General features: G+C 50.8%; 107 protein-coding genes (2 of these 107 only partly in view). 70 read left to right on the top strand and 37 right to left on the bottom strand.

The window, feature by feature from the left end:
- On the bottom strand, positions 1-511 hold the start of the coding sequence (locus F7231_RS07170) for a T9SS type B sorting domain-containing protein (RefSeq protein WP_166691403.1). 1232 nt of this gene lie to the left of the window's left edge; 511 of the gene's 1743 nt are visible here — the first part of the coding sequence; it begins with the start codon at positions 509-511; the stop codon falls past the left edge of the window.
- Positions 512-732: 221 nt separating this feature from the next.
- Between F7231_RS07170 and F7231_RS07165 the strand changes: the two genes are divergently transcribed.
- Positions 733-3291, top strand: a complete 2559-nt coding sequence (locus F7231_RS07165) for a TonB-dependent receptor plug domain-containing protein (RefSeq protein ID WP_166691402.1) — start codon at positions 733-735, stop codon at positions 3289-3291.
- A 78-nt stretch (positions 3292-3369) separates the two neighbouring features.
- On the opposite strand, the gene F7231_RS07160 is transcribed toward F7231_RS07165, so the two are convergent.
- Both F7231_RS07160 and F7231_RS07155 read right to left on the bottom strand, forming a co-directional pair.
- A complete protein-coding gene (locus tag F7231_RS07160; protein ID WP_198172203.1) occupies positions 3370-3831 on the bottom strand; it encodes an Lrp/AsnC family transcriptional regulator in 462 nt (153 codons plus the stop codon).
- A gap of 175 nt (positions 3832-4006) precedes the next feature.
- Entirely contained in the window at positions 4007-4306 is a 300-nt protein-coding gene (locus tag F7231_RS07155) for a TIGR03643 family protein (protein WP_166691401.1), read from the bottom strand.
- A gap of 80 nt (positions 4307-4386) precedes the next feature.
- Between F7231_RS07155 and F7231_RS07150 the strand changes: the two genes are divergently transcribed.
- From F7231_RS07150 to F7231_RS07135, 4 genes are all read left to right on the top strand, one after another.
- The gene (locus F7231_RS07150) at positions 4387-5205 is read left to right on the top strand and encodes an enoyl-CoA hydratase-related protein (protein ID WP_166691400.1); all 819 of its coding nucleotides are present in this window, start codon (positions 4387-4389) and stop codon (positions 5203-5205) included.
- 42 nt (positions 5206-5247) lie between these two features.
- A complete protein-coding gene (mutL, locus tag F7231_RS07145) occupies positions 5248-7380 on the top strand; it encodes a DNA mismatch repair endonuclease MutL (RefSeq protein ID WP_166691399.1) in 2133 nt (710 codons plus the stop codon).
- Between the two features lie 84 nt (positions 7381-7464).
- The gene (locus F7231_RS07140) at positions 7465-8253 is read left to right on the top strand and encodes a rhomboid family intramembrane serine protease (RefSeq protein WP_085412185.1); all 789 of its coding nucleotides are present in this window, start codon (positions 7465-7467) and stop codon (positions 8251-8253) included.
- 92 nt (positions 8254-8345) lie between these two features.
- The gene (locus F7231_RS07135; protein ID WP_085412186.1) at positions 8346-9266 is read left to right on the top strand and encodes a rhomboid family protein; all 921 of its coding nucleotides are present in this window, start codon (positions 8346-8348) and stop codon (positions 9264-9266) included.
- A gap of 86 nt (positions 9267-9352) precedes the next feature.
- Here the strand turns inward: F7231_RS07135 and arfB are convergent, their stop codons facing one another.
- On the bottom strand, positions 9353-9754 hold the full coding sequence (arfB, locus tag F7231_RS07130; protein ID WP_166691398.1) for an alternative ribosome rescue aminoacyl-tRNA hydrolase ArfB: 402 nt from the start codon (positions 9752-9754) through the stop codon (positions 9353-9355).
- A 290-nt stretch (positions 9755-10044) separates the two neighbouring features.
- Here arfB and F7231_RS07125 point away from each other — a divergent pair, with 290 nt between their 5' ends.
- Both F7231_RS07125 and F7231_RS07120 read left to right on the top strand, forming a co-directional pair.
- Positions 10045-10260 carry a DUF1682 domain-containing protein gene (locus F7231_RS07125; RefSeq protein WP_166691397.1) on the top strand — a complete coding sequence of 72 codons (216 nt, stop codon included), beginning with the start codon at positions 10045-10047 and terminating at the stop codon, positions 10258-10260.
- 78 nt (positions 10261-10338) lie between these two features.
- A complete protein-coding gene (locus tag F7231_RS07120) occupies positions 10339-11277 on the top strand; it encodes a hypothetical protein (protein ID WP_166691396.1) in 939 nt (312 codons plus the stop codon).
- A gap of 17 nt (positions 11278-11294) precedes the next feature.
- Here F7231_RS07120 and F7231_RS07115 read toward each other — a convergent pair whose 3' ends face one another.
- Together F7231_RS07115 and F7231_RS07110 are read right to left on the bottom strand one after the other, a co-directional pair.
- On the bottom strand, positions 11295-12359 hold the full coding sequence (locus tag F7231_RS07115; protein ID WP_085412190.1) for an App1 family protein phosphatidate phosphatase: 1065 nt from the start codon (positions 12357-12359) through the stop codon (positions 11295-11297).
- 404 nt (positions 12360-12763) lie between these two features.
- Positions 12764-14245 carry a M20/M25/M40 family metallo-hydrolase gene (locus F7231_RS07110; RefSeq protein WP_085412191.1) on the bottom strand — a complete coding sequence of 494 codons (1482 nt, stop codon included), beginning with the start codon at positions 14243-14245 and terminating at the stop codon, positions 12764-12766.
- A gap of 218 nt (positions 14246-14463) precedes the next feature.
- Between F7231_RS07110 and F7231_RS07105 the strand changes: the two genes are divergently transcribed.
- Positions 14464-15696, top strand: coding sequence for a 4-hydroxy-3-methylbut-2-enyl diphosphate reductase (locus tag F7231_RS07105; RefSeq protein ID WP_166691395.1), 1233 nt, complete (start codon positions 14464-14466; stop codon positions 15694-15696).
- Here the strand turns inward: F7231_RS07105 and F7231_RS07100 are convergent.
- Complete coding sequence (locus tag F7231_RS07100) at positions 15689-17389, bottom strand: glycoside hydrolase family 10-like protein (RefSeq protein ID WP_166691394.1); 1701 nt, start codon at positions 17387-17389, stop codon at positions 15689-15691. The genes F7231_RS07105 and F7231_RS07100 overlap by 8 nt on opposite strands.
- 219 nt (positions 17390-17608) lie before the next feature.
- Here F7231_RS07100 and F7231_RS07095 point away from each other — a divergent pair, with 219 nt between their 5' ends.
- Positions 17609-20479, top strand: a complete 2871-nt coding sequence (locus F7231_RS07095; protein ID WP_166691393.1) for a TonB-dependent receptor — start codon at positions 17609-17611, stop codon at positions 20477-20479.
- Between the two features lie 35 nt (positions 20480-20514).
- Positions 20515-22212 carry an IPT/TIG domain-containing protein gene (locus F7231_RS07090; protein ID WP_166691392.1) on the top strand — a complete coding sequence of 566 codons (1698 nt, stop codon included), beginning with the start codon at positions 20515-20517 and terminating at the stop codon, positions 22210-22212.
- A 96-nt stretch (positions 22213-22308) separates the two neighbouring features.
- Here the strand turns inward: F7231_RS07090 and F7231_RS07085 are convergent, their stop codons facing one another.
- Positions 22309-22446, bottom strand: a complete 138-nt coding sequence (locus tag F7231_RS07085; protein ID WP_374757371.1) for a DUF2256 domain-containing protein — start codon at positions 22444-22446, stop codon at positions 22309-22311.
- A 106-nt stretch (positions 22447-22552) separates the two neighbouring features.
- Here F7231_RS07085 and mog point away from each other — a divergent pair, with 106 nt between their 5' ends.
- Positions 22553-23077 carry a molybdopterin adenylyltransferase gene (gene mog / locus F7231_RS07080; protein WP_085415083.1) on the top strand — a complete coding sequence of 175 codons (525 nt, stop codon included), beginning with the start codon at positions 22553-22555 and terminating at the stop codon, positions 23075-23077.
- Between the two features lie 8 nt (positions 23078-23085).
- On the opposite strand, the gene F7231_RS07075 is transcribed toward mog, so the two are convergent.
- The 5 genes from F7231_RS07075 to F7231_RS07055 all read right to left on the bottom strand — a co-directional run bounded on the left by F7231_RS07075 (position 23086) and on the right by F7231_RS07055 (position 28445).
- Positions 23086-23301, bottom strand: a complete 216-nt coding sequence (locus tag F7231_RS07075; protein WP_085412197.1) for a hypothetical protein — start codon at positions 23299-23301, stop codon at positions 23086-23088.
- An 83-nt stretch (positions 23302-23384) separates the two neighbouring features.
- Positions 23385-23933, bottom strand: a complete 549-nt coding sequence (locus tag F7231_RS07070; RefSeq protein ID WP_166691391.1) for a hypothetical protein — start codon at positions 23931-23933, stop codon at positions 23385-23387.
- Positions 23934-24164: 231 nt separating this feature from the next.
- Positions 24165-27305, bottom strand: coding sequence for an FAD-binding and (Fe-S)-binding domain-containing protein (locus F7231_RS07065; RefSeq protein ID WP_166691390.1), 3141 nt, complete (start codon positions 27303-27305; stop codon positions 24165-24167).
- Positions 27306-27393: 88 nt separating this feature from the next.
- The gene (locus F7231_RS07060; protein ID WP_166691389.1) at positions 27394-27855 is read right to left on the bottom strand and encodes a hypothetical protein; all 462 of its coding nucleotides are present in this window, start codon (positions 27853-27855) and stop codon (positions 27394-27396) included.
- Between the two features lie 146 nt (positions 27856-28001).
- Positions 28002-28445, bottom strand: coding sequence for a YybH family protein (locus tag F7231_RS07055; protein ID WP_166691388.1), 444 nt, complete (start codon positions 28443-28445; stop codon positions 28002-28004).
- 139 nt (positions 28446-28584) lie between these two features.
- Here F7231_RS07055 and F7231_RS07050 point away from each other — a divergent pair, with 139 nt between their 5' ends.
- Positions 28585-29463, top strand: a complete 879-nt coding sequence (locus F7231_RS07050; RefSeq protein ID WP_310589288.1) for a diacylglycerol/lipid kinase family protein — start codon at positions 28585-28587, stop codon at positions 29461-29463.
- A 62-nt stretch (positions 29464-29525) separates the two neighbouring features.
- Complete coding sequence (locus F7231_RS07045; protein ID WP_166691386.1) at positions 29526-29861, top strand: translation initiation factor; 336 nt, start codon at positions 29526-29528, stop codon at positions 29859-29861.
- Positions 29862-29933: 72 nt separating this feature from the next.
- Here F7231_RS07045 and F7231_RS07040 read toward each other — a convergent pair whose 3' ends face one another.
- The 3 genes from F7231_RS07040 to F7231_RS07030 form a co-directional block, all read right to left on the bottom strand.
- Positions 29934-30773: a transglutaminase family protein gene (locus F7231_RS07040; protein WP_166691385.1), complete on the bottom strand. Its 840-nt coding sequence runs from the start codon at positions 30771-30773 to the stop codon at positions 29934-29936.
- A 72-nt stretch (positions 30774-30845) separates the two neighbouring features.
- Entirely contained in the window at positions 30846-31592 is a 747-nt protein-coding gene (locus F7231_RS07035) for a proteasome-type protease (protein WP_085412205.1), read from the bottom strand.
- A 146-nt stretch (positions 31593-31738) separates the two neighbouring features.
- Positions 31739-32200: a DUF2721 domain-containing protein gene (locus F7231_RS07030; protein ID WP_085412206.1), complete on the bottom strand. Its 462-nt coding sequence runs from the start codon at positions 32198-32200 to the stop codon at positions 31739-31741.
- 84 nt (positions 32201-32284) lie between these two features.
- Between F7231_RS07030 and F7231_RS07025 the strand changes: the two genes are divergently transcribed.
- A complete protein-coding gene (locus F7231_RS07025; protein WP_166691384.1) occupies positions 32285-33550 on the top strand; it encodes a TCR/Tet family MFS transporter in 1266 nt (421 codons plus the stop codon).
- A 3-nt stretch (positions 33551-33553) separates the two neighbouring features.
- On the opposite strand, the gene F7231_RS07020 is transcribed toward F7231_RS07025, so the two are convergent.
- From F7231_RS07020 to fmt, 3 genes are all read right to left on the bottom strand, one after another.
- A complete protein-coding gene (locus tag F7231_RS07020) occupies positions 33554-34459 on the bottom strand; it encodes an SDR family oxidoreductase (RefSeq protein ID WP_166691383.1) in 906 nt (301 codons plus the stop codon).
- Positions 34443-35435 carry an NAD-dependent epimerase/dehydratase family protein gene (locus F7231_RS07015; RefSeq protein WP_166691382.1) on the bottom strand — a complete coding sequence of 331 codons (993 nt, stop codon included), beginning with the start codon at positions 35433-35435 and terminating at the stop codon, positions 34443-34445. Before F7231_RS07015 ends, F7231_RS07020 begins: the two co-directional genes overlap by 17 nt.
- 75 nt (positions 35436-35510) lie before the next feature.
- Positions 35511-36449, bottom strand: coding sequence for a methionyl-tRNA formyltransferase (gene fmt / locus F7231_RS07010; RefSeq protein ID WP_229365076.1), 939 nt, complete (start codon positions 36447-36449; stop codon positions 35511-35513).
- A 374-nt stretch (positions 36450-36823) separates the two neighbouring features.
- Here fmt and greA point away from each other — a divergent pair, with 374 nt between their 5' ends.
- Positions 36824-37297, top strand: a complete 474-nt coding sequence (gene greA / locus F7231_RS07005) for a transcription elongation factor GreA (RefSeq protein WP_085412210.1) — start codon at positions 36824-36826, stop codon at positions 37295-37297.
- 93 nt (positions 37298-37390) lie between these two features.
- Here the strand turns inward: greA and F7231_RS07000 are convergent, their stop codons facing one another.
- The gene (locus tag F7231_RS07000) at positions 37391-37924 is read right to left on the bottom strand and encodes a dihydrofolate reductase (protein ID WP_166691381.1); all 534 of its coding nucleotides are present in this window, start codon (positions 37922-37924) and stop codon (positions 37391-37393) included.
- 241 nt (positions 37925-38165) lie between these two features.
- On the opposite strand from F7231_RS07000, the gene F7231_RS06995 reads away from it, so the two are divergent.
- From F7231_RS06995 to F7231_RS06985, 3 genes are all read left to right on the top strand, one after another.
- Entirely contained in the window at positions 38166-38801 is a 636-nt protein-coding gene (locus F7231_RS06995) for a gluconate 2-dehydrogenase subunit 3 family protein (protein WP_198172204.1), read from the top strand.
- A 118-nt stretch (positions 38802-38919) separates the two neighbouring features.
- Positions 38920-40638: a GMC family oxidoreductase gene (locus F7231_RS06990; protein ID WP_085412212.1), complete on the top strand. Its 1719-nt coding sequence runs from the start codon at positions 38920-38922 to the stop codon at positions 40636-40638.
- Positions 40639-40950: 312 nt separating this feature from the next.
- Positions 40951-41133: a hypothetical protein gene (locus F7231_RS06985; RefSeq protein WP_085412213.1), complete on the top strand. Its 183-nt coding sequence runs from the start codon at positions 40951-40953 to the stop codon at positions 41131-41133.
- A gap of 157 nt (positions 41134-41290) precedes the next feature.
- On the opposite strand, the gene F7231_RS06980 is transcribed toward F7231_RS06985, so the two are convergent.
- The 5 genes from F7231_RS06980 to F7231_RS06960 all read right to left on the bottom strand — a co-directional run bounded on the left by F7231_RS06980 (position 41291) and on the right by F7231_RS06960 (position 47267).
- Positions 41291-42022 carry an RluA family pseudouridine synthase gene (locus tag F7231_RS06980; protein ID WP_085412214.1) on the bottom strand — a complete coding sequence of 244 codons (732 nt, stop codon included), beginning with the start codon at positions 42020-42022 and terminating at the stop codon, positions 41291-41293.
- 95 nt (positions 42023-42117) lie between these two features.
- Positions 42118-42936, bottom strand: coding sequence for a 3-methyl-2-oxobutanoate hydroxymethyltransferase (panB, locus tag F7231_RS06975; protein WP_085412215.1), 819 nt, complete (start codon positions 42934-42936; stop codon positions 42118-42120).
- 107 nt (positions 42937-43043) lie between these two features.
- Positions 43044-44423, bottom strand: a complete 1380-nt coding sequence (locus F7231_RS06970) for a murein hydrolase activator EnvC family protein (RefSeq protein ID WP_166691380.1) — start codon at positions 44421-44423, stop codon at positions 43044-43046.
- Positions 44424-44548: 125 nt separating this feature from the next.
- A complete protein-coding gene (lolB1, locus tag F7231_RS06965; protein ID WP_166691379.1) occupies positions 44549-45448 on the bottom strand; it encodes a lipoprotein insertase outer membrane protein LolB1 in 900 nt (299 codons plus the stop codon).
- Positions 45441-47267 (bottom strand): tetratricopeptide repeat protein, encoded by a 1827-nt coding sequence (locus F7231_RS06960; protein ID WP_229369695.1) that lies wholly within the window; start codon positions 47265-47267, stop codon positions 45441-45443. Before F7231_RS06960 ends, lolB1 begins: the two co-directional genes overlap by 8 nt.
- A gap of 209 nt (positions 47268-47476) precedes the next feature.
- Here F7231_RS06960 and F7231_RS06955 point away from each other — a divergent pair, with 209 nt between their 5' ends.
- Entirely contained in the window at positions 47477-49102 is a 1626-nt protein-coding gene (locus F7231_RS06955; protein ID WP_166691378.1) for a CotH kinase family protein, read from the top strand.
- A 46-nt stretch (positions 49103-49148) separates the two neighbouring features.
- Here F7231_RS06955 and F7231_RS27710 read toward each other — a convergent pair whose 3' ends face one another.
- Entirely contained in the window at positions 49149-51626 is a 2478-nt protein-coding gene (locus F7231_RS27710) for an HRDC domain-containing protein (protein WP_208295547.1), read from the bottom strand.
- A 267-nt stretch (positions 51627-51893) separates the two neighbouring features.
- On the opposite strand from F7231_RS27710, the gene F7231_RS06945 reads away from it, so the two are divergent.
- The 10 genes from F7231_RS06945 to F7231_RS06900 all read left to right on the top strand — a co-directional run bounded on the left by F7231_RS06945 (position 51894) and on the right by F7231_RS06900 (position 64821).
- Positions 51894-52337 carry a response regulator gene (locus F7231_RS06945; RefSeq protein ID WP_085412220.1) on the top strand — a complete coding sequence of 148 codons (444 nt, stop codon included), beginning with the start codon at positions 51894-51896 and terminating at the stop codon, positions 52335-52337.
- On the top strand, positions 52334-53086 hold the full coding sequence (locus tag F7231_RS06940; protein ID WP_166691377.1) for a polysaccharide biosynthesis/export family protein: 753 nt from the start codon (positions 52334-52336) through the stop codon (positions 53084-53086). The genes F7231_RS06945 and F7231_RS06940 overlap by 4 nt, the downstream gene beginning before the upstream one ends.
- An 8-nt stretch (positions 53087-53094) precedes the next feature.
- Positions 53095-55290: a GNVR domain-containing protein gene (locus F7231_RS06935; protein WP_166691376.1), complete on the top strand. Its 2196-nt coding sequence runs from the start codon at positions 53095-53097 to the stop codon at positions 55288-55290.
- A complete protein-coding gene (locus F7231_RS06930; protein ID WP_166691375.1) occupies positions 55287-56579 on the top strand; it encodes a polysaccharide biosynthesis protein in 1293 nt (430 codons plus the stop codon). The genes F7231_RS06935 and F7231_RS06930 overlap by 4 nt, the downstream gene beginning before the upstream one ends.
- Positions 56531-57649, top strand: coding sequence for a glycosyltransferase family 4 protein (locus F7231_RS06925; RefSeq protein ID WP_166691374.1), 1119 nt, complete (start codon positions 56531-56533; stop codon positions 57647-57649). Before F7231_RS06930 ends, F7231_RS06925 begins: the two co-directional genes overlap by 49 nt.
- Entirely contained in the window at positions 57634-58941 is a 1308-nt protein-coding gene (locus F7231_RS06920) for an O-antigen ligase family protein (protein ID WP_085412225.1), read from the top strand. The genes F7231_RS06925 and F7231_RS06920 overlap by 16 nt, the downstream gene beginning before the upstream one ends.
- Positions 58942-59067: 126 nt before the next feature.
- A complete protein-coding gene (locus F7231_RS06915; RefSeq protein WP_166691373.1) occupies positions 59068-61503 on the top strand; it encodes a phosphotransferase in 2436 nt (811 codons plus the stop codon).
- 96 nt (positions 61504-61599) lie between these two features.
- Complete coding sequence (locus F7231_RS06910; protein ID WP_166691372.1) at positions 61600-62343, top strand: acyltransferase; 744 nt, start codon at positions 61600-61602, stop codon at positions 62341-62343.
- 71 nt (positions 62344-62414) lie between these two features.
- Positions 62415-63716: a glycosyltransferase family 4 protein gene (locus tag F7231_RS06905; RefSeq protein WP_166691371.1), complete on the top strand. Its 1302-nt coding sequence runs from the start codon at positions 62415-62417 to the stop codon at positions 63714-63716.
- Positions 63676-64821, top strand: coding sequence for a glycosyltransferase family 4 protein (locus F7231_RS06900; RefSeq protein WP_166691370.1), 1146 nt, complete (start codon positions 63676-63678; stop codon positions 64819-64821). Before F7231_RS06905 ends, F7231_RS06900 begins: the two co-directional genes overlap by 41 nt.
- Here F7231_RS06900 and F7231_RS06895 read toward each other — a convergent pair.
- Both F7231_RS06895 and F7231_RS06890 read right to left on the bottom strand, forming a co-directional pair.
- Positions 64775-68167 carry a PAS domain S-box protein gene (locus F7231_RS06895; RefSeq protein ID WP_166691369.1) on the bottom strand — a complete coding sequence of 1131 codons (3393 nt, stop codon included), beginning with the start codon at positions 68165-68167 and terminating at the stop codon, positions 64775-64777. The two genes, F7231_RS06900 and F7231_RS06895, sit on opposite strands and share 47 nt — an antisense overlap.
- A complete protein-coding gene (locus F7231_RS06890) occupies positions 68154-69293 on the bottom strand; it encodes an FIST signal transduction protein (RefSeq protein WP_085412231.1) in 1140 nt (379 codons plus the stop codon). Before F7231_RS06890 ends, F7231_RS06895 begins: the two co-directional genes overlap by 14 nt.
- A 511-nt stretch (positions 69294-69804) precedes the next feature.
- Between F7231_RS06890 and F7231_RS06885 the strand changes: the two genes are divergently transcribed.
- From F7231_RS06885 to F7231_RS06860, 6 genes are all read left to right on the top strand, one after another.
- Complete coding sequence (locus tag F7231_RS06885) at positions 69805-71025, top strand: DUF1972 domain-containing protein (protein ID WP_085412232.1); 1221 nt, start codon at positions 69805-69807, stop codon at positions 71023-71025.
- Positions 71026-71028: 3 nt separating this feature from the next.
- Positions 71029-72120 (top strand): glycosyltransferase family 4 protein, encoded by a 1092-nt coding sequence (locus F7231_RS06880; protein ID WP_085412233.1) that lies wholly within the window; start codon positions 71029-71031, stop codon positions 72118-72120.
- A gap of 263 nt (positions 72121-72383) precedes the next feature.
- The gene (locus tag F7231_RS06875; RefSeq protein WP_166691368.1) at positions 72384-73748 is read left to right on the top strand and encodes a sigma-54-dependent transcriptional regulator; all 1365 of its coding nucleotides are present in this window, start codon (positions 72384-72386) and stop codon (positions 73746-73748) included.
- 17 nt (positions 73749-73765) lie between these two features.
- Positions 73766-76285, top strand: a complete 2520-nt coding sequence (locus tag F7231_RS06870) for a response regulator (RefSeq protein WP_166691367.1) — start codon at positions 73766-73768, stop codon at positions 76283-76285.
- A gap of 68 nt (positions 76286-76353) precedes the next feature.
- On the top strand, positions 76354-77211 hold the full coding sequence (locus F7231_RS06865) for an SRPBCC family protein (RefSeq protein WP_166691366.1): 858 nt from the start codon (positions 76354-76356) through the stop codon (positions 77209-77211).
- A gap of 60 nt (positions 77212-77271) precedes the next feature.
- Positions 77272-78456, top strand: coding sequence for a zinc-dependent alcohol dehydrogenase (locus F7231_RS06860; protein ID WP_085412237.1), 1185 nt, complete (start codon positions 77272-77274; stop codon positions 78454-78456).
- 62 nt (positions 78457-78518) lie between these two features.
- Here the strand turns inward: F7231_RS06860 and F7231_RS06855 are convergent, their stop codons facing one another.
- From F7231_RS06855 to F7231_RS06845, 3 genes are all read right to left on the bottom strand, one after another.
- Entirely contained in the window at positions 78519-80804 is a 2286-nt protein-coding gene (locus F7231_RS06855; protein ID WP_085412238.1) for a PAS domain-containing sensor histidine kinase, read from the bottom strand.
- 123 nt (positions 80805-80927) lie between these two features.
- Complete coding sequence (gene treY / locus F7231_RS06850; RefSeq protein ID WP_166691365.1) at positions 80928-83741, bottom strand: malto-oligosyltrehalose synthase; 2814 nt, start codon at positions 83739-83741, stop codon at positions 80928-80930.
- Between the two features lie 161 nt (positions 83742-83902).
- Positions 83903-86833 (bottom strand): putative LPS assembly protein LptD, encoded by a 2931-nt coding sequence (locus F7231_RS06845; RefSeq protein WP_229369692.1) that lies wholly within the window; start codon positions 86831-86833, stop codon positions 83903-83905.
- A 266-nt stretch (positions 86834-87099) separates the two neighbouring features.
- On the opposite strand from F7231_RS06845, the gene F7231_RS06840 reads away from it, so the two are divergent.
- The 34 genes from F7231_RS06840 (at position 87100) to dnaN (ending at position 108742) form a co-directional block, all read left to right on the top strand.
- Positions 87100-87870 carry an N-acetylmuramoyl-L-alanine amidase family protein gene (locus F7231_RS06840; protein WP_374757374.1) on the top strand — a complete coding sequence of 257 codons (771 nt, stop codon included), beginning with the start codon at positions 87100-87102 and terminating at the stop codon, positions 87868-87870.
- A gap of 84 nt (positions 87871-87954) precedes the next feature.
- On the top strand, positions 87955-88956 hold the full coding sequence (locus tag F7231_RS06835) for an MlaD family protein (protein WP_166691362.1): 1002 nt from the start codon (positions 87955-87957) through the stop codon (positions 88954-88956).
- A gap of 321 nt (positions 88957-89277) precedes the next feature.
- Positions 89278-89898 (top strand): 50S ribosomal protein L3, encoded by a 621-nt coding sequence (gene rplC, locus F7231_RS06830; protein WP_085412243.1) that lies wholly within the window; start codon positions 89278-89280, stop codon positions 89896-89898.
- Positions 89899-89904: 6 nt separating this feature from the next.
- Positions 89905-90534 carry a 50S ribosomal protein L4 gene (gene rplD / locus F7231_RS06825; RefSeq protein WP_085412244.1) on the top strand — a complete coding sequence of 210 codons (630 nt, stop codon included), beginning with the start codon at positions 89905-89907 and terminating at the stop codon, positions 90532-90534.
- A gap of 3 nt (positions 90535-90537) precedes the next feature.
- Entirely contained in the window at positions 90538-90825 is a 288-nt protein-coding gene (rplW, locus tag F7231_RS06820) for a 50S ribosomal protein L23 (protein WP_085412245.1), read from the top strand.
- A gap of 35 nt (positions 90826-90860) precedes the next feature.
- Positions 90861-91685, top strand: coding sequence for a 50S ribosomal protein L2 (rplB, locus tag F7231_RS06815; RefSeq protein ID WP_085412246.1), 825 nt, complete (start codon positions 90861-90863; stop codon positions 91683-91685).
- Positions 91686-91692: 7 nt separating this feature from the next.
- Positions 91693-91971 carry a 30S ribosomal protein S19 gene (gene rpsS / locus F7231_RS06810; RefSeq protein WP_085412247.1) on the top strand — a complete coding sequence of 93 codons (279 nt, stop codon included), beginning with the start codon at positions 91693-91695 and terminating at the stop codon, positions 91969-91971.
- 89 nt (positions 91972-92060) lie between these two features.
- Positions 92061-92453, top strand: a complete 393-nt coding sequence (gene rplV, locus F7231_RS06805) for a 50S ribosomal protein L22 (RefSeq protein ID WP_085412248.1) — start codon at positions 92061-92063, stop codon at positions 92451-92453.
- A gap of 5 nt (positions 92454-92458) precedes the next feature.
- Positions 92459-93346, top strand: coding sequence for a 30S ribosomal protein S3 (rpsC, locus tag F7231_RS06800; RefSeq protein WP_085412249.1), 888 nt, complete (start codon positions 92459-92461; stop codon positions 93344-93346).
- A 76-nt stretch (positions 93347-93422) separates the two neighbouring features.
- Positions 93423-93851 (top strand): 50S ribosomal protein L16, encoded by a 429-nt coding sequence (gene rplP / locus F7231_RS06795; RefSeq protein WP_085412250.1) that lies wholly within the window; start codon positions 93423-93425, stop codon positions 93849-93851.
- Between the two features lie 21 nt (positions 93852-93872).
- Entirely contained in the window at positions 93873-94067 is a 195-nt protein-coding gene (rpmC, locus tag F7231_RS06790; RefSeq protein WP_085412251.1) for a 50S ribosomal protein L29, read from the top strand.
- Between the two features lie 20 nt (positions 94068-94087).
- On the top strand, positions 94088-94405 hold the full coding sequence (gene rpsQ, locus F7231_RS06785; protein ID WP_085412252.1) for a 30S ribosomal protein S17: 318 nt from the start codon (positions 94088-94090) through the stop codon (positions 94403-94405).
- A 6-nt stretch (positions 94406-94411) separates the two neighbouring features.
- Positions 94412-94780: a 50S ribosomal protein L14 gene (gene rplN, locus F7231_RS06780; protein ID WP_015334425.1), complete on the top strand. Its 369-nt coding sequence runs from the start codon at positions 94412-94414 to the stop codon at positions 94778-94780.
- 14 nt (positions 94781-94794) lie between these two features.
- Entirely contained in the window at positions 94795-95136 is a 342-nt protein-coding gene (gene rplX / locus F7231_RS06775; protein ID WP_085412253.1) for a 50S ribosomal protein L24, read from the top strand.
- A 40-nt stretch (positions 95137-95176) separates the two neighbouring features.
- On the top strand, positions 95177-95734 hold the full coding sequence (rplE, locus tag F7231_RS06770; RefSeq protein WP_085412254.1) for a 50S ribosomal protein L5: 558 nt from the start codon (positions 95177-95179) through the stop codon (positions 95732-95734).
- Positions 95735-95746: 12 nt separating this feature from the next.
- Positions 95747-96016: a 30S ribosomal protein S14 gene (gene rpsN, locus F7231_RS06765; protein WP_085412255.1), complete on the top strand. Its 270-nt coding sequence runs from the start codon at positions 95747-95749 to the stop codon at positions 96014-96016.
- 77 nt (positions 96017-96093) lie between these two features.
- On the top strand, positions 96094-96492 hold the full coding sequence (gene rpsH, locus F7231_RS06760; RefSeq protein WP_085412256.1) for a 30S ribosomal protein S8: 399 nt from the start codon (positions 96094-96096) through the stop codon (positions 96490-96492).
- Between the two features lie 15 nt (positions 96493-96507).
- Positions 96508-97065 (top strand): 50S ribosomal protein L6, encoded by a 558-nt coding sequence (rplF, locus tag F7231_RS06755; RefSeq protein WP_085412257.1) that lies wholly within the window; start codon positions 96508-96510, stop codon positions 97063-97065.
- Between the two features lie 30 nt (positions 97066-97095).
- Positions 97096-97449: a 50S ribosomal protein L18 gene (rplR, locus tag F7231_RS06750; protein ID WP_085412258.1), complete on the top strand. Its 354-nt coding sequence runs from the start codon at positions 97096-97098 to the stop codon at positions 97447-97449.
- 4 nt (positions 97450-97453) lie between these two features.
- Positions 97454-97969, top strand: a complete 516-nt coding sequence (gene rpsE / locus F7231_RS06745) for a 30S ribosomal protein S5 (protein ID WP_085412259.1) — start codon at positions 97454-97456, stop codon at positions 97967-97969.
- A 12-nt stretch (positions 97970-97981) separates the two neighbouring features.
- On the top strand, positions 97982-98164 hold the full coding sequence (rpmD, locus tag F7231_RS06740) for a 50S ribosomal protein L30 (protein ID WP_085412260.1): 183 nt from the start codon (positions 97982-97984) through the stop codon (positions 98162-98164).
- Positions 98165-98192: 28 nt separating this feature from the next.
- Positions 98193-98669, top strand: a complete 477-nt coding sequence (gene rplO, locus F7231_RS06735) for a 50S ribosomal protein L15 (RefSeq protein ID WP_166691361.1) — start codon at positions 98193-98195, stop codon at positions 98667-98669.
- Positions 98670-98694: 25 nt separating this feature from the next.
- Positions 98695-100008 carry a preprotein translocase subunit SecY gene (gene secY, locus F7231_RS06730; protein WP_085412262.1) on the top strand — a complete coding sequence of 438 codons (1314 nt, stop codon included), beginning with the start codon at positions 98695-98697 and terminating at the stop codon, positions 100006-100008.
- An 8-nt stretch (positions 100009-100016) separates the two neighbouring features.
- Positions 100017-100844: a type I methionyl aminopeptidase gene (gene map, locus F7231_RS06725; RefSeq protein ID WP_166691360.1), complete on the top strand. Its 828-nt coding sequence runs from the start codon at positions 100017-100019 to the stop codon at positions 100842-100844.
- Positions 100845-100851: 7 nt separating this feature from the next.
- The gene (gene infA, locus F7231_RS06720; RefSeq protein WP_009284801.1) at positions 100852-101070 is read left to right on the top strand and encodes a translation initiation factor IF-1; all 219 of its coding nucleotides are present in this window, start codon (positions 100852-100854) and stop codon (positions 101068-101070) included.
- A 14-nt stretch (positions 101071-101084) separates the two neighbouring features.
- A complete protein-coding gene (ykgO, locus tag F7231_RS06715) occupies positions 101085-101201 on the top strand; it encodes a type B 50S ribosomal protein L36 (RefSeq protein ID WP_085412264.1) in 117 nt (38 codons plus the stop codon).
- Between the two features lie 4 nt (positions 101202-101205).
- Positions 101206-101583, top strand: a complete 378-nt coding sequence (rpsM, locus tag F7231_RS06710) for a 30S ribosomal protein S13 (protein ID WP_085412265.1) — start codon at positions 101206-101208, stop codon at positions 101581-101583.
- Positions 101584-101674: 91 nt separating this feature from the next.
- On the top strand, positions 101675-102070 hold the full coding sequence (rpsK, locus tag F7231_RS06705; RefSeq protein ID WP_085412266.1) for a 30S ribosomal protein S11: 396 nt from the start codon (positions 101675-101677) through the stop codon (positions 102068-102070).
- Between the two features lie 133 nt (positions 102071-102203).
- Positions 102204-102809 (top strand): 30S ribosomal protein S4, encoded by a 606-nt coding sequence (rpsD, locus tag F7231_RS06700; protein WP_085412267.1) that lies wholly within the window; start codon positions 102204-102206, stop codon positions 102807-102809.
- A gap of 99 nt (positions 102810-102908) precedes the next feature.
- Positions 102909-103898: a DNA-directed RNA polymerase subunit alpha gene (locus tag F7231_RS06695; protein WP_085412268.1), complete on the top strand. Its 990-nt coding sequence runs from the start codon at positions 102909-102911 to the stop codon at positions 103896-103898.
- Between the two features lie 77 nt (positions 103899-103975).
- Positions 103976-104599 (top strand): 50S ribosomal protein L17, encoded by a 624-nt coding sequence (rplQ, locus tag F7231_RS06690; RefSeq protein WP_085412269.1) that lies wholly within the window; start codon positions 103976-103978, stop codon positions 104597-104599.
- An 85-nt stretch (positions 104600-104684) separates the two neighbouring features.
- Entirely contained in the window at positions 104685-105785 is a 1101-nt protein-coding gene (gene carA, locus F7231_RS06685; RefSeq protein WP_085412270.1) for a glutamine-hydrolyzing carbamoyl-phosphate synthase small subunit, read from the top strand.
- A gap of 75 nt (positions 105786-105860) precedes the next feature.
- A complete protein-coding gene (gldG, locus tag F7231_RS06680; protein ID WP_166691359.1) occupies positions 105861-107516 on the top strand; it encodes a gliding motility-associated ABC transporter substrate-binding protein GldG in 1656 nt (551 codons plus the stop codon).
- 104 nt (positions 107517-107620) lie between these two features.
- Positions 107621-108742: a DNA polymerase III subunit beta gene (gene dnaN / locus F7231_RS06675; protein WP_085412272.1), complete on the top strand. Its 1122-nt coding sequence runs from the start codon at positions 107621-107623 to the stop codon at positions 108740-108742.
- A gap of 528 nt (positions 108743-109270) precedes the next feature.
- Here the strand turns inward: dnaN and F7231_RS06670 are convergent.
- The 5 genes from F7231_RS06670 to F7231_RS06650 form a co-directional block, all read right to left on the bottom strand.
- On the bottom strand, positions 109271-110362 hold the full coding sequence (locus tag F7231_RS06670) for an alkene reductase (RefSeq protein WP_166691358.1): 1092 nt from the start codon (positions 110360-110362) through the stop codon (positions 109271-109273).
- A gap of 213 nt (positions 110363-110575) precedes the next feature.
- The gene (meaB, locus tag F7231_RS06665) at positions 110576-111547 is read right to left on the bottom strand and encodes a methylmalonyl Co-A mutase-associated GTPase MeaB (RefSeq protein WP_166691357.1); all 972 of its coding nucleotides are present in this window, start codon (positions 111545-111547) and stop codon (positions 110576-110578) included.
- 103 nt (positions 111548-111650) lie between these two features.
- Complete coding sequence (locus tag F7231_RS06660; protein ID WP_198172205.1) at positions 111651-112325, bottom strand: 2-C-methyl-D-erythritol 4-phosphate cytidylyltransferase; 675 nt, start codon at positions 112323-112325, stop codon at positions 111651-111653.
- 154 nt (positions 112326-112479) lie between these two features.
- On the bottom strand, positions 112480-113523 hold the full coding sequence (gene queA, locus F7231_RS06655) for a tRNA preQ1(34) S-adenosylmethionine ribosyltransferase-isomerase QueA (RefSeq protein ID WP_085412276.1): 1044 nt from the start codon (positions 113521-113523) through the stop codon (positions 112480-112482).
- A 156-nt stretch (positions 113524-113679) separates the two neighbouring features.
- Positions 113680-114045 (bottom strand): hypothetical protein, encoded by a 366-nt coding sequence (locus F7231_RS06650; protein WP_085412277.1) that lies wholly within the window; start codon positions 114043-114045, stop codon positions 113680-113682.
- 156 nt (positions 114046-114201) lie between these two features.
- Between F7231_RS06650 and F7231_RS06645 the strand changes: the two genes are divergently transcribed.
- On the top strand, positions 114202-115179 hold the full coding sequence (locus F7231_RS06645; protein ID WP_085412278.1) for a gluconolaconase: 978 nt from the start codon (positions 114202-114204) through the stop codon (positions 115177-115179).
- A gap of 153 nt (positions 115180-115332) precedes the next feature.
- Here the strand turns inward: F7231_RS06645 and F7231_RS06640 are convergent, their stop codons facing one another.
- Positions 115333-115343: the final stretch of a TonB-dependent receptor gene (locus F7231_RS06640; RefSeq protein ID WP_166691356.1), read on the bottom strand. The gene runs 2416 nt beyond the window's last position; the window shows 11 of its 2427 coding nt (coding positions 2417-2427); the start codon falls outside the window, past its right edge; the stop codon is at positions 115333-115335.

Here is a 115343-nt window from a genome sequence, read left to right as displayed (position 1 = left end):
ATCCGTTAATGGTTGACGCAGCAAACACATCATATTCACTGCAGGCCAGCACAGCCCCCGCCTGATTGGTGATCCGAATGCTGAAACCGGGTTGTTGATACGGCTGATGGGTCGGGTTTTGCAGCACCACCGCAAACCGGTACTGAAATAGAGTGTTGTCGGGCGTAACAACGAAGGAGCCCCGTATCCGGTCAAACCTGGATCCGCGGGTCACATTGCCGATCCGCAGGGAGCGGGTGCTACCGGGAGCGACCATCGGAATCGCCTCAACCGTAACGTTGGGGTCGTTTCCATCAGTGAGCTTCGTAAGCAGGTGCCCGTTCTCAAACGTACCCGGCATCTCGCTCTGGTAAACGGTCTGCTGATTTATATCTGTAACTGATCCGTTGCTCAGCAACCAGCCGCGCGTTGTGCCTTCTTCAAAACCGATGTTCGTACAGTCCAGCGACTGGCCTATAGCCAGTACACTATAGAGGACTAATAAGCCCGAAAACAGTACACACTTGCCCATAACCTGCCGCTTTAGTCCACGAATACGTTGAAGTGCAGAGTGCCGTTGCTGGCTATGATCGGTTTAGCGGTGAATTGGGGAAAAATAGCGGTGAATTGGTAGTATAGTACTAAAGAAAGTAGAGTAATTGAGCCAATCCCTAGAATTCACAGACTTTTATGGGCGTTATGTTTAATAGACTAGAACGGTGCGTTATATTTCGTCGGAAATAACGATAGTCTATGAAGCATTTTTTCGCTTTACTACTAAGTACATGCCAGGTCGCGGTTGCCAATATGTTGCCCGACAGTACCATTATACCCCATGATACACTACGTAACAGACAGCTCAACGAGGTCGTTATTAGTGCTTCCAGAGTGCCGGAACGGTTGTTGCAATCTCCGGTCAGTATCGATGTGTTAGATGCCCGACAGATCAGGATGTCGGCGCAGCCATCGTATTTCGACGCTATCGAAAACCTGAAGGGCGTTCAACTGCTGACCTCGAGTCTGGGCTTCAAAGTATTCAACACGCGCGGCTTTGCTAATCCAACCAACGTTCGGTTTGTGCAATTGGTCGACGGCATGGACAATCAGGCCCCGCATATCGGGGCACCCATTGCCAATGCCCTTGCCCCGTCGGATCTCGACATTCAGCGGGTCGAAGTTGTGCCGGGAGCTTCATCAGCACTATATGGGCTGAATGCCCTCAATGGCCTGGTGCAATTGATTACTAAAGACCCGTTCACGTCGCAGGGGGTGAGCATCAGTCAGAAAACGGGCGTCAATCATGTCAGTGATCCTTTGTTATCCGCAAAAGCATATAGCGAAACCAGCCTGCGTTATGCTCAGGCGTTTGGCAGCCGGTTTGCCCTAAAAGTAAATGTCACCTACCAGCGCGGCTACGACTGGATTGCCCGTGATAATGCTGATCTGAATCCTAATGCCAATGTCTCGCTGGGCTTAACCGGAGCCGTCAATCCAGGGCGGGACTTAGTGAATACTTACGGCGACGAATCGGCCAATCGACGTACAGTAACACTGGATGGCAAAAAGTATGTGGTATCGCGTACGGGTTATCAAGAGGCCGAGACCGCTGATTTTACCCTGAATAACCTCAGGGGCGATGCGGCACTTTTCTGGCGACCACGTCCGAACGTAACGGTCTCGTATAGTTACAAAGCCGCCACACTTGATAATGTCTATCAGCGAACCAACCGGTTCCGGCTCGACAAGTACCGCCTTGACCAACACGGCCTGAGCCTTGAATCGCCGTCAATTCAACTGCGTGCCTATCGAACAAGCGAAAACACCGGTAACTCGTACAACATCCGGTCGATGGCTGAGAATATTGACCGGACGGCTAAATCAGATAATCAGTGGTTTGCCGATTTTTCAACTCAATTCCTGGCGAGTACCCGAGCGGGCCAACCTGTTGCCAGCGCCCTGCAAATTGCCCGGGCCACCGCCGATCAGGGTCGCCCACAACCCGGCACCGCGGCTTTCGATGCACAGATCGCCAACCTGCGCACTATCAATAACTGGGACATTGGTGCGGCGCTCCGGGTGAAATCGTGGCTCTACCATGCTGAGGGTCAGTTTGAACCAACAAAGGTGATGTGGGCGAATTTCCGTCAACAAACAGGAATCAGTCTACTGGCGGGTCTGGATTACCGGCAGTACGTTGTTTTTCCGGATGGGAACTACTTCATCAACCCCGACGGCTCAGACCGGAATCTGGTGTATGACAAAACTGGCGGTTTTGTGCAGGTGTCGCGCCTCTTTTTTGGTGACCGGCTTAAGCTAACCGGCTCGTTACGGGTCGATAAGAATAGGTACTTCAACGCCCGGCTGAATCCGCGCGTATCGGCGGTCTACTCGCCCGTTGATGCGCATAATTTTCGGCTGTCCTACCAAACCGGCTATCGGTTTCCGTCCTTGTTCGAAGCTTTTTCCAACGTGAACTCGGGTGGGGTGAAACGGGTAGGTGGTCTGAAAATTATGTCGCAGGGTATTTTTGAAAATTCGTACCTGCGCACGTCCATCGATGCGTTTCAGGCTGCTATCAACACCGACGTGAATACAAACGGACTGACAACCGGGCAGGCGATTCAGAAGAACAAAGCGCTCCTGAAGCCAAACACGTATACGTACCTGCAACCCGAACAGGTAAACAGCCTTGAATTGGGCTACAAAGGCTTGTTTTTCGGGAATCGGTTGTATCTCGACATCGACGTTTACTATAACCTGTATTACAATTTCATTGCCCAGGTTGAGGCCAACGTACCCAAAAGCAGCGTCACCGATTCTGTTCCGTATTATCTGGCTGACCGCGCCCGGCAAGACCGCTACCGACTCTGGACCAACTCGAAAACGCGGGTGTTCAACTACGGGTCGAGCCTGGGGGCTCGGTATTCGGCGGGGCGCAACTGGGTGATTTCCGGAAATGCTTCCTTTGCCAGCCTGGACCGTACCGATCAGGGCGACGGGCTGGAAGAAGCATTCAACACCCCCCGATGGATTACCAATGTAGGGCTTGCCAACCCAACCGTTTGGGGGCGGCTGGGCTTTTCAGTCAACTACAAATACCAGCGGGCCTTTTTGTGGCAATCGTCGCTGGCAACGGGCCTTGTTCCCGCCATTAATACGTTCGATGCGCAGTTAAGCTACGTACTGCTCAAGCCGGCACTGTCTATTAAACTAGGCGGTACCAACCTGCTGAACCGGCCGTACACCACGTTCACCGCTGGCCCGTCTGTCGGAGGATTCTACTACGTAACGATGGCTGTCGATATCAACTAAGAATGGCTCTGCTACAGCCTGATATATGCTGCGGCAGAGCCATTCGTACGTCTCGGTGCTCAAGGTGTGTCATCCGGTTCACGGAATTGGCATCACTTTGCTTTCCTTGAAGGTCGACAGGATAACCATCGTCTGGGTGCTGGCTACTTCTTCGATTTCATTGATGATTTCGAGCATCAGTTTCTGATAGGCCGCAATATCATGGGCAATTACTTTCAGCAGAAAGTCGCCCGAACCAGTGATGTGATGGCACTCGATGATTTCAGGAATCTCATTCACGCGCGTTACAAACGAGTCAGTGACCATCTTCTTGTGTCCCACTAAGTTGACCATCACAAAGGTGGTGACACCGAGACCTACCTTCTCTCGGTCGAGCTGCGCGTGGTAGCTCTGAATGATGCCTGAGGTCTCTAATTTTTTAACACGCTCGAGCGTTGGAGCAGGAGAGAGACCAATCTCTTTGGAGAGTTGTGCATTGGTGATCTTAGCGTTCGATTGAAGAATATCTAGAACCTTGCGGTCGATCTGGTCAAGTTTCATCAGCGACAGGGTTTGTCTTTAGAAAGTTTCGTTTTTGGATGCGCAAAGCTACGGACCCGAACGAATTTATTCTAAAATCATGCCGCTTTTATGTAATATTAGAAAATAAAAATTTGGTTAATGGCAAATTAACCGCAGAATATTGGGAAAAGAATTGTCTAATTTTTTCGTCGAATTATCGCTTCGACACCTTGTTGTGCGTAATGACGCGCTGGCTTTTCGAACGGAAACGCGGGTCGCTACCCTCCTCAAAGATAGGTGACTTAGCCACGTGTTTAGTTTTGCGGCCCTGTACCCGCTCGCGCCACATCCGGAACGAAGAGGCTTTCATTTCCAGTCGCATTACCTCGATTACCTGCTGCTCAGTCAGGCCAAATTGAGCCTCAATGGCGTCGAAGGGAGTACGGTCTTCCCAAGCCATTTCAACCACCCGGTCGAGGTCAATTTGTGAGAGCGTCGGCTTATTCGTGTTCATATAGTGATAACCAAGATTAGGGCCGTTGGGTTGTGGATAAACACACTATCCAGACATCTAACTTCGTACTCACGATTTGTATGCACTATACCCCCACCCAAACCGCCGATTTGCTCACTCGCCCGTTGCGCTATCTGCTCGTTGATCAGACAGACCATGTGCTGACGATCACGCTCAACCGGCCGGAGAAAAAAAATGCGCTTCATCCACCGCTACTTGCCGAGTTGGCCTTTTCGTTGGCTTATGCGCACCAAGCGCCCGACGTTTGGGTGGTGGTGCTAGCAGCGGCAGGCAATGTGTTTTGTGCCGGTATGGATCTGAAAGCCCTCAGTACCGGCAACGCTGAACCGCTGACCGTGCCTGAGCCTGCCGGGCCGGTTCGGGTGGGCGAATTGCTGGCGGGACTTCACAAACCGTGCATCGCCCAGATTCAGGGGCCGGTGTATGCGGGTGGTTTTTTACTGGTAGGGGGCGCTACCTACGCCGTTGCGGCCGACCACGCTACGTTTTCGTTACCGGAGGTGAAACGGGGACTGTTCCCGTTTCAGGTACTGGCCATATTGCTCGACCTGATGCCCGCCCGTAAAGCACTGGATCTATGTCTGCGCGGGCAAACGCTGTCGGCAAGTGCAGCCAGCGAGGTCGGCCTGGTAACGCAGGTAGTAGCGCCCGATGCATTAGTGGCCACTGTGGCCGACCTGGTGGCCGACCTGAAAGAAGGGTCACCTACGGCTCTGCGTTTTGGACTGAGCGCCTACCAGGAGTTGAAAAACAGACCAGCCAGCCAGCAACAGGCCTATCTGCACGATCAGTTCACCCAGATACAGCAGACGGCTGATGCCCGCGAAGGCATGGCCGCTTTTCTGGAAAAACGTTCGCCAAACTGGCAGAATCAATGAGCCGTTGGGAGACTATTTTTGTGCTTTACCTGTTGTCTTTTTATGCAGAATATCATCCAGCTTTTACCCGATTCGATTGCTAACCAGATTGCGGCTGGTGAGGTCGTGCAGCGTCCGGCTTCGGTGGTGAAAGAACTACTGGAGAACGCCGTTGATGCAGGTGCCAAGTCAGTACAGCTTATCGTGCGCGACGCCGGCCGGACGCTGGTGCAGGTAATTGACGACGGCAAGGGCATGACCGAAACCGACGCCCGCATGAGCTTCGAGCGGCATGCCACGTCGAAAATCCGCACGTCCGACGATTTATTCAAGATTCGGACCATGGGCTTCCGGGGGGAGGCACTGGCTTCTATTGCTGCCGTAGCCCAGGTGGAGATGCGCACCCGCCGCGCCGACGATGAGCTGGGTACGTTGGTGCGTATTGAGGGCTCTGACATCAAAGCGCAGGAAGCGGTATCGTGTCTGCCGGGTACTAATCTGCTGGTAAAAAATCTGTTTTTCAACGTACCTGCCAGGCGCAATTTCCTGAAGTCAAACTCTGTGGAGATGCGCCACATTATTGACGAGTTTCAGCGGGTAGCGCTGGCAAATCCCGAGGTCGGCTTCTCCTTGTTCCACAACGATCAGGAGGTATTCAACCTCGCGGCCGGTAAGCTTAGTCGCCGGATCGTAGACATGTTTGGCAAAGGCTACCGCGAGCAACTGGCCGCCTGTGATGAGGAAACCCCCTATGTATCGGTGCATGGCTATATTGGAAAGCCTGAATCGGCGAAAAAGACGCGGAATGAGCAGTATTTCTTCGTCAACAATCGGTACATCAAGCACAGCTACCTGCACCACGCGGTAATCGGGGCCTATGAAGGCACCATTCCCGACGGGCATCATCCGTTCTACGTGCTCTTTATTGAGATCGATCCGTCGCATATCGATATCAATATCCACCCGACCAAGACCGAGATCAAGTTCGACGATGAACGGTCGATTTATGCCATTGTCATGGCGGCCGTTCGGAAAGCAATTGGCGTATACAATCTGTCGCCCTCGCTCGATTTTGAGCTGGATGTCAATTTCCTGGCGGGCCGGGGCAGCAACGGGGGGAGCGATGCCATTGGCAAACACTTTGCGCCGGGGGCACCGTCAAATCGGTCTGCACCGGGTGGGAGTGATGCTATGCCCAATGCACGACCCATCACACCGTCGTGGAGCAAACCGACCGCCCCGCCAGCCGATCGAAGTGCCGACAACCGACCGCCGGTTCCGGCCCATCACGAAGCACCTAAAAAAGTAACGCATCAGAACTGGCAGGCCCTTTTTGAGGCCAGGAAGAATGAGCAGGCCGCCGGAATGGGTGCTAAACCCAGCGGTGAAGAAGGTAATTGGCTCGACAGTGCACCCCGCCTGGAGCCCCCTCGCCGGGCAGAAGAGCCTGTAAGTACGTCTTCCGGCGAACCCACACCGATCGACGTGCCTGATGCTATTCCCGCCGTAGGTACGTTCCCGCCACAGCCTGCCAGTGCCATTCCGTTCGAGTCGTTGGCCGATGCCCCTGTTACAGTGGGTAGCCGGGCCAACAAGATGTCGGACACCAGTGAGCGATTGACCGATGAGGTAGAAACGGCCGTGATTCAGGTGAAAAATCGGTATCTTCTTACAACTGTTAAATCGGGTTTGCTGCTGATTGATCAGCGGGCGGCCTACGAGCGTATCCTCTATGATCAGTTTCACACGGCCCTAACCAAGCGTAATGGCGCATCGCAGCAGTTGCTGTTCCCTAAGACCGTGGCTGTTTCAGCGGTAGATTATCAACTGGCCCTCGACTTACGAACGGAATTGGAAAGCGTGGGCTTTCAATTCGACGAACTGGGAGCGCACACGTTTGTGATCCGGGGGGTGCCTGCCCAAACGGCTGATGAGCGGGAAGAGGAATTATTTGCTAACCTGCTGGCGCAACTCCGGGAAGATACAGGCCGTATGAAGTTAGACCGGTCTGAAGCGCTGGCCCGGTCGCTGGCCCGTCGGTCGGCAACGCGGCACCAAAAACCGTTGAGCCAAACCGAACGCCGGGCGCTGGTCGATCAGTTGTTTGCCTCGGCGAACCCCAGCTACACACCCGGCGGTGAATCAATTACGTCGTTGTTATCGCTTGATAAACTGTCGGGCCTGCTTAAGGGTTGATTCAATTAACCGGCTGCTGCAAGGTAGCCTGCCAATAAACTACCGGCCAGTCTGACGGCTGGCCTAAAACAAACTGGATTACCAATGTTTAATCTTACGCCTACGGTACGCCTCTTATTGTTCATTAACGTCGGGGTCTTTTTTGTGACTTCGTCGCTGGGGGCATCTGTAGTCGATCGGTTTGCCCTTCATTCGGTTTTGTCTGATCAGTTCAGTCCGATTCAGTTTATCACGCATCTGTTTATGCATGCGGGTTTCGGCCACTTGTTTAGCAATATGTTGGGCTTAATCATATTTGGCCCGCTACTGGAGCAGTTCTGGGGACCGCGCCGTTTTTTCTCGTTTTATCTGATGACAGGGTTGGGCGCAGCAGCCTTATATCTGGGTGTAAATTATTACGAAACAGCGGCGCTCGTCGACGGATTTAACGCGTATCGGGCTAATCCGAGCAATGGCGAGTTTCTGGGATTTATCAATCAGTACGCTCCCTCAATTTATGATCCGTTGGAGCCTTTTATTCAAAAGTTTGACGCCGATAAGGCAAATCCAGCGTATATTGAGCAGGGTGTACGCTACCTGTCGGTCTACGTCAGTGAGCATGTTGACACGCCAATGGTGGGGGCATCGGGGGCAATTTTCGGTATCATTATGGCGTTTGGCCTATTGTTCCCCAACACCGAACTATTCATGCTGTTTATACCCTTTCCCATTAAAGCAAAGTACTTGGTAGGTGCCTACGCGATCTGGGAAGTGTACAGCGGCATCTATCGGGCGCAGTCTGATAACGTGGCGCATTTCGCTCATATCGGCGGAATGCTATTCGCGTACATAATAATACGAATTTGGGGTTCTCAACGAAAAACATTTTACTAGAAAACGAAGTAAGATAGTAAACGAAAGCCACTAGACGGAAAGGCCGTAGCGTTGCTTCGCGTGTCTCACATCGATTAATCAGGTGTACTACAATGAGCGGACTACTAGACGATTTCAAGTCCGAATTCAACAAGCCCAATAATACATTGGTGCAGTTGATTTTGATCAATACGGTCATCTTCATGACCGTCATTATTGTATTGGTGGTCACGAAACTATCTGGGCAACCGGCCGCCTATCAGTGGGTACTTGACCAACTGATGATGCCCTGGGCGCCGATGGCACTGCTGAAGAAGCCGTGGACCGTATTGACCTATGCTTTCACCCACGCTGATCCGTTCCACATTCTCTGGAATATGATCTTTCTGTACTGGTTTGGTCGTCTCATTGAAGAATACCTGGGTAGCCGCCGATTGGTTGGTTTATACATTCTTGGTGCCTTAGGTGGCGGTCTGTGCTACTTTGCCAGTTACAACCTCATTCCATACTTTAGTACGCAGGTTGGCGGTCAGGCGTTGCTAGGTGCGTCGGGCGCAGCGCTTTCTGTGGCTGTTGGCGCCGCTACATTATTGCCGAACTACACTTTTCACCTGCTATTCATCGGGCCGGTGCGTATCAAATACATTGTGCTGTTTTTTGTAGTGCTGTCGTTTTTTAACTCTGTAGGTGACAACGCAGGTGGCAATCTGGCTCACCTGGGCGGAGCACTTATCGGCTTCAGTTACATCAAATTATTGCAGGCAGGTAGCGATTTGGGTCGGCCTATCTATTGGCTGATGGACCGCTGGAGCAACCTGTTCCGGGCTAAACCACCCGTAAAAGTATCACAGCGGCAACGCAGCACGCAGGCTACAGCCAGTGCCTACGCCTCAGTCGGCAGCCCAAGCCCCGCTGCCTCGATGCCCGATCAGGATGAGGTTGACGCTATCCTTGACAAAATCGGCCGTTCTGGTTACGAAAGCCTGACCCGCGAAGAGAAACAGAAACTCTTCCGGGCCAGTCAGAAAGGATAGTTCTTAGGTTTTCCGCTTGTCAACTGGCTAGTGAGCGAGCAGAGCACTTGAAACCTGAGAAGTGAGCTTCGAAACTAAGAACTATCTTATTCATCTACTTTGCGCCGCGCTGATTTTATATCGGCGCGGCGCTTTTTTTGGTCGAGCCGTTCGGCTACCGCTGCCTTACTGGGCTTGCTGGCCTTGCGGGGCTTTTGCTGTTCAAATGCTTTCGCAATAAGTCGATCGAACTTCTTAAGTACCTTTTCTTTATTGGCTAATTGGGTACGTTCTGTCTGATGTGTCAGCACCAGCTCACCCTCATTGGTAAGCTTATTCGCCAGTTTCTCCAAAAGTAGGGTACGTTGTTCGTCGGAGAGTAAGGTGGAGTCACGTACCGAAAAGCGAAGTTCGGCTTTGGTAGCTACCTTATTTACGTTTTGGCCGCCTGCCCCGCCGCTACGGGCAAATTGGAACGTTAAACCAGAATGAAGGATGGAAGGGTTCATGTTTACGAAATAACAAAGAAGAAATCAGCCAATCACTTTTTCTGAGCCGGTACATGGTCACGTTCCTGAAAAGTACTTACAAGACGCTGATGAGCTTGATTTATGCGTTATGCTTAGCTGGCTGATTAAAAGCCTATTAAACTACAGTGGTGCAAGAGATAGTATGGAGGCGTAGTTGAAAATGACTACTTTTTGACTTCGCAAAAAAATAGTATTATTGCTGTATCAGACAGTAGGTTGACTGGTATATACTGGCTGGCTCTATCATGTATCCTTAACTAAACACTACAATGAAAACCCGTTTTCTTGCGGCTGTTATTGTCGCAACACTCGTATCAGTAGGTGCATTTGCCCAAACCGAGAAACCTCGCCTGTCGAAGGAAGAACGTGTAGCCCGCCGGGAAGAAATGAAGGCGAAACTGGCTGCCATGACTCCCGAACAGCGTGAAAAAGCGAAAGTGCGGCTTCAGGCCCGGCGCGAACGTCAGGGTAAGAAGAATGGCTAAGCCCTGAAATAGGCTAGTAAGACAACGCCCGGTTAGTCGACTGACCGGGCGTTGTTACGTTAATCCTCTCTTTTCTACATGGCACATCGTCTACTGCTGGTGAGCATACAACTCATGTTCTTGAGTTTCTCGAGTTGGGCAACTTCTTTCCCCGCCGATACTGCCCAGCCCGGGCAGCCCACGTCCAGTACAGTTTCGCTATCATCACGCGAACTGACTGTTCGCGTTAATTATACAAGTCGTGCGGTGTTTTCAGGGCGCGATTTTGGTGTTAATGAGTGGATGAGCACTCCCAGTATTACATACTATGCCAAGTCTGGTTTTTATGCCGACTTAACCGGTTACTACTTCAGTCAGAGCCTACCGCATTATGAGTTAACAGCCATCTCCGCTGGTTATTTAGGTATTGTCAGTAGCGTAGTGGCTGTTTCAGGCGAACTGAGCCGGTCATTTCTAAGCCAGAGTGGGCAACAAAACCTGCTGCCGTATAGCAGTAACCTGTCGGTAAACTACACAGTAAGCCCAGTACTATCGGCCAATGCTGATTATTACTTGATGTTTGGCAATGCCACGGCACATCGGGTTCGACTTTCGCTCTCCGCCTATGCTTCCCATAAAGTTCAGTCGTCGGCACTTGGACTGAAACGAGTTAGCTGCATACCCGCCTTTACCGCTATTCTGGGAACAGAGACATCTGCTTTATCAGTATATCAGCCTGGCACGGCGACGGCCACAGCGACAGGAACGACAACTATACCCCTTACTGCCGCCGAACGCCGGCTACAGCGGTTACAGGCGAAACGAACTGGGGCTACAACCCCTGCCGTAACATCTACGGTTGAAAAGTTTGGCCTTATGGCTTTGGATTTAGCTGTGCCCATCCGGGCTACGTTCACCGGGTTTCGTCTGGGTCTGACCAATCACCTGGTCAAACCCATCAAGATTTACGCCGATGAAGATATATCGACCAACCCAATTTACTATGCCGATATAAGTCTGACCTGGGTTATTAACTAACCCCGTTGTTGGGTACGTTATACTTCGTTATCTGACCGGCGGTCGGCCCTTATTTCAGGCAGCGTATCCGGATCGATCAGGCCAAGGCTGGCGGCGTGTTCAGCAGCAGCTACTGTATCGGCTACCAACAGCATCGGTACGTTGTCGGCAGCGGCCGTTTGAATTAATTCGCGCACATCGGCATCGCGACGATCCTCAGCCGACACATCCCGTATGTAAACGGCTTTGATCCGCCCCGGATTCGCGCGAATGACATCGGCGTAAATCTCCGGGTCTTGCTGACCACTATCCCCAAGCAGAATGAACGGCAAGTCTGGGTTGACGGACAGAATCTTATCAATCATGGCCCGCTTATGGGTGTGGTGACTTCGTGATGAGATCAGGTCGGCATTCAGTGCAATAGAGCGCAGAAGTAATGGCCCTTTGGGAATACCCTGAATGCGGAAGAAGTCGATCAATAGATCATAGATGTTCCAGGGGCTGCTGGAAACGAAATAAAGCGGATTGAACAGAGTGGTCACTGCACCAGCCTGCAGGGCCCGGTAAAAAGCTGAGACACCTGCGAAGGGGAGCCGGGTAAAGGCATTTTCCAGGAAGGTTAACTTGAGCGTTTGCCAAATATTAGTGGCTCCGGTAACCAGCACGGTATCATCAATATCGGAGATGATCCCAAACTGGCTATAAGCAGGTGCAATCATCAGCTGCCCATCTTTAATCACCTCTCGTGTGCCTGATCCCGATATACCTTCGTAACCTTCCGGCTGTTCAACGCCTTCCAGTACGTACCTGACCGGAAACCAGGCCCGGCCTGCTGGTAGCTCAATATTGGGATCAATCGTGATGTCGAAATAGCCCTCTTCGTTGGTGACTGTGCGGAAAACCTGCCCAAATGTTTCGATGCGTACGGTAATGCCGCCCACCTCGTTCGTCAAAAAACGGCTGACGGTTGCTGACAAATTATCCCAGAACGGAGCACGGTCAACGGGGGAGGCAAGTTCATTCTGACGAAGTACACGGCCAGTTAGCCAAACGGCGTGGGGAGAACCAAAACCCCGGAAATAGATGATTTGGAATGGTTTCATACAAATTCAGTAGTGAAGCATAGGAGCCTGTTGCAGCCAATATATCTTCGTAGGCTATAAACTAAAAAGTCCCGCCAGCTGGCGGGACTTTTTAGTTTATAGCCGTCTACTGGCCTGTGCCAAGTGGGTCGTTCAAGGCAAGCCAAAGCAGGTATCTGATACTATAAATCATCCGTTTAAACGCCTGAGTCATAATTTTTTATGTCGATGAGGGTGAAGGTAGGTGGCTGCTTGCAGAAAATTCAAGAATCATTATCTACAGGCCAGCGGTTTTGTGAATGGTTGTAGCCAGCGCAAACTTACTGCGACCCCTCATTACTATCTACTCCTCAAAGACAGTTGATTTATCAGATGTTCATTTATTTGATCGAACGGTACATGCTATGCCGTCTCGTTAACTTGGTTTATTCTTTCCAGCGCCATTCATTGGCAATCTGGAGCGGGGTACGTAAGCCTTGCGCAATAAGAAAGTCCCGTGTTTTAGTGTCGTCCAAACGACGGGCAGGCAATTCTTCCGCATCAGCAAGGGCGTACAGCACCATGGCGCTATAGCGAACTGTATTTTTCAAATGGTCTTTGTTCACCAGGTTGATCTTATCACAGTTAGCGTGGTAGCAGTCGAGCACTTCGCGGGGGAGATTGCCACTCATGCCCACAATGGGTACGCCTTCGATCATAAATGGTTGATGGTCTGAGTGAAGACCCGCCTGATTTTGCTGGGTATTAGCAAAGCTGCCATCTATTTGTTGAATTAGCCCACCTATCGATTTGAGCAGAGGCACTGTATCATCACGACCAAATGCATTAATACCGCCAGGGTTGTTGGTCATATCCAGATTCATCATGTACCGGATCTGATCGAGCTGGCCTGATCGTTTATACATCTCGGTCATGGCTCGTGAGCCTAGCAGCCCCTGTTCTTCACCCATAAATAGTACAAACTCGATGGTGCGGCGGGGTTTCAGTTTCAGGGCTTTAAACGTGCGGGCAATATCCATAACCGAGAACGAACCAATACCATTATCAATCGCGCCGGTTGCCAGGTCCCACGAGTCGAGATGACCACCAAGTACGATTTTCTCATTCGGTAATTTTGAGCCGGGTAGGGTAGCCACAATATTACGGGCCTTGATCTTCTTGCTGAAGTTAGTCATATCGATCAAAGCGTGCAGGCGATCGGTTTGCTCCTCGGCCATCCATTTACGCAGTGCTACGCCACTTTCGTAGGCAATACAAACGGATGGAATCGGAATCAGTTTACCCGTTACCGAGGCCGTTCCTGTCAGCAGCACGTTGCCTGGAACCAAATTGACCATAATCACGCCAATGGCGCCGTTCTGAATTGCCAGTTCGGTTTTCTCTGATCGGTGCAGGTTACGCGCTCCTTTTGTTGGCTGCGAGAGGCCAATATTAACGAGCGCAATCTTACCCTTTAGCTTGTCTTTCAGGGCGGCAAAATCACCTTCAAGGCCATTGCCAACATCAATAATTTCGCCGCGTACGTGTGCGTCTACGGGCGAATGGGCCAGAGATACCACGTTTATCTGCCGGAAATTGTCCGACTTGTTAGGTACGACCGTGAGCGTGCAGGTGTCACGCATCCACGACTCTACTTCAAAGCTTTCATAGCGAACATCTTTGAATCCGTACTGCCGAAGCAGGTTAAACGCATATTCCTCAGCTTTAGCGCCATTGGGACTGCCCGTCAGGCGGTGACCAATTTGCTGACTGGCGCTGGCGAGGGTTTCGTAGGCGCGGCTGTGCTGGAGAACTTCCTGATTGATGCGCCCAAAGACCTTATCAAGTGAAGGCCGTAATGGTTCGGTAAATGCGGTGACGGTCAGTGCAACGACCGAGAGAAGAAAGAATGTAAAGAGTTGTCTCATCAAGACAGGGACTAGCTAGTTATGAGTTAAATATACGGAAATCAAGACGTGTTTGTTGACGTAACAATGCCTGTAGATAGTCATCTATGAGACTTTATTTTGGGGCAACGTACCTACGAACAAAGGCTGGAAGGGGATTGTTCTTGCTATGACGGGCCATATAGTACCTTTGTTGGGCTGCTCCTAGGCTTGCAACCCGATGGCTCGCTCTGACTACTATGAAATCATTTGACATCCCCGCCTATTACCGTAGCACGATCATTACGCCATTGAAAGAGTATCGGCGGCGGAAAGATAAGCTGAAACGGGACTTTACGCCTACTACGCTCGATTTTGGGCCCGTTCGTTTCCTGATAGCGCGGCATTTTGGCTTTTGTTACGGGGTAGAAAATGCCATCGAAATTGCTTACCGGGCCATTGCCGAGAATCCTGACAAGCGAATTTTCCTGCTGAGCGAAATGATTCATAACCCGGACGTGAACGCCGACCTGCAAAGTCGGGGCGTGCGGTTCCTGCTTGATACGCTTGGCCGGCCACTGATCCCGTTCAGCGAACTTACACCCGCCGACGTGGTCATTATTCCGGCGTTTGGCACAACGCTTGAAACGCAACGTGAATTAGCGGCCATTGAGCTCGACGTAGCAACCTATGATACAACCTGCCCGTTCGTAGAAAAGGTGTGGAACAAGGCCAGCCAGATTGGGCAGAAGAATTATACGGTTGTTGTGCATGGTAAACCCACCCACGAAGAAACCCGCGCTACGTTTTCCCATAGCAAGGAAGGAGCGCCCACCGTGGTAGTCAACGACATGAAACAGGCGCAGCGGCTTGCGCTATACATGACAGGGGAGCAATCCGCTGAGCAGTTCTTTGCCGAATTCGCCGGGCAGTACTCTGTTGGGTTTGACCCCGCCCGCGATCTCCGTCGCATTGGCGTGGTGAATCAGACGACTATGCTGGCCTCAGATACGCAGGGCATTGCCGACTTTCTGAAACAGACCATGATTCACCACTACGGGTTAGCTGAAGGCTCAGCTATGGTCGAAGAGCATTTCGCCAATACCCGCGATACGCTCTGCTACGCTACCAACGATAACCAGGATGCTACCTATGCCTTGCTAACGTACCCCGCCGATTTCGCCATTGTGGCGGGTGGCTATAACTCGTCGAACACGCAGCACATTGTTGAGCTTTGCGAAGAGAAATTACCCACCTATTTCATTGAGTCAGACCGAAAGATTCTGTCGGATACGCTTATCAGTCATTACGATCTTCATACGAAGCAGGAACGCATTACTGAGCACTACCTGCCCGCAACCCGCCCCGTCACTATTTTACTGACCTGCGGCGCGTCATGCCCCGATGCCGTTGTTGAAGGTGTATTGAACCGGATTGTCTCTTATTTCCCCGATGCGAAATCAGTAGAGGAGGTTATGGCCGCGTTTAATTAAAGCCCCCCTTATATACCAGTGTGCTACCAGTACTTTCGTTGTGCAGCCGATCAACGGCTGTGATGACGTAGGTGTATCTTTTCTTCGGATCGGCCGTGCGGTCAACGAAACGGGTACCTCCGTCTGGCAGGCAAATGTTTATGATCCTACGTGGATCGGTGGTACGGGGCAGTCGGATGCCTTCAGTTCGGTAGATGACGTAGCAACGTACCCGATCAAGTTCTGTGTCCTGAGCCGGCTCCTGCCAGAACAGCTCGACCCCATCAATGGCAGGGGCTGCTTTCAGGTTCTGGGGCTGTCCGGGCGGAGTGGCATCGAGCCAGGGCATCGTCGGGATGAGCGCGGGATATTGATAAAATGAGGCACGCAATGAGTCGCGGCTGCTGGCCATGTTCGTCTTCAACGATTTGGCGCTGAAAAATACGCTACCCGTCACGTCGGCATATTGCCGGTTGTGGCGCATCTGGTCGGCCAGTTGGCTGGCTTCGCCCCACCCCGTATCTGTTTTCGTGTTTTTACCCAATCGGTAAGCCCCTTGCCCAATATACAGGTGGTGATTACCCCGGTTTTTCACCCACCAGTCGACCAGTGTTTTGTAGTTGGCGCGGTCAAAACGGGTCGAGAAGTAAATTTGCGGCACCATGTAGTCGACCCAGTCTTCTTTCGCCCACCGACGAATGTCTGCGTAGAGATCGTAGTAGGCCTGGCCGCCGAAGGTCACCGACCCCTCCGGGTCGTTCTTTTGGTTTTTCCAGATGCCAAATGGACTGATGCCGAACTTGACCCACGGCTTCACTGCGTGAATAGAGTCGCTGATCTGCCGAATGAGCTTGTCGATATTCTGCCGTCGCCAGTCTTCTCGTTTTAACCCATCAGCGTTGTACTGCTGAAAAGCGGCATCGTCGGCAAAGGAAGAGCCAACGGCACCAAATGGATAGAAATAATCATCAAAGTGGATGCCATCGACATCGTAATGACGCACAATGTTGGCTACCGTACCGGCCACATAGGCGCGTACATCGGGCAGGCCGAGGTTAAAAAGCTTCCGGCCGCCGTACTCAACCATCCAGTTAGGCCGTTGGTAGCTGATGTTGGTAGGGGCTACGCTGGCATTTTTGCCGAACGTGGCGCGGTCCAGATTTAGCCAGGCGTGAAATTCCAGATTCCGGGCGCGGGCCTCCTGAATCATGAACTCCATAGGATCATAAAAGGGGCTGGGCGCTAATCCCTGTTGCCCCGTAAGCCATTCAGACCACGGTTCGGCGCTTTTGGCGTAGAATGCATCGGCGGCGGCACGTACCTGTACCACCACGGCATTCAGACCGGTCTGCTGACTCATGTCGAGCAATTCAATGAACTCGCGCTGTTGGTCAGCTACAGGTAACGCTTTTTTGCTGGGCCAGTCGATGTTATCGACGGTGGCAATCCAGACAGCACGGAATTCCCGTTTAGGAGGAGCAATTGGCCCGGCATCTAGGGGTGGTTCGAGCAGGAGGGTATCAAAAAGAGGGACGGTACGTGGGGCAATTTTGGTTACGGCAGCGGTAGCAGGTGTTGGTGGCGTAGCAACTGTCGACGCTTTAGGCGTGCTAACCACGACTCTCGCCGACTCCGTTGGCTTTGGAGACCGATGGCAGCGTAGCAGGCTGAAGATAGCGAAGAGCGCAAGCCCAATATGATAAACAGTACGCATAACGAAAGGCAGACAGGCGATTATATGGCTAAGATACTAGATGACAAAATCTTGTGGAGGAGAAAAATAAAGATCACTGACTATCAATCATTTATAGCTTAGACAAGTTGTCAGGCATGTTGGTTTAATCATAATGTACCCGTAACCTTCTCGTAACAATGAGGTAACACTACTCCGGTAGTTTTGCGGCGTCAAATCCGGTAAAGGATAAACGCCAATATGAAACACGTAATATTTATTTGCTCACTAATCTGCTTATCAGTGAGTGCATTTTCCCAGACAGGTATCCTGCGAGGTACCATTCGGGACGGGAAAACGAACGAGGCTATCATCGGAGCTACCGTGCAGGTGATGGGCTTAGCTACGCCAATGGGCGGTAGTACTGACGTAAATGGTCAGTTTGAATTAAGTAAAGTGCCAACTGGTACACATACGGTTCAAATCAGCTACGTATCCTACAAGACTAAGTCAATTGCCGCTGTACGTATTGAATCTGGCAATGCTACGGTACTGGAAACGGACCTGCTCGAAGATAATCAGCAACTACAGGAAGTAGTAGTGAAGGCAGGCCGAACTACGAACACCGAAATCGCCGTGGTGACCGAGATCAAGCAGATCAAGGCGATGGCCGTAGGGGTATCGGCCCAGCAGATTCAGAAGTCGCAGGACCGCGACGCCGCCGCCGCCATCCGCCGTGTACCGGGCGTCAGTATCGTCGATAACCGGTTCGTGCTGATTCGGGGTATGGGTGCGCGGTACAACTCGGTGCTCATCAACGACGTTATTACGCCATCGACCGAGGTTGATACCCGCTCGTTCTCGTTTGATCTGGTTCCGAGCAACATCATCGACCGAATGATCGTGTATAAAACGGGTCTGGCCGAACTACCTGGTGATTTTGCCGGTGGTGCCATTAAGATTTATACGAAGCGCCGTCCCGAACAAAACTTCCTTGATGCAGGCGTAACAATTGGCTATCGGGGTAACACGACGGGTCAGACAGTACAGACGCACGAACGCGGTGGACTAAACTGGCTGGGCCTGTGGGATCGGGATCAGCAACTGCCGGGTAGCTTCCCCGCTAACTCAGGTACGTTCAATAATCTAGGTTCGCTACAACGCGCTGCTTACGCTCAGTTACTGCCTAACAATTGGGCCTTGCAGCAGACCGCCGTATCGCCTGATATTCGGTTCGCGCTGAACACGGGTCGCCGCTTCGATATCGGCAATGTGCGGATGAGCAACCTGACGAGCATCAACTACGCGATGACCAATCAGTTCGCCAATGTAGACCAACGGTTGTATGGCAACTCCCCCGTCGCTAACGCTGCTGCTCAGAAATATAACGACGCAACCTACAGTCGGGGCACTCGGTTAGGCATTCTGAACAACTGGTCAGCCCGGATTTCTCCACTCTTCAACCTTGAGTGGAAAACACTGTTCAATCAGTTGAGCAGTACAGAAACTACGCTCCGGGAAGGGCAGAACCTGAATGATAACAATGATGTACGCGCCTATTCCGAACGGTTTGAAAACCGGAGCATTCTGACCACACAACTGGCCGGTGAGCATACCGTTAATGAATTGACGAAAGTGAACTGGATTGGTAGCTTCGGCTATACGGGCCGCTGGGAACCAGACTGGCGTCGTGCTCGCTCAACCCGCGCTACAGGTACCACCGGTCCATTCACCATTGTAACGCCACAAGATCCTACCGCCACAGAAACGGGCCGATTCTATTCGCGGCTTAAAGAATTCGTTTACTCAGGCGTTGCCAATTACGAACATACATTCGGTAACCCAACCGATCGCGAGCCCAACCGGATTAAAGCGGGCGTTTATTACGAACAAAAAAACCGCGATTTCAATGCCCGCTTCTATGGATACGTTCCGGTAGGCGAAAATTCACTCACCGCCCGGAACAGCGATATTGGTTCAGCCTTTACCCCTGCCAACGTAAACGGATCGAGTGGCTTAACGCTGCGTGATGGCACCCGTGATGTAGATTCGTACCGTGGTCTGAATAGCTACTACGCTGGGTACGTTAGTGGTGATGTTTATCTGGGAGCCCGTACGAACCTGACCGTAGGGTTCCGGGGCGAATACAACGATCAGAGCCTGCGGGCTACCATCGTCGGACTTGACCAACGCCTGGTCTCTAACCGGATTTTTAGTCCGCTACCATCGCTGAACCTGACCTACAAGCTCTCAGACCGTACTAATTTCCGTCTTGCTTACTCGGCAACTATCAACCGGCCTGAGTTCCGGGAGATTGCTCCATTCGAGTACTATGATTTTAGCCTGCTGGCCACTATCCGGGGAAACACGACGCTAACAACAGCTACTATCCAAAACGTAGATGCTAAGTGGGAGTTCTACCCGACGTCGGGTGAACTGATCTCGGTAACAGGATTCTACAAGCATTTCCGTAACCCCATCGAATCGCTGCTGTTGCTAAATCCAAACGTGCTCTCGTATACGTTCATGAACGCCCAATCGGCCCAGAATTATGGCGTAGAAGTTGAGGTCCGGAAAGGGTTTCAGAATTCAGCCAGCGAGTTTTTGAAGAACCTGACTGTGGTAGGCAATCTATCCCTGATTAAGAGCCAAGTTGATGTAGGCGACGTAATTACGGCTCCTGACTTAGGTGGCGAAATTCAGCAGTACCGTGGCTTAACATCAAACGCCCGCCCTCTTGCCGGACAATCACCCTATTTGCTTAACCTGGGTGTCTACTACGCTGCTCCCAAGTCGGGCTGGCAGGGAAATCTTCTTTACAACGTGTTTGGCCAGCGGATCTTCGCTGTAGGCAACGTAGACGTACCCACTATTTACGAGATGCCTCGTCACGTAGTGGATCTGAACTTAACCAAGACATTCAATAATCGGATTGAACTCCGGCTGGGCATTCAGGATATTCTGAATCAACCGTTCCAGCTAACTGAAGATTTCAATCGCGATGGCAAGATTGGATCAGACGTGGCGTCGCAAACGGCCAGCGCTGACCAGATTCGCCGTTCATTCCGCCGGGGTAGTTATTACACGGTATCAGCCATTTACACCTTTGGTCGCCGGGTTGTTGTGCCTTGATGCTACGATTTTATAATTAACTCAATTCATCCCTCATGCAACTAGTAAACAAACTGGCCTACACACTGTTGGTCATCTTCGGACTTGGCACTGCGTTCACCGCCTGTAAAAACGACGACCAGCCAGCACCTGTGCTGTCTATCACCAACGTTAGCCCTACGTCGGCACCAGTCAACAGTACAGTGGTGATCTCGGGTACTCAATTCAGCGCGACGCCCGCCAGTAATACGGTGACGTTTGGTGGTAACGCTGTTGCGGAGATTGTAACGGCTTCGACAACGCAACTAGTTGTTCGTGTTCCTGCCAATGCACAAGCAGGCGCTATCTCTGTAGCCATACCTGGACAGAAAGTAGCCAGTACGCAGACATTCTCAATAGGCACACGACCGGTTATTGAAAAAACGGGCAACATCACTGCCAATGAAACCTGGAGTCCCGATAACATTTATCTGCTTCGTGGTTTTACTTATGTGAAGTCGGGGGTAACGCTGACCATCCTGCCTGGCACCGTTATTAAAGGAACGGCTGGCGACCAGGATCCACTAGGCTTGAATAAGGGAGGCACCCTGATTGTTGAAGCCGGAGCAAAGATTAGCGCCGCTGGAACAGCTACTAACCCGATCGTTTTCACATCGAGCAAGCCAGCAGGTCAGCGGGGGTACGGTAACTGGGGTGGTATTGTACTTATTGGTAAAGCACCGATTAACCAGCCCTCGGCAACTAATTTTGAAGGCGGCATTTCGGGTCAAACAGGTACGTATACAGATGTAAATGATAATTCAGGTACGTTACAGTACGTACGGATCGAATTCCCTGGAATCGCCTTATCGCCTGGTAGCGAAATCAACGGCCTGACGTTTTATGGAGTTGGGGCTGGCACAACGATCGACCACATTCAGGTGTCCTACTCAGGTGACGATTCGTATGAGTGGTTTGGCGGTACGGTTAACGCAAAGTATCTGGTTGCCCACCGTGGCTTCGATGACGATTGGGATACGGACTGGGGCTTCTCAGGGAAAGTACAATATGCGGTGGCACTGCGCGATCCAAGTGTAGCTGACCAATCAAAGTCGAACGGATTTGAATCTGATAATTTCGCCAACACAGGCCAACCAGCAACTGGTAATAATGCCGGTCTGCCACTGACCTCAGCCGTGTTTGCTAACGTAAGCAATTTTGCTTTCAGTGGTACGCCATCAAACGCAAATACAACGGGCGGTAGTGGTGCCTACCAGTCGGGTATGCACCTGCGTCGTAATACAAACATCAGCATTTTTAACTCGTTGCTTTTCGGCTATCCGGAGGGTATGCGTTTAGACAATGGTATTGCTGGCGGTACAGGTACGTTGGCAAACGTAAACGCTGGAACATTGCAACTGCGCGGTATCGTCATCGCCAATACACTGTCTGGATCGGCCGTAATTGGTGATAACCTGGCAACAACTGGCATCACGACCGCTCAGGCACAGACGTTTTTTAACACAGCTGCTTACGGCAACACGGTCATTCCATCAGATCAGGTAACTACGTTGCTTCTCAACGCCAGTAACTTCAACCTAACAGCGCCAAATTTCCTGCCCGGTACAGGCTCACCACTATTAACAGGTGCTGTTTGGGATGGCAAGGGTGCTGACTCCTTCTTCACAAAAGAAACATTCCGTGGCGCATTCGGTACCGTGAACTGGACACAGGGCTGGACTAACTGGGATCCGCAGAATACGAACTATAACTAGTGTCAGTGTCCTAAACACGCCGACTCTCCAGACTTTTTAATTCATATTGGTGTCGCAATAAAGGCCGGGAGCACTGCTTCCGGCCTTTTTTTTGCATTACTTTTTCCCTTCAGCGCGGCAGCGGTCACTGCAATAAATAACGTTATCCCAGTCGCGTTCCCATTTCTTACGCCAGGCAAACGGGCGGTTACAGACAGGGCAGATTTTACTGGGTAGGTCTGATTTCTTACGCATTTTCATACGTACCTAACCCATCGCGGCATTCGTTGGTTTACCAGACAGACCCAGTCGCTAAGCTGGACACGTATGCTATTTTTACACGATGGAACAAGAAGCTGCAATTGCCCGGATTGGCATTATTAACGTATCGGATCGGGCTAGTGCGGGAGTCTACGAAGATATCCCCGGAAAAGCAGTCGTCGCGCTGTTGACTGATTGGCTTACCTCACCCTGGGAACCAGTTTACCGAGTGATTCCTGATGAACAGGACCAGCTTGAAACGGCCCTGATTGAGATGGCAGACACAGAAGGTTGTTGCCTGATTGTAACTACCGGTGGTACCGGTCCCGCGTTGCGCGATGTAACGCCCGAAGCAACGGAGGCAGTTTGCCAGAAAATGATGCCTGGCTTTGGCGAGTTAATGCGTCAGGAAAGTTTGAAATACGTGCCTACGGCAATCTTGTCGCGACAGACAGCTGGTATCCGTAATCAGACGCTGATTCTGAATTTGCCGGGCAAACCTAAGGCGATTGGGCAATGCCTTGGCATTGTGTTTCCGGCAATTCCCTATTGTGTCGATTTGATCGGCGGCCCGTTTCTAACTACAAATGAAGGAATAATGCCTGTGTTCAGGCCCAAAGGGTAACTGTCTGGCTACCGTCGACGGACTGAGTCAATGCGGGTGGCTCCACCCCGACGGAGTGAATCGGGATTAAGTTTCCGTCCCCGTTTACGAACGCCGCTGGTATCAGACGGAGCCGACATCGTTCGATTTTGAGGGCGGGTTGGCCGTACGGCAGGAGCGGGCTGTTGCTGCGAAAATGAATCAACCGCAAAGGTTAAGCTGAGTAGCAGGATGATCGTATTCATAGTGAGCTGGATAAATAAACGAAATCGGGTTAGCGAGCACCTGTGTAAGTGCAACCGCTAACCCGAATGTCGCTATAAATTGACTAGTTCGTAGTCGAATTTGGCCGTGTGGTCGTACTCCGGGTACCCGTTGTTGTGCTCCGGGTACGGTTCGTTGTGCCATTGCCCCGGTTCGTATCTGACTGATCCATAGTTGTACGGTCAGTAGAGCGTGTCCGGTTTGAATTTTGTGTTTGGCCATTCCGCATTGTCCGGTCCGACTGCGTTGAGTAGGTACCGTTCGTTGTGGTGCTCTGAGTGGTTCCACTCTGCGACTGACCAGTACGCATCTGACCACTTTGGGTTGTTCCCTGCGTGTTCGGATAGGCTGTTGGATTCTGTCCCTGTGGGTACGTCGTCCCGTTAGTCGACGAAGCACTTGGCTGGGTCTGGTATGTACCCGTTGTTGTTGGGTTAGTCGAGTTATTGTACGTGCCGTTGGTTGTTGGTGTTCCGGTAGAACCCGTCTGTGGCATGCCGGCAGGGGTCGATGGCGAAGCTGGCGTTGCCGGAGTCGCTGGTGTTGTCTGCGCGTTTACATTGAGGGTGAGGCCAGCTACTAGCAATGCACCCAGGATCGTTATCTTTTTCATGACGTTAAGTTGTTTATCTCTATCGATTTACTCGATTGATATAAACATAACCCATCCATTCCCTAAGTTGTTAGGTGCCACCGAGCAAAAGGGCATTAAAATGTAAAAATTAATATACGTGCATGCGTATGCGCAGGAGACGACCGGCCTCCAGAGGGTGGGAAATCAGGACGAAATAAGCTACGGCCCAACATGCTGTTATTGAAGGTTTACCAAGTAGACAATCTCCGTCTACACGCCGTTCTGGTCAATGCGTAGGGCGTCGAACAGGATTTCAGCTGGGTGTTGCGCTACCCGACCCGTACCATCTTTGATTTGATGACGACATGATGTGCCCGGCGCGGCCAACAGTACGTCGGCGCTGGCAGCGCGCACGGCCGGAAATAGCACCAGTTCACCAATCTGCATCGACAGGTCATAATGTTCAGCCTCGTAGCCGAAGGAGCCCGCCATACCACAGCAGCCCGACGGAATAACCTCGACGGTGTAATTAGCGGGTAACGACAGGGCGTCTACCGCGCGACTAATCAGCGAGAGGGCCTTCTGGTGGCAGTGTCCATGTAGCTTTACCGCACGAGTATCAGTCGTAAACTGACTGGACTGAATCCGACCGGCATCGGCTTCGTGGGCTACCCATTCTTCAAGCAGGTACGTATGGTTGGCAATTCGGCAGGCATCGGCTTTTAGTTCGTCGGGAACCAGATCGGGGTACTCGTCGCGGAACGTCAGGATGGCAGACGGCTCCAGGCCAACCAGTGGATGTTCGGCAGACACATAATCCCGGAACGCCAGCACGTTCCGAACGGCCAGGGCTTTTGCCTCACGCACCAGCCCTTTTGACAGGTACGTCCGGCCACTTTCGGCTGCTTTCGGGATTGAAACGGTATACCCTAATCGCTGTATCAACTGCACCGCTTTTTCACCAACAGACCCATCATTAAATTGAGTGAATTCGTCGATGTAGAGGATTACTGCGGTCTGCCGGACGGTCTGCTGTAGTCTGTTGTCGGTTGCGCTGCCAGGAGACGCATCACGCGTCAATGGAGTAAGGGTAAGTGACGAATGGTCAACCATTCGGCGGACACCAGTAAACTCGTTCAGATGTGGCATGGTCCGGTCGGGGTGGAAGCCGACGAGTCGGTTGGCGATCCGGCGAAGGGCGGGCGTGTTGTAGATACCATTATAGGCCCAGGGAACGTAGCTGGCCAGCTTCATCAGCCGTGTGAAGTTGCCGACCAGGCGCGCGCGTAGGGGTACCCCTTTTTCATCGTACAGTTGCTGCGTAAACTCAGCTTTCATCCGGGTCATATCCACGCTGCTGGGGCATTCGGCCTTGCAGGCTTTACACGATAGGCAGAGGTCGAGTACGTCTTTCACTTCGGCCGTCGCTACTGCTTGTCCGCTATAAAAGTGTCGCAGCATATTTGCTCTGGCTCGGGTGGTATCGTGTTCGCGACGGGTAGCCATGTAACTGGGGCACATGGTGCCACCCGAGAAATGCGTTTTCCGGCAATCACCTGAACCCGAGCATTTTTCGGTGGCTTCAAGCAATCCGCCTGCATCACTGAAATCAAAGATCGTTTTAGGTTGCTGTAGAACCACGTCGGCCTCATAGCGCAGGTGTTCGTTCATCGGCGGACTGTCGACCACCTTACCAGGGTTGAACAAGTTATGCGGGTCCCAAAGCGCTTTTACTTCTTTACAGAGTTGGTAATTATCGGGGCCCAGCATATAGGCAATAAACTCACCGCGCAGCCGTCCGTCACCATGTTCGCCGGAGAGCGAGCCACCATATTTTTTTACCAGTTGAGCGGTGTCGCGCAGGAGTGCCCGGAAGGTCTCGCGGCCGGGCGTTGTTTTCAGGTTGATCAGCGGTAGCACGTGCAATTCACCCGCCCCGGCATGGGCCGAATACTCAAGGTCGAGACCGTGGTTTTGTTTGGCCATTCCGGTTAGCTCGTCGATATAATCAGGCAGGTCAATGGGAGCAACGGCGCAATCTTCGATCACGTTGGCGGGTTTCTCGTCGCCGGGTACGTTATACATGATGCTCAGGCCCGCCTTGCGTAGCGCCCAGGGCTTTTTGGTATCCTCGCCAAACAGCACCGGATACGCGTAACCGAGTCCTTTTACCCGTAGTGCCTCTACAAACCGGGTGGTCTGATCGATCACATCCTGCTCGGCATCGGCAAAAAACTCGACCATCAACACCGCCTTTGGATCACCTTCGACAAACGCCCGGTTTTTGGCCTGTTCGATGTTTGTCTTGGTCAGTTGCAGGATGTAGTCATCGACCAGTTCAGAGGCGTAGCACTGATGCGCCAGCGCCACCAGATTGGCCTCCAGCGACTGGCGTAGCGTGTCGAAATGCGCACAGACCAGGCCAACATATCGGGGTGGTAAGGGCAGCAAGTTCAGCCGGGCTTCGGTGATGAAACAAAGTGTACCTTCTGAACCAGCAATGAGATTGGCGAGGTTGATAGTAGCACCCCTCACCCCCGGCCCCTCTCCCCCTACGGGAGAGGGGTGCAATGCTCCGCCACTAGTAAGCGAAGCTACTGTAGAGCGGCTCCCCTCTCCCGTAGGGGGAGAGGGGATGGGGGTGAGGGCGCCCACCAGCGCATCCAGCGCGTAGCCGGTGTTGCGGCGGCTGACGGCGGGGTTGGGGTAGCCATCGCGGATTTGCTGGCAGATAACCGGGTCGTTGAGCCAGGCATGGAAGCGCTGATAAATTTGCTGCTCGAGCGGGCTGACTACGTTTTCGCCCTGGCATTTCGCGGCGAATTCAGCCTCGGTTAACTGGCCAAACGTTACTTCGGCGCCGTCAGACAAGACCGCACGGACGTCGAGTAGGTGATCGCGGGTAGTGCCCCACACAATGGAATGTAGCCCGCAGGAGTTGTTGCCGATCATGCCGCCAATCATGGCCCGGCTAGCGGTCGACGTTTCCGGCCCAAACATGAGGCCATGCGGTTTCAGGGCTACATTCAGGTCGTCGCGGATGACACCGGGCTGCACACGTACCCAGCGCTCGGCCGTGTTGATTTCGATGATTTTGTCGAAGTAGGTACCAATATCGGCCACAATACCGCTGCCTACCACCTGCCCCGCCAGCGACGTACCAGCGGCGCGGGGAATCAGACCGAGCGGAGCGTTGGGCCGTGTGTTGGTTTTGGCAAATCGAATGAGCCGCTTAATATCATCGACGCTACGCGGAATGGCCACTGCCACTGGCATCTCTTGATATACGGACGCGTCGGTAGCATATACCCTCAACTGCGCCTGGTGTTCGGGCGATTCATTGAAATATAGGTCGCCCTCAAATGATTGCTTAAGGCTATTGAATGGAAGAGCTGGCGTTGCGGTAATCATATGTTAAAGATACGGCCATCTACTAAATGCCGGACATGGATCTGCCAACGGCACTATGCCCGGTTAGTCGTATCAGTACTGCCGGCGCCTATAATCGCTTGTAGGTAAAGGTCATAGACCTGGCCTTGCCTGGGTTTGGTACCGCGGGAAAATCGTCGAAGTTCATTACCCAGGTCATGGTATTGCCGGTCATTGTCAGGCCGTACGTAACATCCGGGCTCATTTTAGGGTTGGGCGAAATGACCTTGATACTGCTGCCACTCACTGTGTAGCGAGCATCGGCGAAAAGGACGGCCTGAGCCGACATCTGCTCGAGGCAACCGGCTGGAACTATGGTTTTCTGCACGCCTCCAGCCGTAAAACTATACGTAATTTTTGCGGTGCAGGGAGAGCTCTGTTCCATCATGGGCTGTACATCCATAGTCTTTCCATTCTTGTACGTGATCAGGGCTCCGGTTCGTTGCCAGGTACCCACAACGGATTGCGCCGAAGTTGACAGCGAACTAATCAGGGCAGATAGCGTAAAAATTGTTAGTGCAAAGTAGTTCATGGGTCAAGCAGTATTGAAGCGAGTAGTGGGTTTGTCGTGCCGCTTCCTCCTTGAGTCGAGTAAACGAATAGTGACAACTCAATCGACGAATAACTGTTGATGACAGCACATACTTATCAACTTCCTGAGCAAACGGTAGTGGCCCCCTACGACGAGTGGTCGCTCACGATCACCCAACTCCCTTTTTTCTTTTCCCATAACAGGGTAAAGTGCCCGCCTGCATCACCCACTTTTGGGCGGGTGAGGTGCCACTTGCCAATAACATAGGCCACATTTTTGCCCGGAAACTCGACTTTCAGTATCGTAAATGCCAGTGTACCCATGCTTTCCCGATCAGGGTAGCGTTTTTTGTAGTTAGCCAGCGTTTCAGCGTAGCCGTAGGTGATACCGCCCTTGCCCACAAACGTGAGCGAGTCTGACTGCCAGTAGCCGTTCATGAAGGCGTCTACCCGTCCGGCGTTCCAATCGTCGGTTTGGCGTTTCAGCGTTCCCAGAATCGTTTTCCGGTCGGTGGCGGTTTGGGCGTGTAGTACCGGCACAAGGCCGAGGAACAATCCTGACAGAACAATCAGAAAACGGAGGTGTCTCATTTTTTTGGCGAACTTTGCGGGATGAACTGGCTGCGTAATTTTTACCGGGAATATAAGCCCTATATATTCTCTGATGGGTGGTATTACGTGTTTATCCTCGTATTCATTGCCCTTATGTTTATCTTTTTCGCCTGATTTGATGCCCAAGACCGATCTGCTTGTTATTATCAATCCGTTATCGGGTACGTTGCCGCCTGTGCAGAAGGAAGGTTTACGTGCATTTATTGCTGCAGAAGCCGACCGACAGGCTTACCAGGCTGAGATTGTGACCACCGCCTATGCAGGTCATGCCACTCAGTTGGCGGCGCAGGCTGTACAGCAGGGCATTCGGCGGGTGCTGGTTATGGGCGGCGACGGAACAATCAACGAAACAGCCCGTGCGCTTCGACGTACGGCCACAGCTCTGGGCATTGTCCCCATGGGCTCGGGCAACGGGCTGGCGCGCCACCTGGGCTTACCCATGAATCCGCAAAAAGCGGTGGTGCGCGCGCTGGGTGGTAAGCCCGTTCTGATCGACAGCGGCGAGCTGAACGATCATCCGTTTTTCTGCACGGCGGGGCTAGGCTTTGAGGCTTACGTGGCCCATGAATTTGCTAAGCAGCCAGTACGCGGGTTGCAGACTTACATCAGAACAACGTATCAGGCATTTTGGAGTTATAAGCCGGCAGAATACACCATCGACGGCGAAAAGGCTGGCGCGCTTTTCTCATTAACCGCCGCCAACGCTGGGCAATTCGGCAACAATGCCTGGATTGCACCTACTGCCAACATAGCCGACGGAAAACTGGATCTTTGCCAGCTGGGTATCTTTCCAACGCACATGGTGAGTATGATTGGCTGGCAACTATTCCGCAAATCATTGAATCGCTCGGCCTACTGGGCTGGACGACGTATTCAGGAGGCTACTATTCAAAGTACCGGACCCCTGTTGGCTCATGCTGATGGAGAGCCGCTTCTATTACCAGGAAATAGCTGTACCGTTCGGGTGCTGCCCGGCAGTTTGTTAGTGTTATTATAAACTACCTCGCACCCGGCTCTGCTCCCAAAAACAGGAAGAAGGGCTGGGGTGAGGTTAACGCTATGAGCAAGAAGAACTATACAGGGATTGTCTATTCAACCAATCCCGACCACGAGTACCAAACGGACAATGAACCGGCCGCTGACACGCTACCGCCGCAACAACAACAGCTTAAAGTCTGGCTCGACCGGCGAAGTGGGGGCAAGGTGGTAACGGCCGTGCGTGGCTTCGTTGGTACCGATGCCGATCTAACCGATCTGGGCAAGCAACTCAAGAATGCCTGCGGAACGGGAGGGACCGTTAAGGACGGCGAAATCCAGATTCAGGGCGACCACCGCGAGAAGATCATTACGTACCTGACGGGTAAGAAATACGCCGCTAAAAAGGCAGGAGGGTGAGCGCATCTAGAAACAACCATCAATCAACGTACCCGACTGGCGCCTTGCTGTAAGGCCAGCCATGTGCGTTGATTAATGGTCATTGTTAATTAATACGTGTGCTTCCAGCACGGAATTAGCTTTGCCGGTAAAGGTGCCGCTGACAGGAGCCGTCAGTTCGGCATGGGCAGAAGACGCCAGAAATACGTGTTTGTTAACCACAACCGTGTTTTCGGTTGGGTCAAAGCCACGCCATCCGGCACCGGGCAGATAGACTTCGGCCCAGGCGTGTAGCTGGTGCTCTTGTTGAGCCGACCCGAAGAGGTACCCGCTCACAAAGCGGGCAGCAATACCCAGACTGCGGCAAGCGGCCATAAACAGGGTCGTGTAATCGCGGCATGACCCGCGCTGTTCCAGGAGTGTCTGCTCAGGAGGGTAGGGAGCCCCTTCTTCCCGAATAGCATAGGTAAACTGCCGAATTGCGTTGTTTAGCGCAATCAGGAACGGAACGGTTTGCCAGCCAGCCCCGGCAGCCAACTGCCGGGCCCAAACATCAATGGCGGGCGTAACGCCCTCGCGGGTCAGGTATGTTTCCAACAGAGGACGTACCTGGGGGGGGTATTTCAACGGAACCCGCTGCGCTTCAAACGGAAAAAGTACGAAGTCGAGCGAGTTGAAGGGTTCTGAATCAACCTCGATCTTAGCCGTAATGTGCAAGTGGCTGGTTGGGCCGCTGAAATAAACGAGCTGCTGAACATTGCCCTCTACATCAACGTTTCGAACTACTTTCGACGGCCTTGGGTCAATCGTTAGCTCGTACGCTTGCAGCCGCTGATACGGGTAGGTGCGCGGATACAGGTAGAGCATATGGGGTTGCAATATAACCGGCTGGTCATACTCGTATCGCAACTGATGCTGAACGGAAAGGCGCATAGACAGAACAATTATCCGGTAACAATAAACCAAAAACTGCGGGGTGTACCCCACCGATCAATCGGTTACCGATCAAGGTTCATTGCTTATCGGATTGGTTACCTTCTCGAAAATCGGGTCCATCCAATAGGTTGGCAGGCGCCGTACGGAGTTATTCAGCAAGGCGCTCCACTGGTGCGAAATCTCATCCATGTCGTCTTTTTCCAGCCGGTGCTCGGTCATGTGGAAACTGTCTTTGGTGTACACCACTACGTCGAGCGGGTAGTCTACATCATTGGCACTGACACGGGTAGCATCGAAGGCCAGAAAGCCGATCTTAAGGGCCTCCTGAAGGGTTGCTTCGTAGCTTAAATTTCTAAAGAGTAAGGGTTTGCCGTAGCCGGAGTTGCCGATGATCTTGAAGAGCGAACCCGAATCTACCTCAACCCAATTGCCTTCCGGATACAGCAGAAATAGTTTGTGCTCATCGTCGTCCTGCAGTTGCCCACCCACAATGGCGTTGAGGTTGAAATGCATGCCCGACGCCAGAATTGATGCTTTGTCTTCGGCCGCTACCCGTTTCACCTGTTCGCCGAAAGCGTTTACGGCTTTATATAGCTTATTGAATGTCTGGTCCTGTTCAGCGAGTACTTCGCGGAAATAGGTAATGGCCTTGTCGCGTACTGATCGCAGGCCCGAGGTCATAATGAACAGCGAATGATTCTTAACCTCGTGAACGGTGATCTTCCGATTCATCGACACTTCGGTGCCCGACGTCAACCGGGTGTCAGCTATGGCTACCAGACCTGATTTTACTTTAATTCCTAAGCAATACGTCATTAGAGCCGCGCGGTGGTTGTGTAGTGGGCAAATATAAACCGTTTTCCCATTGAGCCTGTCCACCATGATGGGTTTATCTGCTGGCTGCCTGTCCTAAAAAAGGGCGGCTAGAGTTGTTACACAACCGGCAAATGGTTACTGACAGGTCAATGGGACGTATCCGGATTTGTTGTCGAACGGGGCCTGAGGGTAAATATATCGAATCGGCGATGGCCTAGTTCCTGTTCCATATCGCTGAGTTCAATTTGAAGGGCATTGATCGAAATCGAGATCTCGACCACTGAAATAACCAGGGCTGAGATTTGAAGGACCAGTGCAAGCCCAAAAAGATAGCTAGCGGCTACCTGGTTGTTCCAATAGATCAGGGCCATACATACGGCGCTAACCAGCAGGCTTAACACCGCCAGAATCTGAATGTTACGTATCAGTTTCAGGCGGCGGTGCAGGTTCTTGATCTGGTCTACGTATACCGTTTCGGGGTTGGTCCGGAATTTATCGTGCAGATCGCGAATCAGGTTGGCGATGGCCAGAAACCGGTTGGTGAAGGCGATCATCAACAGCGAAACTGTCGAAAAAAGTAAAGCTGGAGTGCTGATAGTGAGTTCCATAGAAAGTTACCTGTGGTGAATGACCACTAACTACCTGTCGAAACATCGTAACTTGCGGCCTTTGTTCAAAATGCCTTCCTCTATATGTCTGAGAAACGTAACCCTGCGTTAATTTTCATCTTTATCACGGTTCTCATCGATTGTATTGGTATCGGGCTAATTGTGCCGGTGGTGCCCAAGCTGATCGAAGAGCTCACCGGACAGGGCCTTAGCGTAGCGTCGCAATATGGCGGTTGGCTCACGTTTGCCTACGCTGTCATGCAGTTTGTTTGCGCGCCCATTCTGGGTGGCCTGAGTGATCAATACGGCCGGCGGCCTGTGCTGCTGATCTCCCTGTTTGGATTGGGACTCGACTTTCTGGTATCGGCGTACTCGCCTACTATTGGCTGGTTATTTTTTGCCCGGGTTGCAGCGGGCATCTGTGGGGCGAGTTTCACCACGGCCAGTGCCTACATTGCCGACGTGAGCACGCCCGAAAAACGGGCGCAGAATTTCGGCCTGATTGGCGCGGCCTTTGGGCTCGGTTTCATCATTGGCCCCACAATGGGGGCGCTCTTCAGCAGCTATAGTATTCGGGCACCCTTCTATGCGGCTTCGATTCTGTCATTGCTCAACTGGCTATATGGCTATTTCGTCCTGCCCGAATCGCTATCGCTCGATAATCGACGGCCGTTCAGCTGGAAACGGGCTAACCCCGTCGGGTCGTTCAGGGCACTGCGGCGTTACCGGTCACTGATCGGGTTAATCGTGGCGCTGGCGTTCCTATACATAGCCGGACAGGTGATGCAGTCAATCTGGGGATACTTCACCATGCTTCGCTTCGGCTGGGATACCAGGATGGTTGGCATTTCGCTGGGGTTGATTGGCCTGGCGGTAGCCATTGTGCAGGGTGGCCTGATCCGCCTGATCATTCCCAAAATAGGTCAGAAACGAGCCGTCTTCCTAGGAATGGCTGTCTACGTAATCAGCTTTTTGGGCTTTGCCTTCGCTAATGAAAGCTGGATGGCCTTTGCCTTAATTATTCCGTATTCGTTTGCCGGCATCACTGGCCCGGCCATTCAGGGCATTATTTCAGGGCATGTTCCGCCCAACGAACAGGGTGAGTTGCAGGGCGCATTGGCCAGCCTGATGAGCCTGACGGCCATTGTCAGCCCGGTGCTGATTACCAATCTCTTTGCTTACTTCACCAAACCAGGCGCGCCAATTTACTTTCCGGGGGCGCCCTATATGGCTGGTGCCGTTTTTACGCTCGTCAGCTTATTCATTACAGTAAACACGCTAAAAGGGTATATACAGCCAGCTGTAGTGCCAAAAGAGCCTGTTGCGGGTAGTACACCTGCCGGTCATTAGCCTTCATTCGTACAATTCGGGCCGTAATTTCATACTGAGTAGCACAATCTGATCTACCAGCCGGGGAAAGAAGCGGCTTAGGGTAGCGTTTAATTTACCCATGCCCGTTAGTACCGTGTTGGCGCGGCGACGGTAAATATGGCGGGCTATGGCCTGAGCTACCTCCTGTTGCGTCATTTGCCAGCGGGGGGGGCGGTGGGCAAGGGGTACGGGTTCGCCGTTGGCCGCGAATACGCGTTTTTCAGGGTCATTGGCCGTGAAACCCAGGTGGATAACGCCAACATGCATACCTGTGTTGTGCCACTCCAGCCGGAGCGTATGGGCCAGATTGCTAACCGCTGCCTTACCCGCACAATAAGCCGACCCACTCGGAATGCCGTTCAGCGACGAAATCGACGAAATAAACGTGACGCAGCCTTTTGTTGCCCGCAGGTGCGGCAGTGCAGCTTTGAGCGGGTACACGGTACCGTAAATATTGCTGTCGCACACGGCTCGGAACACGTCGATGTCTAGGTCATTGAAATACGCCCGCATGGATATACTCGCATTGGCAACTAAGACGTCGAGTTGGCCAAAGGCCAGAATCGTCTGGTCGATCAGGTGCTGGCAGGCGTCGAAATTGGTAACGTCGGCCACGCAGGCGCTGGCAACGTACCCAGCCTCGGTGAAAGCGCGCAGCGTGTCGGCGAGCTGCTCAGACCGAAGCCCGTTCAGCATCACATACGCACCTTGCCGGGCTAGTTCGCGGGCTGTTTCGCGCCCAATACCCGACTCTGAGCCTGTGATGAGGGCTACCTTACCGGCAAACCGGCCCGGCGGCCCTGCCTGGGTCCGTTGCCGGTACGGCTGAACATCCTGCTTGTCAGGCGGGTGGGTCAGAAAAGCAGGTTGTTCAGTAAACGTGTCCATGCGAAGAAAACCAGTCGTAAGCCTCTTGGATGGCTTGCCGAATGGGCGTTTGTGGTAAGTTGAGTTCTGTAATTGCCTTTTGGGCAGTAAAATAATGGCCATCGTTGGCGATCATGGCCATAGAGCCTGTCACCTGAGCCGATGCGCCTGTAAGCCGGGTACGCCAGTCATTGAACCGGCCATACAGCCGGGTCAACGGGGACGGAATAAAAAGACGCGGCGCACGAACACCAGCCAGGTTAGCCATCAGCGAAAAGGCTTCGTGGTAGGTCAGGTTTTCGTTACCCAGAATGTACGACTCCCCAATTCGCCCCATTGTTAGTGCGTTGACGGTTGCCGTTGCTGCATCGCGCACGTGGATGAAGTTTTTGCCGCCCGCCGCGTACCCTGGCACCTGCTTTCGGGCAACCGCCAGCAGCATCGCTCCCGAGGTAGGCTTATTGTCTAGCGGGCCAACCAGAAACGTAGGGTGCACCAACACGGCAGGTACCTTGCCAGCCAGAGCCGCCTGTGTGACCAGTTCCGTAGCGGCCAGTTTGCTATCCATGTAATCGACTCCGTAGCGCTTCCCGGCGTAAGGCGTGGCTTCGTTACCGGGTTTGGCTTTGGAACCAAAGCCGAACACATTGGCCGTGCCTACATAGACCAGCCTGCTTATGCCAGCCTGTCGGGCAGCCTTGAGCATGTGCTCGGTACCGATTTTGTTGACAGCCCACACCGCCGGGTTGCGCGCCGGATTCACCTGAGCGAGCGCGGCCGCGTGAATAATGGCCGTACAGGTCTCGGTAGCTCGTGCTACATCATCAGGGTTGCTTAAGTCGCCCTCTACCAGCTCAATGGGTAGCCCAGCCAGCGTCGATCGGTCACTGCCGGGCCGTACCAGCGCGCGTACTACGTACCGACGCGCCAACAACTCGCGGGCAATATGACTTCCCAGAAACCCGTTTGCACCCGTTAAAAGAATAGTATCGGCCACTAAGTCGCTGATTAAGTCGTGTGCTATCTACGTTAAAACTGCCTGGATGGATTAATGGTGCGGTTTCGGCCTGAATCAGATCGTGTTGCCACGTAGAAAATCGCCCGTCAGCATGCGGCGTTTTCCTTCGGCCTGCAGTTCATCTATTGCCAGCCAACTGTCGGCAGCGCGTACCAGCAAGCTTGCTTTGCCGTCGGTGTACACCTGGCCGGGTGTGGCCTCGGCGGGGTGCTGGTCGGTGACCGATACCGAATAAATTTTGTAGAATTTTTCGCCGCCTTGCGTGCCCGGCAGCTTTGTCCAGGCGGCGGGGTAGGGCGATAGGCCACGTACAAAGTTGCGTATCATCACCGCGGGCTGATTCCAGTTGATCTCAGTCGTTTCCCGGTGGAGCTTGGGGGCTGGTTTCAGGTCGGTGGCATTGGGTTGCGGAGTTCGCGGGTACGTGCCTGCTTCAATGGCTTCTACCGTGCGCAGCACCAGATCGGCGCCGTGTTCCATCAGGCGGTCGTGGAGAGTGCCAGCCGTGTCATCGGGTGAGATGGGCTCCGTTTCCTGAAAAATCATCTGGCCGGTGTCGATCTCTTTCTCGATAAAAAAGGTGGTGGCCCCGGTCTCCGTTTCGCCGTTGATAATGGCCCAGTTGATCGGGGCAGCCCCCCGGTATTGCGGTAGCTTAGAGGCATGCAGGTTGAAGGTACCCACGCGCGGCATAGCCCACACCACTTCAGGCAACATCCTGAATGCCACGACTACCTGCAGATCGGCGTTGTAGTTGGCCAACTCGGATAGGAAAGCCGGATCGCGCAGTTTCTCGGGTTGCAGCACGGGTAATCCTGCTTCCAGGGCAGCTCGTTTCACCGGTGACGGCACCAGCTGTAGCCCCCGCCCCGAGGGCCGGTCCGGGGCCGTGATGACCGCCACTACCTGGCAGCCGCCCTGAATTAGACGTTGCAGGCTCGCCACCGCAAAATCGGGGGTGCCCATGAACACAATGCGTAATCTATTGTTCATATTGATCGTTCTTGTATGAGTTGGGGTCGCTTAGCCGTTTCCCGGTTTTGAGTTTTGCAGAAACCCGTGTGGGTGGGTTGACAAAGGCGGGTTGGAAGTCGTACATTTGTCTAAACGCTATCTCAACCCGATGCGACAACAACGCGCACATAGTAGTAAAGGTTGGTTCTTCTGACAGGCTGCAAAACAAACAAACTTGTTGCAGAACGGTCGGTGGACCGTTCTTTTTTTTGTCTAAAACGACCGGTTACAACAAATGGCTGCGGCGATAGTGTACAACATTTGTCCATAACGGATATTCTCAATAGTCGCCTCTGACCCTGTCTTGGATAGTCGGAGACGATTGTCTAAGTAAAAGACACCAGCATAGTATTATGTCTAAGATTAACTATTACACCGAAGAGGGCCTGAACCGGCTCAAAGCCGAGCTAAACGACCTGAAAACCAAAGGACGTACAGCAATCGCCCATCAAATTGCCGAGGCACGCGATAAAGGTGACCTCAGCGAAAACGCGGAATACGATGCAGCGAAAGATGCGCAGGGGTTGCATGAACTCAAAATCTCGAAGCTCGAAGAAGTCGTAGCCAACGCCCGCCTGCTCGACGAATCATCAATCGATACATCGATTGTATCGGTGCTCTCGCACGTGAAGATTAAAAATAAGAAAACGGGTGCTGAAGTTACCTACACGCTGGTGTCGGAGGAAGAAGCTGATTTGAAGCAATTCCGGATCTCTGTTGGTTCGCCCATTGGAAAAGGGTTGCTGGGTAAAAAAGTGGGCGAGACTGCTGAAATCACGGTTCCCGCCGGTAAAATCGAATTTGAAGTAATCGAGATCAGTCGGTAAGCGAATACAGCATAGGGAAAGTCCTCTGGTTGGGGCGTTGTACTACGAACTGTAGCGACGTACAAGCCAGAGGACTTTTGTGTATAGCTAACCCTACATTTTCTCGTATACCACGAAATCGAAAGCTGCCTCGTGGCGATCGTCGGCGGGGTGGGACTGGCGGCTGACTTCCTGCCAGATTGTTTTGTCAAACTCTGGAAACGAGGCATTCCCCTCGTAGGTACGTTGCACCTCGGTAAGGTAAATGCGGTTGGCCATTGGCAGCGCCAGGGCGTAGATTTCTGCCCCACCAATAACAAATAGCTCGGCGGTCTCGTGTCCTGCCTGGTTGTGAGCTGCCTCGGCCTGTTGGGCCGCTTCTAACGCCGCCTCCAGTGTGTTCACCACCGTAACGCCGTCGAACTGAAAGTCAGGGTTGCGGGAGATCACGATATTAGTCCGTTTAGGAAGTGGTTTCCCCAATGCATCCAGCGACTTGCGTCCCATAATAATGGCGTGGCCGCTGGTCTTTTGTTTGAAATAAGCAAAGTCATCCGGGAGGTGCCAGGGCAGGTCTGGCCGACCGTCGGGGCGGTCTCGTCCAATGACCCGATTCTGTGCCATTGCGGCAATAAGGCTAATGAGCATACGCGGTAATTATCGTGATGATAAAAGTACAGTTTGTGGCTCAAATTAGTACTAAATACAGCTGCCGGGCTAACTAACGGGCCTGGCAAGTACATTGAGCGATTACTTAGTGAAAAATAAAGGTAACAGCTTGAAAAAACGTGCCTTTAAACTTGGTCTCACTGTCCAATTCCCTCTTGTAATTATATACATTTGTGTTCCTTTTGAACGTTTTCATACAGTATTCTAACTAATTTCTCCTATGAACAGACGCGACGCCCTGTTGCGGGTGGCTACAATGGTTGGTGCGACAATTTCGCTACCGGCTCTGGGCTCATCCGCGTTGGCCGATACGCTAGAGGCTTCGGCGGCACAACGGATTGCTACGGGCAAACCCGTTTTCTTCTCCGCTGATCAGGATGCCTTGGTGGCCGATCTGGCCGATGTTATTATTCCCACAACGAAAACGCCTGGTGCCAAAGCCGCCAAGGTGAACGAGATTATAGATGTTGTGTTGAAAGACTGCTACAAACCGGCTGATCAGAAGGTGTTTACCGACGGCTTGACCATGACGCAGAAAATGAGTCAGGATAGCTACGGTAAAGCTTTCTCGCAACTCGATAATAATCAGAAAATCGAGTTGATGAAAAAACTGGAGGCCAGTGCCAAGCAACAACGGTCAGATGCTGCCCGTGCTGTAGCAGGTCAGCAGGATGTACAGATAGCGGCTGAAAAGCGTAACGTAACTCCGTTCTTCGCCATGCTGAAAGACTTGACGCTGATGGGCTATTTTACGTCTGAAATTGGTGCTACGCAGGCGCTGGAGTATGTGGCTATTCCTGGCCGTTACGACGGTTGTGTTCCCCTGAAGCCCGGTCAGAAAGCCTGGGCAATCTAAACTCAAATGGCATAAGTCGTTGGGTCGTGTCTCTGGAAAGTCGGTTCGTTAACCACTGCTGACTTTCACACTGTGCGACATTCCGGACTTATGATCACAGACTTACGACTACTATCCTATGAATCTCAATATCGACGCTCAGAAAGACATGACCTACGATGCAATCGTGGTCGGATCGGGCATTTCAGGCGGCTGGGCTGCAAAGGAACTTACGCAGAAAGGTCTGCGGGTACTGATGCTGGAACGGGGCCGTGACATTAAACACGTTGAAGGCTACACAACAGCTACCAATAATCCCTGGGACTTTCCACACCGGGGCCGGATTACTACACAGGCGGCCGAAGAGTACTGGGCCAACATGCGTACGGGCTATACTGCCAACGAAGAATGGCGTCATCACTTCGAGAATGACTCACTGAACCCGTATATCGAAAAACGTCCGATGGACTGGATTCGGGGCTACCACGTGGGTGGTCGTTCGCTGATGTGGGGTCGTCAGAGCTATCGCCACAATGAGGAAGACTTTATGGCCAACCTCAAAGAAGGCGTTGGTGTAGACTGGCCGATCCGGTACAAAGACCTGGCTCCCTGGTATACCTACGTTGAAGGATTTGCTGGTATCAGCGGTTCGAAAGATGGGCTCAGCGTATTGCCAGATGGCAATTACCTGCCGCCTATGGAAATGAACTGCGTGGAGAAAGAAGTAAAGACCCGCATTGAAAAAGCATTTGGTAAGCGCCACATCACGATGGGTCGTACTGCCCACCTGACCGATCCTAAAGCCGTTCACACGAACCTGGGGCGGGCTGCCTGCCAGTACCGGAACCAGTGTATGCGCGGATGTCCATTCGGCGCGTACTTCAGTACCCAGTCGTCGACGTTGCCAGCGGCAATGGCCACTGGTCGCCTGACACTCCGCCCCGACTCGATCGTGTCTGAAGTACTGTACGATGAGAAAAAAGGCCGGGCAACGGGTGTTCGCATCATCGACCAGAATACGAAAGCCGTTCGTGAATACTACGCCAAGATCATTTTTGTGAATGCGTCTGCGTTTGGTAGCACGTCTATTTTGATGAACTCAAAGTCGAGCCGGTTCCCCAATGGAATGGGTAATGATTCAGACCAACTTGGCCGTAACATCATGGACCACCACCTCGGCGTAGGTGCATCCGGCGATTTCGATGGCATGGAAGATCAGTATTATTATGGTCGTCGTGCCAACGGCGTTTATGTACCCCGTTACCGTAACTGGGATGGCGACAAGCGTGACTACCTCCGTGGCTTCGGCTATCAGGGTGGCGCCAGCCGGTCGGGCTGGAACCGGGGCGTAGGTATGGACGGTTTTGGGGCCGATTTCAAAGAAGATCTGACCAAACCCGGCCCATGGTCGTTTGGTATCGGTGGCTTTGGCGAGGTACTTCCTGACCCAAATAACCGCATGACCCTGTCACCAGACAAGAAAGACCGTTGGGGGCTACCTCTGATCGTATTTGATGCTGCGTATGGCGAAAACGAGAAGAAGATGCGGAAGGATATGATGAACGACGCCGTAGAGATGTTGGAGGCCGCCGGACTCAAAAACGTGAAGGGCTACAACGACGAATCGAAAAACTTGGGTATTGGTATCCACGAAATGGGAACTGCCCGCATGGGTCGTGACCCTAAGACATCGGTGCTGAACGCCAACAACCAGATTCACTCGGTCAAGAACGTATTCGTGACTGATGGGGCCGCCATGACTTCCGCGTCATGTGTGAACCCATCGCTTACGTACATGGCCTTAACAGCACGGGCAGCTGATTTTGCCGTTAAAGAGCTGAAGAAGCAGAATATATAAAAGCTATCTTACGGCTTTATCAGCCTCTCCGACGCCTTCACAGGCGTCGGAGAGGCTTTTTTTGTACATGGAGCTAGTCACTACATAAGCTTAGTATCCGGTAGCTTGGATTAATATATGTTACTAGTAGATAAAAAATTAAAATATCTATATTGATGGAGTATTTTCTATGGATATGTTGTTTTAGTATTATGCCAAGATTAACTTTGAATGAACATATTTTTACCACCGTACCAAAGTTGGCATAAGTTTTGAGTTGAATTCACTATTCACTTCTAATCTAGTGACCAACCCGTAATACCTATAAGAGAGATGAAAACGATTCGGTTGTACATGATTTTGCAATGGGTGTTGTTTTTGCCCATCCTTTTGCCGCTCTGTATGGTGTTCGGCGCTTTGCGTGGAGCCGTTCTTATGGCTGAGCGAGTGATTGATCAAATGAGTATCGACATTAGTTATAAGCCAACAGGTACGTCGGTTCAACCCGAGTCCTAAGGCTTATTTATCTTAAGCATATAGTTACAAAGAGTCCCTGATACAACATTTCTGTTGCATCAGGGACTCTTTGCCTTTTATTGTACGTTGAAGCGGATCGCTATGAACGTACCTAGTCGGCAACGTCTGATCGTGCCAGCTCTAACGCTGTTCGATATCAGAAAATGAAATCGAGGTTTTTGTCTTTAAATTCCTCATTGTCGAGTTCCAGGAATTCCTCCCAGAACGGATCAACGGGTAAACCTGCACGAAGAATCAGGGGTTCTTTCTTCACCGGGTGAATGAAGTATAACCGTCGCGCATGGAGGTAGATCTTTTTACCGGGTACCTCGCGGTCATAGCCGTACTTGGCATCGCCTCGAATCGGGCAACCCATCGCTGCCAGCTGCGCCCGAATCTGGTGGGGACGACCTGTTAGCGGTTCTACTTCCAACAGGTAATGCTCATTTATTTTACCTAGCAGCCGATACGACAGTTCAGCGCGTTGTGAGCCGGGGACTTCGTAGTCATAAGCTGTAACCTGGTTTTTGGCCTCGTCTTTGATCAGATAATGAACGAGCTTTCCTTTCTTTTCGGTAGGGTGATGCCGAACTACTGCCCAGTACGTTTTCTGAATTTGACGCTTCCGAAAAATCTCCGTCATACGCTCAACTGCCTTTGAGGTACGGCCAAACACAACCAGACCACTTACAGGCCGGTCGAGGCGATGCACCGGGTTAAGGAACACATCGCCCGGCTTTTTATATTCTTCCTTTATATACTCTTTGAGGAGTTCGGTAAGTGAGGGGTCGCCAGTCCGATCGGTCTGTACAAGTACACCCGGCTCTTTGTTGACGATTAGCAGGTGGTTGTCTTCGTAAACCACCGAATAAGGTACGCGCTTCTTCATAGAAATGAAGAATTGAGAAGGAAGCAGTAAGCAGACCAGCATAGCTAGCGCGCACTTCTTCGTTCTAATTCTTAATTATTCATTCATTTTTTAACTCAGTACGCTTCCGATTCGTTCGGGAAGTCGTTGGTTTTCACGTCATCAACGTAGTGCGTGATGGCCTCCAGCATGGCTGTGTGCAGGTCGGCGTAACGGCGCAGGAAACGCGGTTTGAACTCTTTGTTGATTCCCAGCATGTCGTGGATCACCAGAATCTGCCCATCGGCGTCCGGGCCAGCACCTATACCAATGGTTGGGATAGCTAGCTGTTCGGAGACCTGTTTGGTAAGGGCCGCCGGAATTTTTTCCAACACTGTGGCAAAGCAGCCAATCTCCTGAAGCATCAGGGCATCTTCCATCAGTTTCTGCGCTTCAGTATCTTCCTTAGCTCGTACAGCATACGTGCCGAATTTGTAGATCGACTGTGGCGTAAGGCCCAGGTGCCCCATTACGGGCACACCAGCGCTTAGGATGCGCGTAACCGACTCACGAATTTCGCTGCCTCCTTCCATTTTCACGGCATGCGCTCCCGATTCTTTCATGATCCTGATTGCCGAACGAAGTGCCTCTGATGAATTGCCCTGATAAGAGCCAAAGGGAAGATCGACAACCACCAACGCCCGTTTTACGGCCCGCACCACTGACCCAGCGTGGTAGATCATCTGGTCGAGGGTGATGGGTAGGGTTGTTTCGTGACCAGCCATCACGTTGGAGGCTGAGTCGCCAACCAGAATAACTTCTACGCCAGCTGCATCAACCACGCGGGCCATCGAATAATCGTAGGCTGTAAGGGCAGAGATTTTTTCACCCCGGTTTTTCAGTTCCTGAAGGGTGTGCGTGGTAACACGCTTAATATCGGGATTGTGAACAGACATTTTTTTGATTACAGGTTTCTGTTTACAGCCTTCTGTTGCTTCGCTAACTCACGATACACACTGTAGGGGAGTAACTGCAAACTGTGAACAGAAAACTGCAAACTCGTTTATCTCGGTGCCAGCCAGGCTTCGGGATTCATTTTGGCAAACTCTTTCCAGATCTGGAATTGTAGCTCGGTGTTGCCCTGGCTATCGGTGCCTACGGTGCCAATGTTTTCACGAGCTTTTACACGGTCGCCCATTTTCACTGTCACATTCTTCAGCTTGGCGTAAATCGTGTAATAGTCGCCATGCTGAATGGCCACTACGTTCTGACTGCCCATCACGTACTCAACGTTCATGACAATGCCATCGTAGATAGCCCGTACGGGTTCGCCCGCATTGGTTTGGATGTCGATGCCGGGGTTCGATATTTTCAGCCCTTTCAGAACCGGATGTGGGTGCACACCAAAACGCTCAGACACGAAACCACGCTGTACCGGCCAGGGGAGGCGGGCGCGGGAAGCGGCAAAGGAGGAGCCAAGGGCTAGTTCCTCGCGGTTTAGGTTGCTGGGGGTACGTGTGTTGTCTGATTTGGCAACACCCAGATCGGGGTCAGGAATGACAACGGGGGGCGGGGCGGGTTTGCCTTCTTCTTTCGCTTTTGCAACGGCTTCGGCCCGGCGGCGTTCAGCTTCACGGCGTTCATTGGCCAGGCGGGTGGCCTCCGCTTTGGCTAATCGCTCGCGTTCGGCTCGTTCTCGGGCAGCACGCTCGGCCCGTTCGCGCGCTTCCCGAGCAATGATCGACGTGATCATGTTTTCGAGCCGATTAATGTTTCTGCGGCTTTCGGCAAGTTCAGTACGTAACACGCCTTCGCGCTGACTCAACTGCTCAACAACTTTGTTTTTATCCTGTTTCAGGTCTTCCAGCTTTTCCGACTCACGCACTTTGGTCGTCAGCACAACGGTTTGTTGCCGCCGCTTCTGTTCGGTCGCGGTTCGTTTGCCGGTGATCTCCGTCTGAACTGTCTCCATTTCCCGTTTCTGCGTCTGGCGGGCTTTGGCATATTGTTTCAGGTAGCGGAAACGGGCCACCAACTGATTGAAATTCTCGGATGAGAATAGAAAACCAAGCGGATTTAACTGCTGCCGGCGTTTGTCGGCGGCGTAGATCATCTGGGCATATTCGGCGCGGAGCTTATCCAAGTCGCGGTTCAGTGCCTGGCTGGCTTTACGCAGATCTGAAATCTCGACCTCGCTCAGCCTGATTTCGTCCGACAATAAATTGATCTGCTTTGACTGGGCCTCAATCTGGGCCGTCAGTGCTTTAAGCTGACTGATAGATACCTGTTTCTCTGACGAGGTCTTTCTCAAGACTGCGCGTAGTTCATTCAGTTGCTCAATGTTTTTCTTCTTTTCGCGCTCCAATGCCTGCCGGTCACGCTTCTGAGCCAGCAGCGGGAGCGACGTAAACAAGGTGATGAGAAGAAAGAGGAGTAAGCGCATGAACAAAAATAGTCGAAAGAACTCGGGAAAGTCAGGTAGTGGGGGTACGTAGTATAAGCCGTCGTTTCTAAAGCAAGTAGGTAATGGGGCAGATTAAGCACTACCACACCCTGACTTTTCAGGCTTTAATTACGCTGGTACTTGGCCGGAATGGCAAACGGAAACCCTGGATCTTTGTCGATCAACTCTACTTTGCTGTGCTTTATCTGAATCAGCGTCTGGTAAAACTGCCCATCGGTCTGTGACTGGTAATCGAGCGTGACCAGGCTTGAATAGGGAAACAGAAAGTTATTGAGTGTATTGAAATCCTCATAATCGAGCCGGAGGGCATTCTTGGTTGGCTGCTCGGTCACCATCAGGCGTTTCAGTTTCCGATCGTTTTCGCCAATGTAATTCTCAACCAGCACTTTGCCCGCGCTCTGGCGCAACAGCAGGTAATCACGCTCTTTCTTGATCTTCTGCGCCGGGCGTTTGGGCAGCGGCAAATTACCAACTATCAGCGCCTGTAACAGATCGAAGTTCATCTCGAAGTTGAACTGGCGGCTGAGGGTCGGGAAATCGTATATAGCATAGCGCCGTTCCAGCTTGTCCATGATGGCCACTGAATCGCGGGTAATTAGCGCACGGACAGCTTCGATACCTACTTTTGAAATGCTGATCCAGATGGCACTATCTTTCCGGACACGCAGATTCAGGTTGGCATTACTAATGTCCTGCGTTTTGCTCTTGAACGAAAGCTTCGACTTGGCAGTCAGGTACTTGAAGTCGATTTCTGCCACGTTAGAGCGTGCTTCGTCTATCCCGGGCCGGGTCAGAGCGGTATTGATGGTTGGCGGGGTAGTAGTGACAACCGAAGGAGAGGTACTCGGTGTACTGGCTGTCGTTGAGGTTGGTGGCTGGCTCATCGCCACCGTGTCGGCGGTTACCGTGGTGGCTTGCGGGGTACGTTTAGTACGCTGACGGTGGCAACTGGCCTGACTGTACAGCACGCTTGCCAGAAAGGCATACAACAAAACTCTATTCATATAATTTTCCGCCCGCAATTTTCTGGTCGAGCTTGTCACTAGCTCCCCCTTTTTGCTTGGCTAATTTCCACTGGTCAATGGCTTTGGCTTTATCGCCCAACTGGAACAAGGCATCGCCATAGTGTTCCAGAATAGTGCCACTGATATTGGCTGGGTCTGATTGAATGGCTTTTTCGAGGAACTTCCGCGCACTAGCATAGTCCTTCATCACGTACAACACCCAGGCGTGGGTATCCAGGTACGTTGCATTGGCAGGGTGCAGTTCGGCCAGCTTCGTCGACATTGTCTTCGCTCTGGGAAGGTTCTCCTTCCGCAAGGACAGAAAGTAGCTGTAGTTGTTGAGCACCCGGTCGTTGTTGGGGTCTACCTTCAGTACGGCCTCATACGCTTCGTCAGACTTAGCATAATCGCGGATGCCGTTGTAGGCGTCGCCCAACTGGCCATTTATTTCGAGGAGCATCTTTGGGTTCGACGACAGCAGTTTCCGGCTCTCTTCAAGGGCATCAATAGCTTCCTGATAACGGCGTTTATACAAATTAGCCGAGCCGTTGGAGTACCACAGCAGGCCTTGGTTAGGAAAGACTTCCAGTGCTTTCTCGGTATGGATCACGATGCTGTCGACCTGCGATAGCTCGCCATCGAGTTGCACAATGGCGCCCCATACTTCATAGATCGATGGGTCGAGGCGGGCGGCGCGAACGTAGGCATCGCGGGCTTCGGCTTTCTGGCCCTGCTGCATCAACAGGTCGGCCATCATTACCTGCGCCTTGGCATCTCTTGGATTCTGGCGGGTCAGCTCCTGCGCCATTTTCAGCGCATCCTGCTTGGCGGCTGGCGTGTCGCCTGCCACACCCACATAATTCGATAAAATGCGGGCTTTCAGGCCGGCTTCCAGATTCGGATTCGAAAATACTTTCTGTAATGCCTGCGTCGACTTATCTACGTTACCCTGCCGCCGGTAGATATCAGCCAGCATCATGTTGGCCTGCGGGCTGTCGGGGCTTAGTTTCAGGGCGCGTTCGAGCCAGGTTATAGCGAGCGGAACACGGTCATTAGCCACGAGCAGTTCGGCACCTTCAACCAGAAACTCAGGATCGGCTGGTTCCGAGGCAATCAGGCGCTCAGCTTCTTCGATGGCTTTGTCGACCTTGTTCTGCTTTAAATAAATGCGCTGTTTCTGCCGGGTAATTTCCTCATTCAAGCCCATCGCTTTTTCTACGCGGTCGTAGGTGGCCAGGGCTTTGTCCGGCTTGTCGTCGAAGAGATAAATAGCGGCCAGTTCAACGCCGTATTCAATGGTTTCAGACCCTTTCGCCAGCAGGCTTTCATACAGCTCTTCGGCTTCGGGATAGCGCTTCTGTTTCACAAACAACTCCGCCACCTGCAACAGGTAGTAGGCGTTGTTTTTGTCGAGTTGGTAGGCCTTCTGCGCATAAGGCAAGGCCTCTATTGGTTTGCTGGCCTTGATCAGCGCCGTTGCCAGTGCATACTGAACAGCGGCATTGGCCGGGTTCTTGGCCGCCAGTTTTTCCAGCGCTGGTATCGCCTTTGTCGGTTCGTCGACCAGCAAAAAGCGGTAAGCGTCGGTAAACTCGGTCTCTTCGGCAACGACCTTGTCTGACTTTACCGTCGGCTGGGCGATAGCGCCATTGTCGATGGTGGTCACCGAAACGGGCTGGTCGGGGGTACGTGGTTTTCGCTGGGCCAGCGTAGCATCAGGCAGGAAGAGACACAGGCCGACCAGCAGGCAGGGCCATAGGTTCCGAACGCCGGTAAAAGGCGAAGTAAACGCGCTACAGGATGTGTAAATCAATGGCATAACGAGTAAATACACTATCAACGCCCTGGTCTGGTCTGGTATTGCTGAAAAGTAGCTCGGGTAAGGTAAACAAATGTACAGCCAAACAGGCAAACAACCTTTCGTCTAATTGGTTCTGGGAGCAAACGCCGTACCAGGGATATAAGTAACTGGCAGGTAGGCTTTCCCTTTACTCCAAAGCCAGCCAGTGTTCTGTAACTACCCAGCCGATGCGCGCTCTTTGTATTCTTTTCTGGATTGTTTGCGCGTTGCCTCTCTCGGGGCTAAGTCAGTCGCTGTCAAACTCAAACCTACCCATTCTGCTTATCAACACGCGGGGTGGGACGATTGTTGACGATCCGAAAATTGTGGCCGATCTACAGATCATCGACAATGGGTTGGGAAACCGGAATAACCTGGCCGACAAAGCCACATTCAGTAGCGTAATTGGCATTGAACTGCGGGGAGCCAGCTCGCAGATGTTCCCGAAGAAACCCTACGGCATTGAACTGCGCGATTCGACCGGCATGAACTCGGTAGCTAAATCGGTGCTGGGTATGCCCGCCGAAAGCGACTGGGTGCTGAATGCGGTGTATAACGATAAGACACTGGTTCGGGAAACGCTGACGTACGACTTTTACCGAACGATGAGCAAGTACTACGCCTCCCGGTTTCGGTATTGCGAACTGGTGCTGAACGGGGAGTACCGTGGCATATACATCCTGATGGAACGGCTGAAGCGGGACAAGAACCGGGTGAATATTTCCAGTATCAAAAAAACGGACGTTACCGGCGATGCCCTGACGGGGGGGTACATTCTAAAGATCGATAAGACGGAAGGATCAGCGTCGAGGTCATGGACGTCACCGTACATAGCAGGCCCAAACGGGGGGACGGTGCAAATCCAGATTGACCGCCCTAAGCCGGAAGACCTGGCCGATGAGCAGTTTCAGTACATTAAAGGGTATGTGTCAGCATTTGAAGGCGCGTTGAGTGGCCCCGATTTTACCGACCCTGAGAAGGGTTTCCGCAAGTTTATCGATGAGGATTCTTTTGTCGATTACCTGCTTCTGACGGAGGTTTGTAAGAATATAGACGGTTATCGCCTCAGCGCCTACTTCTATAAAGACCGCGATTCGAAAAGCCCTAAATTGGTTATGGGCCCTATCTGGGATTACAACCTCACCTATGGCAATGCCGATTATTGCAATGGTAACGACTACCGGGGCTGGGCATTCGATTACAATACGGTCTGTGCCGGTGATAGATATCCAATACCGTTTTGGTGGAATCGGCTGTTGCAGGATCTGACCTTTGGCCGCAAGGTGAAAGAGCGGTACAAGGCGCTTCGCCAGACCATACTGACACCGCAGCGCCTCGGTGCGTTCGTTGATTCGACAACCAACGTGCTCACCGAAGCCCGTTTTCGAAATTTCAATAAATGGCCCGTTATCGGGGTGTATGTCTGGCCCAATGGGTACGTTGGTCAGACATACCAGAAGGAAGTCGATTACCTGAAAGAGTGGATCACGTTGCGCCTCAACTGGATGGATAAGGCCATTGAACCCTTCGGCGTTGCGGTGCTGGCCACCGAGCCCAGCGCTCTGCGGCTGGGGCCTAATCCGTCGGTCGGAGATGTGCTGGTGACCTTACCACTCGCTGCTGCCACCGACCTAAGTTTAACGCTCACTGACATGCAGGGGCGGCCCCTACACCAGGCGCAATACGCCAGCCAGCCCGCAGGTACGTTCGAGCGCATACTGACCGCAGCGCAGTTCACGAACGGGCCAGGTACGTACCTGCTGACCTTGACCACGCAGGCTGGCCCGGTGTCGAAAGTGATTGTGCGGTATTAGGGAAGTGATGATTTCATCGTGTCGAGCGGAGCCAGGCGAGCTCCAATTAGGCATCAGCGTAGGCCAGCCGCAGTTCGCGCTGCGTAACCTGCCCCTTCAACGTTTTAACGGCTTCAGTTAGGCTAAGCGGCCGCGCCGTACCGAAAGTACTGTAGATCAACGCCAGCTTATCGGCCGAGACGAGCATTTCGACAGGGAGGGTGCCCTCCCGAATGCAAACTGACAAGTGATTCTCTGCCGTTTGTGGCGAAATACCCCGTGCTGTGGCAATGTCGGAAATTGATTTGCCTGTCAGGAATAAGTCCAGCGTAGCCCTGTGCGCTGCTGGCTCCGGTACGTTCGTTGCTTGGGTACGTGCCTGACTACCCAGGCCGCTCGAGCGGCCGTAGCCCGCGCTGCTGTAGTCCGGGTTGTTGCGGATAATAGCCAGTAATTCATCGCCGATCCGTTTGGCTTTGGCTTTGCCCAACCCTTTGATCTTTGCCAGTTGCTCAATGGTTTCCGGACGTACCCGCTCAATCTCGGTTAGCGTTTGCTGGGCCATGATCTGGTAGGCTGTGGCGTTGTGCTCCGAGGCCATGTTGTTGCGCCACTTCATCAGCTCGAAATACAGAGCGCTGGGTTTCGACTCGTCACGTCGGCCTAGTGCGCCACGCTGTCGGGCACCGACCGTTGATGGGGCGGTCTGTTTACGGGCGGGTACAAAATCCAGTTCGGCGCGGTTGCGGGCTTCGCCACATAGCAGGGCGTCGAACCCACTTCGGCATTTGGCGAAGGTAGCCAAGTTCACGACCAGCGCTTTTTCGGTTTCGTCGAGGTACTCGAGTAGGGCGGTACGTACCTGTTTATTGTCCGATTCGGTAGGCAACTCCCGCAGCTTGGGTAATAGCTCGTCGGTCAGCAGGGTGTGAAAGTAGGTGCTGGCGTTTCGGATACGTACCTGTAGTGCCTCGTTGGCTTCGGGTAGTGGCTCCTGCGCGAAATACTCGGGTAACTGCTTCTGAAAGCGGTGTGCCATTACGCGGGCTTTGTCGGTCAGCAGCGCGGCCAGCTCGGTCAGTTCCGGCAGCAGGTTCACCGGGAGGCTGCGGGCCGATTCGGCCACCACCTTTCGGCTTCTGCCCAACCAGTAGGCCGCCTGTTCAAACGAAAACAGATCATAGAGTCGCTGTTCTTGATTCACCCGTTTGGCGCTCTGAAAGTGCTGCTCGGTGGGAGTACGTTCCTGCACATCGGCATGGAAACGCTCCAGGTTGTATTCTGTTTTGATGCTGCTGGCCGGAATGGGCGTTTGCAACACCAGCCCTTCCAACGTTTTGCAGCGGCTCAGAGCCACGTATACCTGCCCATGCGCAAAGGCCTTACCGGCGTCGATGATGGCGCGCTCAAAGGTCAGGCCCTGGCTTTTGTGCACCGTTATCGCCCAGGCCAGCCGGAGCGGAAACTGCACGAACGTACCTATGATGTCGCTTTTGATCGCCTTTGTGGTCGGGTCGAGGGTATATCGGATGTTCTGCCATTCTACGGGACCGGTCACGATGGGCATGACCTCACCGGGGCATTTGATCTCGATATAATCGTTCCCGAACGCCACGATACGCCCGATCTTTCCATTGTAAAACAGCTTGTCGCGCGAGGTGTCGTTTTTGATGAACATCACCTGTGCGCCCACTTTCAGGTCGAGCTTATGCTCGGTGGGGTACATGTGCTCCGGAAAATCGTCGAGTACGGTGGCTGTGTATGACTTCAGCGGCCCGGGCAGTTCGGCCAGTTTGCGGTTGTTGATTTGTTGGGCCGTGTTGTTATGCGTCGACAGGGTAATATAGCCCGCTTCGTCATCCGGGGCAAAGTCGGGCAGGTAGCGCTGGTTTAAGTCGGCGAGGCCGGCGGCGGTAATTGTTTTCTCCCGAATGCCATTCAGCAGGTCAATAAATCGCTGATCAGACTGGCGGTAAATGTGCGTCAGTTCAATGGATACGTATTCGGTTTGCTGCAGCGCCTGGCTACTGAAAAAATAGCCTGTCTGGTAGTAGGGCTGCAGCAACGCCCAATCATCATCGCGGATAACGGGCGGTAACTGCTGCATGTCGCCGATGAGCAGGAGCTGTACGCCGCCAAACGGCCGGTCGCCACCCCGGTAGCGCCGTAGCACCGCATCGATACCATCCAGCACATCGGCCCTGACCATACTGATCTCATCAATCACCAGCAGATCGAGGGTTCGGAGCAGCTTGATTTTTTCGCTGTTGAACTTACGGTTCATCTGCCCCTGATCACCGGGGATAATGGGGCCAAAAGGCAGTTGAAAGAGCGAGTGAATGGTAACGCCTCCCGCATTGATGGCCGCCACGCCGGTTGGTGCCACTACCACCAGCCGTTTGGCCGACAATTGCTTGATCTGGTGCAGAAACGTGGTTTTGCCCGTGCCCGCTTTCCCCGTTAGAAAAACGTTCTGGCTGGTGTGCAGCACATAGTTATGGGCCAGATCGAGGCGTTCGTTGGGGATGTGAAGCGTAGAGGTCAAGTGCGTACGGGCGTAAAGGCCGACTGGCAGGCCAGCGCGGCATCAGTATATGTAAGTAGACGGGGATCGGGCCTTAAGGGTTCATGTGCACTACTGGATGCTAAGGTCGACAGCGGCAAAAAGCAATGGTAATTCGTTTTCCGAATTTTGGAAAAACATTCCAGACTGTAGAAGTTTTTTAGGAAATTATTTTTTTATGCAACTGATAATCAATTGGTTATTCTACTGGCACGTTATTCGTGAATTGCTGCACAAAACCAGCAGATCATGGAAACTACCAAACCGTTAACTATTTTCCTCGTCGACGACGATCCCTTTTGCGGAAGAATGTATGAGCAGCACGTACGCAACCTGGGGCATACCAATGTCACTTTGTTCAACGATGGTCAGGATTGTCTGAACAGGTTGACCGAACAGCCGGATATCATTTTCCTCGACTACCACATGGAGCCTATGGATGGGCTGGAGGTGTTGCGGAAAATAAAGCGATTTAGCCCCGATATTTTCTTGGTAATCGTGTCGGGTCAGGAGGACTTGAACGTAGCTGTGAACGCGCTAAAATATGGTGCTTTCGACTACATCATCAAAGGTGATAACGACTTTGAAAAGATCACCAGCGTGCTGACGAAAATTCAGGACGTAATGGAGATGCTGAAGCAACGCCCGCCAGGTAAAATGCAGAAACTGTTCAGTCTGCTGGGGGTGGCATGAGAGGGTCATTGACCAGTATAGCGGCTCTGTTGCTGGTTGCTGGCTCACTCTGGCTCACGGGTTGCGCCTCGCAAAACCTGTTCCAGACAGCGCCGGCAACCAGCATAGACTCTGTCTTCGTAGGGCAGGCCGCTACGCAATACATCATTCGGAAAGACGACAAAATCAGCATCAGTGTCTGGAACCACGACGATCTGAGTGTCGGGTCGCTGTACAGCATTTACAGTGCCAACGAAGTATACGGGAAATGGGTGATGGTTGACCCGAACGGGGACGTACCTATCCCGAAAATTGGTAAGGTCAAGCTGAGTGGCCTGACCCAGTTGCAGGCCCGTGAGCGGTTACTGACCGAATTCAGAAAGTGGATTGTCGATCCGATCATCGACGTAAAAGTCCTGAACAAGGAAGTAACGGTGCTGGGCGAACTAAGGAATCCGGGCAAGTTTCTGCTCGAAAAAGAGGCCAATTCGCTCATCGAGTTACTGGGACGGGCCGGCGATTTTGACCTCTATGCCGACCGGCAGGCGGTGCAGGTGATTCGGACGATCAATGACCAGCCGCACACGATCAGCATCGACCTGACGCGGATGGATCAGTTTGCGGCCCGGAACATTCAGATTCAGCCCGGCGACGTGATTTATGTGCCTGCCAAAAAAAGTAAACTCTGGGATAAGCGGGCCGGACCGAGTGTACTTCCCGTTGCCAGCGCCATCACCACGCTGCTGGTTCTTTTTAAGTTTTTTATCTGATTACGGGCATGTCTGAGTTATCGAAAACGCTGGGAATATTGGGGCCATTTGTTCGTGGCTTGCCATTGACAGCGGTTGTCATGACCATCGCGTTATTTATGGCGGGTCGATATTTGCGTTACGCCACACCGATGTATGACAGTATGGCCAAGATTAAACTGGCCGATTCCAACGAAGGAGCCCCCAGCGCCAACCTCTATAAAGACTTCGATGTGTTTGCCAACACAAACAAGATTCTGGCCGAGGTTGAGTTGATAAAATCCAACGTATTGTTAACCAGGGCGCTGTCGCCACTCGACCTGGGTGTAACTATTTACCGGGTTGGCAAGCTGCGCAAAGCAGATTTATATGGTCAGTCACCGGTGCACATATCCGCCACGTTTACTGATCCGAAATGGTACAGCCAACCATTTTTACTGGCCATCCGCAGCGATTCATTGCTGACCATTACGCTGCCCGGCGGAAAAAAAATGGAGGGGATATTGAACCGGGCTGTAGATTTCGACGGCGGGTCGCTGCTGATTAACCGCAACGAAGTGCTACTGCAAGAGCGGCATCGGCTGGCTCTGAATGATAAATATGAGTTCATTGTACGAACGCCGGAAGCAGTGGTGGAATCGGTGGCTGGCGATCTGGACGTGATGGCCGTCGATAAAGATATTCCGGTGCTGCGCATCACTTACCGGAGCCCTGTTCCTCAGAAAGCCGCTGACGTAGTTAACGGAGTAGCTGCGGCTTATATCACCGACGGCGTGCTGGATCGGTTCCGGACAGCCGACACAACCGTTGACTTCCTGAACCGGCAACTGAGGGATTACAAGAGTCGGCTAACCGCCAGCGAGCAGGCCATTGAAGGCTATCGTGACGCAAAAAACATCATCAACATTCGGCAGGAAACCGAAACAGACCTCCGCCAGATTGCCGATCTGAAAAAACAACTGTCGAGCGTACACATGAATGTACTCGCCATCGACAGCCTGAACAGGTACGTTCGCCAGAACCCAGATTTCCTGAAGTCGGCCCCCAACTTCGAAGCCTTCAATGACCTGCTGTCGACGGAGATTGTCAAGAAAATGAAACAGCTCCAGGGCGACCGCCGCGAACTGCTGACGCGTTACATGCCCGAACACGAGAAGGTCAGGCTGGTGGATACGCAGATGAGCGATCTGGCCGATTACATGAAGGAGAGTATTAACAATACGCTGACCAACCTGAAGATCAAGTACCGCGACCTCGACCGAACCATTCAGGAGGCTGAAACGAAATTTATCGGGCTACCGACCAAAGAAAAAAACATGACGGTGCTGGAGCGGAACTTCAGCCTCGACGAACAGATATACCGCTTTCTGCACCAAAAACGTACCGAAGCGGACATTGCACGGGCTGCTACCATCTCGTTTCACCGGGTTATTACCGAGGGAAAGGTGGCCCGTACGCCTATTTCGCCCAATCCGACGCTGATTAAGGTGTTGGCTGGATTTCTGAGTCTGCTCATCAGTATCGTGCTGATTTACGGCGTTCACTTCCTGAAAGCGCGGGTCAGCAGTGAAGAAGCCATTCAGAAAACATCTGAAACAGAGGTAGCAGGCGCTGTACCATACCTGGGCACCGCAGCGAAATCAGGTGGCTTTTTTCAGCAGTGGGCGCTGCACATGGAGTTGAAACAATGGCTGGTACCCGGCTCGGTCATTGCCATCACTTCGTTCGACAAAAATGAAGGTAAACGAACCCTGGCGCGGGGACTGGCGGCGGCCTTTGTTAACCTTGGCAAAACGGTGCTGGTAGTTGATGCCGATGGTTCGCTGACCGGTTTTGCCGAATCGGATGCACTAAGCTACGTGAACGTACCCGCGGTCGACCCGCACTGGCAGCGCCCGATCAACTGGCAGCCGATGCTCAACGAATGGCGCAGCCAGTTTGATGTGGTGGTGATCAAAAATGCCCCCCTTACGGTTGAGGCGGCGGCCGTTATGCTGATGGCATCGGCTACGCTGAACCTGCTGGTACTTGATAGCCGGCGCACCAAACAAAGCCGCGTGTTGGAAGCCGACCTGCTAGCCAAAAATCTGAACCTGCCTACTATGCAATTTGTGCTGAACCGGGCTGGTTATACGCCTTCGCTCCTGAGCGAACTGATTCAGGCCATTCGCCGAATTGGCAAGCAACGCAACTCGATTGGTAAACGCAAAGAGATCTACGCATGAACCTGGCATCGATCAAGCAACTGATAAGCTCTGAAAAAGGGCTGGTACTGACCGACCAGGTCGTGGTTAGCGGATCTGCTTTCGCCACCAACCTGCTGCTGGCTCAGGCGCTGGGTCTGGCGGCCTACGGGCAGTTTTCGGCGGTGGTACTAACGCAGCTCTTTCTGCTCTCTGTTCAGCAGGCGGTGGGCAGCGGTATTTATCAAGTCATTTGGCCGGGCTTGCCGCAGCCGGTGCAAAAGCAGTACACCGATGGTCTGTTTTACCTTCAGGTGCTTTGGCTGGTTGGGTTGCTGGCCCTGAGCGGCCTGCTGTACCGTCTGTTGCCTGCTCACCTGCTGCCCGTCGATCAGGCTGTGGCGTGGGCGGCCGTAGCGCTTACAGGCCTGTACCTGTTGCAGGATTTTCTCCGGAAAACGCTGCTGGTTCAGCAACGATCTGGCCGCGCCCTGCTGATCGACACGGTAACCAATGTTGGTCAGTTGTTTCTCTTGCTGGTCTTTCGGATGCAGCATGCGCTAACCCTATCGGTGGCGCTCTGGATCATCGGAGCCACGTTTGTTCCGTCTATCCTGCTGGGGCTGCTCTGGCTGAAGCTGGGCCGGTTTCGCATGGCGAATGGTCAGTTGGTGTGGCAGAAACACCGGCAACAGGGTGGCTGGATGCTGCTATCAGCCCTGACTCAATGGCTGGCGGGCAACTACTTCATCGTCGTGGGTGGCTGGTGGCTGGGCGCGGCGGCACTGGGCGCACTTCGGCTGGCTCAGTACATCTTTGGGCTGCTAAACGTGCTGCTACAGGCCGTTGAAAACTACGTAGTACCCCGCGCCGCTCAGGTAGCCCACTCACCCGCCGATCTGCTGACGTACCTGCGCTCGGTGCTGCTCAAAAGTTTACTGGGACTGCTGCCCGCACTGCTGGTACTTACGCTGGGTGCCGAACCGCTGCTGACCCTGGTTGGTGGCCACGATTACCGCTCCTTTACCTACGTTATGTACGGGCTGTCGGCGGTATATCTGCTGGTTGTGTGCAGCTACCCGATCCGAATTATGCTGCGGGTAAGTCTGCTTAACAAACACTATTTCGCGGGGTATGCCCTCACTACGGTTTTCAGCCTTACATCGGCTTCCTGGCTCATTGCCAACTGGGGCTTGAAGGGAGTACTGGCCGGGCTGTTTTTTACGCAGGTTATCCTCATTAGTTACTGGCTTCTTGTCTTACATCGTAACGGTTTATTCGTATGGAAATCATCCACCTTATTCTCGGCAAGGCCAATCCGGCCCGAATGAACGGGGTCAACAAAGTGGTCAATGAGTTGGCTACCCAACAGCAGCAGGCGGGGTATGCCGTTGAGGTGTGGGGCTTTTCGGCCAATGAACTGCACGACTACCCCGAACGTACCTACATAACGCGGCTATTCACGGCCAGCCGGAATCCGTTTTGGGTAGGCGATAACTGGAAACAGGCGATCCTGGCTCGTAAAGGTGCTGTGGTCGTGCAATTTCATGGTGGATTTGTTCCCCGTTTTTATGCGGCTGCCAACTTCCTGAAAAAGCACCGGATTCCGTACCTCGTTACGCCCCATGGCAATTACAACTGGCACGCCCTGCAACGTAATAGGCTGGCTAAGCAAGTGTATTTTAAGTTATTCGAGAAAAAGGTGCTGACGGGTGCCAGTGCGGTGCACGTACTGGGTAAGAGCGAGATTGCCGGGTTGCAAACCCTATACCCCAACCAGAAATCAGCATTGATTCCGTATGGTTTCTCGGTAAATGAGCAAACGGCCGATCCGATCGATACGGCTTTTGTGGTTGGTTTTTGCGGTCGGCTTGATATTGACCATAAAGGGCTCGACTGGTTGCTGACTGGCTTTGCTGAGTTTCACAAAGACGTACCTACCGCCCGGCTATGGCTGATTGGTGACGGCCCGCACCGTCTGCAGCTGAAAGAAATGGCCCAGGAATTGGGTATTGCCGGGCAGGTAACATTCTGGGGTAGCCGCTTTGGCGACGAAAAACTGCAGTTGCTGGGCCTGTGTAGCCTCTTCGTTCATTCGTCGCGCTATGAGGGATTGCCCGTGTCGGTGTTGGAGGCGGCTTCACTGGGACTTCCCTGTCTGGTGTCTGAAGCTACCAACATGGGTGATGTAATTCGGCTATTCAAGGCTGGGTACGTTGTTGATCAGGGCATTGCGTCCGAAGTAGCCGCTGGTTTAACCGCCCTTTATCAACAGTGGCAAACCGGCGAGCTGACTCAACTGGGGAAGAATGCCCGCCAGATGGTAGCCGAACAGTTTAATTGGCCTTCACAGCTAACGAAGTTCAACGAGTTGTATCAGCAGGTATGGCACGCCAACTAACGGCTCCCCGCGACCATACCCGGTTTCTGAAAAACGTGGGCCTCCTGCTGACGATTATTCTGTTCATCAAGCTGGGTGGTTTTTTTACGTGGAGTAATAACATCTCCATTACGCGGGTGATCAAAGTGATCAGCCGTATTGCCATGACTACCTCCATCTGGTACCTGTATCGGGCCATTATAAAGCGGGGGGCGGTAGCTTCATTTGCCTGGAAACAGAGCCTGTCACCGTTTCTGTACGTTGTTTACCTGGCCCTGGGGCTATGCTCCATCATGTGGTCTACCGATCCGGGATACTCTGGTCTTCAATGGTTTATGGACATGGAAGGGCTTGTGTTCTGTTACTACTTTATTGCCTGTTTTATCCTGATCGACTATTTTTTTACCAGTAGCGCCGTAAAGATGTATCAGGTCATCGGCGATGCGGTCATGATGATGATCAGCATCTTTCTGGTAGGCATGTACATCGACCCCGACACGTTTTACCGGCTCACCCACGGCGGCGAAGAAGCCCGGCTGGGCGGGTTTATCATGAACCCTAATGAGCTGGGCATGCTGTGCGCGGTAGGGGTGTCGTGCTTTATCTTCAATATTTATCGCAAGCACCAGCTCGTCTGGACGTTTATTAAGGTTGGGTTGCTGATGTGGGCCGTTGTGCTGACGGGCTCCCGGTCGTCGACGATTGGCTGTTTGCTGATCGCTTTTTTTCATATTCGCCAGTCGTCGAACACAAAACTCAAAATCGCCATGTATGCGGGTGCTGCTATGGTGGTTCCGGTGGCGGTGCAGACCCTGCTCATTAAAGAGCATGGCGGCGGCCTCGATGAAGTAATGAGCATGACCGGGCGGTTGCCATTCTGGACTGCCCTACTTACCGAGGGCCTCCCGCGTGCGCCTTTCTTTGGTTTCGGGTTCATGCGCATTGCCACCACCGATTATTTTCAGGGTGAACACGTGTTCACATATGCCGCCAAAATGACCCACAATACCTTCATTCAGGTGTTAATGAATCTGGGCTTTGTTGGCTTCTTCATTGTCCTGTTTCAGCTCGTATTTACGTTTCGGGGATTTCTGCAGGTGCCCGAGAAAGAGAAAAGCCTGATTTGCGTAGGCGTGCTGATTCCAATCATGATCAACTCATTTACCGAATTTGGCATTTTTGGCGAGACCAATTATGGCATCCTGTTTTATCAACTGCTTATTTTCTACATCAGCTTATCGATTAACCCATTGTTGACACCTCGTGAGAAGCTGATTCTATACCGTCAACGTCCCGATTTGCGCCCGTACTGATTCGGTGGGTTTCCATAATCTGGAATCATCTTCCTAAAGTCGGAACGGTTATTGATGAAAAACGGCCTTTCCGAAGCGTATGGGCTGTTTTTTGCAGCTGGCATGGTACTGGTAAAGTGAGCTGGTATGAACAAAAACGTTTACGAAGCAGACGTGCGGCGGTTACAGTCGGGGTTAAACCGGATCGGGCTACCAATTGCGATTAATCGCACACCAACTTTCGACTCTCCTGTTCCTTGCTACCTCTACCGCAACCCCGATGGTACCATTCGCTGGCTCTGGCCCGTTGATGCCGATGGACCGGAATTTCTGCGATTCTATCACCAGGGTAGTCTGCGGGCGAAAGCCTTTGTCTGGCTGGTCAGAATGCTGTTTCGGTGTGGACTCAGTCAGTTGGTGGCGCACGATCGGATGACGTTCTACACCACCAGCGCGGCTACTAAGCAACTGCTGCAACGTACCCGGTCGAATAGCTGGGCTGTGTTTACAGGTACCGCCGGCCCTAACCGGAAACTGGTGATCTGGTATCTCGACACGGTTACAGCCAACGGTAATTTCCTGAAAATTGCCCTATCAATCCCTGCTGTCAATAACCTACGGCGCGAGGCGATGGCCCTCCGCGAAGCGCAGGAAATGCCTTTTCAACACCTGGACTCCCCCCGCCTGATTGCTTTTTCGCGCGGCATGCTGATTCAGGAAGATATGAGTACCCCTGATGTTCGCCCTTTAAACCGGCTGGCCGATTTACCTCAGCCTGCCGTGCAGGAACTGATGACTCGCAACTGGCATACGAAACCATTACAGGCGACCAGCTTCTGGACTCAATCTCTCGACTCACTCGTGAAGCTACGTGTGACCAGTGACAAGCGTATTCCCGTCAGCCTGCTCGATAAGCTGGAAGAGTTGATTCGGCGCCTCGACGAGCGTAAGCCTGTAGCCGTTGCGGCTGCCCATGGCGATTTCACACCCTGGAATATCCTGATGCGTGATAATCGGCTGTGCGTGATCGACTGGGAGTTGTACCGAACCGAATTGCCGGGTCTGTACGACCTGTTCCATTTTCATTACCAGTCGATGACCATGCTGGGCAATCAGGGATTTAACCTCATTCGTCGGGAAATAGATGCCACGTTGCAGCAGCACGATTGGGAGTCCTTTCGCGAAACGCGCCGGGTCGATTTACGTGTAGCCGAGCAGCTCTACCTCATTCATACGATAACCTATTACCTGTCAGTATATAGTCGACAGCCGAGCTGGCACCGGCAGGTCAACTGGCTGCTGGAAACGTGGAGCAACGCGCTGACGTATTGGCTGAGCCAGACTATGATGTCGAATCGGACGTTGTTGCTGCACGATCTGGCTTTCTGGCTACATAAACAGCCGCATGCCGCTCTGAAATTTCTGCCAGCTTACCTCGACGAATTACCCGACTCGTCGGATCTGGATTTGTGCATGCCTCAGCCAGTCGCTCAACAATTGGCTGGGTACGTTCGGCAGCATCCGGCGGTAGGGCAGGTGATGGTAGAAGACCGGACATTCATGAAGCAGTTGCACATCTACTGCAAAGACGGCACCCTGCTTCATCTGGATTTGATCTGGGCCTTTAAGCGGAAACAACTTGAGTTTATGCCCGCTAATTCGGTCTGGGAGCGGGCTTCCTTAGCCTCGCATGGGCTGAACGTACCTACCCTGGAAAGCAACCAAGCGTATGTACGGCTGTTCTATGGCCTCAACAACGCGCCTGTTCCTGCCCGCTACCAGCCGCTGTTTACGTTACCTGAGGCCGCTTCTCTATCGGCTGCCGATGTAGCGGCTATCCGGGCTATGCCGCAAAACCGGGGCGGGCGCGGTGTGAAAAATACGGTAGCGTACGGCTGGGATACACTGCGTTCATTTTGGTTTCGGCGCGGTATGATCGTGACCTTCAGTGGGGTCGATGGGGCGGGCAAATCGACGGTGATCGAGCAGACAAAGCACGCAATTGAGAAAAAACTGCGGCAACGGGTCGTTGTGCTGCGGCATCGTCCCTCGTTGTTACCAATTCTAAGTGCCTGGCGGTATGGCCGTCAGGAGGCTGAGCAGCGCTCGGCGAGTCGTTTACCCCGCCAGGGAACCAACACGAACAGGACGTCGTCGCTGCTGCGATTTGCCTACTATTTTCTAGACTACCTGTTAGGCCAGTTTTATGTACAGATGAAGTACGTCTGGCGAGGCTACATTGTATTGTACGATCGCTATTACTTCGATTTCATCAACGATAGTCGACGCAGCAATGTAGAGTTGCCCTCCGGACTAGCGGCTGGTTTGTACCGCTTTTTGCTGAAGCCTGAGCTGAACGTGTTCCTGTATGCACCCGCCGAAGATATCCTGCGTCGAAAGCAGGAACTGGATCCCGTTACGATCACCGAGCTTACGCGCCAGTATATTGGTTTGTTCGACCAACTGCAGAAGAAATATCCCTCGTCAGATTACATACCCGTGCTTAACCTGGACTTACCGACAACACTCACCCAAATTTTTGACCGAATCCAGCGCTGTTCCATGGGTACGTTGTCCCGTTAGGTGCGCGGCCGGTACCGGGAGTTGCCTGTGAACTGTACTGCCTTCGCGCCAGCAACGCACTGATTTGTTAAGCACTGATTTACCTATCCGTCCTTTATGAAAACAGTACTTGAACGAATTGTCCGGCTCCGTAATCCACAATTCAGCTTCTCGCCAGCCCTCACCAGCAGCCTGATTCTGGCTTTTTGCTGGCAACAGACGTTGGCTCTGCTGCGCAGCAGCACATTATTGCTGAGGGGGCGTTCGCCGAAAGGTATGATTCGGGGCCGGGATGTTCAGTTCTTTAATCTGTCTCAAATCAGGTGGGGGCGTTTTTTGAAACTGGGCGATCATGTGCTCTGCTCAGCCATCAGTATCCATGGTATTGAATTTGGTGATCAGGTCGGCATCGGCGCGTTTAGCCGGTTGGTGGTCTCCACAACGCTCGATAATCCCGGACAGTTTATTCGCATTGGCAACCGGGTAGGCATTGGTGAATTCGCCTATCTGGGCGGGGCGGGCGGTCTTACCATCGGCGACGACTGCATCATTGGTCAGTACTTCAGTTGCCACCCAGAAAATCACCTGTTTGCCGATCTGAACGTACCTATTCGCCTGCAGGGTACCGAACGCAAACCGATTACAATTGGCCCCAACTGCTGGATTGGCAGCAAGGTCACGGTGCTTAGCGGGGTAACCATTGGCGGAGGAACCGTGATTGCCGCTGGTGCTGTCGTTACGCAGTCTTTTCCCGCCAACAGTCTGATCGGCGGTGTGCCCGCCCGGTTGCTGCGCAGTCGTATCGCGGACCCCGGTGAACAGGCCAGCATTAGCGCAACCGCCGTTGCGATGGCTTCCTGATCAATACGCCCAACCCGGTTGGCTGTGTTGAGGCTAAACAATGACTTCATACACTTTCTCGCGCTACTGCATTGAAAACCGTACTTGCCACTGCCTACGCCGTTGATCCCTACAAAGGATCAGAAGATGGCATGGGTTGGAATTTTATCCTGCAAATAGCGCGGTATCAACGCGTTATTGCCGTGACCCGGCCTAATAACCAGCCTGCCATAGAGCGCTATTGGAACGAACATCCTGAACTGAACGAGCTTAGACAACGTACCCAGTTTCTATATTTCGACTGGCCCTACTGGCTGCGGTTCTGGAAAAAAGGCCCCACGCTGTCGATGATTTATTACTACGGCTGGCAACTAACTCTGGCCGTGTGGCTACAGCGTAAACGGTTACCGGTTGATCTGGTCCACAACGTGAATTTTCACAATGATTGGACGCCAACATTTCTCTGGCTGCTAGGAAAACCAATGATCTGGGGGCCGGTTGGGCATCACCCAGCTATTCCGGACAACGCCATTCGTGAATTTGGCTGGAAAGCCAAACTGAAAGAGCGAGCTCTGTGGACATTAAAACAGGCTTTCTGGACACTTGACCCTTTCTTGACACTCAGTAAACAACGGGCTGCTTACATTCTCTGCATGAATCAGGCGGCAGCCGATAAACTACAACTACCGGCTCATCAGTACAGTATTGTGCCGTCGGTAGCCTCCGACCCGGTTAGTCCGGCTCGTCTTGATAGAAACGAAGCTACCTGTTTTCGGGTGTTGTCAGTTGGGCGGTTTGTTGCGCTGAAAGGCTTTACGAGTACGGTTCGGGCGTTTGCCTTGTTTTACGGGAAGCTTTCCCCCGCCGACCAGCAACGCACCCGGCTAACGCTCGTGGGTAGTGGCCCCGCCGAACTACTGCTTCGCCAGCTTATTACCGAGTTGGGTATCAGCTCCTGTACCGAAATCATCAACTGGCTTCCCAAGAATGAAGTTACTACGCTGTATGAGTCCTCATCTGTATTCCTGTTTCCGTCGCACGAAGGGGCTGGCATGGTAGTGGCCGAAGCCATGAGCTATGGCCTCCCCGTTGTCTGCTGGAACAACGAGGGGCCTGGCCGATTTGTGCACCCTGAATCAACGTTGCGGGTATCTGGCGTTGATCTGGCACTTGGCGAAGCGCAAATGGCCAGCCACCTGGAAACGCTCTATCGCTCAGCAGATGTCTATCGGCAAGAGGTAATCCTGGCCCGGCAGCGATTCAAATCAACTTTCGATTGGTCGGTTCGGGGCGAACAACTCCGGGCTGTCTATCAATCTGCTTTATCCACTACGTCTACCCCTTCTCCTTTACATGAAATCGAAGCGGATTATCGCGGTTCATCTGCTCAATGACTGGAGCGGAAGCCCACTTGTTTTCAGGCAGTCACTCGAAGCTCTCCAGGCGGCTGGGTACGTTGTCACGCTCTTTACGGCTACACCTTCGGGAACTGGCTTTTTGAGTAATATCGCTGGTATCTCCACCGAGGCACTTCAGTATAGGTGGCATCCTGCTAAAGTGGTTACTCTGGTCAATTATCTGGTTACTCAATTTCGCCTGTTTGTCCGGTTGCTCTTTTTGCTTCGCGCAACAGATACTGTCTACATCAATACGCTGCTTCCTTTCGGGGCAGCACTGGCCGGGCGTCTACGTGGCTGCCGGGTGGTGTATCACGTACATGAGGTGAGTATCAAACCCCGAATTCTAAAGATGTGGCTACGCGGTGTGGCCAACTGGACGGCTCAGGAAGCGCTATTTGTTTCTGATTACACGGCCCGACAGACAGCCTTGAGCAGACCCGCCAGCCGGTTGATATACAATGCCTTGCCGGATTCTTTTGTGAAGCGGGCGGGTGAGATAAGCTCGCCTAATACCGTGTTTCCGTTTACGGCGCTGATGATTTGCTCCAATAAAGCTTACAAAGGCATCAATGAGTTTGTGGCGGTAGCTCAGCAACTACCGCATATTCGGTTTATGCTGGTGCTGAACGCCAATCAAGCCGATGTCGACGTTTTTGTGGCTCAGGTACAGCCACCGATCAATTGTACTGTTTTTGCAGCGCAAACAGATACGATCTCATTCTACGAAAAGGCACATGTCGTGCTTAACTTGTCGCACCGCACTGCCTGGGTTGAAACCTTCGGGCTAACCATTCTGGAAGGTATGCTGTGCGGCCGTCCCGTTCTTGTTCCGCCAGTTGGGGGCGTTCGCGAACTGATCGACGATGGGGTGGAAGGCTTTGTTGTCGATGCACTCAACCTCCCGCCGGTGGTTGATGCGTTACGGCGGTTATCATCAGACATAACGCTGTATATGCGCATGGCCGAAGCAGCCCGGTCACGGGCGGCTTCATTTTCAGGGAGTGCGTTTCGTCGGCAGATTCTGGCCGTATTTGGGCCTGAGACGGCCGGAGCTACACCTGCGCATGAGTTGCTTGCAGATCAGTTGCCACTTTCGTAACAACGTCTTTCAGCTTGGCCAGCAAGCTATCGAGTTGGTCGGCAGACAGGGAAATACCGGCTTCTTTCTCAATCGTACGGATATCGTCTTTTAAAACCTTTATTCCTAAGTTGTCGATAGAGGGCTTGATACGGTGAGCTACTCGCCTTACCGTTTCATAGTCACCAAGGGCGTAAGCAGCATCAATCTCCTGAACGGAAGTTGGGCCATAATCAACAAAGAGACTAGTCATCTTGGCGATAAATGCCTGATCGCCATTTGCCATGCGTTCCAGCATCGACAAGTCGAACAAGGGTGTTTTCTGGGTTTGCTGCAACTGAGCGGGTCCCTTACTTTTAGCCAGCCATCTCGCCACCACAGCCAGTAATTGGTTTTCTTCAAATGGTTTAGAGAGGTAGTCGCTCATACCGGCAGCAATGAATTTCTCACTGTCCCCCTTCACCGCGAAGGCAGTTAGGGCAATGACCGGCAGACTATCGCTGAGGTTAGACCGTATGATACGTGTAGCCTCAATCCCATCCATCACAGGCATTTGAACGTCCATAAGCACCAGATTGAAAGGCTGCTCTTCCAGCTTGTCCAGCGCTTTACGGCCGTTCTGTGCTTCTTCGATAATGGCACCATAGTTACTCAATACGGTAGATGCCACCAGCCGGTTCATCTCATTGTCATCGACCACTAATATGCGTTTTCCCGCAATTATATCCGTGTTGATCTGGTCCGTTTCTTTTACTGGTAAATTCTCGTAGACCCCGATTGAAAAAGGAATGGTAAAGGAAACAGACGTACCTACACCTTTCTGACTCTGTACTTCCATCGTACCAGCCATCAATTCAACTAAGTTCTTACAGATGCTCAGGCCAAGGCCAGTGCCACCAAAGCGCCTTGTAATAGAGGCGTCTTCCTGCATGAACTTTTGAAGGATTGTTTTAGAAAATGAGGGGTCTATGCCGATCCCCGTATCGGTTACGGTCACTTTGATAAGCTGACTGGTTTGAGTTTGATCAATTACCTGACAGCGGATATCAACAGAGCCTTTTTCCGTAAACTTGATAGCGTTGGAAATAAGGTTAAGTAACAACTGATTGACCCGGTACGGATCACCAATTAAAACGGGTGATAACGTACTGTCGAAGAACAAGTTGGTGAAAGAAAGTCCTTTTTCTTCGGCTTTGTGCATCATTACCTGCATTGCTTTTTGAACGACAAGTTTGGGTTCAAATGCAATTGTCTCGAGTACTAACTTGCCCGCTTCGATCTTCGATAAATCGAGTATATCATTAATGATTACAAGCAAATTATCGGTGGCCGACTGTATCGCGTTTAAATAAAACTGCTGATCAGGCTTGAGAGCTGTTTTCGATAGCTGGTTGGCCATACCCATGATGGCGTTCATCGGCGTGCGTATTTCGTGGCTCATGTTAGCCAGAAATGACTCCTTGACTCTGGTTGATTCTTCCGCTACTTCTTTTGCCGCAATAAGCTCCAGCTCCAGTTTTTTGTGATGGGTAATGTCAATATGCGTTCCAATAATTTTGAGTGGGTTGCCTTCGCTGTCTTTTTCAATGACTACGCCCCGGTCTAATACCCAGTGAATTGATCCGTCGTTATGAATGACGCGATATTCGTGTTGATGCTGATTAATCAGTCCTGCTTTATAACTAAAATCATTTTTTTCCAAGATTCGCTTATCATCCGGATGCACACGGTTCCACCACAAATCGGCTACATTCGTGTGATCAGTTAGTACTTCGCCCAGGATATTGTTGCCAAGATTGGAAAAATAAGTTTTACTGGTGGTAAAATCATGCTCCCAATAGTTATCCCCAACATTGGTTAATGCCATTCTTAATCGCTCTTCGTATTCTTTTAACTTCTTCTGTGATACCTTCTCCGCTGATATATCTTCTATCATGGAGAAATAATGAGTAATTTCTCCAGCTGAATTTCGTACTGGCTGGCCACTTGTCTTGGCCCAGAACCACGTTTTATCTTTCCTATAATGTATGCTCTCAAGATCGAACGGTTTACCTTTTTTGAAAGCGTCGAATATAGTTTGCGAACAATTTTTTTCAGAGAGTGGACCCTCGCATAGGTCAACTGGTGATCGACCAATTACTTCACTATTACTGTATTTCGTTAGGTTGCAGAATCCCTCGTTCGACCAGAATATCTTTCCGTCGAGGTTAACAAAGACAATACCATTTTTATTAGCACTAGCTACACGTGAAAGGCGCTCCAGTTCCTCTTCGTTCTTCTTGCGCTCTGAAATGTCCCGAATAAATGAACAGAAAAATTCATCATCTCCCTGTTTTACAGGTATGATGTACATTTCGATCATGAAAGTTTTACCGTCCCGGTTAATGGCTGGTAATTCCATGTGCTTACCCAAAACAGGTCCATAACCAGTTTGATTGTAATAAGACATGCCTTTCTCATGCGCCTCACGGTGTACATGAGGAATGAGTACGTCAGACAACTTTTTGCCCAGTACCTCCGATTCGTGCCAGCCAAATACTTTTTCAGCCTGTGGGTTCCAGAATGTGATAGCGCCAGCGGTGTCAATCGTTATAATGGCATCGAGAGCGGCATTCATGATCAGGCGATTTTTGAGTTCGCTCTGCTCAATGGCATCCTGACTTTTTTTACGCTCAGTTATGTCCGTGTAACTCCATAAATGCCCTTTGTACTTTCTGTCTATAAAAATGGGAATATAGCTCCGCTGGTATGTGTTTCCATTTACCAGCTCCAGAATATCCCCCATAACTAGCTTCCGCTCAGCCAGAATTTCTTCAATACGTTCACTAAAGGCGTTGGGATTTTTGAATAAATGTTTTGTGTCTTCAGCAATGGATGTACAATCTACCCCTTGCATTTTATAAGGGGTAACTGGTATGTCAAAAAGGGTACAAAACAATTGGTTTGTGAGCGTTATACGGCGGTTCTCATCTTCCAGCAATACGCCGCTTTGCATGTTTGCAACCAACGAAACAAATACCTCTTCCGCATTTTTTCGCTCACTGACCTGCTGGTTAAGAAAACGAGCAATTTCCAGCAGATCGTCTGAGCCATCCTGTACATGTAGCCCGGCAATTTTTCCTGCTGCTTCCTTTAACTTCTCAACTGATTGTTTCCTGACGTAAATTTCGTGTTTAAGCTTATTATGCAATTGTAGGTATTCTTCTTCACTGATAGTGAAGGCACGCTCCGCCAATTCTCTATCTCTATCCAGGGCTGCATACGATTCGCTGATGACACCCAGAAACTTGTTCATTCTGGGATTTTCCAGCATATCGGCTGGCAAATGTCTAGCTATCTGTTTAAGAAGCAGCTTATGGTAGTTCATAAAAAGAAGTAATCGTCATCGTTTGATTGTGTAGCTGGCAATTTCCTCCGTCATAGAACGGTGATATTTCTCCATTGGCATAGAACCCTGCAATAGGCACCTTGTTGCCGAGTGTTTCACTAACAGCTTCAACTTCCTCGTCGATGCGAGGTCCATATATAAGTTTCCGGCCTACGCAACTTACTAAAAGCGAAAAATCAGAGTTCCGGTTATTGGCAAAGCGTGTTTGTTGTGCCGCTGCCGCTGCTGCGGCTGTGAGCTTATCAAAATTCGCCTTCATAAACCGGACTTTTGAGCCTATTGGCACATCTCCGGCAAAGGTCATACTCTTCTTGACGTCATCAACCGCCAAAATAGTGCGCACTACCGGTAGTGCTGTGCCTGGGCTAGTTACCGAAAGCGGAAAGAGTAAGGCTGACCCCGGTAATTTCTCTGAATCAGGCCCCAGGTACTTCTTGTAAATGGCTAATGCATTCTCATTATTGATGTCGTACAACACATTGCCTTCCGACCGGGTAATCTCTTTTTCTAACCCAAACATGTCCCAACCACCTTTTGACCCATGGGTTACTACTAATTTGTTGCCGTAGAACCCAATGGCTACAATCTTTCCTTCGGTAGGTTGTTCGTTAAGTCCTACAAGTGTGGATTTAAATTCAGCTGCATCGCCCGCCAAGCCCCCGGTTACCAATACGTTTTTGGCTCCTACGGCGAATCCTTTCACTAGCTCACTACCATTCACAAGGCAGCCATCAGATAGTACCATTATGTACTTCAGATCGTCGGCTAATAGTTTAGTTGACAGCGATTTTGCTGCCTCAAAACTTGTGTGATAATCGGTAATAGTTACTGAAGCAGTTTTAATTCGGGTGTCAGTGAAGCTCATGGCTACTGCCACGAGGGTGTTATCCTGAACAGTATCCTGATAAATTTCTCCTGCTGTACTGCACAGTGCGATGTCTGCATTCGGAAATTTAGCCTTAATGGTTGTAAAGAGCGTTTCTTCCTGCAAGATCTCCTTCGCCCCAAATCCAAGTACCAGTTGCGCTTCTTTATCTTCTAATGGCTTACTGATAACATGTTGAGACCAGATATTATCTGTAAACTGAACGACAGAGGCGAGCATACTAGTGGTTTTGTAAGTACTAAGTCAACAAAAAAGGATAGGTAAAATCATACCAATTTTACATATTGAACCTAATGTGCTGTACATCAGATAATTATGTTATTCCGAAAACGTGGTGTTTTTCCAAATTATGGAATAGAGTCTATAATCTGGACTGGAATAGCAGGGTTTCAATTGGAATTGATGTTTTATCATATATAGATTTTGGGTGGTATTTTGCTGATTATGAGTAGGTTATGTTCATATATCCAGTCCTGCAAATTATTCCAACTCGCCTGCAGCTAAACGTTGCTTGTTGAGCTATCAAAGAGATGTCCCCTGAATAAACAGAACCCGTTTATTCAGGGGACATCTCTTTTTTCACTGATTGTAAAAAGTGGAAAGTTTTTCCAGAATTGGGAAGCATTCAGAGTAGATATATGCCTTTTGCAGCCAATAGAGGCGTTTTTTTTAGTTTGGCACGGCTTAGGATAGTATGGCCGCAAAGGGCAAAATTTAACTAAACCGTAACATGAGTAAGACAAGCGTAGCAATTATTGGGACCGTCGGCATTCCTGCTAAGTACGGTGGTTTCGAAACGTTGGCAGAACACTTGGTTGAGCATCTGGGCAATGACTTAAACCTGTCAGTGTATTGTACTACTAAAAAATACGGCCAAGCCGAACGACAAAGCCACTATAAGGGCGCCCGACTTATATATCTTCCCTTCGACGCTAATGGGATACAAAGCATTATATATGATTGTGTCAGTATTTTACATGCGTTGCTATATGCCGATGTTCTGCTGATTCTGGGCGTAAGTGGTGGGTTTGTTCTACCATTCGTCCGGTGGTTTACCCGAAAAAAGATAATTATCTCCATTGACGGTATAGAGTGGAAGCGCCACAAGTGGAGTAAGCTCGCTAAGTGGTATTTATGGGCGGCCGAATGGATGGCGGTGCGTTATTCGCACGCTGACATTTCCGACAACGAGTCTATACAGAATTACACTGCTATCCGGTATAAGACGCTAAGCCATATTATTGAATACGGGGCAGACCATACAATGGCTGTAACCCCAACACCCGCTGATCGCCTACAGTATCCGGTATTGACCAAAGCCTACGCTTTTTCGGTTTGCCGGATCGAGCCGGAGAACAATATCCATATAACACTGGAAGCCTTTGCTCAACTAACCAGGCACACATTGGTGCTGGTTGGCAACTGGGCCAATAGCGAGTATGGTATAGAGTTACAGAATAAATACAAAGCTTATTCGAATTTACATCTGCTCGACCCAATCTATGACCAGCGTACGTTGGATCTGCTTCGTAGTAATTGTTTAGTCTACATTCATGGGCACAGTGCCGGCGGTACAAATCCGTCGCTGGTAGAGGCTATGTATTTGGGCCTTCCGATCATCTCATTTGACGTTAGCTATAATCGTACCACAACAGAAAACAAGGCGCTGTTTTTTAAAACAGCCAGGGAGTTGGTCTATCATATTCAGCATACGTCTGTGGCGGCCTTAAAGCGGCAGGCTATAGTGATGAAGACCATTGCCCATCGCCGGTACAGTTGGGCGGTTATTACCCGAAAATACGCCTTTTTAGTTCGATTGGTAATGCAGACAAACACTAAAAGTAGCCTGAAATCGGCGGCTGGTTCGCAATTACCATCAGACTGGCTCCTACAGGCCGAACTAGGCCATTTGCAATCACCTGTTTATTTCTACGAAGACAAATCAATCTAGTTTATGAATCAGGATATGCGTTTGACAATCAGTTTGTTGTTTGGTTTTTTTGCGGCTCTCGGAATTTGCTGGATCCTTTTACCGCTGCTCATCCGCTTAAGTCCGGCTATTGGGCTAGTGGATAAACCAAACGATCGGAAAGTACATCAGCAAGCCATTCCGGCTATTGGCGGGCTAACGATTGGCCTGGCTGTGTGTTGTACCGCACTTATTTATCCCCCGCTACAGGTACTGTTTCTACGCTATGTTCCGTTGGGATTCGCGCTCTTTATTTTGCTTGTAACGGGCGTTGTAGATGATCGCCTCAATATGCGCCCGTCTGTACGGTTGCTGATTCAATTAGGGTGCGCTACTGCGGTGGCTCATTATGGTATTCGCCTGACGTCATTACACGGGTTGTTCAGTATCAATGAGTTACCTTTGTTTATTCAATATGGATTAACGGTGCTGATATTGACCGGAATGGCAAATGCGTTTAATCTCATTGACGGTATTGATGGGCTAGCCGGCAGTATTGCATTGATCAATATGCTGATGTTTAGCGCGCTAGCCTTTGTTATTGACCAACGTACCTGGCTTGCGCTCCTGCTTCCGGTTAGTGGTGCCCTGTTAGCTTTTCTAAAGTTTAACTGGCGACCTGCCCGCCTTTTTATGGGTGATGGCGGGTCGGTAGTGCTCGGATTCTTGATTGCAGTACTTGGCGTTGTATTCGTAGAATCGGCTTATAATCAATCGAGTAGTTATGCGCCGCAGGTAGTGGTAGCGGTATTGGCTAGCTGCATGATTCCTGTTCTGGATGCCTTGCGTGTTTTTACCAGTCGCCTCTATAAGGGTAGCTCTCCTTTTCTCGCCGACAAGAACCATATGCATCACCTGTTACTGAAGCACCGGCTTGCTCACTCACAAATTGCCCTGCGAATTGGCGGTATTCACATGTTGCTAGTGGTGCTTTCTGTGGTAGCTGCTTTTGGGTTAAGTATATCTGTAGTGCTTTTTGCTCAGATAGTGTACGTATTCTTATATACCCGGTTTATGCAACTGAGCTATTCATTTTTAAAGAGCTATCGGCTTGTAAAACAGTTAGCTAATAGTTAATATGTGAAAAATTAATTAAGCCCTTTTTGTTACAGATTAGTTGTGTAATTACTTAAAAAGAATTAACCAATTTTTGCATGATTGATTAGTCGCTCGGGTTAATTTTGTATTAAAATGAAAAAAATATCTTTTTTTCATATGTAAAAATGGTGTGATACTTGTTGCGCATCTCTATAGATGCAACAGACCTACTTATCTTGCTAGTAGTAGTGGCGCATAGTTACACCGTAGACCCCGTACAAGTACTTAAGACCGATCGCTCAATGAAGGACCCGGATACCTACTGCATTTTTATTGTTGAAGACGATCCATGGTATGGCGAGGTGCTCAAGTATCAGTTGTCCCTTAATCCCGACTACGAACTGCATCGATTTACTAACGGGAAGGATTGCCTGGAATACATGGGTACGCGTACACCTAACCTGATTACGATTGATTATTCATTACCCGACACGAACGGCGCAGCGCTTTTTTTGCGCATTCACGAGCAATTGCCTGACGTACCTGTCATTGTGATCAGTGGGCAGAACGACGTAGAAACGGCAGTTGGTCTGTTGCAATCTGGCGTTCACGATTACTTTGTAAAAGACGACCGAACAAAAGACCTGCTTTGGAACGCGATCATCAAAATCCGGGAAAATCAGAGCCTGAAACAAGAGATAGAACAACTGCGCGAAGAGCTGGGGCAGAAGTACGATTTTAGTGCCATAATAAAAGGAAATAGCCCGGCTATTCACAAGGTGTTCTCATTGGTTGAGAAAGCTGTACGAACTAACATCAACGTATCAATCACTGGTGAGACAGGAACGGGTAAGGAATTAGTTGCCAAGGCCATTCACTACCATTCAAACCGTAAGAAAAAACCGTTCGTTGCCGTAAATATGGCGGCAATACCAACTGAACTGGCTGAAAGTGAGCTGTTTGGACACGAAAAGGGAGCATTTACAGGTGCTATAAACCGCAAAATCGGTCGTTTTGAAGAGGCTAACAAAGGTACCCTGTTCCTTGATGAAATAGCCGAACTGGATATGTCGCTGCAAACCAAACTGTTGCGGGTACTTCAGGAGCGGGAGTTGGTGCGTGTAGGTGGTAGCGAGCGGATTATGCTGGACATTCGCCTTGTCATTGCTTCGCATAAGAACCTGCTTGAAGAGGTACGGCAGGGACGTTTTCGTGAAGATTTATACTATCGGGTCATGGGGCTGCCAATTATGTTGCCGCCGCTCCGGGAGCGGTCTACTGATATAATGATTTTGGCGCGGTACTTCCTGGATGAATTCTGCAAAGAAAACAGCCTGCCCACCATGTCAATTTCGCCATCTGCCACTGATAAATTACTTCGTTACAGTTTTCCAGGGAATATCCGCGAGCTGAAATCAGTAATGCAACTAGCGGCAGTAATGTGTGATGGCAACGAAATCAGGCAAGATGATGTATTGCTGGCGTCAGAAGCGGAGGCGGTGACGATGCACGGCGAAGAAAAAACGCTTCGCGATTACACTATTCAGGTTATAAAGTCTTACCTGAAAAAGTATGACAATAATGTTGTGTTGGTTGCCGAAAAACTGGACGTTGGCAAATCAACCATTTATAAAATGATTCAGAATAACGAGCTTTCTTTATCCTGATCTGATTCAGTGCGCGTATGAAAAAAACGTCTACGTCTCTCCTTACCGAACAACCTTCTTTTACTACGCTGCTACTTCAGGAGAACGCCCGACTCCACCTGGAGATGCAGCAAATGGAGGCTATTATTCAGCAGCAGAAAGCCGATATAGCCGAGCACGAGCGTCGCTGGCGGCTGTCGATAGATGCTGAGCGCAATGCGGCTGGTGGCATTCCCAAATCGGAAGAGCGGGTACGTCGTACCAATGCTTATCGCCTATCAAATCTGATTTCCAGTCTTCAGGAGGGCATTCTGCTGGAAGACGAAAATCGGGCTATTGTGCTGGTAAATCAGCATTATTGCGAACTGTTTGCCATAGCTACATCGCCTACCCAGATGAAAGGCATGGACTGCACCGGAATGGCCGAGCAGACTAAGTTGTTTTTCAAACACCCGGACCAGTATGTTGCCCGAGTTAAGCAACTGCTGCAATGCCAGAAATTAGTAGCTGGCGAGGAACTGGAATTGGTTGACGGTCGCATTTTAGAGCGAGATTACGTACCCATCTTCACAAACGGTGTGTATGCCGGACATCTGTGGAAATATATAGATATCACCAAGCGAAAACTGGCTGAAAATGCGTCGGTTCGCCTGAAAGAAAAGTACCAGCGGATCATTGAGAATATGAACCTGGGTCTGATCGAGGTCGATTTGGAGGAACGCATTGTGTATACCAATCACAGCTTTAGTATCATGAGTGGCTACGAGCCGGATGAGCTGATTGGGAAGGTGGCTAGTGAGGTGCTCCTCGGCGGGCAAAATCTTGATATAATTCAGGAGAAGAACCAGAGCCGGCTGAGAGGCGCAATGGATACCTACGAAATAGCCATTAAGAATAAGCGGGGCGAGGCTGTTTGGTGGCTGGTAAGTGGCGCACCAATTTATGCTGAAACCGGCGAAGTAATCGGCTCGACGGGTATTCATTTAGACATCACTAAACAGAAACAGCTCGAATCGGAGTTGCGTATAGCCAAACAGGAGGCTGAACGATCGTCGCGGTCGAAAGAGTTATTCCTGGCTAATATGAGCCATGAGATTCGGACGCCAATGAATGCCATCCTGAATCTTGGACAACAATTGACCAAGACCAACCTAACTGACAACCAACACTTTTTTTTGAATATGATCAACACAGCAGCTGGTAATCTGCTTGTGATCATTAATGATATACTCGATTTTTCGAAAATTGAAGCGGGGCAACTCTCACTTGAGCATATCGGATTCAACATGAGTGATTTGCTTCAACGAGCCATACATATGATGGCCGAGGGGGCAAGGAAGAAAGGGCTTCGATTGGAGATGAGCGTGGATTCCGGGCTAGCACCAGTGCTACTGGGCGATCCGTATCGCCTCAACCAGATTTTGCTAAACCTGATCGGTAATGCAATCAAATTTACTGAGGTGGGTGGGGTTCAGGTACGTTGCCAAAGCCAGACGGTTTTCGATAGTCAGGTTATCAGCCTGCAAATAAAAGACACGGGGATCGGCATGAATTCTGCGTTTCAAAAGAATCTATTTGCCAAGTTTACGCAGGAAGATGGAAGTATAGGCCGGCGCTATGGTGGCACTGGTTTGGGGATGAGTATCACCAAGCAACTGGTTGACTTAATGGGAGGGACCATTGAAGTTGACAGCCTGAAAGGGATTGGTACAACTATTAATGTTCAGTTAACATTTCCTGTTGGTACGGCTAGCAAGTTGCTGGTAATAGAGCCAAGTGAGCAGGATGTAGCGGTACTAGCCTCCAAACGTATTCTGCTGGTTGAAGACAACGAGATGAATCGGCTGGTTGTAAAAACGTTGCTCACCCCATATGGCGTTACGATTTTTGAAGAGCCCAATGGATTAAAAGCATTGGAAACACTGCGGACAAAAGCAGTTGACCTGGTGCTCATGGATGTGCAAATGCCGATTATGGATGGGCTGGAAGCAACCCGGGTTATCAGAGAGGAAATCAGCAATACATTACCGGTTATTGCTATGACAGCCAGCGCCATTCGGTCAGAGAAAGAGGCGTGTTATGAGGCCGGTATGAATGATTTCCTGGCCAAGCCATTCGATGAGAAGGAAATGGTTGATAAACTCATTAAATGGACAAGCCCCGAGAGCTCATCGGCAAGCGACCGGCCCAAATTACTGTATGACCTCTCAAAATTGAAAACCATTGGTCGCAATAATAAAGGGTTTATCACCCAGATGATCAGACTGTTTTGTGCCGATGCGCCATCTGTAGCGAGCCAACTCAAAGAAGCCCAGCAGCAAGGGGATTATGAGAAGGTGCAGTACCTCGCCCACAGGATAAAGCCTTCTATCGATAATATGGGTTTGCATGAACAGACGACCGTAATCCGCCAAATCGAACGGCTGATTATTGTTGATCCAACTTCGAGTGAACTCGTTGCCGCCATTGAGGCATTTGGAGAGGCGATTGCCCACGTGGTTGACCAATTGCAGGCGACTTATCTGAACCTCCCTGATCAGGGAGTTGAGCCCACTTAATCAGTATCCCTTAACCCCAGCTGTATTAACCAAGTTGATTGGTAGAATAAACAAGACACCCAATCATCATGGCAGAAAAACAGTTTGCGATGGGCGACCTCAAAGGAATGTCGTCCATCCGACCCTACGCCACTGGGTCAAGTACGGTCAATGTTGGCCAGAACGAACGTATCATTTCGGCGGCTGCCGGTGCCCTACTGACTACCGTTGGTGCCCGTCGTGGTAGCTGGTTACTGGCTACAGTAGGTGGCTATCTGGCGTTTCGGGGCGTATCGGGCTACTGTCCAATCAGTCAGGCTACTGGTCGAAACACGGCTGAGGATAGCACAATTGAGCCACTAGAGATAAGCCGTAGTATCACCATAAACAAGCCCCGTAACGAGGTGTATCAGTACTGGCGGAAGCTAGAGAATCTGCCTTTGTTTATGAAGCATCTGCAATCTGTTACGCAGCTTGATGAACGCCGGTCGCATTGGGTAGCTCCTATTCCGGGCACCGAAAAGATGGAAAGCATCGGCAACATTGAGTGGGACGCTGAACTTGTTGAAGAAGTAGAGAATGAACGGCTTGTCTGGCGTTCAGTTGCTGACGCCACAGTTGATAACGCTGGTGAGGTGCGCTTTCAGGATGCACCGCCTAACCGGGGAACAGAGGTACACGTAACCATTCGCTATAATCCACCTGCAGGTCAATTGGGTACGTCAGTTGCGAAACTGTTTCAACCCGCCTTCCGGCAGATGGTAAAAGAGGATATCCGTCGTTTCAAGCGAATCATGGAAACAGGCATGATTCCGTCAAATGAGGGGCCGTCGGGTCGTGAGCCGGAGCGGATCAACCCTGCCCTGCGCCAACCAATCGATAGATCGTATATTGAGTCGACTGGCCCTAAAACAGACAAAGAAAACGCACTCAACGCGATCATCTAACGGGTAGTTCGGGTCAACCGGTTTATTGGTCAACCCGAACGGCATAACCTCTTTCTTCTCATGAAAGCACTAACGTTTCAAGGTCGCTATGATCTGCGCTCAATGCGTGTTCCCGACCCATTTATTGTTGATCCGCAGGACGCCATCCTGCGTGTGATTGGTTCTGCTACCTGTGGGTCAGACCTCCATTTGCTCAATGGATACATTCCAACCATGATGGCGGGTGATATCATCGGTCATGAGTTTATGGGTGAAGTAGTTGAGATTGGTCCCGGTGTGAAGAATCTTCGCCGTGGTGATCGGGTTGTAGTAGCTGCCAGCATTGGCTGTGGTGACTGCGCCTATTGCCAGAACGAATCGTGGTCACTTTGCGATAATTCGAACCCAAACGCCTACATGGTTGAACCCATGTTTGGCGATGCGCCAGCCGCTTTGTACGGGTATTCGCATTCGTTTGGTGGTTATGCAGGTGGACATGCGGAGTATGTGCGCGTACCCTTTGCCGACAAAGGCTGTTTTGTTGTGCCAGAAAGCATTCGTAACGATCAGGCCATTGCCTGCGCTGATGCCTTTCCTACCGGTTATATGGCTGCTTCGATGGCTGACATCAAGCCAGGAGACATTGTAGCTGTGTGGGGTGCAGGCGGTGTTGGTCAGATGGCCATGCAAAGTGCCTGGCTCATGGGCGCAGGCAGGGTGATATGTATCGATCGCGAACCAGCTCGTTTGGCACTGGCAGCAAAGCATTGTAAAGCTGAGATTCTTGATTTTTCGAAAGTCGACGTATTACAGGCTCTCAAGGAGATGACCGCTGGACGGGGAGTCGATTGCTGTATTGATGCGGTAGGGACCGAAGCTGTCGACGATAGTTTCCAATATTACATGGACAAGGCGAAGCAGTATGTCAGGATTGAAAGTGACCGGCCATTGGTATTGCGCCAAATGATTATTGCGGCGAAGAAGGGAGGTAATCTGTCAATTGTCGGCGTATATGGTGGTTTTGTAGATAGCATTCCGATGGGTGCAGCTATGAACAAAGGACTAACCTGGAAGATGGGTCAGTTGCATGCCCAGAAGTATATACCTACGTTATTTCAGCATATTGAAAAAGGTGATGTAGACCCGTCTTATCTGTTTACACACACGTTCACGCTTGACCAGGGTATGACTGCATACGATACATTTAATCGGCGGGCTGACGGCATCATGAAAGCTGTACTGTTGCCTTCAGGTACGTTTGCCTAAAGCGCGAGTGTTGGCTTATGGCTTCGCTGTCAGATAGCGGAGCCATAAGCCACTTACTAGGGTTAGGCAGGTAGATAGACGGTGAAGGTTGAACCTGAACCCACGCGGCCACGGGCGTCAATGGTACCCTGATGCTGCTCGACCACCTTTTTCACGATGGCAAGGCCTATTCCTGTTCCCGGATACGTGTTACGGTTATGTAGGCGTTGGAAAGCGCCGAAAATCCGGTCTTTATAACGATCGTCGAAACCAATGCCGTTATCGATGATCCGTATAGCCCAATAAGTATCTACTTGTGTTGTGGGCAATGGCGAAGTTACTTGCTTACTACTAACCATTTCGGCAGTAACATAAACGTAGGGCAGTGCGTTAGGGCGCGAGAATTTTAACGCATTACTCAATAAGTTTTGCATTAACTGCCTTAGAGTTAACGCATTGCCTTTTATGGTTGGAAGTGGCGCAACGTCGATAACGGCTTTCTGTTCGTTTATTCGTGTCTCCAGATCGGTGAGCACTTCGCTGACAAGCAGGCTCATGTCAACTGGTTTAGAAACGTCAGGCTGGCTCGACAGCCGTGAATAAGCTAGTAAGTCGCGTATCAGGATTGCCATCCGGTCGGCGGCACTTTGCATGCGCTGAATTAAGTCCTGGCCAGATTCACCTAGTTGGGGACCATATTGGGAAGCCAACAGATTACCGAATGACTGGACTTTACGGAGAGGCTCCTGCAAATCGTGGCTGGCTACACCGGCGAATTGTTCCAGACTCTGATTCGATTCCAGCAGTTGCTGCTGTATCTTTTGGGCATCTGTTACATTACTGAATGTAACAACCACCTGCTCGGTACCCTGCCGAACTGCCGATACTTCAAACCAGGCTTCCAGCCCATTCTGATCCTGATAATATTGGGTAGTCTGTTCAGGCTTTCCGCTGGTAACCACCCGTTGGTAAAGTGCCAAAAAACCGGCTTCCACATTTCCGGGAAACGTGGTAAGCAGCCGGGTGCCGATAATCTCGGCCGGGGTACGTCCCGTCATACCGGTAGTGGCGCCATTAGCCGCTTCCATCAAAAAATCAACAGGGTCACCGCTATCATTGCGAATAGCGCTCATGGCAATAATGCCATTGAGTGAAGATTCAAAAATGGCTGTCAGCTGATCGGTTTGGCGGGCTAAATCAAGTTGGGCTTGTTTGCGGTCCGATACATCAAGGAGGGTCAAAATCAGCCCGTCACTTTCTTTCACAGCCGCAATGTCGAACCAGGCGTTCATACCATCTTCCCGAAATTCCTGCTCGAACTGAGCTTTCACCCCTTTTTCTACAACCTGCACATAACGTTCGAAGAGACCATTTTTACGTTTGCTGGGAAATATAGTCAGCATACGTTGCCCAATAAGCTGATCTGCCGACTGTTGCATAATTTGACAGGCCGGTCTATTGGCAGAGGTAACTTCGAAGTCAATAATCAGGCCTGCTTCATTACGCACAGATCTGTAAGAGAGTACAGCTGATTGTACACCATCGAGAACACTATGGAGGACATTCGCACTCTGCTGCAACTTTTTCTCAGCCTCTTTTTGCTCGGTTATATCATTGTAAGTAACCAGCAGGCCATTCTCAATTTTTTGAATTGACAAATCGACCCACTTTTGCGGAATAGGATAAAAGTTGGTGGTTCTGATTGGCAGCCCTGTTCGGTAAACGTCTAGGTAGTTATCGAACATCCCCTGTTCTCGGGTAGATGGAAATAAATTCTTGACCGTATTTCCCACCATTTGTTCGCGGGTCAGGCCTCCAACAAGTTGCAAGGCTCCATCGTTGACCAGTGTCACCCGGAAGTCGATAACATCTCCAGACTCGTTTTCTATGGCTTCCAGCGCCGTGATGGCACTTAAAAACGTGTTGATTACCCCGCCAAGAAGTTTGTTCTGATGAATGAGGGCTGCTTCAGCTTGTTTCCGGTCGGTTATATCTCGCAGAATAAGGAAAAATCCATCATTACCTAGACGGCGTGCCTGAAATTCTAACCAGCAATCTGCTCGTTTAAAATAAGATTCGTAGACGAAAGGCTTATTATCCTGTACGAGCGCCATGTACTGCTGCTCGTAAGTTCGTGCATGAGGGAAACGCTGGAAGAGACTTTGCTCTACAAACTCTTGGTCGCTATAACCTAAGAGATGTTGAGCCTGAACGTTGTAATAGACTGTTTTATAATCGGTTACAACATTCAACTCATCTCGTATTGGTTGATAAGCGATGATACCATTGGGTGAACCATCGAGGATTCCCAATAATAATGTAAGTGCTTCAGGTATAGAGGAATCCGAAATCATGTTTTCGTTGAACATATAGTTGGTAAAGCCAACTGATATGGTGTGCGAAAATACAGAAATGGATGATGTTACCTACAAAATTACCCTAAAGCGGTACATTTTTAACGGAAAGGTTGGCTACTAAGGTAATGGGAAGTTCTACCGTGTACAATACAACAATCCAATAGGTAACTGACTCTTGATCAGATCATTAACTAGCCAGGAGTTGCCAGATGTATCACTCAGATGGTCGTTCCATGTCCATCCTTCTGGAGCCTGTACCTGAGTATTTTGCCAGTCGATAGTTGCCGGATCAATCTGCCCGGTTTCGCGACACAAGCGGGCCAAATGAAGTGGTACGATGACCACATAGCTAGTTTCACCTAGTTGCCGGGCAAAGGCGAGTATGTGGTTACGGTAAGTACCCGTAACCTCAAGCGGTACATAATCGGCCGTAGCCCAGAAATCGGGCTGGGTACGTCGGCAGGTCAGCAACTTATGCGTAAGCCACAGTTTGGCTTGTCCGCTCAACCGGTTCTCCCAATTTGCTTGGGTCAGCGTACTGGGGGTATCTTCAGTTCTGCCAAAGCCTGTCAATAGCTGCTGACGATGAGCGTAGTCTACCGGACGGCGATTATCTGGGTCTACCAGGCTCAGGTCGTGCAACTCACAGCCCTGATACACATCAGGGACACCGGGCGTGGTAAATTTCAACAACACCTGGGCCAGTGAATTGATAACTGCGAAGTCAGCAATGCTGGTTAGAAACGCTTCAAAGTCGGGCCAGAAAGCACCATTTTTATCCAGCAGCTGGTCGATAAATGTGTGAGTAGCCTCCATATACACTTTATTCGGGGCTGTCCAACTGGTATGTCGTTTTGCCTCCTGGAGTGACTTCGTTACATAGTCGTGCAGTCGTTCGGTGAAATTATCGTCTGGTTGTCCGACAAATGGATGAGCTCCTACCAGGGTCTGCAGAATAAAGTAGGCGTCATTGGTGTCGGGCATGTTGGCAGGCCGCAGCCGGGCTGTCTGATCCAGCCATCGCTGGGCCGTAATTGTCCAGTCGTAGCCAAGTGCAGTCAGCACATTTAGTCGACTCCGCACATCTTCACCTCGTTTTGTGTCGTGGGTGGATGTACCATTCATCGCAAGAGGCCAGTTTGCCTGCCTTTCCTGCATGGCCTGATGAAACGCCGTTACGTTCATCCCGAAGGACTCTGGTGAATCACCGACCTCGTTATGACCAATAAACCGGAAGTACGTGTAGAGCAGGGTGTCTTCAACGCCCTTTGCCATCAATGGTCCTGTGAACTGCATACACCGCTGGTAGAAACGCAGTGCCCGGGCGTTGTAATCGGCGTTACCTTGCTGAGGTCTGACCAGCCAGATTGTCTCGAGCAGATCGGCAGGAGCGCGAAGTTCAACAGCCCGGTTGCGAATGCCGTCTAGGATATGCCGTAGCGCATCGGCTTCTTCGCGGCCAAGCGGGAACTGGTTACCATAATAGCGATAAACCGGGCATTGAACCAAAAATTCGGCAATGGTCAGCAGGAGCATCGTTTCGTTCACCGCCGACAATTCTTCGGCAGTAGCCAGCTGCTGATTGCGGAATAGCTTGTAAAGGTTGGCCAATTCCCCGCCCATGTCGTGATACAGAATGTAGGCCTTGCGGCTTAGAATCTGGTCATGAATTGGCGCGGCGTTACCCACCAACCCCTCATAAAACGTGGTAAAGGCCTCTCTCCCTGCCTCGTCTGTCAACACGTTATTGACCAGTGCCAGGTAGTCGTATCCGCTGCTTCCCTGAATAGGCCAGTCAGCAGGCATGGCCTCGCCGGGTTCCAAAATTTTCTCGACGACAATATAGGGATCATCACCCATGGTTTCCCGAAGGCGCTCCAGATACCCCGTGGGGTCGAAAAGACCATCGATATGGTCTACGCGAAGGCCCTGAAAGATACCGTCTTCTACTAATTTATGAATAAGCTTATGAACATGATCAAATACCTCGGGGCGCTCGATTGTCAAGCAGATGAGCCCATTGACAGTGAAAAACCGCCGAAAATTAATGCGTCGACGTGTTTCCTCGCCATCGCACAAACGGTAATGTTGATCTTCACACAGAGAATGAATATCCTCGGCCGATTGGTTGAACCAAGCCAGGCGCGTGTCAACATAATGCCGTACGGCATCATCGTCATCCATTAGGGCCGCGAGTTCCAGGCGGGCTTCATCCCAGCGGATGGCTGCGTCCTTGCTGCTTATAGGCTTTTCAACGGCAGGCTGCTGTCGGGTAGCAACACCGTCATTGGTGATACCAATAACCGGATTTGTTGGTTCGGGAACATAAAGCCCATCGACCTCTGACAACCACTGCATCAGCGCCGTAGGTACGTTGTTCGTAAATAGGTCAGCGTTTTGCTGTTCTTCCGACACTAGGGCTCGGGCGTAAGTATGGGGAGCAAGCGGGAAATGGCTATCGTAGTATTGAAGCACTAGCCGCTGATGCATATAAGCCACCCTTAATTCGCCGTTCTTAATGATGTCGACTAGTTTTTGGCCTAAAAATGGCGCCATCAACGTTCCATCGAACAGTTCGTTGTTGCGCGGTATATCAAAGTAATGTGCGTAAAGCGATTGGTGTCCTTTCTCGAGAATATCGCTGATCCAGGGGTTAGCCGGGTGAAAGGCAAGGTGATTAGGAACGATGTCCTGAATCCACCCCATATTTCGCTGTCGCAATTCCTGACTCAAAGCGTGCAACTGGTCAAGCGTACCTATTTCGGGATTGATCCGCTGCGGGTCGATGCCATCATAACCATGTGTACTACCGGGCGTAGCAGCGAGGGTAGGAGAGGCGTAAATTGTAGTGACGCCTAACTGCTGAAGGTAATCGAGTTGCCGTTCTAGGTCAGCAAAAGTGAAGTTTTCGTGTAACTGAACACGATACGTGGTAACCGGATTGTACATGACGTTGAGTGTAGATGGACCTGCTTACAGACCATAACTTAAACGGCAAGACTACCGGTAAATGTTTTAGATGGTTAGCCTGCATGCTACGCAGGCGTACCGGGTTCAACGACAAATGGCAAGCTGAGTTAGTCTCTAGACAAATACGAAGTAGGTTATTCTCAACGGTAGCCACCGCCAAAACCACCATTATCGAAGAACGAACGGCGCCGGCTTAGCTTCAACTCCTGGAGAATAGACGATTTGGCACGCAGATCAAACGAGTAGTTACCGGCGCGGCTGGCACTACCGGCGTAGGGTGTCCAGTTGAAGGCCATTTCCCAGCAGTGAAGGTCGCGGTTTATACCGATGGTTGTCAATGATGGCGCGTGGTACTGGAAATCGTAGCCGGTCTGGTAGGTGAATTTCCACTTTGGCGTCAGGCTAAAATCACCGGTCAGGTTCAACGTTTGGATAATGGCGCTTTCATTGGGTGTAAGACGGGTGTAGCCAAACGAATAACTCACGTTGACCGTCCACGGAATGCTGAAATCGACGTAGAGATCGGGGTTCTGATTGATCGCCTTCAGCGTGGCATCCGAGGCATTGGGCGACTTCTTGGGTGCATCCGCTTTTTTGGGTGCAAACCGTGTACTCACAAATGCCTGAAGGCTGGTCAACCGACCCAGGCCCTGTCCTGCAAATACCGAATACCGATTATAGCGGGGATACGTTACTGTAGATTCATTACCGATGATGGCGGCTGTACCCGGGTAGTAACCGGTAGAAGCATCCAAGTAGGGATTATAGTATGAGTTATAGTATTTCCTGTAGGCATACGGGTCCATTGTCCCCGACAGGTTGAAGTTGACGTTCTTGAAGATCTGCGTGTTGGCGCTGATGTTGATTGGCGAGAGTTTGTATTCGGGCGCCAGCAGGTTATAGCTACCGTTGATGCTGATATTATCGAAGAGCGGGATCTTTTTGAACTCGGCCCCCGACGTGTCGTCTCGCGAGCGTACTTTCATCTCCAGTTGGTTTACGATACCAAACGAAACGATGGCATTTTGTCCCGGCGCGCTGCTGCCGTAAGTACCCCCCAGCCCCCGATAGCGAGATAGTGTACGGCGGTATTCAGGAAGGTTTGACAGCTTTTCGCCGACAGCGGGTAATGTGGTGAAGAAACCGAACGACGAACCTGAGAAGTCGGGCGTGTAGCTGATCGATACGGAAGGAGCCACTGTATGGCGGATAGCCTCCAGCCGTTTTCCTCTAAAGAAGTATGTACCGTATACCCGCGTGTTCATACTGGCATTGGTCGCAAACGAATACGTTGGGAAGAATCCCCGGGCCGTATCGATCCGAACGCCGTCTTTAACAGGGTCATAGGTATAGGTCAACTGCCGACTGTAGATATCGCCCTGGAGCGAAAAACCCGGCGTGAAGTTGATGTACCGGGCAATCTTGAAGTTAGGCAGCGATACCGGAATGCTGTACCGCATAGTCACGTTCCGGTTATCCAAAATGCGGCTTAGGTTATCGAAATTGAATGCAATCAAGTTTGGATCTGACACGGTTTGCCCCAACCGGATCAGTTCGGCCCTAGCCAGGCTGTCGCGTACGATTTGTTCACGGCTCTGTAACGTAACACCGGCCGGGGGGAGCACTGTAAAACCAAGACCGCTGGTATCGAACTGGGTACGTATCGTATTGTTGATCTGTGCCTGGGCATCGAACTGGAATCCCACCCGGAAACTTTCGTACCATTTGCCCGTACCACCTTTCAGTGCAAACGGGGCAATCTGATTTACCGATAAGTTGAAGTCGGCACCCACATCGGTTTTGCCATTCTCACGAACGCCTGTTTGCCGGTTCACCTGCCCAAACTGCTGGTTTACCCGGATGTTGGTCCCCGACCGAACATACTTACCAAAGGTGCGGCTATACTGAATCGACGAGCCGGCCACATTTGAGGTTACGGCCGAGGTCTGGAACGAGTTGAATTGATTGTAACTATTGCTGGTCACGTTTACGTTTGCCGAAAACGACCCCCGCCGCCCAATGTTCTGGGGTGCGTGCGACCAGTTGATGGCGAAATCGGTGCGGGGTGGATTGAGCAGTTCCTCCGCTTCGGTAAGCGCCCCCGATGTGTTGTAGTTATAGCGAAGCTGGAAGCTGCCCGCATACCGGTACCGTTTATTATAGGCTCCCGACGTACCTAGCCCCCAACTGCCACGCGAGTAAATCTGGCCTGTAAACTGAAGACCCAGGTTCTCGTTGACCGCCCAATAGTAGCCGCCATCGCGCAGATAGAACCCGCGTCCGTTTGGCTCTTCGCCATACTGAGGCATAAGGATACCGGAAACACCAATGTCTTTTTTCTTTGGAAACGGAAAAAAACCGAACGGTAAGCCAAGCGGGAGCGGAATCTGATTGATCACCAGATTAAACGGACCCGATACAACCTGTTTATTGTGGACTACCTTTAGCTTTGGCGCGTTGATATGAAAGTGCGGAGTGGCCAGATTACAAGTCGTGTAAATTGACCCCCGGATGTACAGGTTGTCTTCCGCATCTTTCTTGACAATCTTGCCCCGAATGTTGCCTTCGCCCTGCTGAGTGACAATTCCCTGCACCAGTGCTTTTTTGGTCTTAAAATTGTAGCGAATCTCTTTAGTATTGTACTCTTCGCTGCGATCCTTGAATATCGGTGAGCCGACGGTCTTCTTCGATGTAGAATCGTACCGGCCACGGGCATATACCTCGTTGGTCTCCTGATTGAGCTTGATGTAATCTGCCTTGAGTGATATGTCGCCGTAAACAACTTCTGCATCGCCCCATAATTCCACGATTTGACCATTTACCTGGCTCGAATCTTTTGACGAGTAGCGCACAGTGGTGGTGAACTGGTCAGCGGGGGCTTTGGTGGTGTCGCCTGCTACACGCAGCCGGGTAGTGTCACCAGCAGAAATGCCGGTTACTCTTGTGCCTTGTGTACGTGCAGGTGCGGTAGCCGACGTACCTGTGGGGCGTGTGTTGGCTGGAGCAGATGGTGGAACGGGCAGTGGGCTTAACGGATTAGTGGGACGTTCCTGCGCATGCAGAACGCCCATAACGGCTGTTAGGAGCCACAATAGCACAGTATAGTTCGTTACCCGTAAAATAATATAGCTGATTTTCGGTTCTATCAAAAATTACATTTGCCACTGTCCGTAGTCTTAACAGTGCACACAAAGTTACCTACGAACAATCACCCGATACTGCCTTGAATCGCATTTCGCTGTTAATTTTTATTAAACCCCTTACTGTCACCAAGTCGGCTATGCTTGTTAAGATTATCCTACTTTGTGTAGTGCTGATTCCGCTGGGGGCTGGAACAATGCTGCCTAAACCAGCCTGGCAAGATAGTACCAATCAGCAGCCCCGGCCAGCAGGGCGGGCAAATTTGATTCGTACGGTTGTGCTCGATGCTGGCCATGGTGGTAAAGACCCAGGCACGCACGGGCGGTATGCTAAGGAAAAAACTACCAATCTAAAATTGGTAATGGCGTTGGGTGCCAAAATAAAAGAAGAGATGCCGAGCATACGGGTCGTTTACACCCGCACCACGGATCGCTTCATTGAACTGGCCGAGCGATCAGCCATTGCTAATCGCAATCGCGCCGATCTGTTTATTTCCATTCACTGTAACGCCAATCCGCATTCGAAGGCCGTTCATGGTACTGAGACCTATACTATGGGCTTGCACAAGACCGAGGGAAACCTCGACGTAGCTAAGCGGGAGAATGCGGTTATTCTAAACGAAGCCAATTATCAGGAAACGTACAAAGGGTTTAACCCCAATTCGCCATTGGCCTACATTATGCTGGCAAATTACCAGCACGCCTTCATGGGAAGTAGCATCAGTTTCGCCGAAAAAGTTGAGCGTAACTTCCGTCGCGAGGCTGATCGCGCCAGCCGGGGCGTGAAGCAGGCAGGCTTTCTGGTACTCTGGCGGACAACCATGCCCAGTGTTCTGATTGAGGCTGGTTACCTGACCAATGCTAGTGAAGAAGACTTCCTGGCATCGGAGGAAGGGCAGGATCGAATTGCTGGTGCAATCTACAAGGCGTTCGAGCAATATAAGCACGACATGGAGGGAGTGAATTGACGAGTATAACTGAACCATGCCCCCCCGTTTGCCGGTTATACGTCGAAGCGCATTCGATGCGCACCGGATTCTATTTCACTATACATGAAACTCTCACAGGAAGCGAAAGTGGGTCTACTGGCCCTGGTTACGCTCACCATGTTCTTTTTCGGATTTAATTTCCTGAAAGGAAGCAACATCTTTAAAAAGAATAAGCAATTCACGGTTGTCTATACAAATGTCGATGGACTTACTTCTTCCAATCCGGTATTGCTGAATGGGTTAACGGTTGGCCGGGTTGCTAAAATTGACTTATTGCCCGAGCAGGGGAATAAGCTATTGGTTACGCTCGACATGAACAAAGACGTAGTTGTTCGGCAGGGATCGAAGGCGCTGCTGGCCGATGGCGGACTGTTAGGTGGCAAGGTGATTCGCTTAGAATTGAATAAGGCAGGCAGTGTCATGGAAGAAGGCGAATTAATAGCGGCAAACGAACAGGGCATATCGGCGCTTATCAAAGAAAAAACGCTACCTGTTTTGAGCAATGTAGATTCGCTAACTCGTCGGCTCAATTATGTAGTAGCTTCGTTTGACCAGACAGCGGCGGTATTAAACCAGACATTGCGGGGAGCAGGTACAGTTACAGGTACGCTGAATGACGCCCTTAACGAAAACCGGGCTGGGCTACGATTCGCATTGGCCAACGTAAATCAGTTATCGCGCTCACTGGACAAAACGACTCAGGAGCTAAGTCCTATCCTGACCAAAGCCTCAACATTCACGGATTCATTAAATGCCCTGCAGTTGCGTCAAACATTGAGTAGCGCTAATAAGTCGATCGACAATCTGCAAAAGCTGCTTGGCAACATCGAGAAAGGGCAGGGGTCACTCGGTAAACTGACAACGGATGATTCCTTGTACGTAAACGTTAGCCGTACGGCTGGCGGTCTGGAAAAACTCCTGACCGACTTCCGCCAAAATCCGAAAAAGTACATTAATGTATCTTTCTCTGTTTTTGGCAAAAAAGATAAGCCTGTAACAGGGAAACCGGGCTCGGTGACGACCACTACTGTGACTACGATGGTGGTGGATACGACACGAAAGTAATTTTGCGCATCAACTTTGATTGTCAATTGTTTTCTGCTACTTTTGCACTCCCAATCGCGACGGTTTTAGTATCAGACATAGAAGCGGGTGAAGGTCCGAAAGGAAACCACATCTGATTTAGTTAGCGGCAGAGGCGTTCCACTAGGTACGTTGTTTTGCCCTGAGGAGGTCAGGTGTTCTACGCCTGACCTTTTTTCGTGCTGAAAAACAAGCTGTTGCAATCACGGGCTATTTCCCGTACTTTTGCGGTCCGTTTCGGCGGCGACACGGCGTTCCGTGATAGTTTAATCATTCTTTCACCTGCTTTTTAACAAACAGAAAATGTCTGGATTAATTGGTAAAAAGATCGGGATGACCAGTGTGTACAATGCGGACGGGCAGGCTCTGGCATGTACAGTAATCGAAACTGGTCCCTGTGTTGTGACCCAAGTCCGTACCAAGGACAAGGATGGCTACGAAGCTATTCAGCTGGGTTACGGCGAAAAAAGAGAAAAGAACACCAACAAGCCGATGTTGGGCCACTTCAAAGCGGCCAACACCACGCCTAAGCGGAAGCTGGTTGAATTCAAAGAATTCGAGCAGTCGTTCAACTTGGGTGATACGTTGCAAATTGGCGATGTGTTCGGTGAGGGAGATTTCGTTGACGTAGTCGGTACGGCTAAAGGTCGCGGTTTCCAGGGTGTAGTAAAACGCCACGGCTTCGGCGGTGTTGGTGGACAAACACACGGACAGCACAACCGGGGTCGTCACCCAGGTTCGATCGGTGCCTGTTCATTCCCATCACGGGTGTTTAAAGGTCTGCGCATGGCAGGTCGTATGGGTGGTAACCGGGTTACGGTTCAAAACCTGAAAGTGTTACGTGTGTTGCCTGAGCAAAATCTGCTGGTTGTCAGCGGTTCAGTTCCAGGTGCCAAGAACTCATTCGTCATAATCGAGAAGTAAGCCGTCATGGAAGTTATCGTATATAACAGCAAAGGCGAAGACACAGGCAAGAAAGCCGAATTGTCTGACGCCATCTTCGGCATCGAACCGAACACGCACGCGATCTACTTGGACGTTAAGCAGCACCTGGCTAACAAACGGCAGGGTACGCACAAAACGAAAGAGCGTGCAGAGAGTGCTCACTCGACTCGTAAGATCAAGAAGCAAAAAGGAACGGGCGGTGCTCGTGCCGGTAGCCTTAAGTCACCTGTATTTGTGGGTGGTGGTACCATCTTCGGTCCTCGTCAGCGCGATTATTCGTTCAAACTGAACAAGAAAGTAAAAGCACTGGCCCGTCGGTCGGCTCTGGCTGCCAAAGCCCAGGCCAGCAATGTATCAGTATTGGAAAGCTTCACCTTCGATGCCCCACGCACGAAAGATTATGTAGCTTTCCTGAATGCGCTGCAACTGACTGGTAAAAAGACCCTGTTGATTCTGCCAGACGTAGACGTCAACGTGGTTAAGTCGAGCCGTAACATTCAGAAAAGCCGTGTGATCACTGCCTCTCAGGTAAACACATACGATCTGATGAACGCCGACCAACTGCTAATCAGCACGGAGGCCCTGGAGAAACTGCAAACCATCTTAGCGAACTAAATCATGGACGTGCTGAAAAGACCGATCGTAACCGAGAAGATGGCTGTGCTGAACAAGCTAGGTCAATATGCCTTCGCGGTAGATCCAAAAGCAAATAAAATTGAGATAGCCAAAGCCGTTGAGCAGATGTATGGTGTGAACGTGACAAGCGTAAACACAATGCGGAAACTTGGCAAGAAGCGCTCAAAAAACATTAACGGACGGGTTGTTACAGGTCGTACTCCCCTCGTTAAGAAAGCCATCGTGACCGTCGCTGAAGGCGAAGTGATCGACATTTACGGAGATTTATAGCCTGACCCCATAGGCTGACAAACCGAACCATTATCATGGGCGTAAGAAAACTAAGACCAGTAACTCCCGGCACTCGCTTTCGCGTGGCTCCTGATTTTAAGGAGCTTACTACGAGTAAGCCCGAAAAAAGCCTGTTAGAACCTCTGAAAAAATCAGGTGGACGTAACGACACAGGCCGCCGGACGATGCGCTACATTGGCGGAGGCCACAAGCGTATGTATCGGATTATCGACTTCAAACGCGATAAATTTGATATGCCTGCTACCGTTGTTTCGGTAGAGTATGATCCAAACCGTTCAGCCCGTATCTCACTGGTACAGTATGAAGACGGCGAGAAACGCTACATCATTTCTCCACAGGGGATTCAGGTGGGCCAGATCATCCAATCGGGCGAAGGCGTAACACCCGACGTGGGTAACGCATTGCCACTGGCAAAAATGCCAATCGGTACAATTGTTCACAACATTGAACTGCAGCCGGGTCGCGGCGGCTCAATGGCGCGTTCGGCTGGTACGTATGCACAGTTAGTTGCTCGTGAAGAGCGCTATGCTGTACTGCGTCTGCCTTCTGGCGAAACCCGCCGCGTGCTGAACGTATGTTTAGCTACAGTTGGGACGGTATCAAATGCCGACCACATGAACGTAACGATGGGTAAAGCCGGTCGTGTGCGTTGGTTGGGTCGTCGTCCACGGGTACGTGGTGTTGCCATGAACCCAGTCGATCACCCAATGGGTGGTGGCGAGGGCCGTGCGTCAGGTGGTCACCCACGTTCACGCAATGGCCAGTTCGCAAAAGGTCAGAAGACCCGTAGCAAGAAGAACGCATCGAATAAGTTGATCATCAGCCGTCGTAAAAAGTAAGCAGTAAATGGCACGTTCCCTAAAGAAAGGCCCCTATATCGACTACCGCCTTGATAAGAAGGTGGAAGCGCTGAATGATACGGGCAAAAAATCGGTGGTTAAGACCTGGTCTCGCCGGTCTATGATTTCTCCTGATTTTGTAGGTCACACCTTTGCTGTTCACAACGGCAACAAGTTCATTCCAGTCTACGTGACGGAGAACATGGTGGGTCACAAATTAGGTGAATTCTCTCCTACTCGCAATTTCCGTGGTCACACGGCGAAGAAAGACAAAGGCAAACGGTAAAATCAGTTTACAGTTTTCAGTTTGTAGTTTACAGTTCGCTGGTAATCCAAACAGAAAACAGTAAACGGTAAACTGAAAACTTCTCAAAAATGGAAGCAATAGCTAAGCTTAAAAATGTACCCACCTCACCTCGCAAAATGCGGTTGATCGTCGATTTGATTCGTGGTCAGCGTGTAAGCCGGGCGTTGGGTATCCTGCGGTTTCAACCGCAAGCCGCTGCCGTTACACTGCAAAAAGTCCTTCTTTCAGCAGTAGCCAACTGGCAAGTTAAATACGAAGGTGAGCGCATCGAAGACGCTGACCTGTACATCAAAACGATTTTCGTTGATGGTGGCACGATGTTGAAGCGTCTGCGCCCGGCCCCACAAGGCCGTGGTCACCGGATCCGCAAACGGTCGAACCACATTACGCTGGTGATTGATAGCGCGGCTCCCGCCTTGCCGACAATCGAAACGGCACCCGAAACATCTGAAAACGCGTAACTCGAATGGGACAGAAAATTAATCCAGTAGGTTTCCGACTCGGCATCGTAAAAGGATGGGATTCGAGTTGGTACGGCGGCAAGGAGTTTTCAGACAAACTTGTTGAAGACCAGAAAATCCGTAAATACATCTCGGCTCGTATTCCTAAAGGAGCGATTGCCCGGGTTGTTATCGAGCGGACACTGAAGCGTATCACCCTTACGATTCATACGGCACGTCCAGGTATCGTAATTGGTAAAGGCGGCGGTGAAGTTGATAAGATCAAAGAAGAGCTGAAAAAGATCACGGGCAAAGATGTTCAGATCAATATCTTCGAGATCAAACGTCCTGAAATCGACGCTAAACTGATTGGTGAAGCGATTGCCCAGCAACTGGAAGCACGGATTTCATTCCGTCGTGCCATGAAGCAGGCCATCAACTCGGCTATCCGTGTCGGTGCTCAAGGGATCAAAGTAAAAGTATCAGGCCGTTTAGGTGGTGCTGAAATTGCCCGTTCAGAGCAATACAAAGAAGGTCGTGTGCCCCTACACACCATGCGTGCCGACATCGATTATGCCTTGTCTGAAGCTCAGACAGTATATGGTAAGATCGGTATTAAAGTATGGGTCTTCAAAGGTGAGCTGTACGGTAAGCGTGATCTATCGCCTGCCGCACTGATGTCACAGGCTTCAGCTGGCGATCGTGCCGGTGGAAGCAATGACCGTGGCGACCGTCGTGGTCGTGACCGGGGCGATGAGCGTGGCGGTGATCGTGGTGGCCGTGGTCGTAATGACCGTGGTGGCAACAGCAATGATCGCGGAGGCAACAACCGTGGCGGAGCAGCTGGCGGCAACAATCGTGGTGGTGGCGGCGCAGGTCGTCCCGGCGGTGGTGGCGGCGGCGGTCGTCGATAGACATCAGCGAAACGTGGGGGACACAGCGATAACGTACCTGACTTAACCCACGATTCCTTAACTCACTATAACAGCAATGTTACAGCCAAGAAGAACCAAGTTTCGCAAAATGCACAAAGGTCGTATCAAAGGACTCGCCACACGCGGGTACGAGATCGCCTTCGGAACATTCGGCATTAAATCACTCGAACCAGGTCGTATTACGGCTCGGCAAATCGAAGCAGCTCGTATCTCAGTAACACGGGCAATGAAACGGGAAGGGCAAGTCTGGATTCGTATTTTCCCTGACAAACCCATTACCAAGAAGCCAGCCGAAGTACGGATGGGTAAAGGTAAAGGTGCCCCTGAGTATTGGGTGGCCGTTGTGAAGCCAGGAACGATCATGTTCGAGGCAACCGGCGTTCCGCTTGCTACTGCTCAGGAAGCGCTGCGGTTAGCCGCTCAGAAACTTCCTGTACGGACAAAATTCATCGTTCGTCGGGACTATCAGGAACAAGAGGCATAAGCCACAGGAGATCAGAAAGCCATGAAAAAGCAAGAAATCAAAGCCCTGTCGGTCGACCAGCTCCACGAGCAGATCAGTGCCGAAAAATCGCAATTGCAGAAGCTAACCTTCGCCCATGCGGTATCTCCCATCGAGAACCCTATGCGTATCCGGGAAAGCCGCAAGCTAATTGCCCGGTTATACACGGAGTTGACCCAGAAGGAAAATCAGGCATAACCCGTTAGCTACGTATCGCAATGGAATCACAACAAGAGCAAACTCAGCCTGCAGCAGCAACAACACCAGCCGCCGCAGCACCAGTTGAGCGGAGTGCCCGGAAAGAGCGGATCGGAAAGGTTACCAGCAATAAAATGCAGAAAACCATCACCGTTGCCGTTGACCGGAAAGAGAAGCACACCAAGTATGGTAAATTTATGACCAGCACGACTAAGTTCACGGCACATGACGAGAACAATGAGTGCGGTATCGGCGACACGGTTCGGATCATGGAGACCCGTCCGTTGAGCAAGAACAAGCGTTGGCGTTTAGTTGAAATCATCGAGAAAGCGAAGTAAGCAGCCATGGTACAGCAGGAATCAAGATTAGGTGTTGCAGATAACAGCGGTGCGAAAGAAGTACTGGTTATCCGCGTACTAGGCGGTACAGGTAAGCGCTATGCTTCATTAGGTGATAAGATCGTCGTTACGGTCAAAGCCGCCATCCCGTCAAGCAATATGAAGAAAGGCACGGTGTCGAAAGCCGTTGTCGTTCGGACTAAGAAAGAGGTACGTCGTAAAGACGGTTCGTACATTCGCTTCGAAGACAACGCAGCTGTGTTATTGAACAACAACGATGAGCCGCGTGGTACGCGCATCTTCGGGCCGGTTGCCCGTGAACTGCGCGAGAAGCAATTCATGAAAATCGTTTCGCTAGCCCCCGAGGTTATCTAAACTAAGGCATCAGGATGGAAAAGAAGAAAACAGTCGTTCCGCACAAGTTCCACATCAAAACTGGCGATACCGTATTGGTTATCTCTGGAAATAGCAAAGGACAACGGGGCGTCATTAAAGAAGTGATCCGGGAAAAAGACCGGGCAAAGGTGGAAGGCGTGGCAATGATCACGAAACACATCAAGCCAACGGCTCAGAATCCACAGGGTGAACTGCGTAAAGAAGAAGGTACGATCCACATCAGTAATCTGATGCTCGTTGATCCTGCCACAGGTGAGCCGACCCGGACGGGCCGCCGCCTGAACGACAAAGGGAAGTTGCAGCGTTTTTCTAAAAAGACGAACAACCTGCTCTAATCGGCTGATGTGTTCTAAAACACACTAAACGGACAAAGAAATGGCAAGCACGCCACGATTGAAAGATAAGTATGTAAACGAAGTGGCTGAACAACTCAAGCAGAAGTTTGAGTATAAGTCAGCCATGCAGGTGCCACGCCTGACCAAAATCGTTATCAACAAAGGCATTGGTGCCGCTGTTGCCGACAAGAAACTGGTCGATGTAGGCGTTGACGAATTGACAACAATTACTGGTCAGAAGGCTGTACCGACGTTGTCAAAGAAGGCCGTATCTAACTTCAAACTGCGGGAGAATATGCCCATCGGTGCGAAAGTTACATTGCGTGGTGACAAAATGTATGAATTCCTAGACCGTCTGACTACGGTGGCTCTGCCCCGCGTTCGTGACTTCAAAGGAATCAGCGACAAAGGCTTTGATGGTCGGGGGAACTATACCTTCGGCGTTAAAGAACAGATCATTTTCCCAGAGATCAGCATCGATAAGGTGTCACGCATCTCAGGAATGGACATCACCTTTGTGACAACGGCAGACACCGATGCGGAAAGCATCGAATTGCTGCGGGCTTTGGGTATGCCTTTTGCCAGCAACAAAAAATAAGTAAAACCAACCATGGCTAAAGAATCACTCAAAGCAAGAGAGCGCAAGCGGCAGGGTTTAGTCGCTAAATATGCGACAAAACGGGCTGCGCTTAAAGCGGCTGGCGACTACGTTGGCTTAGACAAACTGCCACGGAATGCCTCACCGGTTCGTCTACACAACCGTTGCAAATTGACAGGCCGTCCTCGTGGCTACATGCGCAAATTTGGTATTTCGCGTGTAACCTTCCGCGAGATGGCAAGCGCCGGTAAGATTCCGGGTGTAACGAAGTCAAGCTGGTAAGGTTTTATTTCTCAAACAGTTTCCGTACTTTTGCAAGCCTTTTTCAGATACAGGCAAGCAAGTAACTCCTTGCAGAAATGAATACAGATCCGATAGCAGATTTTTTGACCCGTGTCAGAAACGCCATCCGTGCAAAGCACCGGGTAGTGGAAATCCCTGCATCAAATATTAAAAAAGAAATCACGAAAGTGCTTTTTGAGAAAGGTTTCATTCAGAACTACAAGTTCGATGAGACTGGTCCTCAGGGCACAATCAAGATTGCCTTGAAATACAACCCGACTACAAAACAGTCAGCTATTGTTGATTTGCAGCGGGTTAGCCGTCCGGGTCTTCGTCAATATACAGGTGCTGCTACGCTGCCCCGTATTCTGAATGGACTGGGTGTCGCCATTGTGTCGACGTCAAAAGGCGTCATGACGGACAAAGAAGCCCGGACGCTTAACATAGGCGGCGAGGTGTTGTGTTACGTTTATTAATACCAAAGAAACACTATGTCACGCGTAGGGAATAAACAAATTGAACTGCCTGCAGCCGTTACCGTCTCCGTAGATGCTGAGAATGTAGTAACGGTGAAAGGCCCTAAAGGGAGCCTGTCACAGGCTATCGACCGTGATATTTCGGTATCATTGGAAGATGGCGTTGTAAAGGTAACGCGCCCAACTGAGCAAAAGCGGCACAAGGCCCTTCACGGTCTTTACCGTGCGCTGGTGAATAATATGGTCGTGGGTGTCAGCACTGGCTTCAAAATTGACCTAGAAATTATCGGTGTAGGTTACAAAGCCTCAGTTGCCAATAACATTCTGGAGTTGAACCTGGGCTATTCGCACAACATCTTCCTTGCGATTCCAGCTGAAATTAAAGCAACGGCAATTACCGAGAAAGGCCAGAACCCAAAGGTTATCCTGGAAGGAACTGATAAGCAGTTGATCGGCGATGTAGCTGCCAAGATTCGCTCACTCCGTAAGGTTGAGCCATACAAAGGAAAAGGTATCCGCTTCGTTGGTGAAGTGGTTCGCCGGAAAGCTGGTAAATCAGCTAGTAAGAAGTAATAAGCGCCCATTTGGTCGGTATCAAATACAATGGCAGCAACGAAACAATCAAGACGGCAACGGATCAAGTTTGGCATCCGGTCGAAAGTATCCGGTTCGCCTTCGCGTCCCCGTTTATCAGTATTTCGCTCTAATAAGGCGATCTACGCACAAATCATTGACGACGAAGCAGGAAAGACACTTGTGTCTGCTTCTTCAATGGAATTGAAGACCGAAGTGAGCGGTTTCACAGTTGAAACAGCGAAGAAGGTCGGTCAGCGGTTAGCCGAAAAGGCCGCCGCCCAGAATGTACAGTCGGTGGTTTTTGACCGGAACGGCTATTTGTATCACGGCAAGGTGAAAGCCCTGGCTGACGGTGCCCGTGAGGGTGGCCTCAATTTCTAAGAGAATGGTATCTAACGTAAAACCGTCAAAAGTAAACGAGGCTGACCTGAAAGAGCGCGTAGTAGCGATCAACCGGGTAGCCAAAGTAGTAAAAGGTGGTCGTCGCTTCAGTTTTGCGGCCATCGTAGTTGTTGGTGATGGCAACGGCGTAGTAGGCTATGGTTTAGGTAAGGCAAATGAAGTAACAGATGCTATTACCAAAGGTGTTGAAGATGCGAAGAAAAACCTGTTCCAGGTTCCTTTGTTGAAGCGCACTGTTCCACACGAAATGGAGGGTCGTTTCGGCGGCGGTTTCGTATTGGTAAAGCCAGCTGCCCCAGGTACAGGCGTTATCGCCGGTGGTGCCATGCGCGCCGTGCTTGAAAGCGCAGGTATCCATGACGTACTGGCAAAGTCAAAAGGTTCATCTAACCCGCACAACGTGGTAAAAGCTACGATTGATGCGCTGATCAAGATGCGTCTGCCCCACCAGGTTGCCTTCCAGCGTCAGGTGTCACTGAAGAAAGTATTCAACGGTTAATCGAGACGAAACATGGCACAGGTACGTATTACACAGGTGCGCAGCACCATTAAGCGTCCGAAAACACAGAAGCTGGCTATCCAGTCACTGGGTTTAGGCAAGATCAACCGAAGCATTGTGTTGGAGTACAATCCCTCAACTGCTGGTGTCATCCGTAAGGTTGAACACTTGATCACTATTGAACATTTGGCTTAAGCCAACCTATTTTAAATTCAAACTGACAATGAATCTAAGTCACATTAAGCCGGCAAAAGGGTCAGTTAAGCAGCGCAAGCGAGTCGGTCGCGGTCAAGGTTCCGGAATGGGCGGAACATCGACCCGTGGCCACAAAGGTGCTCAATCACGCTCTGGCTACAGCCGTAAGCTTAACTTTGAAGGTGGTCAAATGCCCCTTCAGCGTCGCTTACCTAAATTTGGTTTTACTAACCCAACTCGGGTTGAGTACAAACCTATCAACCTGGATACATTACAGGAACTGGCAACTGCTGCCAATGTAACGACCATTGATTTCGCTGTTTTGCGTGAGCATGGTTTAGCTGGCAAGAATGATCTTATCAAGGTATTGAGCCGTGGTGAGGTAACGTCAGCCCTGGAAGTGTCAGCCCACGGTTTCTCATCATCAGCTAAAGAGGCTATTGAGAAAGCAGGTGGCAAAGTAACCGTCATCGAGCGGATTGCTAAGAAAGAGTCTGCGATTTAACCACCGGTAGCCGCGTACGACTTGTATGAACCGTTTCATAGAGACTATTAAGAATATCTTTTCAATTGAGGAGTTGAGGACACGTATCCTCAACACTCTTTTGTTTATAACGGTCTTCCGGCTGGGTACGCACATCGTGCTCCCCGGTGTCGATCCGGCCCGTTTGAACCTGCGCCCTCAAGGGTTGTTAGGCCTGTTGGATACGTTCTTGGGTGGTGCTTTTAGTAAGGCATCCATCTTTGCGCTAGGCATCATGCCCTACATCTCGGCGTCGATCGCCATTCAGCTGTTAACGCTGGCCCTACCTTACTTCCAGAAAATGCAGAAGGAAGGTGAGTCAGGTCGTAAAAAGCTGAATCAGATCACACGGGTACTAACAATTTTTGTTACCGCTATTCAAGCGATTACGTACATCCGTACAACAATTCCCGCCGATGCACTTTTCATTGATCGGACCTTGTTTACGGTAGCGGCAGTATTTATTCTGACGGCCGGCACCATCTTTTGCATGTGGCTGGGCGAACGGATTACCGATAAAGGAATTGGAAACGGAATTTCGATGATCATCATGATCGGTATTGTTTCCCGGCTCCCAGGTGCTATCTACGGTGAGGCTCTATCACGGGGTACGTCGCAGATCTTCATCTTCTTTATCGAAATGGTTGGTCTGTACTTCGTAATCATGGGTGCAGTACTTCTTACACAGGCAGTGCGTCGAATCCCGATTCAGTACGCTAAGCAAGTTGTTGGAAACAAAGTAGTAGGTGGTCAGCGGCAGTACCTGCCATTGAAGCTGAATGCAGCCGGTGTTATGCCGATTATTTTCGCGCAGGCACTGATGTTTGTTCCTGGTTTCGCATTTGGTCTGGGTGCTGAGAAGAGTGAGACAATGGCATCACTGTACAATACGTTCCAGGACTATACTTCTTGGCAGTATAACTTGTTGTTTGCGTTCCTGATTATTGTCTTCACGTTTTTCTACACGGCTATCTCTGTTAACCCTGTGCAGATTTCTGATGACATGAAGCGCAGTGGTGGTTTCATCCCAGGGGTTAAACCTGGTTTATCAACATCTGAGTACATCGGAACTGTCCTTGACCACATCACTTTACCCGGTGCGGTTATGCTGGCAATCGTTGCTATTCTGCCTTCACTAGCTAGTCAGTTAGGCATGACATCGAGCTTCGCCTCTTTCTTTGGTGGCACGTCTCTTTTGATCATGGTTGGTGTAGTGCTGGATACGTTGCAACAGATTGAAAGCTATCTGTTGATGCGCCGGTACGAAGGATTGATGAAGTCAGGTCGTGTGAAAGGCCGTACAGAGGGCGTTCCTGCCTAATAAAAAGTATGATTACGTTACGCAGCGACGAAGAGATTGAGATCATCCGGGAGAACGGGCAGGTACTTGGCAAAACACATGCTGAGGTAGCCAAGCTACTTCGCCCGGGGATTACAACTAAGGAACTTGACATTGTTGCTCAGACGTTCATAAAAGATAACGGGGGCATTCCCTCGTTTCTAGGTTTCAATAATGGTACAGCTACCCGTTTTCCCGGGGCACTGTGCATTTCAGTTAACGAAGTAGTTGTACACGGTTTTCCGACCGACTATGAGTTGAAGGAAGGCGACATAATTTCGGTCGATTGCGGGGTTTATCGCAATGGCTACCACGCCGACAGTGCTTATACGTACCCAGTTGGAGATGTTGCTCTTGGTACACGTAAGCTATTGATGCGCACGAAGGAGTCATTATATGTTGGCGCAGCAAAAGCAATTGATGGTAACCGGATTGGCGACATTGGCTATGCAATTCAATCGTACACAGAGCACTTTGGCTACACGGTAGTTCGGGAGTTGGTTGGTCACGGCGTTGGACAGTCATTGCATGAAGAACCGCAGGTGCCTAACTACGGTAAACGTGGGCAGGGTGTGAAGCTGAAAGAAGGCATGGTCCTCGCTATCGAGCCCATGATTAATTTCGGTAAGAAAAGTGTAGTACAGGAGCGTGATGGGTGGACTATACGTACCAGTGATCGCAAACCATCGGCGCACTTTGAACATACCGTAGCAGTTCGTAAAGGGAAAGTCGAAATACTCACTACATTCGAATACATCGAAGCGGTAACGGCTGGAACTAGTATGGAAATCGAGTTGAGTGCCGCAGCAGCGGCTTAACGTCTATATGGCAAAACAGAATTCGATTGAACAAGATGGTGTGATCCTCGAAGCATTGTCAAATGCAATGTTTCGGGTTGAACTCGCCAACAAGCATGAAGTAATTGCACACATCTCGGGCAAAATGCGGATGAACTACATCAAGATCCTGCCCGGTGACCGTGTTAAGTTGGAGATGTCGCCTTACGATTTGAGTAAGGCGCGTATTGTGTACCGTTACAAGTAAACAGGCAAGCAACCATGAAGGTTAAAGCGTCAATTAAAAAGCGAAGTGCAGACTGCATCGTGATCCGGCGGAAAGGGAAGCTGTACGTGATCAACAAAAAGAATCCCCGTTACAAACAAAGACAAGGTTAAGCACATGGCACGTATTGCAGGTGTTGATATCCCCGATAAGAAGCGCGGCGCTATTTCGCTGACGTACATCTATGGTATCGGTCGGAGCGCAGCAAAAACGATTCTGGCAAAAGCTGGTATCGACGAAAACAAGAAGGTTAGCGAGTGGAATGACGATGAGTCAACAGCCGTTCGTAACGCTATCAGCGAAGAGTTTAAAGTTGAAGGTGCGCTAAAATCAGAAGTGCAACTCAGCATCAAACGGTTGATGGACATCGGTTGCTACCGTGGTCTGCGTCACCGGAAAGGTCTGCCAGTTCGTGGTCAGAAAACCAAGAACAACTCACGGACCCGGAAAGGAAAGCGTAAGACGGTTGCCAACAAGAAGAAAGCAACTAAGTAATAGTTTGATGTTTAACGTTTGATGTCTGAAGTTCAGGTACGTCGTTTTTAAACGTCAAACTGTTAACATCAAACGTCAAACTTTTTTGAAAATGGCACAAGCAAAACGTAAAGACAAAGCTAAAAAGCGGGTCGTCGTAGTTGAATCAGTCGGTCAGGTGCACATCCGGGCTACCTTCAACAACATCATCATTTCGATCACGAACATGAACGGTCAGGTTATCTCATGGGCATCTGCCGGTAAGATGGGCTTCCGTGGTTCGAAGAAAAATACTCCTTATGCAGCACAAACTGCTGCACAGAACTGCGCTCAGGTTGCCCACGAATTGGGTATGCGGAAGGCAGAAGTGTTTGTAAAAGGCCCAGGCGCTGGTCGTGAATCAGCCATCCGGACTGTACAGAACACGGGTATCGAAGTAACTACTATCCGTGATATTACCCCGCTGCCCCATAACGGTTGCCGCCCTCCAAAACGTCGGCGCGTATAGTATTGGTTAAAGTTGATTGCAATCATTTGGCACAGTAGTATTTATTACAGTCAGGTAATTGCCGCAGCAATGAATACGGTTAGGCGACATTTGGTTGTGTCTGATCTCTCTTTCACATTATTCATTTCTTATAATGGCACGTTATATTGGCCCAAAAGGCAAAATTGCCCGTAAGTTTGGTGAGGCTATCATTGGCCCTGTCAAAGCCTTACAAAAGAAAAATTATGCGCCCGGTATGCACGGACGCGGCCGGAAGCGTAAGACCTCAGAATATGCTGAGCAGCTCCAGGCAAAACAGAAAGTGAAGTATATCTATGGTATCCTGGAGCGTCAGTTCCGTGGATTATTCCACCGTGCCGCTGTTAAAGAAGGCATCACTGGTGAGAACCTATTGAAACTTTGCGAAGCCCGTCTCGACAACACCGTTTATCGTATGGGTATTGCATCAACTCGTCGGGCTGCCCGTCAGTTGGTAGCTCACAAGCACATCACCGTTGATGGTGAAGTGGTGAACATCGCTTCTTATTCGCTCAAGCCAGGTCAGATTATCGCTGTTCGTGAGAAATCGAAGTCGCTTGAAGCCATTACAACCAGCCTGTCGGCTCGTAATGCAAAGCGGTTCAACTGGCTGGAGTGGGATCAGCAGCAATTAGCTGGTACCTTTATCAGCTACCCTGAGCGCGATCAAATTCCTGAGAACGTCAACGAGCAATTGATCGTTGAATTGTACTCTAAGTAATACATAAGTAGCAGTTGGCTGAAGCAGTTGGCAGTTTTCATCTGCCAGCTGCTTCAGCCAACTGTAAACTTAATTTTAGGCTGTTAACCACGAAAAGGTATGTCTATATTAGCTTTCCAAATGCCCGATAAAGTCGTAATGGAAAAAGCCGACGACTTTCACGGTGTATTTGAGTTTAAGCCTCTCGAAAAGGGATATGGCGTTACGATTGGAAATGCTTTACGCCGCATACTGTTGTCGTCACTGGAAGGTTACGCCATCACAAGCGTCAAGTTTCCAGGCGTACTACATGAGTTCTCTTCGATTGAGGGAGTTGTTGAAGATGTAACCGAAATTATCCTGAATCTGAAAATGGTTCGGTTTAAGAAGGTTAACGACATGGTCGACAACAAGATCACGGTAAACATCAAAGGTCAGTCTGTGCTCAAAGCTGGTGATATCAGCAAGGCAACGGCTTCATTCGAGGTGTTGAACCCAGATCTGGTCATTTGTAACATCGATAACACCCGTGACCTGGAGATGGAAATCTTCGTTGAAAAAGGTCGTGGGTACGTGCCTGCAGATGAACCGCGTGCTACTGAACTTCCGTTTGGTCACATTCCGATTGATGCGGTCTACACCCCAGTGAAGAACGTAAAATTCGGCGTTGAGAATACGCGGGTAGAACAGAAAACGGACTATGAAAAGTTGGTGCTCGACATTGAGACTGACGGTTCAATTCACCCGGAGGAAGCTTTGAAAGGAGCTGCCCACATCCTGATTCAGCACTTCATGCTATTCTCTGATCAGACAATGACGTTTGATACGGTGAAGCCTGAAGAAGATAATGTCGTAGATGAGGAGATGTTGCACATGCGCAAACTGCTCAAAACGTCACTGGCTGATCTGGATCTATCTGTACGTGCCTACAACTGCCTGAAGTCAGCCGAAGTGCGGACTCTGGGTGATCTGGTACGTTTGGAGATTTCAGACATGATGAAGTTCCGCAACTTCGGTAAGAAGTCGCTGACGGAATTAGAGCAACTAGTTGCTGACAAAGGTCTGACGTTCGGTATGGACGTTGTGAAATATCGGTTAGACGAAGAATAAGCTCAGTTTGACGTTTACCGTTTGAAGTTTGACGTTTGTCACTTCGAACGTCGAACGACAAACGACAAACTACTACAATGAGACACGGTAAAAAAGATAATCACCTCAGCCGAACCCATTCGCACCGCGACGCAATGCTGTCGAACATGGCCGTTTCGCTGATTATGCACAAGCGGATCGAGACCACTGTTGCGAAAGCTAAAGAGCTTCGTAAGTACGTTGAGCCAATCCTGACGCGTGCCAAAGAAGACAATAACCAGAATCGTAAGGTTGTCTTCCAGTCACTGAACCACAAAGAGGGCATGAAGGAGTTGTTCGGCGTTGTGTCGGATAAGATCGCTTCTCGTCCCGGCGGATACACTCGCATCATTAAACTGGGGAACCGGAAAGGTGACGCGGCTGAAACCTGCTTGATCGAATTAGTTGACTTCAACGAAACGCTCCTGGCCGCTGCCGCTGAGCAATCTGCAACCAAAACTCGTCGTAGCCGTCGGGGTGGTTCAGGTCGTGGCGCTGCCGGTGCAACTGATGCGGCTCCTGTAGCTGTAGCTGCTGCTGACGAAACTCCTTCGGCCGAAGTGGTTGAGGAGGCGCCAGCTGCAGTTGTAGAAGAAGCTCCTGTAGCTGAAGCCACATCGACAGATGAAGCACCAGCTGCTGACGAAACGAAGGACGACGAAACGAAGCCCGCTGCTGAATAGTGAGAAGTCACTCGTCATAAAGAAATGGGGTTAGCCAGTCATCGGTTAACCCTTTTTTTTAACCAAAAACATCAATTATACCCTCATGACACGCCCACAACAACCCGAAGCGTTATTGGTTTTGCAGGATGGTACTGTTTTCAAAGGCTTTGCACTCGGAAAAATCGGCACGGCTGGCGGTGAAATTTGCTTTAATACCGGCATGACCGGTTATCAGGAAATTTATACCGACCCCTCGTATTTCGGTCAGGTTATCGTTAATACAACATCGCATATTGGCAACTACGGTATCCAATTAGGTGCCGAGGAAGAATCGGCAGGAGTGAAAATTCGGGGAATGGTGTGTAACTTCTTTTCTCCGACTTATTCACGCCACTTGGCCGATGGTTCGCTGCAACAGTATTTTGAGCAGGCTAATATCGTCGGAATCCACGGTATCGATACCCGGCAGTTAGTCCGGTATATCCGAGACAAAGGCGTAATGAACTGCATTATTTCGTCTGTCATTCTAGATCCTGAAGTGCTCTTCGCCGAACTGTCGAACGTACCTGATATGGAAGGACTGGAACTGTCGTCGGAGGTGTCTACACAGGCTACCTATGAGCTCGGCGAGCAGGATTCACGGTTTAGAGTGGCCGTACTTGATCTGGGTGTAAAGAAAAGTATCATTCAGAGTCTGGCTGACCGGGGTGCCTACTGCAAAGTATTCCCGGCTAAAACATCGTTTGCTGATCTACACGCGTTCAATCCAGACGGGTTCTTTATCTCGAATGGTCCCGGTGACCCTGCGGCAATGCCCTATGCAGTGGAGACCGTAAAACAAGCGTTGGATACCGAAAAGCCGTTGTTTGGTATTTGCTTGGGCCACCAGATTTTGTCACTTGCCAGTGGTATTGGAACCTACAAGATGCACAATGGCCACCGTGGCTTAAATCACCCGGTAAAGAACCTGATTACCGGATTGTGTGAAGTGACTTCGCAGAACCACGGATTTGCCGTAAAAGGTGACGAAGTTATGGACCATGCTAATGTGGAGGTGACGCACATTAATCTGAATGACCAGACAATCGAGGGCATTCGCCGTAAGGATAAGCCTGCTTTCTCGGTGCAGTACCACCCCGAAGCATCGCCCGGACCGCACGATTCGCGCTATCTGTTCGATGATTTCATTAAGCTAATGCAGTAAGCTCATTCTGATAATTCCTCTTTTTTTCGCAAAGCCGACGCCTCAACGGCGTCGGCTTTTTCGTTAGTAAGTCCTATGTCATCCGCAACCAAACGCTTTCTCTTAGTTGGGCTGGGCCTACTGGTAATTAACGCACTATCGGCGTTCGTTTATACGCGTGTCGACCTTACAGAAGACAGCCGGTACACCTTGTCGGGCGGAACACGCCAACTACTCAGCACTCTGCCGGATCGTGTTCATGTCGATGTATTTTTGACGGGGAAATTGCCGCCAGGCTTCAAGCGTCTGGAAACGGCGGTTCGGGAAACCCTGAATGAGTTTGAAGCTGAAGCTGGTAGCCGTATCAGTTTCCGATTCATCGATCCCATCACAGGGACATCTGAAGAACAGCTGCAACGGCTTGATCGGCTGGCGAAGCTGGGTTTGCAACCAACAAATCTGTTTGCTAACCAGGGGGGGACGCGTACCGAACAACTGATTGTACCAAGCGCAGTCATCAGCTATAGGGGTAAAGAAGTAGGTGTATTGCTGTTGAAAGGAAACAAAGCTGCTTCACCAGCCGAACAACTCAATCAATCCTATGAAGGCGTCGAATATCAATTAGCCGCTGCCATTCGCCGGCTTACGCAACCCGAAGGGAGCCGTCGGCGCGTTGGTTTGGTATACGGTCATACGCAGGTGCCCCCGGAGCGTTTCTCGGACCTGCTGGCATCTATTCAGGAACAGTACGATCTGTTTTTTGTCGACTTGAGAAAGCCCGGGCCGGTCGACGGTGTTGATGCTTTGCTGGTGCTAAAACCTGACCAGCCATTTTCTCAAACAGACGTCTTCAAGCTCGATCAATACGTTGTGAAGGGCGGTAAGGCTTTATTCTTTGTCGATGGGCAGCGGGTTGATAGTGTGAGCGTGGCGGGTTCTTATGCGCAGCCTATGCCACTAGGGCTCGATGACTTGTTCTTTAACTGGGGTGCCCGTGTCAATCGCAATTTGGTGAAAGACCTGACCTCGGGCGTTATTCCCCTAACGGTAGGTACGTTGGGCGACAAACCAAATGTACAACTGGTGCCCTGGCGGTTTTACCCCGTTCTGAACTCGTTTGGTGACAGTCCGATCACCAAGAATATGGATGCGGTGTACGCTCGTTTTACGAGCACACTGGACACAGTACGGGCACGGGGTATCAATAAGACTGTTTTGTTGAAAACGTCGCCTTATACCACGGTGCTGAACTTGCCTGCGCTGGTATCATACAACGAAGCCCGACAACAACCCGATCCTGCTACATATACGGGCGGGGTTAGGTTGGTAAGCGTGTTGTTGGAAGGGCAGTTCAATTCGCTATTTGCTAACCAACTTCTGCCCGATTCGGTCGCGCAGGGCTTTAAGGTAAAAAGTGAAGCGGGAAAAGTCTTAGTTTGTGCCGACGGTGATCTGGTTGTGAATGACGTTGATTACAAGCGAAAAGCGCCCCTGCCCTTAGGATACGATCGATTTTCCCGAAATCAGTTTGCCAACAAAGAGTTCGTGCTGAACTCCATAGATTATATGGTTGATCCGGAAGGACTAATCGTAGCCCGCACCCGAGAGGTACCGTTACGCCCACTCGATGGCGTGAAATTGGGTCAAGAACGTACCTCGTGGCAGGCGATCAATGTACTTGGGCCACTGGTTTTAGTTGCCCTTGGTGGGCTGGTATGGCAAGTAATCCGCCGCCGGAGATACGCGCAATAGCGAGCCTTTTTCCTGGCAATAAAACATAAATTGGAGCTAAGAAAAGGCCTCTTTTTTTGCTACTTTTGTTCAAATACACAAGAACCTACTGACGCCTCCAGCGCATGAAATTCATCGTCTCCTCGTCCGTTCTGCTCAAGAACCTGATGAACATCAATGGGGTGGTTGCGACCAACCCAATCGTACCGATTCTCGAAAACTTTCTGTTTCGTATTGAAGACGGTACGTTGACCGTAACAGCGTCGGATCTGCAAACCACCATGACTACGCAAATCCCTGTGGATGCGTCGGAAAGCGGTGCTATTGCGATTCCTGCCAAGCTGCTGCTCGACACGCTGCGGAGCCTGCCTGAGCAACCCATTACGGTTAATATTAATACAGATACATTTGGTACTGAAATCCTGACTGACAACGGCCGGTTCAAGCTGTCGGGTGAAAACCCAATCGATTTTCCGAAGATTCCGGGCGTCAACAAAAATCAGTCGGTTGAGCTGTCATCAGATGCTCTGTTGAGCGCGGTAAACAACACCGCATTCGCCACCAGTACCGACGACCTGCGCCCGGCCATGACGGGTGTGTATCTGCAACTGAACAGCGATAACGCAACGTTTGTAGCTACCGACGGGCACCGGCTTATCCGGTACCGCCGCACCGATATTCAAACGTCGGCCAGCACGTCGCTGATCATTCCCCGTAAGGCGCTATCATTGCTGAAGACATCGCTTCCTGAGGGGGTCGACGTAAAGGTTGAACTGAGCCAGGCAAATGCCTCATTCGTATTCGGTTCAACGCAGTTGATTTGCCGGTTGATCGACGAGCGTTTCCCCGATTATGAAAACGCGATTCCGACAAACAACACAAATGTGATGACGATCGGTCGGGCTGATCTGCTGAACTCGCTGAAGCGGATTATGATCTACGCTAACCGGACAACGCACCAGATTCGATTGACGATGAAGGCTAATAGCCTGACCATCTCTGCTGAAGACCTTGACTATTCGAACGAGGCTAACGAGAAGTTGCTTTGTGAATATGAGGGTGATGATATGGAAATTGGTTTCAATGCCAAACTGATGGCTGAGATGCTGAGCAATCTGAGCGCGAAAATGATCTCGCTTGAAATGTCGGCGCCGAACCGCGCAGGATTGATCATCCCCGCTGACAAAGAAGACAACGAAGAAATTTTGATGTTGGTTATGCCGGTTATGCTGAATACATATGCGTAATCGATAAGCTAATTGACGCAATGCAAAAAGGCCCCGACTAACTAGTCAGGGCCTTTTTGCATTGCGTCAGATGCCAGAGTTGTGGATTTACCAAAGAGTCTTGATTAACGGCGAAACTCGTTAGGCAGACCAGTTGATTAGCAGTCTTTGTGCTGCTAATGAGCGGCTTGGCAAAGAAAGGAAAGGGTTTAGGAATAGGAAACTGTACGTGTACAAATATACTCAGTAGGACAATAGAAAGATATTGTTGCCCTAAAAAGGTTAGTGGATTTATTTATTAAGCGTATGCTGACCAAAACAAGTCAGTGAGGATTTGGTCATGCTTCCAAACAATATCTTAGTGCTTAAGGCAGCGAAAATACTTTAGCGCGTAGTAAGGAGAGAGGAGGTTGGTAGATCAGACATGATTGAGTATAAACTCTGACAACGCCTGTTACGCTGAGTCAATACGTGAGTTGGTACTGATATTCATAAAAAACCCCCCGGACAACACTGTCCGGGGGGTTTAAAAATTGGTTGATTAATTTGCTACACAACGGCCTCGGCCAAAGTCGGGTAATCTGTATAGCCTTTTTCGCCAGGCGTGTAAAAGGTATCATAATCTGGTTGGGCCAGTTCTGCACCACTTTCCATACGCTCTACCAAATCAGGATTGGGAATAAATGGGCGACCAAAAGCGATCAGTTCCGCTTTGCCAGCCTGTAACACTTCCTCTGCCCGGGCAGCATCGTATCCACCACTGAGAATTAACGTACCTGTGAAGGTGTCACGGATGGCATCTACAATATGCTTATCAACCGCTGGGGCACCCATTGCTTCATGGTCAACCAGGTGAACATAGGTAACCACGCCGTTTAGCTTTTCGGCCACAAGGAGAGCAATAGCGTCGTAATCGGATGAATAAGGCATATCGTTGAACACACCATATGGCGACAGTCGGATGCCTGTTTTCTCAACACCAATGGCGTTTGAGATGGCCGTAGCAACATCAACAGCAAACCGGGCGTAGTTCTCTGTTGAACCGCCATATTCATCTGTACGCTGGTTTGTAGTAGGACGCAGGAATTGCTCTACCAAATAGCCGTTGGCTCCGTGAAGTTCAACTCCATCGAAGCCTGCGGCAACTGCGTTTTTAGCGGCAGCAACAAACTCCTGAATCGTTTTCTCGATGTCAGCTTTTGTCATTTCGTGGGGCGTAGGATGATCCTGCATACCCAATTCGTCTGTATAGATCTGACCAGCTGCCGCAATAGCAGAGGGGGCCAGAATCTCGGTACTTTTTTCCATGTTCGCCGAATGGCTGACACGGCCAGTGTGCATCAGTTGCGCAAATATTTTGCCACCTTTCTCATGCACTGCAGAGGTGATCGCCTGCCACCCTTCTACCTGTGAGGGTGTGTAAAGGCCAGGTACGCGAGCGTAGCCATTTCCATTAGCCGAAGGTGCAATCCCTTCTGTGATGATCAGCCCTGCTGAGGCACGCTGCGCATAATAGGTCGCCATGATTGGCGTCACGTCGTGACCGGCGGTGGCACGGTTACGGGTCATAGGAGCCATAACGACCCTATTCTTCAATGTAATTGTTCCTAGCGTAGCAGGTGCAAATAATTTCGTCGACATGTTGGATATATTGTATGTACAAAGACATGAAGACAACAACCGCCCACTGGATATTAGTTTATATGTATTTACATTAAATTCAAGTGGAGGAAAAAGTGAATTGATAGTCAGTCGATTGGGTTGTGAACAAGCTATAGTTTATGGCTCGCTATGGCCTTGTAGTTGACTTAACTGCCTGGATTAATCAGGTGGCAAGTCGTCGTACGAGAACTGTTAAACCAATTTTTCGACGGCCTGCGTTGGTAGCAACGTACCCAACCGTACTTGCTCTTCAAGTAGTTTTAACCGTTCTGCAAGGCCAGGCTGGCTAAAAAACTGCCGTTCAATCTGCTGTCGCAGTAGTGTACGGAACCAGTCAAGAGCCTGGGCCTGCCGATGTCGAATCTGCTCGCCCGATTGTGTTAAACGTAATTGATGTTGCTCAATCATAGTCCATACCTCGGCAATCCCTGTACCTGTTGTTGCCGAGCAGGTGACTACCGGTGGCTGCCAGCCTGTACCTGTAGGCGGGAAGAGGTGAAGGGCATTTTGGTATTCGATACGGGCTCTATTAGCGGCGGCTGCATTTTCACCGTCAGCTTTTGTAATCGCCAGTGCGTCGGCCAGTTCCATAATACCGCGTTTCATGCCCTGCAATTCGTCGCCAGCACCCGCCAGCATCAACAGCAGAAAGAAATCGACCATGCCATGCACCAGCGTTTCTGACTGCCCTACGCCTACCGTTTCGATCAGGATAACGTCGAAACCGGCTGCTTCGCAGAGCAACATAGTCTCGCGGGTCCGGTGGGCTACGCCACCCAGCGAGTCCCCGGCAGGCGACGGTCGAATATAAGCCCGTGGGTCCATCGAGAGGCTTTCCATACGGGTTTTGTCGCCCAAGATACTTCCGCCTGATCGCTGGCTTGTTGGGTCGATAGCCAGGACCGCCAGATGTTTACCTATCCCGGTCAGGTACGTGCCGAAGGTTTCGATGAAGGTGCTTTTTCCTACGCCTGGAACACCCGTTATACCCACCCGTACGGATGTTTGTGGAACATGTGGCAATACACCTTCCATAACCTGACGAGCCAGGAACTGGTCGCTTGTCAACTGACTTTCTACCAGTGTAATGGCGCGACTCAGCACCAGCCGATCACCCGCCCGCAGGCCATCTATGTAGTAGGAGGGAAGTTCTCTGGGGCGCATTATAACGTTTGAAGTTTGTAGTTTGGGGGTCGATGTTGCGCTGCCAGTTAATGAGCTGTCAGATTAGCAGCGCAACATCGACCCCCAAACTACAAACTTCAAACTAATTTCTTAGATCGTCTGGCGTGGTGATTTTGATGTTCTCGTAGTCGCCTTCGATGAGGGAGATAGGGTAACCCGCAAATTCGAGCACGCTGGCACAGTCGGTAAAATGGGGTTGCTCGGGACCGGCAAACGCTTTTCGGAACCAGTCGAGCCGGAACGTTTGGGGCGTTTGAATAAGACGTACCTGCGAGCGGTCGACGGCCTTGCTGCTTCCATCGCTGCTTATAAATCGAACAGAGTCTTTGGCGGGAACACAGGTAACGGCACTACCCTTATGCGAGGCTGTGGCGAAGCTTTCGGCGATAGTCGCCGGAGTCACGTAGGGGCGAACACCATCGTGTACGGCCACTAAACCATGGGCATCAGCTGCTGTTGGAATACTGCTCAAACCATTGCGGACTGACTGAAAGCGCGTTGCTCCGCCGATGATCGGAGTCACGTTGGCAGGGTGAAACTGATGCGTTGTACAGAGTGACTCCCAGATGATCAAATCGCGCTCGGGTAAAACGAGCCGGATTGGCATATCGGGCGAGTAGGCCAGGAATTGCTCGATTGTGTGTTGAAGAATGGGTTTACCGCGCAGTAGTAGAAACTGCTTGGCGATATCGGTCTTCATGCGGCTTCCGCTGCCGCCCGCCACAATAATGGCGTAGAATTGAGTTGTACGTGTCAATGTCTAGTCTTGAAAGTCGCAGAGAAACGAGCCCAAAGTCTGGAAAGTTGTCCATAAAGAAGTCCAGAGCTTGAAAAGCACCCGCTAAAATACACTTCTAGCAAATGGACTTTCCAGACTCTGGACTTTTATCGATGACTCTCTATACGACTACTTATAGAATCAACATTGCGTCGCCATAAGTGAAGAAACGATATTTCTCTTTAATCGCAATCTGGTAAGCCTCTTTGATCAGTTCGTGGCCACCAAAGGCAGACGTCATCATCAGCAGTACTGATTCAGGCAGGTGCATGTTGGTAAGCAGGGCGTTGGCGATCTTGAAATCGTAGGGCGGGAAAATAAACCGGTCTGTCCAGCCTTCAACGGGCTTCAGGCGGCTATTGGCCGATACCGACGATTCAATGGCTTTCAGGGCTGTCGTACCAATGGCACACACACGCTTGCCAGCATCTAAACCAGCATTAACGATGGCAGTGGCGTCCGGTTCGATCCGGAAATTCTCTGAATCTGTTTTATGCTTGGTCAGGTCCTCTACGTCTACCTGACGGAACGTACCCAAACCAATGTGTAAAGTGACAGGAGCAAAGTGAATGCCTTTGATCTCCATCCGCTTCATCATAGCGCGGGTGAAGTGCAGACCTGCTGTTGGGGCAGCTACAGCGCCAACATGCTGGGCAAATACCGTTTGGTAATGCTCGCGATCAGCTTCAACCGATTCGCGCATGATTTCGCGTGGAATTGGCATTTCGCCTAGCTGATCCACCGCTTTCATGAATTCATCGTGGTTACCGTCGAACAGGAATCGGATCGTCCGGCCGCGTGAGGTTGTGTTGTCAATGACTTCAGCAACTAGGTCGCTATCGCCAAAATACAGCTTGTTACCTACCCGAATCTTCCGTGCGGGATCAACCAGCACGTCCCAGAGTTTCATTTCGCGGTTTAACTCGCGTAACAGAAACACTTCGATTTTTGCCCCCGTTTTCTCTTTGTTGCCGTACAGCCGAGCTGGAAATACTTTCGTGTTGTTGATCACCATCACATCGCCATCTGAGAAATAGCTCAGAATGTCGCCGAACTTCTTATGTTCAATGGTTTTAGTTTTACGGTCAACGACCATCAACCGCGCTTCGCCTCGTTCAACCGGATATTTGGCAATCAGACTTTCGGGGAGGTCAAATCTAAATTCAGCTAGTTTCATACAAGTTTTCCCCTTGATAATTAAGCCTATAAGATGGGGAAAGTTCGCAAATATACGACACAAAACCCCGGTTTCGACGGGGGAGGGGTAGGAAAATTGGCCGATAGCCACGCAGCAGGCATACTTATGCATGGCTATCGACTAGGAAGGAACTGGTCAAGCTTGCCCTTCTGGCGCGGTAATGGGCTGTACAGACCCTTCGGTATTTACGCTGCCGCGCTCTGATACGTTGAATTTGGCCATCAGTTCTGACGATGCCTCATTTGAGTACGTACCCTGAGCCGACACAAAGAGACCTTTCATACCATTATTACACGATATAGCGTAGAGTGTCATTTCATCCCCCGGGTCAGACGTCCCCTCGAAGCGGTGAAATTCGTCGACTTTAAACTCGTCGCTCCTGTATCTGATTTCGTCCTTGCTAGTCACCTTCAGGTGATCATTCTCAGGCGCAAATTCTTCGGTGTAGCCCCGGCTGTGCAAATCCTGCATAGCCTCGGTAAGGGTGGTGAAATGTGTCATAACGTGCTTCTGTTTTAATCATAAAACCACTTTAAGCGGCGGTTGTTCGTCAGTTGAGTTACCGGATCTGATTTGTTTCTAGAGTTATTCAATAGGATTTAAAGAACAAACCAGTGTGTAAGTGATTAAATGTCAAAACACATAAGTAATCCGACTATGAAAAACTCAGTGATTCTAACTGCCGTTTTGGGAATTGTAGGCCTGAGTGCCTGTAAAAACAATGGGACTGATATCAACGCCCCCTCATTTGCCGATCGTACTTCGTTCACGGCAAGTCGACTGTACCCGGAAGGGATCGCATATGCCCCTTCGCTAAACAAATTCGTCGTTACCTCGCTGACACAGGGAAAGGTGGGCACTGTTGATGTAAACGGAACCTATGCAGACCTGTTTACCGATCCGCAGCTGATCTCAACGCAGGGCGTGAAGGTGTATAATGGCAAAGTATACGTTTGTAATGCGGCCCAAGGTATTGCCGAAAAAACAACAGCCGCGGCTACAATGAAAACGGCCGGTCTCTTTGTCTACGATTTGAGTACCAACCAGATCACACGCCGAACAGACCTGGCTGCTTTGTTGCCCAATGCCTCTCACTTAGCCAACGACGTTGCTATCGACGCCCAGGGTGTGGCTTACGTAACCGACTCGTTTTCGCCGGTTGTTTACCGTGTTGCTACTGATGGTACCCCCAGTATTCTGGTAAATAATCCTGTGTTAGGCGTTCCGGCGGGGCAGTTTGGCCTTAACGGTATTGTTGCGCATCCGGGTAATTACCTGATCGTGGTTGTCGCTTCGACGGGCAAACTATATAAGATTGATTTAGCCAACAGCAATGCAATCACCGAAGTAACCGGTTTTGCGCCCGTAACTGGTGGCGACGGCATGGTATTGATCAACGACGATTTATATGTTGTCAACAACCGCAATCAGGTAACGCAATTGCGTGGGGCCAACAATTGGGCTACGGCCTCTGTAGTAAAGACTGACGCTGTTGGCTACGATCAGGCCACGACAAATACCGTTGTTAACGGACAAGTTTACACCCTAAACGCACGTATCGGTGAAATCAGCGCTGCTGCCGGTAATCCAGCCAGCCTGACCTCATCAGCTTACAGCATCCAGCGGTTCAAATAAGAATAGGGAGTAGCTTACTGACTGTTAATGTTGTACTGCCTGTTCATCAATAAGTGGTTGATGTAAAGCGCAGCGACGAAGTAGCCTTGTGTTACATAAAAAAGGGACGGACCTACGTAGGTCCGTCCCTTTTTTATTGGTGATGAGCCAGCCTTACCACGTCC

Origin of the sequence: Fibrivirga algicola, assembly GCF_011742925.1 — a bacterium.
GTDB lineage: Bacteria > Bacteroidota > Bacteroidia > Cytophagales > Spirosomataceae > Fibrella > Fibrella algicola.
Note: the sequence above shows the minus strand (reverse complement) of the source record. Positions and strands in the feature narration are given on the sequence as shown.

What these genes read in the sequence shown, in the direction of transcription:
- F7231_RS07165 (WP_166691402.1), top strand. Translation starts at nt 733, where the DNA reads ATGAAGCATTTTTTCGCTTTACTACTAAGTACATGCCAGGTCGCGGTT.
- F7231_RS07160 (WP_198172203.1), bottom strand. Translation starts at nt 3,831, where the DNA reads ATGAAACTTGACCAGATCGACCGCAAGGTTCTAGATATTCTTCAATCG.
- F7231_RS07155 (WP_166691401.1), bottom strand. Translation starts at nt 4,306, where the DNA reads ATGAACACGAATAAGCCGACGCTCTCACAAATTGACCTCGACCGGGTG.
- F7231_RS07150 (WP_166691400.1), top strand. Translation starts at nt 4,387, where the DNA reads ATGCACTATACCCCCACCCAAACCGCCGATTTGCTCACTCGCCCGTTG.
- mutL (WP_166691399.1), top strand. Translation starts at nt 5,248, where the DNA reads ATGCAGAATATCATCCAGCTTTTACCCGATTCGATTGCTAACCAGATT.
- F7231_RS07140 (WP_085412185.1), top strand. Translation starts at nt 7,465, where the DNA reads ATGTTTAATCTTACGCCTACGGTACGCCTCTTATTGTTCATTAACGTC.
- F7231_RS07135 (WP_085412186.1), top strand. Translation starts at nt 8,346, where the DNA reads ATGAGCGGACTACTAGACGATTTCAAGTCCGAATTCAACAAGCCCAAT.
- arfB (WP_166691398.1), bottom strand. Translation starts at nt 9,754, where the DNA reads ATGAACCCTTCCATCCTTCATTCTGGTTTAACGTTCCAATTTGCCCGT.
- F7231_RS07125 (WP_166691397.1), top strand. Translation starts at nt 10,045, where the DNA reads ATGAAAACCCGTTTTCTTGCGGCTGTTATTGTCGCAACACTCGTATCA.
- F7231_RS07120 (WP_166691396.1), top strand. Translation starts at nt 10,339, where the DNA reads ATGGCACATCGTCTACTGCTGGTGAGCATACAACTCATGTTCTTGAGT.
- F7231_RS07115 (WP_085412190.1), bottom strand. Translation starts at nt 12,359, where the DNA reads ATGAAACCATTCCAAATCATCTATTTCCGGGGTTTTGGTTCTCCCCAC.
- F7231_RS07110 (WP_085412191.1), bottom strand. Translation starts at nt 14,245, where the DNA reads ATGAGACAACTCTTTACATTCTTTCTTCTCTCGGTCGTTGCACTGACC.
- F7231_RS07105 (WP_166691395.1), top strand. Translation starts at nt 14,464, where the DNA reads ATGAAATCATTTGACATCCCCGCCTATTACCGTAGCACGATCATTACG.
- F7231_RS07100 (WP_166691394.1), bottom strand. Translation starts at nt 17,389, where the DNA reads ATGCGTACTGTTTATCATATTGGGCTTGCGCTCTTCGCTATCTTCAGC.
- F7231_RS07095 (WP_166691393.1), top strand. Translation starts at nt 17,609, where the DNA reads ATGAAACACGTAATATTTATTTGCTCACTAATCTGCTTATCAGTGAGT.
- F7231_RS07090 (WP_166691392.1), top strand. Translation starts at nt 20,515, where the DNA reads ATGCAACTAGTAAACAAACTGGCCTACACACTGTTGGTCATCTTCGGA.
- F7231_RS07085 (WP_374757371.1), bottom strand. Translation starts at nt 22,446, where the DNA reads ATGCGTAAGAAATCAGACCTACCCAGTAAAATCTGCCCTGTCTGTAAC.
- F7231_RS07075 (WP_085412197.1), bottom strand. Translation starts at nt 23,301, where the DNA reads ATGAATACGATCATCCTGCTACTCAGCTTAACCTTTGCGGTTGATTCA.
- F7231_RS07070 (WP_166691391.1), bottom strand. Translation starts at nt 23,933, where the DNA reads ATGAAAAAGATAACGATCCTGGGTGCATTGCTAGTAGCTGGCCTCACC.
- F7231_RS07065 (WP_166691390.1), bottom strand. Translation starts at nt 27,305, where the DNA reads ATGATTACCGCAACGCCAGCTCTTCCATTCAATAGCCTTAAGCAATCA.
- F7231_RS07060 (WP_166691389.1), bottom strand. Translation starts at nt 27,855, where the DNA reads ATGAACTACTTTGCACTAACAATTTTTACGCTATCTGCCCTGATTAGT.
- F7231_RS07055 (WP_166691388.1), bottom strand. Translation starts at nt 28,445, where the DNA reads ATGAGACACCTCCGTTTTCTGATTGTTCTGTCAGGATTGTTCCTCGGC.
- F7231_RS07050 (WP_310589288.1), top strand. Translation starts at nt 28,585, where the DNA reads ATGCCCAAGACCGATCTGCTTGTTATTATCAATCCGTTATCGGGTACG.
- F7231_RS07045 (WP_166691386.1), top strand. Translation starts at nt 29,526, where the DNA reads ATGAGCAAGAAGAACTATACAGGGATTGTCTATTCAACCAATCCCGAC.
- F7231_RS07040 (WP_166691385.1), bottom strand. Translation starts at nt 30,773, where the DNA reads ATGCGCCTTTCCGTTCAGCATCAGTTGCGATACGAGTATGACCAGCCG.
- F7231_RS07035 (WP_085412205.1), bottom strand. Translation starts at nt 31,592, where the DNA reads ATGACGTATTGCTTAGGAATTAAAGTAAAATCAGGTCTGGTAGCCATA.
- F7231_RS07030 (WP_085412206.1), bottom strand. Translation starts at nt 32,200, where the DNA reads ATGGAACTCACTATCAGCACTCCAGCTTTACTTTTTTCGACAGTTTCG.
- F7231_RS07025 (WP_166691384.1), top strand. Translation starts at nt 32,285, where the DNA reads ATGTCTGAGAAACGTAACCCTGCGTTAATTTTCATCTTTATCACGGTT.
- F7231_RS07020 (WP_166691383.1), bottom strand. Translation starts at nt 34,459, where the DNA reads ATGGACACGTTTACTGAACAACCTGCTTTTCTGACCCACCCGCCTGAC.
- fmt (WP_229365076.1), bottom strand. Translation starts at nt 36,449, where the DNA reads ATGAACAATAGATTACGCATTGTGTTCATGGGCACCCCCGATTTTGCG.
- greA (WP_085412210.1), top strand. Translation starts at nt 36,824, where the DNA reads ATGTCTAAGATTAACTATTACACCGAAGAGGGCCTGAACCGGCTCAAA.
- F7231_RS07000 (WP_166691381.1), bottom strand. Translation starts at nt 37,924, where the DNA reads ATGCTCATTAGCCTTATTGCCGCAATGGCACAGAATCGGGTCATTGGA.
- F7231_RS06995 (WP_198172204.1), top strand. Translation starts at nt 38,166, where the DNA reads ATGAACAGACGCGACGCCCTGTTGCGGGTGGCTACAATGGTTGGTGCG.
- F7231_RS06990 (WP_085412212.1), top strand. Translation starts at nt 38,920, where the DNA reads ATGAATCTCAATATCGACGCTCAGAAAGACATGACCTACGATGCAATC.
- F7231_RS06985 (WP_085412213.1), top strand. Translation starts at nt 40,951, where the DNA reads ATGAAAACGATTCGGTTGTACATGATTTTGCAATGGGTGTTGTTTTTG.
- F7231_RS06980 (WP_085412214.1), bottom strand. Translation starts at nt 42,022, where the DNA reads ATGAAGAAGCGCGTACCTTATTCGGTGGTTTACGAAGACAACCACCTG.
- panB (WP_085412215.1), bottom strand. Translation starts at nt 42,936, where the DNA reads ATGTCTGTTCACAATCCCGATATTAAGCGTGTTACCACGCACACCCTT.
- F7231_RS06970 (WP_166691380.1), bottom strand. Translation starts at nt 44,423, where the DNA reads ATGCGCTTACTCCTCTTTCTTCTCATCACCTTGTTTACGTCGCTCCCG.
- lolB1 (WP_166691379.1), bottom strand. Translation starts at nt 45,448, where the DNA reads ATGAATAGAGTTTTGTTGTATGCCTTTCTGGCAAGCGTGCTGTACAGT.
- F7231_RS06960 (WP_229369695.1), bottom strand. Translation starts at nt 47,267, where the DNA reads ATGCCATTGATTTACACATCCTGTAGCGCGTTTACTTCGCCTTTTACC.
- F7231_RS06955 (WP_166691378.1), top strand. Translation starts at nt 47,477, where the DNA reads ATGCGCGCTCTTTGTATTCTTTTCTGGATTGTTTGCGCGTTGCCTCTC.
- F7231_RS06945 (WP_085412220.1), top strand. Translation starts at nt 51,894, where the DNA reads ATGGAAACTACCAAACCGTTAACTATTTTCCTCGTCGACGACGATCCC.
- F7231_RS06940 (WP_166691377.1), top strand. Translation starts at nt 52,334, where the DNA reads ATGAGAGGGTCATTGACCAGTATAGCGGCTCTGTTGCTGGTTGCTGGC.
- F7231_RS06935 (WP_166691376.1), top strand. Translation starts at nt 53,095, where the DNA reads ATGTCTGAGTTATCGAAAACGCTGGGAATATTGGGGCCATTTGTTCGT.
- F7231_RS06930 (WP_166691375.1), top strand. Translation starts at nt 55,287, where the DNA reads ATGAACCTGGCATCGATCAAGCAACTGATAAGCTCTGAAAAAGGGCTG.
- F7231_RS06925 (WP_166691374.1), top strand. Translation starts at nt 56,531, where the DNA reads ATGGAAATCATCCACCTTATTCTCGGCAAGGCCAATCCGGCCCGAATG.
- F7231_RS06920 (WP_085412225.1), top strand. Translation starts at nt 57,634, where the DNA reads ATGGCACGCCAACTAACGGCTCCCCGCGACCATACCCGGTTTCTGAAA.
- F7231_RS06915 (WP_166691373.1), top strand. Translation starts at nt 59,068, where the DNA reads ATGAACAAAAACGTTTACGAAGCAGACGTGCGGCGGTTACAGTCGGGG.
- F7231_RS06910 (WP_166691372.1), top strand. Translation starts at nt 61,600, where the DNA reads ATGAAAACAGTACTTGAACGAATTGTCCGGCTCCGTAATCCACAATTC.
- F7231_RS06900 (WP_166691370.1), top strand. Translation starts at nt 63,676, where the DNA reads ATGAAATCGAAGCGGATTATCGCGGTTCATCTGCTCAATGACTGGAGC.
- F7231_RS06895 (WP_166691369.1), bottom strand. Translation starts at nt 68,167, where the DNA reads ATGAACTACCATAAGCTGCTTCTTAAACAGATAGCTAGACATTTGCCA.
- F7231_RS06890 (WP_085412231.1), bottom strand. Translation starts at nt 69,293, where the DNA reads ATGCTCGCCTCTGTCGTTCAGTTTACAGATAATATCTGGTCTCAACAT.
- F7231_RS06885 (WP_085412232.1), top strand. Translation starts at nt 69,805, where the DNA reads ATGAGTAAGACAAGCGTAGCAATTATTGGGACCGTCGGCATTCCTGCT.
- F7231_RS06880 (WP_085412233.1), top strand. Translation starts at nt 71,029, where the DNA reads ATGAATCAGGATATGCGTTTGACAATCAGTTTGTTGTTTGGTTTTTTT.
- F7231_RS06875 (WP_166691368.1), top strand. Translation starts at nt 72,384, where the DNA reads ATGAAGGACCCGGATACCTACTGCATTTTTATTGTTGAAGACGATCCA.
- F7231_RS06870 (WP_166691367.1), top strand. Translation starts at nt 73,766, where the DNA reads ATGAAAAAAACGTCTACGTCTCTCCTTACCGAACAACCTTCTTTTACT.
- F7231_RS06865 (WP_166691366.1), top strand. Translation starts at nt 76,354, where the DNA reads ATGGCAGAAAAACAGTTTGCGATGGGCGACCTCAAAGGAATGTCGTCC.
- F7231_RS06860 (WP_085412237.1), top strand. Translation starts at nt 77,272, where the DNA reads ATGAAAGCACTAACGTTTCAAGGTCGCTATGATCTGCGCTCAATGCGT.
- F7231_RS06855 (WP_085412238.1), bottom strand. Translation starts at nt 80,804, where the DNA reads ATGTTCAACGAAAACATGATTTCGGATTCCTCTATACCTGAAGCACTT.
- treY (WP_166691365.1), bottom strand. Translation starts at nt 83,741, where the DNA reads ATGTACAATCCGGTTACCACGTATCGTGTTCAGTTACACGAAAACTTC.
- F7231_RS06845 (WP_229369692.1), bottom strand. Translation starts at nt 86,833, where the DNA reads ATGGGCGTTCTGCATGCGCAGGAACGTCCCACTAATCCGTTAAGCCCA.
- F7231_RS06840 (WP_374757374.1), top strand. Translation starts at nt 87,100, where the DNA reads ATGCTGCCTAAACCAGCCTGGCAAGATAGTACCAATCAGCAGCCCCGG.
- F7231_RS06835 (WP_166691362.1), top strand. Translation starts at nt 87,955, where the DNA reads ATGAAACTCTCACAGGAAGCGAAAGTGGGTCTACTGGCCCTGGTTACG.
- rplC (WP_085412243.1), top strand. Translation starts at nt 89,278, where the DNA reads ATGTCTGGATTAATTGGTAAAAAGATCGGGATGACCAGTGTGTACAAT.
- rplD (WP_085412244.1), top strand. Translation starts at nt 89,905, where the DNA reads ATGGAAGTTATCGTATATAACAGCAAAGGCGAAGACACAGGCAAGAAA.
- rplW (WP_085412245.1), top strand. Translation starts at nt 90,538, where the DNA reads ATGGACGTGCTGAAAAGACCGATCGTAACCGAGAAGATGGCTGTGCTG.
- rplB (WP_085412246.1), top strand. Translation starts at nt 90,861, where the DNA reads ATGGGCGTAAGAAAACTAAGACCAGTAACTCCCGGCACTCGCTTTCGC.
- rpsS (WP_085412247.1), top strand. Translation starts at nt 91,693, where the DNA reads ATGGCACGTTCCCTAAAGAAAGGCCCCTATATCGACTACCGCCTTGAT.
- rplV (WP_085412248.1), top strand. Translation starts at nt 92,061, where the DNA reads ATGGAAGCAATAGCTAAGCTTAAAAATGTACCCACCTCACCTCGCAAA.
- rpsC (WP_085412249.1), top strand. Translation starts at nt 92,459, where the DNA reads ATGGGACAGAAAATTAATCCAGTAGGTTTCCGACTCGGCATCGTAAAA.
- rplP (WP_085412250.1), top strand. Translation starts at nt 93,423, where the DNA reads ATGTTACAGCCAAGAAGAACCAAGTTTCGCAAAATGCACAAAGGTCGT.
- rpmC (WP_085412251.1), top strand. Translation starts at nt 93,873, where the DNA reads ATGAAAAAGCAAGAAATCAAAGCCCTGTCGGTCGACCAGCTCCACGAG.
- rpsQ (WP_085412252.1), top strand. Translation starts at nt 94,088, where the DNA reads ATGGAATCACAACAAGAGCAAACTCAGCCTGCAGCAGCAACAACACCA.
- rplN (WP_015334425.1), top strand. Translation starts at nt 94,412, where the DNA reads ATGGTACAGCAGGAATCAAGATTAGGTGTTGCAGATAACAGCGGTGCG.
- rplX (WP_085412253.1), top strand. Translation starts at nt 94,795, where the DNA reads ATGGAAAAGAAGAAAACAGTCGTTCCGCACAAGTTCCACATCAAAACT.
- rplE (WP_085412254.1), top strand. Translation starts at nt 95,177, where the DNA reads ATGGCAAGCACGCCACGATTGAAAGATAAGTATGTAAACGAAGTGGCT.
- rpsN (WP_085412255.1), top strand. Translation starts at nt 95,747, where the DNA reads ATGGCTAAAGAATCACTCAAAGCAAGAGAGCGCAAGCGGCAGGGTTTA.
- rpsH (WP_085412256.1), top strand. Translation starts at nt 96,094, where the DNA reads ATGAATACAGATCCGATAGCAGATTTTTTGACCCGTGTCAGAAACGCC.
- rplF (WP_085412257.1), top strand. Translation starts at nt 96,508, where the DNA reads ATGTCACGCGTAGGGAATAAACAAATTGAACTGCCTGCAGCCGTTACC.
- rplR (WP_085412258.1), top strand. Translation starts at nt 97,096, where the DNA reads ATGGCAGCAACGAAACAATCAAGACGGCAACGGATCAAGTTTGGCATC.
- rpsE (WP_085412259.1), top strand. Translation starts at nt 97,454, where the DNA reads ATGGTATCTAACGTAAAACCGTCAAAAGTAAACGAGGCTGACCTGAAA.
- rpmD (WP_085412260.1), top strand. Translation starts at nt 97,982, where the DNA reads ATGGCACAGGTACGTATTACACAGGTGCGCAGCACCATTAAGCGTCCG.
- rplO (WP_166691361.1), top strand. Translation starts at nt 98,193, where the DNA reads ATGAATCTAAGTCACATTAAGCCGGCAAAAGGGTCAGTTAAGCAGCGC.
- secY (WP_085412262.1), top strand. Translation starts at nt 98,695, where the DNA reads ATGAACCGTTTCATAGAGACTATTAAGAATATCTTTTCAATTGAGGAG.
- map (WP_166691360.1), top strand. Translation starts at nt 100,017, where the DNA reads ATGATTACGTTACGCAGCGACGAAGAGATTGAGATCATCCGGGAGAAC.
- infA (WP_009284801.1), top strand. Translation starts at nt 100,852, where the DNA reads ATGGCAAAACAGAATTCGATTGAACAAGATGGTGTGATCCTCGAAGCA.
- ykgO (WP_085412264.1), top strand. Translation starts at nt 101,085, where the DNA reads ATGAAGGTTAAAGCGTCAATTAAAAAGCGAAGTGCAGACTGCATCGTG.
- rpsM (WP_085412265.1), top strand. Translation starts at nt 101,206, where the DNA reads ATGGCACGTATTGCAGGTGTTGATATCCCCGATAAGAAGCGCGGCGCT.
- rpsK (WP_085412266.1), top strand. Translation starts at nt 101,675, where the DNA reads ATGGCACAAGCAAAACGTAAAGACAAAGCTAAAAAGCGGGTCGTCGTA.
- rpsD (WP_085412267.1), top strand. Translation starts at nt 102,204, where the DNA reads ATGGCACGTTATATTGGCCCAAAAGGCAAAATTGCCCGTAAGTTTGGT.
- F7231_RS06695 (WP_085412268.1), top strand. Translation starts at nt 102,909, where the DNA reads ATGTCTATATTAGCTTTCCAAATGCCCGATAAAGTCGTAATGGAAAAA.
- rplQ (WP_085412269.1), top strand. Translation starts at nt 103,976, where the DNA reads ATGAGACACGGTAAAAAAGATAATCACCTCAGCCGAACCCATTCGCAC.
- carA (WP_085412270.1), top strand. Translation starts at nt 104,685, where the DNA reads ATGACACGCCCACAACAACCCGAAGCGTTATTGGTTTTGCAGGATGGT.
- gldG (WP_166691359.1), top strand. Translation starts at nt 105,861, where the DNA reads ATGTCATCCGCAACCAAACGCTTTCTCTTAGTTGGGCTGGGCCTACTG.
- dnaN (WP_085412272.1), top strand. Translation starts at nt 107,621, where the DNA reads ATGAAATTCATCGTCTCCTCGTCCGTTCTGCTCAAGAACCTGATGAAC.
- F7231_RS06670 (WP_166691358.1), bottom strand. Translation starts at nt 110,362, where the DNA reads ATGTCGACGAAATTATTTGCACCTGCTACGCTAGGAACAATTACATTG.
- meaB (WP_166691357.1), bottom strand. Translation starts at nt 111,547, where the DNA reads ATGCGCCCCAGAGAACTTCCCTCCTACTACATAGATGGCCTGCGGGCG.
- queA (WP_085412276.1), bottom strand. Translation starts at nt 113,523, where the DNA reads ATGAAACTAGCTGAATTTAGATTTGACCTCCCCGAAAGTCTGATTGCC.
- F7231_RS06650 (WP_085412277.1), bottom strand. Translation starts at nt 114,045, where the DNA reads ATGACACATTTCACCACCCTTACCGAGGCTATGCAGGATTTGCACAGC.
- F7231_RS06645 (WP_085412278.1), top strand. Translation starts at nt 114,202, where the DNA reads ATGAAAAACTCAGTGATTCTAACTGCCGTTTTGGGAATTGTAGGCCTG.